The organism is Polaromonas sp. Polasp52 (assembly GCF_059491565.1).
Map to the genome: position 1 here is coordinate 1574916 of NZ_CP168513.1, position 111303 is coordinate 1686218.

Sequence of the window (111303 nt, forward strand, 5' to 3'; positions counted from 1 at the left end):
CCTTCGTTGATGCCGACCATGCCGGTCTCCAGCGCCGAGGCCACGCGCCAGATGCGTTTGACGTCGTTCGAATAGAAGTAGCCGGCCAGGCCGTAAGGCGTGTCGTTGGCCAGTGCGACAACTTCCTCTTCGGTCGCGAAGGGGAAGATGGCGGCCACGGGGCCGAAGGTTTCCTCGCAGGACAGGGCCATCTCTTTGGTGGCACCGGTCAGCACCGTGGGCGCGTAGTAGTTGGGCCCGGTGGCGACGTCATTGCGCACGCGGCAACCGCCCACCACCGCCTTGGCGCCCTTGGCCACGGCGTCGTTCACATGGCGCTCTATCTTGTCCAGCGCACGGGCATTGATCATGGGGCCGATCTCGGCCTGCGGCCAGGTCGCGGGACCGACCTTCAGCGCGCCCACGCGGGCCGCCAGCTTGTCGACAAAACGGTCGTGTACCGTCTGGTGGACGTACACGCGGTTGGGGCTGACGCAGGTCTGGCCGCCGTTGCGGAATTTCGAGGCCATCAAGCCTTCGACGGCCGCGTTGATGTCGGCATCTTCGAACACGATGAAGGGCGCGTTGCCGCCAAGCTCCAGGGACAGCTTTTTGAGCGTGGTGGCGGACTCGCGCGCCAGCAGCTTGCCCACCGGCGTGCTGCCGGTGAAGCTGATCTTGCGAACGCGGCCGTCGGCCAGCCATTCGCCGACCACTTCCGGCGTGCGATCGCGCGAGGCGGGCACGATGTTGAGCACGCCGGGCGGCACGCCCGCTTCCTCGGCCAGCTTCACCAGCGCCAGGGAAGTGAGCGGCGTGTCTTCGGCGGGCTTGGCGACCACGGTGCAGCCGGCGGCGAGCGCGGGCGCAATCTTGCGCGCGATCATCGCGGCCGGGAAATTCCAGGGCGTGACCACGGCCACGACGCCAACGGCTTCCCGCAGCACGATGTAGCGCTTGGAGGTGACGGGCGCGGCGATGACTTCACCGTGGGCGCGCACACCCTCTTCCGCGAACCATTCCACATAGCCCGCGGCATAGGCGATCTCGCCGCGCGATTCGGCCAGCGGCTTGCCCTGCTCGCGAGAGATCAGCGCGGCCAGCGGCTCCACGTCGCGCTCTATCAGCGCCTGCCATTTCTTGAGGATCAGGCAGCGCTCGCGCGGCGGGCGCGCCCTCCAGGCATGCAGCGCCCCGGCCGCGGCATCGGCGGCCAGGCGCGCATCGGCGGCGCCGCCATCGGCGACGGTGGCGATCAGGCTGTCGTCGGCCGGGTTGCGCACCTCGAATTGGCGAGCGTCCTGGGCCGCCTGCCAGCGGCCTCCAATGAAGTTCAGTGTTTCCATGTCGGTTCAATCAGTTCAGTTCGGATGAAAAAATTCCCGGCGCCACCCGGGACGGCGACCTCCATACGCACGCAGCGCTCCCCGGATCAGGCCTTGCGAATCAGGCCGTGCATTCGCGCGGCTGCGCCTTGTTTTTTTGCAGCTGCAGCAATTCATCGGCGCTGCGGTGGCAGAACACTTCCACGCCGCCCTCGAGCTCATGCCGCGGCGGCGTCTTGCTGTCGCACAAACCTGCGACACGCAAAGGACATCGGTCCAGGAAGCTGCAAATGCCCGCGCGGTCTACGGGCGCCTGCACCAGCGGCAGGGCCGCGCGCTGCGCCGCCCCGACTTCTTCCAGCCATCCCTGGCGCAATTCCGGAACGGAGTTCGCCAGCAGATGGAAGTAGGGATGGCGCGGCGCATGCGCGAAAGCCGAGCGGGTCAGCGACTCGACCTTCTGGCCGGCATACAGCACCACGATCTCGTCGCACACGGCGCGCACGGTGTTCATGTCGTGGCTGATGAACATGTAGGACACGCCGATCTCCTTGCGCAGCTGCGCCAGCAGGTCGAGGATGGCGGCGCCCACCACGGTGTCGAGCGCGGAGGTCACTTCATCGCACAGGATCAAATCGGGGTCAGCGGCCAGCGCGCGCGCCAGGTTGACGCGCTGCTTCTGCCCGCCGGACAGCCCCACGGGCAGGCGCCGTGCGCAAGCCTGCGGCAGTTGCACCAGGTCCAGCAGCTGCGCGATGCGCTTGTCCAGCGCCTCGCCCTTCAAGCCGCGGTACAGCTGCAGCGGCCGCGCCAGGATCTCGGCGATGGTGTGCGAGGGATTGAGCGCCGTGTCCGCCATCTGGAACACGATCTGGATGCGGCGCAGTTCCTCAGGCGTGCGCTGGCTCACCAGGCGCGGCAGCGGCTTGCCGTCGAACATGATCTGCCCGCCGGCGGGGCCTATCAGCCCGGCGACAGCACGGGCCAGCGTGGTCTTGCCGGAGCCGGACTCGCCGATCACGCCTATCGCCTGGCCGCGGTACAGGCGCAGGCTCACATCGTCGAGCACCGGGGAGGCGGGCCGGCCGTGCTTGTCCAGCGGGCCGTAGCCGGCGACCAGGTTGCGCACTTCCAGCAGCGGCGTGGCGCCCTCGGCGTGCGCCTCACCCGTGCGCGCCTTGGGGTTGGCGGCGGCGATCAGGCTGCGTGTGTAGTCGTCTTTCGGTGTGGTGATGATCTGCTGCGTGGTGCCGATCTCGCGCTCGGCGCCGTCGCGCAGCACCAGGATGCGGCCGGCCATCTGGGCCACCACCGCCAGGTCGTGCGTGACATAGACCGCCGTGGTCTTGCGCTCGCGCACCACGCGGCGAAAGGCGTGCAGCACCTCGATCTGGGTGGTGACGTCCAGGGCCGTGGTGGGCTCGTCGAAGATCACCAGGTCCGGGTCGCTCATCAGCGCCATCGCGGCCATCAGCCGCTGCAGCTGCCCGCCCGAGACCTGGTGCGGATAGCGCTGGCCTATGGTGTCGGGCTGCGGCAGCGCCAGCTCGCGGAACAGCGTCACGGCTTTTTTCTCGGCATCGGCGCGGGGCATCAGGGAGTGGATGCGCGCCGTCTCCACCACCTGGTCCATGATGGTGCGCGACGGGTTGAAGGAGGCGGCGGCACTCTGCGCGATGTACGACACGCGCCGGCCGCGCAATTGGCGGCGTTCGGGTTCGGTGAGTGCCAGCACGTCGGTGTCGCCGATGCGCACGCTGCCTCCGGCGATGCGGCAGCCGTGCCGTGCGTAGCCCATGAGCGCCAGGCCTATGGTGGTCTTGCCGGAGCCGGACTCGCCGATCAGCGCCAGCACCTCGCCGGGTGCTATGCCAAAAGAGACGCCTTTGACGATTTCTATTTCGCCGCCAGCGGCGGCCTGCGCCACGATGCGCAGTTCATTAACAAGAACAGTTGCACCCATGTCAGTTATCCATGCTGCGGAACACCCGCAACGTATGAAGGCCGAGGGTCCGTTCGAGGGCACTCGTGGAACCGGCTTTGCCGGGCCACAGGGTGCGCCCCCTTGAGGGGGAGGCGCCGAAGGCGCTTCGGGGGTGGTTTTTCACTTCAGTGTTTCTCCCTGTCGGCGTCGGTATGGCCCGGTAAGTTGTCGATCACGAGGTTGACCGCGATGGTCAGCGCGGCGATGGCAAACGCCGGGGCGAGCACCGAGACACCGCCTACCGGCAAGGCACCCAGGTTTTCGCGCACCAGCGAGCCCCAGTCGGCCATGGGCGGTTGCACGCCCAGGCCCAGGAAGCTCAGGCTCGCCAGCAGGCGCAGGGCGTAGACGAAACGCAAGCCCATGTCGGCCAGCAGCGGGCCGGTGATGTTGGGCAGGATCTCGCGGCGCATGACGTAGCCGTGGCCTTCGCCGCGGGCGCGCGCCACCAGCACGTAGTCCATGGCGTTGATGTTGATCGCCAGCGAGCGGATGATGCGGTAGGCACCCGGCGTGTAGACGATGGCGGCCACGGCAATGAGCAGCGTGACCGAGGAACCGAAGCCGGCGATGATCACCAGCGCGAACATCTTGCTCGGGATGGAGACCAGGGTGTCGAGCAGCCGGCTCAGGGCCGAATCCACCCAGCCGCCCGTCACGGCGGCCAGCAGGCCCAGCACAGCGCCCACGCCACAGGCGATCAGCGTCGCGACGAAGGCCACGCCGATGGTGTAGGGCGTGCCCACGATGATGCGCGTGAGCATGTCGCGGCCCAGGTAGTCGGTGCCCAGCCAGTGTTGCGCACCCATGCCCTGGAACACGCCGGCATCGGACATCTCGCCGAGTGCGCTGTCCGGCACGAAGCAGGCGTAGATCGCCACGGCCACCCAGAAGGCCAGCACGGCCAGGCCGAACTTGCCGGCGCGCGACCAGCCCGAGAGCCAGGCGCGGCGCTTGGTAGCGGCGTTCGAAGGAACAAGAGTCGCGACGTTCATTGGTGCCTCAGGCGTGGGTTGGCGACGATGCCGCACACGTCGGCGAGCATCACCAGGATCAGGTAGGCGGCGCAGAAGATCATGGCGCAGGCCTGCACCAGGGGCATGTCCCGCTGGGAGACGGCGTCCACCATAAGCTTGGCGATGCCCGGGTAATTGAAGATCACCTCGATGATGATCACGCCGCCCAACAGATAGGACAGGCTCAGCGCCACCGCGTTGGCGATGGGGCCGATGGCATTGGGCAGCGCGTGGAACAGCACGGTACGCGCGGCGCTCGCGCCTTTGAGCCGCACCATCTCGATATAGGCCGCCGCCATCTGGTCGATGACGGCCGCGCGCGTCATGCGCAGCATCTGCGCCACGATCACGCTGCCCAGGCTGAGCACCGGCAAGGCGAAGGAGCGCAGCATTTCGCCCGGCGAGGAAATGTTGACATCGTAGGAGAGCGCGGGCAGCCATTTGAGCTGCACCGCGAACACCAGCACGGCCAGCGTGGCCACCAGGAATTCCGGCACCGACACCACGGCCACCGTCGCCATGCTGGTGAAACGGTCAAAAGCCGAGCCGCGCCGCAAGGCGCAGAGGATGCCCAGGCCCAGGGCCAGCGGCACGGAAAACGCCGTGGTCACCGCGGCCAGCAACAGCGAGGCGGGCAGGCGGCTGTTAACGGCCTCACCCACCGGCATGCCGGTGACCACCGACTTGCCCGCATCGCCCCTGGCCATGCCGCCCAGCCAGTCGAAGTAGCGCAGCACCGCGCTACGGTCCAGGCCCATCTCCTTGCGCAGCGCCGCCACCGCTTCAGGCGTGGCGTCCTGCCCCAGCTTCTCCTCGGCCGCGTCGCCGGGCAGCACGGCGGTGATGGCAAACACCACCACCGACACCGCCAGCAGCGAGGCCAGGCCGGAGACGATCCGGCCACCGACAAGTTTCAAAATGGTGAAGTTCATACAAGGCTCTCACATACCAGTGCCGGCGCGGAACCGGCTTTGCCGGGCCGCAGCGGGCGCCCCCTTGAGGGGGAGGTGCCGAAGGCACTTCGGGGGTGCTTCATGCTTCCAGCCAGACGTGTTCAGCAAAGCCATAGCCCATCATCCCGCCCAGCGGGTTCGTCTGCAGGCCCTTGAGCTTCTTGTTGTGGCCGTCCAGGCTGGAGAGGAACATCGGGATGCCGATGCCGCTGTCCTGGTTGATCATGGCCTGCATGTCGGCGTACATCTGGGTGCGCTTGGCCGCGTCGGTTTCGGCGCGCGCGCCCACCAGCAGCTGGTCGAACTTCTCGTTCTTCCAGCCCGATTCGTTCCACGGTGCGTCGGACTTGAAGAACAGCGTCAGGGCCAGGTCGGCCGTGGGGCGTGTGTTGACGTTGCCGAAGCCCACCGGGTGCTTCATCCAGTGCTGCGACCAGAACCCGTCGGCCGGCATGTTGCGCACATCCAGGTTCAGGCCGGCCCCGCGCGCGGCATGCTGCAGCACCAGGGCCATTTCCACCGAGCTGGTTGCGGCGGAGGAAGCCACCACCGGGATGGCGGCGCTGCCCAGGTTGGCCTTCTTCAGATGCCATTTGGCTTTTTCGGGGTCGTAGGGGCGCTGCGGCAGGCCCTTGGCGAAGAAGCGGTTGCCTGGGGCAATGGGCTGGTCGTTGGCCACCACGCCGCGGCCCAGCTGGATGGACTTGAGCATCTGCTCGCGGTTGAACAGCAGCTTCATGGCCATCACGAAGTCCGGGTTGGCGCCCGGGCCACTGTCGCGCCGCATGATCAGGTCGGTGTACGACACACCCTTGGTCTCGAAGATGACGGCCTTGCCGCTGCCGTTGATGCGGTCGATGGAGCGTGGGTTGACCGTGCCGATCAGGTCCAGCTCGCCGGCCAGCAGCGCGTTGACGCGCGCCGACTCGTCGGCGATGCCCACGTACTCGATCTCGTCCAGGTAGGGGCGCCCGGGCTTCCAGTAGTTTTCATTGCGCACGCCGATGGAGCGCACGCCGGGCTTGAACTCCTTGACCTTGTAGGGGCCGGTGCCTATGCCGGCGTTGAAGTCGGTCGTGCCGTCCTTGACGATGTGGAAGTGGTAGGTGGCCAGGATGGCCGGCAGGTCGGCATTGGGCGCCACCAGGCGCACGGTGACTTCGTTGGGGCCGGTGGCCGCCACGTCCTCGATCTGGTCGGCCAGCACCTTGGCCTTGGAGCCGGTGGCCGGGTTTTTGTGCCGCATCAGCGAGAACACCACGTCGGCCGGCGCCAGCGGCTTGCCGTCGTGGAAGGTGACGCCCTTGCGCAGCTTGAAGACCCAGGTCTTCGCGTCCTTGGTGGTGAACTCCTCGGCCAGCGAGGGCTGGGGCGCGAGGCTGCTGTCCAGCCAGGTCAGCCCGTTGTAGAAGGTGAAACCGCGGGCGTAGTCGGCCTGGTTGGCCTGCTTGGCCGGGTCCAGCGTGTCGCTCACGGAGGAGACCGCGCCCGCCACCTTGATGCGGCCGCCCTTGCGCGGCGTTTGCGTTTGCGCCTGCGCGCTCGCGGCAATCCCGGCAATGCCGCCGGCCAGCGTGGCCTGCATGCCGCCGGCCGCCAGCATCGCCAGCACGTCGCGCCGGTTGGCACCGCGTTGCAACGCACCAAGAATGCGCGTGCTCTCTTCAGGGCCGATCAGGCCGTCCAGCTGCTTCTTATCTGCCATGGTGTTCTCCTGGTTTCTCGTGGGGGGTAAAGGCATTGGAGCACCGCGCGACCGGGGATATGCCTTGATCGTACGGGGGTGCGTGGTTAAAACTGCGGTTTTGTGGATGGCCGGCGGCATGGTGTGCGGTGCGCCTGCGGCGGCTTGCGGCCCACGCCCCGCGGGTGTCGCAGGCCGGTGCGCCAGGGCGGTCGGAGCCGCTGGACTTGGGACAAAAGCGCATGAAAACGTCCTCCTGCAAGGGTGGTGCAAAGCCTGGGCGACGTCGCCGGCGCCTTCCAATGAATGCTATTGAAGAGCCGCCGCAGATGCTGCGGTTGTGCGCCGCTTGTGCACTGTTCATGCCGAATGCCCGCGCCTAAACGGCAGATCAATTCCGGGGCAGGGGCGTACCATGACTTCGATTCTTATTGAGAGGGCAATCATGGGAAATGGCGACGCGAAACGCCTCGTAGAGCAACTCACAAGCAGCGGCCTGCTGGACCGCCTGTACATAGGCGGCGAGTGGGTGCTACCCATGGGGCACGACCGAACCAGCGTCATCGACCCATCGACGGAGGATGCCGTCGCGGAGATCGCCCTGGGCAATGCGCAGGACGTGGACGAGGCGGTGATCGCGGCGCGATTCGCCTTCAAGACCTGGTCCGTCAGTTCGCCGCAAAGCCGGGCTGCGCTTCTTGGCCGCGTGCACAGCCTGATCCTTGAACGGGCGGAGCTGTTTGCCCAGGCGATCTCGCTGGAGATGGGCGCTGCGATCAGTACGGCGCGCAGCGCGCAGGTTCCCATGGCGGCAGAGCACATCCGCGTGGCCCGCGACAACGCGGGCAGCTACCCTTTTGTCATCCACCGCGAGGGCATGGCCCTGATGCGCGAGGCCATAGGCGTGTGCGGCCTGATCACGCCCTGGAACTGGCCGCTTTACCAGATCACCGCCAAGGTCGGCCCGGCCCTGGCGGCGGGATGCACCATAGTCCTCAAGCCCAGCGAGCTGTCGCCTCTGAGCGCCCTGCTCTTCGCCCAGGTGCTGCACGACGCCGGCATCCCGCCGGGCGTTTTCAACCTGGTGAACGGCAGTGGGCCGGAAGTCGGCGCCGCCCTGGCCACGCACCCCGACGTGGACATGATCTCGATTACCGGCTCGAACCGGGCCGGTGTCCTGGTGGCGCAGGCTGCGGCGCCTACGGTCAAGCGCGTGGCCCAGGAGCTGGGCGGCAAATCGCCCAACCTCATCCTGCCCGATGCGGATCTCGCTCGCGCCGTGCCGGCGGGCGTGGCCGCGGGCTTTCGCAACGTGGGCCAGTCCTGCAGCGCCCCGACGCGCATGATCGTGCCGCGCGAACGCCTCGCGGAAGTCGAGCGGATCGCCTGTGAAGCAGCCGCCGCATTCGTTGTTGGCGACCCGCGCTCACCGCAGACCACACATGGCCCCGTGGCCAACCGCGCGCAGTTCAACCGTGTGCAGGAAATGGTTGATGCGGGCATCGCCGAAGGCGCGCGGCTCATTTGCGGCGGCCCCGGCCGGCCGCAGGGCCTGGAGCGCGGCTTCTACGCGCGCCCGACCATCTTCTCCGACGTGAATCCGCAGATGCGCATCGCACAGGAAGAAATCTTCGGGCCGGTGCTGGCCATCATTCCCTATGACAGCGTGGACGAGGCCGTGGAGATCGCCAACGGCACGCTCTACGGCCTGGGCGCCCATGTCCAGGGCGGGGACCTGTTCGCGGCGCGCGCGGTCGCGGCACGCATACGTTCCGGGCAGGTTCACATCAACTACCCGGCCTGGAACCCCAACGCCCCCTTCGGTGGCTACAAACGCTCGGGCAACGGCCGCGAGTATGGGCTGGAAGGCCTGCAGGAATACCTGGAGACCAAGGCCATCCTGGGCTGGCAGGGTGCGCCGGGCTGAAACAATATTCGAAAAGCAAAAAACAAGATGCGCAACTACCCGACCCTCCAGGACATCCGGGAAGCCCGGGAACGGCTGAAGCCGCACATCCGGCATACGCCGTTGTTGCGGGCAGAGAAGATCGAGCCAGCCCTTGGCTGCCAGCTTTATCTCAAGCCTGAAACCCTGCAGATCACGGGCGCCTTCAAGATTCGGGGAGCCCTGAACAAGGCGCTGTCGCTCCCGAGAGAAGAGATCGCGGGCGGCCTGATTGCGACTTCTTCGGGCAACCATGCCCAGGGCATCGCCTATGCCGCCAGGATGCTGGGCGTCAAGGCGATCATCGTCGTTCCGGTGACCACGCCCAGGATCAAGATCGAGAACACCCGGGCCCTGGGAGCGGAAGTCATTCTTTTCGACGGCGACACGGCCGCCCGATGGAAAAGGGTGTGCGAGCTCGCCGAAGAGAACCGGTACACGGCGGTCCACGGCTTCGAAGACCCGCTGGTCATGGCCGGCCAGGGAACCATAGGATGCGAGATCCTGGAGGACCTGGAGGATGTGGACACGGTCATCGTTCCCCTGGGCGGCGGCGGCCTGATTTCGGGAATCGCCACCGCCATCAAGGAAACCAAGCCGTCGGTGCGTGTCATAGGCGCGGAACCCGCCTTGACGCCCAAGTACTTCCAGAGCCGGATCAACAAAGAACGCACCTCGCTTCCGCTGAAGAACACCATCGCGGATGGCTTGCGAATCAGCGTTCCGGGCCAGAACCCGTTCCCCATCATCGAGAAGTACGTGGACGAGATCATCCTCGTGGAAGACGAGCACATCGTCGCGGGCATGCGCGCGCTGGCGAGAGATGCCAAGCTGATCGCCGAACCCGCAGCTTCCATCGGCGTCGGGGCCTTGCTGGCCGGCCTTGTCAAGCTCAGGCCGAATGAGAAGGTCTGCACGGTATTGACCGGCGGGAACTGGGACCTGTGCGACCTGGCCGAGATCTACAAAGACGCTGGATAAGCGCAGTTCGAGCAAATACCCGGAGCAAGCATTTGGAGCAAAAAAAAGCCGCTGAGCGGCTTTTTTATTGCTCCGGTGAAATCTTATTCGAGGAAATCGAAGAAGGCGCCGACCTTGTTCTCGATGGCGTTGCGGTAAATCTTCGCCGCCGTCGTGTTGTCCTGGATGGCCATGCCGGTGGCGTCGAAGAGGGTGATCTCCTCGTCGTTCTCCCGCCCCGGCTTCCTGCCCAGCAGGATCTCGCCGATTTCCGCATGGATATCGCCCTGGGCGATGATTTTCGCGTTGATGGGATGCTGTGTTTCGCCTTTTTCGACGCATTGCGCGATGGAGTCGACGACGACTTTCGCTCCCCGGAAAATCTGCGGATCCAGTTCCTGCTTGCCTGGCGCATCCGCACCGATCGCGACGATGTGCGTGCCGGGCTTGATCCACTGGGCTTCAACCAAGGAGCCTTTCCCGCGGGTAGTGGTGATCAGGATGTCGGCGTTTTCTACGGCCTCCTTCTTGGAGACGGCCATGACCACGGGAATGCCGAACTCGCTCTCGATGTCCGCCTTGTACCTGGCCAGCGTCTCGGGATGGTGGTCCCAGGCATGGATTTCTTCGATCTTCATCACCTCCCTGATGGCGCGTATCTGCATCCTGGCCTGGTTGCCGGTGCCTATCGAAGTGATCTTCCTCGCGTTCTTTCTTGCGAGCGCCTTGACCGAAACGGCGCCGCACGCGCCGGTCCTGAGGCCTGTGAGCAGGCTTCCGTCCATCACGCAGACCAGGGCGCCGCTCATGCCGTCGAACAGCAGCACGGTCCCCATGCCGTTGGGAACCCCGTACTGTTCCGGGTTGCCGGTAAACCCGCCCGAGGACGCCTTCATGGAGATCATTTCGTTGCCCTGGTTGTAGCCCAGCTTGAAGTCAATCTCCCCGCGATGGGATGGCAGGTCGATGCCGATGTAGGGGGGCTGTATCACCTGGCCGCTGTTGAAGGCTTTGTAGGCCTCCTCCACCGTCACTATGACTTCCTTCATGCGGATCAATCCGCGGACGTCTTCTTTCTTGAGCAGCAGTGTTTTCACGGTGATGTTTCTCCATTCCTGTGTGGACAAGTACAACACGAAGGGCTTGCACAAAGTCTTGTTTTCACACGGCGGCGGCACAGAAACCCCGGTATTCAGGGCGGCGCGCAGCATAGGCAGCCGGCCGGGCCATCGGGCCCCGGGGGGCGGGCTTTGCACGGGGCCGGCGGCATGATGGGCGGCGGCTCCAAAGCAGATTCTCCTTGGCATCCGCCGAGAACAGCATTGTCCATTGCGGGGGGGCCGCAATCCGGCAGTACCGGCTGCCCTCCCTCCCCTACCATGGCAGCATGAACCCGCCGCTGACCATGCACCGCGCCCAGGGCGCCGCAACGACAATGCCACCTACCCTGCCGCAACCCCTGCGCCTCCTGGAGACGTCGCCCACCCCACCGGCCAGCGCCGACGTCGTCGTGATCGGCGGCGGCATCATCGGTGTGTTTACCGCCTACTACCTGGCCAAACGCGGGCTGTCGGTCGCCCTGGTCGAAAAAGGCCGCATAGGCGCCGAGCAATCGAGCCGCAACTGGGGCTGGTGCCGCCAGCAGAACCGCGACGCGCGCGAGCTGCCCATGGCCACCCGCAGCCTGGAGCTCTGGGACCAGTTTGCCGCCGACAGCGGCGAAGACACGGGCTTCAAGCGCTGCGGCCTGCTCTACCTCAGCGACGACGAGGCCCAGATTGCGGGCTGGGCCAAGTGGCGCGAGTTCGCGATCACCGCTGGCGTGACCACCCACATGCTCAGCGGCAGCGAAGCTTCCGAACGCGGGCGGGCCACCGGCCGCGCGTGGAAAGGCGGCGTCTTCTCGCCCAGCGACGGCACGGCCGACCCGGCCAAGGCGGCGCCGGCTGTTGCGGCCGCGCTCATCAAGCTGGGCGGCACGGTCCACCAGAACTGCGCCGCGCGCGGCATCGAGATGGAGGGTGGCCGCCTCAGCGGCGTCGTCACCGAAGCCGGGACCATCAAAACCCGCGCCGCGGTTCTCGCGGGCGGTGCATGGGCATCGTCCTTCTGCAACCAGCTCGACGTGCGGTTTCCGCTGGCCACGATACGCCAGTCCATCGTGCGTGTGGCTCCGCCGGCGCAGCAACTGCCGGCCGCGCTGGCCGGCCCCAACGTTGCCGTCACCCGGCGCCCCGACGGCCATTACGTGCTGGCCATCAGCGGCCGCGGGCGCGCCGACCCCACGCCGCAGCTGCTGCGTTTCGCGCCGCAGTTCATCCCCATGTTCGCCAAGCGCTGGCGCAATGTGTTCCCCGGCGGCCTGGAAGGCATGCGCTGGGGCCACGAAACCCGCGCGCGCTGGAAGCTGGACGACATCACGCCCATGGAACGGGCGCGCATCCTCAACCCCAGGCCCGACGCCGCGGGTGTCCGCGAAACCCATCGCCGTGCCGTCAAGCTGTTGCCCGCACTGCGTGAAGCCCGCATCGCCAACACCTGGGCGGGCTATATCGACAGCACGCCCGACGGCGTGCCCGGTATCGGTGAACTGCCGCAGGTGCCCGGGCTGATCCTGGCCGCGGGTTTTTCAGGCCACGGTTTCGGCATAGGCCCCGGCGCGGGCCACCTGATCGCCGACATCGTGTCCGGAGCCGAGCCGATCTTTGACCCCAAGCCTTTTGATCCTGCGCGGTTCAATGCATCGGCCTGGGGCAAGGTGGCTGATTTCTAAGAGGCGCGCCGCGGACGCGGCGGCGGAAAACCGGGGCCATGCAAAGTTCCGGCAAGAGCCCGGATTGAAACGGATTCCACTTGCGCCGCCTGTGAATGCGGCATTTCAAAAGGCGGCGAATTCATAGACTTGTATCCACCTCAACAGCGTGGATCCTTCTATGACATTCAAACCCAAATTCATCAGCTTCGACTGTTACGGCACGCTCATCAACTTCGAGATGGGCCCCACCGCCAAGCGCCTGTTCACGGACCGCGTGCCGGCCGGCCGCATGCCGGCCTTCCTGGACAGCTTTCGCGCCTATCGCCTCGACGAAGTCCTGGGCGAGTGGAAGCCCTTCTTCAACGTGGTGGAAAATTCCATCCAGCGCGCGTGCAAGGCGCACGGCATCGACTATCAACCGTCGGACGCCGTGGCGCTGTACGACGCCATCCCGACCTGGCAACCGCATCCCAATGTTGTCGAGGTGCTGGAGGCGATCGCACCGCACGTCCCTCTGGTGATCCTCTCGAACTCGATGGTCGACCTGATCCCGGCGAGCGTTGCCCACCTGAAGGCGAAGTTCCACGCGGTCTACACCGCCGAGGAAGCGCGCGCCTACAAGCCGCGCTTCCAGACCTTTGAATACATGTTCGACCGGCTCGGCTGCCCGCCCGACCAGATGATGCATGTCTCGTCGAGCTTTCGCTACGACCTGATGACGGCTTCCGACCTGGGCTTTATGGCCAAGGCCTTTATTGACCGCGGCCACGAGCCGACCTCCGAAAACTTTGGTGTCAGCAAGCTGACCGACGTCCGCCAGCTTCCCGGTCTGCTCGGCCTATGACCCAGCTGAGCACCACCGCGCCCGACCTGGCCCCCGCGGCGGTGGAGGCGCTGGTCCATCGCCTCTACGGCATCGAGGGCAGCACCCAGCCGCTGGCGGGCGAACGCGACCAGAACTGCCTGGTGGAGGCGTCGGACGGCCGCCGCTACGTCTTCAAGATCAGCAACCCCTCCGAACCGCCCGCGGTGGTCGACTTCCAGATCGCGGCGCTCGAGCACATTGCCCGCGCCGCACCGGAGCAGCCGGTGCCCCGCGTCGTGCGGACACTGCAAGGGCACACGCATGACACCATCAAGCTCGCCGAGGGTGTCCAGACACGCGTGCGCATGCTGAGCTACCTGGACGGCATCCAGATCCGCCAGACCGAGCGCACCGCCGCGCAACGGCATGCCATGGGGGCCGGGCTTGCCGGCTTGAACCGCGCATTGCACGGCTTCGCGCATCCGGGCGCGGCGCATGACTTGCTGTGGAACGTCGCCACGGCGCATCGGCTGACCGAACAGCTGGACAGCCTCGTGGACGGCAAGCGCCGCGCGCTGGCCCAGGTATTCATGGAGCGCTTCAAGGTGCACGTGCTGCCGCGCCTGTCATCGCTGCGGTCCCAGGTGATCCACAACGACTACCACCTCTACAACGTGCTGGTCGCTCCCAACGATCAAGCGCGCATCGTGGGCATCATCGACTTCGGCGACATGGTGCATGCGCCGCTGGTCGGCGAGGTGGCGACTGCCGCCGCTTTCCACATGGCCGGCTGCCTCGACCCTTTCGAGGGGCCGGCCCAGTTCGTGGCCGCCTATCACGCGGTGCTGCCGCTGGCCGACGCCGAACAGGAGGTCCTTGCCGACCTCCTGGCCACGCGCCACCTCATCACGGCGCTGATTTCGGAATGGCGCGCCGCGCGCTACCCCGAAAACCGCGCCTACATCATGCGACACAACCCCGCGGCGTGGGAAGGCCTGTCCCAGATGGCCGATCTTTCCCGCGACACCGCACGCGACCGGCTGCTGGCCGGCGTACACCTACCCACAGGAGCCACTCCATGAAAAGCACCACCGACCTCAACATGGTCAACGCCTATATTCCCGGCCGCGCCGACGTGGGCCCGGCCACCGCGCAAATGATCGCGCGACGCGACGCCCTGCTCGGCCCGGCCTACCGCCTGATGTATGAACGGCCGCTGCACATCGTCAAGGGCGAAGGCGCCTGGCTGATAGACCCCGAGGGGCGCCGCTACCTCGACGCCTACAACAACGTGACCTCGCTGGGGCATTGCCACCCGGCGGTGACCGAGGCCATCTGCCGGCAGGTGCAGACGCTGGCGACCAACACACGCTACCTGCACGACACGATCCTCGAACTGGCCGAACGCCTGCTGGCGAGCGTACCGGGGACCGACCTAGCCCACCTGATGCTGACCTGCACCGGCAGCGAGGCCAACGACCTCGCCTATCGCATCGCCAAGGTGCACACCGGCGGCACCGGCATGATCGTGACCGACACCGCCTACCACGGCATCACCGATGCCGTGTCCAAGTTCTCACCCTCGCTGGGCGTGAGCGTCGATCTCGGCGCCCATGTGCGCCTGGTGCCGGCGCCGCGCCTGTACCACGCCGGGGGCGCCGACCTGTCCGAACGCTTCACCCGCGACGTCGAGGCGGCCATCGCCGACCTGAAGCGCCATGGCATCAAGCCGGCCGCGCTGATTGTCGATTCGCTGTTCACCAGCGACGGCATACTCCCTGGGCCGGCGGGTTTCCTGAAGGGTGCGGTCGACGCGATCAAGCGGGCCGGCGGTATTTTCATCGCCGACGAAGTCCAGCCCGGGTTCGGCCGGACCGGCGAACATCTTTGGGGCTTCCAGCGCCACGGCCTGCAGCCCGACATCGTGACCATGGGCAAACCGATGGGCAACGGCCAACCCATCGCGGGTCTGCTGGCGACTGCCGACGTACTGGCGGAATTCGGCAAGAGTTCGCGCTACTTCAACACCTTCGCGGGCAATACCGTTTCCTGCGCGGCGGCGCTGGCGGTGCTGGACACCATAGAGCGGGACGGGCTGGTGCAGCATGCCGCCCAAGTGGGGAGGATTCTTCACGACGGCATCGCCGCCCTGGCATCCCGGCACGAAGCCATCGGTGACGTGCGCGGGGCGGGCCTGTTTGTCGGGGTCGAACTCGTCTCCGACCGGGCATCGCGCGCGCCGGACCGCGGCTTGACGAGCCAGGTGGTCAACCGGATGCGCGACAAGGGCGTGCTGATCAGCGCCTGTGCGATGGGGCACAACGTGCTCAAGATCCGCCCGCCCCTGGTGCTCTCGGCGGACCAGGCCGGCCTCGTCATCCAGGCCCTCGACGAATCCCTGGCTGAAGCGCGAATGGCCTAGCCGCAACCAGCATCCGGCGCTACCATCCGGCCATGACCCCGGCAATGTCCCTGGACCGCTTCGACCTCAAGATCCTCGCGCACCTTGAGCGCGAGGGGCGCTGCTCGAATGTCGAGTTGGCGGAAGCCGTGGGCCTCAGCCAGAGCCCCTGCCTGGTACGAACGAAACGGCTGCAGGAAATCGGCGTGATTCGCGGCTATGGCGCCGACATCGCGCTGGAGAAGCTGGGCAATTGTGTGGTCGTTTTTTCCGAAGTGACGATCAGCAGCCACCGGCCTGCGGACTTTCGCACGTTCGAGCAGGCCCTGAATCGGCACGGCGAAATCGTGGAGTGGTACAACGTCAGCGGCGGTTACGACTACCTGCTCAAAATCGTGGCGCCGAACGTCGGCCATTTTCAGGCGCTGATGGAGCGCCTGCTGCAGGACGATATCGGGATCGGAAAGTTCACCAGCCGGATCGTCCTGCGCCAGTCATCGCGCAAGCGCACGCATCCGCTCAATCTCATCGCGGCGCAGCTGGATAGAGGTTGACGCGGCGATCCTCAAGCCCGCGGCCTGAACCCGGCCGCCAGCTTGTGCTTGAGCATGGCCGGCACCCAGGCGGTGACCCGGACCAGCCTGTTGGCAGTGGTGTTCACGGCCGTCAATGCGGTCAGGCGTCGAGCCAGACGTTCTCGGCAAAGTTGTAGCCCATCAGGCCGCCCAGCGGAATCGGCGACAGGCCCTTGAGCTTTTTGTTGTGCCCGTCAATGCTGGACATGAAGAGGGGAATGCCGATGCCGCTGTCTTCGTGGATCATGACCTGCATGTCGGCATACATGTTGGCGCGCTTGGCCTGGTCGGGTTGCGCGCGCGCGGCCAGCAGCAGCTGGTCAAATTTGGGGTTTTTCCAGGCAGACTCGTTGGTCGGCGCATCAGATTTGAAGAATTGCGTGAACATCAAATCGGCCGACGGCCGCGCGTTGATGTTGCCAAAGCCCACGGGGTGCTTCATCCAGTGCTGCGACCAGTAGCCGTCGGCCGGCATAGGGCGAACTTCCAGGTTAAGCCCGATCTGGCCCGCCGCCTGCTGCATCACCAGCGCCATCTCCGCCGAATTGGAGGCTGCGGGCGACACCACCACCGGGATGGCCGCGCTGCCGAGGTTGGCCTTCTGCACATGCCACTTGGCTTTTTCGGGGTCGTAGGCCCGCTGCTTGAGCCCCTTGAAATAGAAACGGTCGCTAGGGTGTATGGGCTGGTCGTTGGCCACCTCGCCAAAACCCAGCAGGATGGACGTGAGCATCTGCTCGCGGTTGAACAAGTGCTTCATCGCCAGCACGAAGTCCGGGTTGGCGCCGGGCCCGCTGTCACGGCGCATGATGAGGTCGGTGTACAGGCCCGCCTTGGTCTCGAAGATGGCGTGCTTTTTGCTGCTCTTGATGCGGTCCACCGAGTGCGGTTTGATCGCCATGGTCAGGTCGATCTCACCGGCCAGCAATGCGTTGACGCGCGCTGCCTCGTCACCTATACCTACGTACTCGATCTCGTCCAGATAAGGGCGGTCGGGCTTCCAGTAACGGTCGTTGCGCACGGCCACAGAGCGCACGCCTGGCTTGAAGTCCTTGAGCTTGTAAGGACCGGTGCCTACACCCGACATGTGCGCGTTCACATCGCTGACGCCGTCGCGCAGGATGAGGAAACTCCAGGTGCCGAGGATCACGGGCAGGTCGGCATTGGGCGCCGCCAGGCGTATGGTCACTTCATGCGGTCCGGTGGCTTTGACCTCTTCGATCTGCTCGGCCAGCGCCTTGACCTTGGAGCCGGTCGCCGGGTTCTTGTGGCGCATGATGGAGAACACCACGTCGGCCGGCGTGAAGGGTTTTCCGTCATGAAAGGTCACCCCCTGGCGCAGCTTGAACACCCAGGTTTTGGCGTCAGTGGTGATGAATTCCTCAGCCAGCGCCGGCCGGGGTGTGAGGCTGCCATCCAGTGAGGTGAGCCCGTTGTAGAACATGCAGCCGCGGATGTAGTCGCTATGGTTGGAGAACTTGGCCGGGTCCAGCGTGTCGTTGAGTGAGGCAGCCGCGCCGGCCACCTTGATGCGCCCACCCTTGCGCGGCGCTGCCGCTTGCGCCGCAACCACCGCGGAGGCCAGGCCGCCCGCCAATGTGGCCTGCATGCCGCCGGCCATCAGCATAGCCAGCACGTCGCGCCGGCTGGCGCCGCCCTGCAGTTGGCCCATGATGCGGCGGCTTTCTTCCGGCCCGATCAGGCTGCTGCCTGTCAGCTGTTGTTCTGTCATTGTTATGTCTCCTCGGGGGTGGGGCCTTTTCAGGCGAACTTGTTTTTGATCGTGTAGTACAGCCCCACGGCGGGCAGGAACCAGGGCGTGCCAAAATGGCCAGGGATGGCGGGCCAGGGGTTGTCGCGCCAGGGGTTGGCCGCCAGGTCGCCGGCCATCACGCGGGCCATGCACTCGCCCATGTGCACCGACATCTGCGTGCCATGGCCGCTGTAGCCCATGGAGTAATAGAGGCCCTCGGTTTCACCGGCGTGGGGCAGGCGGTCCTGCGTCATGTCGACAATGCCGCCCCAGCAGTAGGCGATGCGCACGTCGCGCAGTTGCGGGAACATCGCCACCATCTGCTCGCGCAGCACCTGGCCGCTCTTGGCGTCGGAGCGCGGGCTGGACAGCGCAAAGCGCGCGCGCCCGCCGAACACCAGGCGGTTGTCCGGCGTGAGGCGAAAGTAGTTGTGCAGCGTGTCGGTACTGGTGTAGGTGCGGCGCTGCGGTAATAGCGCTTTCACCATGGCGGGATCGAGCTGCTCGGTCACGATGATGAAGCTGCCGATGGGCACAATGCGGCGCCGCCAGTAAGAGAAGCTGGAGAACGCGCCATGGCGCGTGGCGCCGGTGGCCACCAGCACCTGGTCGGCGTCCACGGTGCCGCGCGGCGTGTGCACGCGGTAGGCATGGCCGTGCAGGCGCTGCAGCTTTTGCACCGGCGCGTGGTCATAGATCAGCGCGCCGCGCCGGGCTGCTGCTTCCGCCAGGCCCCGGCCGAACTGGCCCATATGCATCTGCGCGCTTTTCTTGAACAGCAGGCCGCCGGCGAACCGGTCGCAAGCGACCTCTTCGTGGATGCGCTGCGGCGGCACCAGTTCGACCTCGGAATCCGCTTCGCGGCGCAGGCGCTCGAAGCCGCGCGCCAGCGCCTCGTAATGGGCAGGCCGCCCGGCGATCTTGAGCTTGCCGCGGCGGTGAAAATCGCAGGCAATCTCCTCTTCGCGCACGATGCGCTCCACGGTGTCCACCGCGTCGTCGTAGGCCCGGTACCAGGCGGCGGCGCGTTCGACGCCGACGCGCGCGGCGACGGTGGCATAGTCCACGGCCAGGCCGTTGTTCACATGGCCGCCGTTGCGGCCCGAGGCCTCCGCGGCTACCACCGATGCCTCCAGCACCACCACGCGGGCGCCGCGCATGGCCAGCCTGCGGGCCGCCGACAGGCCGGTGAAGCCGCCGCCCACAACCACCACGTCGGCCTTGGCGGGCAGCTCGTCACTGCGGCCCTCGAAGGGCGCGGTGGTATCGGTCCAGAAGGATTCGAGCTTCATGCGCTGCCGTAAATGGTCCAGATTTTGCGCGTGGTCTCGATGCAACGCCACACGCCGACCCAGTCCGGTTTCATCACGAAGGCGTCACCGGCCTGCACGCGGTACGTTTTGCCGCCGTCCTCGACCAGCTCCGAGACGCCCGACAGGATGTAGCAGAACTCCCAGACGCCGCCCTTGATGGAGCGCAGCGTTCCGGGCGTGGTCTGCCACACGCCGGTGCGCAGCTTGCCGTCGGCGGTCTGATCCACGTCCCAGTTCGTGAAGCGCGGGTCACCCGCCAAAAGCTTCTCGGGCACCGGCAGGCTCTCGCGGCCCTCGCCCAGGTCATCCAGCTTGAAGAAAGTCAGGTTGCTCACAGTGTCTTTTCCTTTCAGGTCACAGGCCGACCAGCGCGGGCAGGCCGTTGATGTCGCGGATCTCGGCGTGGCTGTAGAGCTCGCTGGGCTTGGGTTCGTGGCCGCGGTTGACGAAGACCTTGTTCTTGATGCCCATGTCCTGGGCCGACATCAGGTCGTAGCGCGGGCTGGAAGACACGTGCAGGATGTCGTCGGGCGAGCAGCCCAGCTGGTCGAGCATGTACTCGAAGGCCTGCAGGCGCGGCTTGTAGGCGCCGGCGTCCTGGGCGGTGTACACCTTGTGGAAGGGCGCCTCGAGCTTGCGCACGTTGGAATGGATCTGCTCGTTCATCGCATTCGACAGGATCACCAGCGGGATCTTCTGGCCCACGCGGGTGAGCGAGAAAGGCACGTCGGTGTGCGGGCCCCAGGTGGGCACGGCGTCGTAGAACTTCTGGCCGTCTTCGTCGCGGTAGGGAACGCCGTGACGCTTGCACACGCGTTGCCAGGCAGACTTGAGCACCTGGTCGTAAGGCTTCCAGTCGCCCATCACCTCGTCGAGCCGGTAGGCGCTGAAGTCCTTGATGAATTGCTGCATGCGCTCGGCGGGCAGCTGGTCGCCGACAATGCCGTGGGCCACTTCGTGCATGCGAAAGTAGGTGAGCGTGCCATAGCAGTCGAAGGTGATGTACTTGGGACGGAAGATCATGGTTTGCCTCGTGGGTGGTGTGGTGACGTGATGAAAGTGGTGGTTCAATCGATTCAATCGCTTCAATACAGGAAGCAATCGTAGGCAGCCTTCGCCGCAGTTGTTGCGGTTCTGCGCGGTACGCGCAAAGTATTCATCCGGACTGCGGCGGGCACGAGGCGCTTTGTGCCGTTCTGCGGGCGGCGGCGGCGGGCGCCAAGATCGTACAAGCCTCAAATCACCCCGCCAAGCATCATCACCCCCAAACCGCGATCGATGTATCGATGTATTGACGAGCGGAAGTTTTGAAGGAAAGCCCTATGTCCGACCACATATTTGATCCACAGGCCGCACTTGCGGCGGTGGGCCGCGCCCTGCCCGACGGGGTGTCGTTACGGCGCCTGACGACGAATGACCTTGAAGCCGCGCAGGCGCTGTCGCGCGAGTTCCAGTGGCCGCACCGGCTGGAAGACTGGCAGTTCGCCGTAGCGCACGGCCAGGGCGTGGCCGCGGTGCGCGACGGTGAACTGGTGGGCACGGCTGTGCACTGGCAGTGGGGCAAACAGCACGCGACGGTGGGCCTGGTGGTGGTGGCGCCGCGCATGCAGGGGCAGCGCGTGGGCCAGCACCTCATGCACGCGGTGATGACCGGGCTGGACGGGCGCACCGTGCTGCTGCACGCCACGCCCGAAGGCCGCGGCCTGTACGAACGCATGGGCTTTGCGATCACGGGCGAGGTCCGGCAGCACCAGGGCATGGCGGCCCCGGCCCAGCTGGTGGCCTTGCCGCAAGGCATGCGGCTGCGCCCGCTGGGCCGCAACGACGCGAAGACACTGGCCGCGCTCGATGCGCGAAGCGCCGGCATGCCGCGTGAGGCGATGCTGCGCAAACTGCTGGCCGACGGCGAGGCGGTGGTGCTGGCAAGCGGGGGCGAAGCCGTCGGCTTTTCCGTCGTGCGGCGCTTCGGGCGCGGCCATGCCATCGGCCCCGTGGTGGCACCCGATCTTGCGGGGGCGCAGGCACTCATAGGCCACTGGTGCAGCCACTATGCCGGCAAGTTCCTGCGCATCGACGTTGACGCCGCCAGCGGGCTGCCTGAATGGCTGGAGGCGCAGGGCCTGCCCCGCGTGGACACGGTGACGACCATGGTGCGCGGCGGGCCGCTGGAACGCGGGCCGACATTTGGTGGCTGGGCGCTGGTCAGTCAGGCTATGGGCTAGGAATGGCCCACCCCCGTTCAGGCTCACTTCGTGTAGCCTGCTCCCCCCTCAAGGGGGCGCCACCTGCGGCCCGGCAAAGCCGGTTCCGCGATGGCGCTGGCCTCGGCTCTTCGCGTTCGTAGGCCGCGGGTACCGTCTAGTTGCATGGAAAACTGATATGGCTTTTTTGTACAAGGGCCCCGCGCAGCGCGGGGCGGTGTGGGCCGAGCAGTTCGCGCGCAAAATGCCGCAGCTGCCGTTCTGGACTTGGCCGGAAATCGAAGACCCGGCGCAGGTGCGCTTTCTCGCGGCCTGGGAGCCCCCGCCGCGCATCACCGAAACCCTTCCCAAGCTGGAGATCCTGTTCTCCGTAGGGGCCGGCGTGGACCAGTTCGACTTCTCTGCATTGCCGCCCGGGCTGACCGTCGTGCGTATGGTGGAGCCGGGCCTGACGGCCTGCATGTGCGAATACATCAGCTGGGCCGTGCTGTCGCTGCACCGGGAGATGCCGCTATACCTGCACCAGCAAAGCCTCAGCCAATGGAAGGAACGGCCCGTGCGGCCGGCCTCCACGCGGCGCGTGGGCGTGATGGGCATGGGCATGCTGGGGCGCGCGGCCCTGGCGCAGCTGCGGCTGCTCGGCTTTGACTGCGCGGGCTGGAACCGCTCCAGCCGCAACGAGCCGGGGGTGCGCTGCTACAGCGGCGAGGCGCAGCTGGACGAGTTCCTGGCCCGCACCGACATCCTGGTGTGCCTGCTGCCGCTCACGCCCGAAACACGCGGCATCCTGGGCCGGCGCGTGTTCGACGCGCTGCCGCAAGGCGCCTGCCTGGTCAACGCCGCGCGCGGCGGCCACCTGGTGGAAGCGGAGCTGCTGGCCGCGCTGGACAGCGGGCGGCTTTCGGCCGCCGTCCTGGATGTCTGCGAGCCGGAGCCCCCGGCGCAGGGCCACCCGTTCTGGCAGCATCCGCGCATCTGGCTCACGCCCCATATCGCCAGCGCGACCCAGGCGGAAACCGCGGGCGAAGCGCTGCTGGACAACCTGCGGCGCTACGCCTTCGGCCTGCCGCTTGAAGGCGTGGTGGACCGCTCGCGCGGGTACTAGGACCAGCCAAACAGCCCCAGGCCCGCAGAATCTTCTACCGTAGGCCCGCAAACAACAGCATGGTCGTGCGCGCGCAAGGGGACAAGCCGCAGCACCCGCTGCGCACTCGCGCCTAAGCTTGTGCCCATGATGTCCACCAAAACCCTTTCCCTCGATTCTTCGCTGGTGGCGCTCGACCGGGCGCACCTGATCCACCCCGTGGCCAACTGGCGCGGCCATGAGCAGCGCGGCGCCACGGTGCTGCGCTCCGGCAAGGGCGCCTGGCTGCGCGACGCCGACGGCCGCGAACTGCTCGATGCCTTCGCGGGCCTGTGGTGCGTCAACATCGGTTACGGCCATGAAAGCGTGGTGGAGGCCGCCGCGCGCCAGATGCGCGAGCTGCCCTACGCCACCGGCTACTTCAGCTACGCCAGCGAGCCGGCCATACGCCTGGCCGCCAAGCTGGTGGAGATCGCGCCGCCGGGCTTGAAGCACGTATACCTCACACTCGGCGGCTCCGAGGCGGTGGACGCGGCCGTGCGGCTTATCGTGCAGTACTACAACAGCACGGGCCGGCCGGCCAAGAAGCATTTCATTGCGCTGGAACGCGGTTACCACGGCTCATCGTCCACCGGCGCGGGCCTCACAGCCCTGCCCGCCTTCCACCGCGGCTTTGACCTGCCGCGCCCCGAGCAGCACTACATCCCCTCGCCCTACCTCTACCGCAGCCCCGCGGGCAATGACCCGCAGGCGCTGATCGCGGCTTCGGTGGCCTCATTGCGCGAGAAGGTGAACGCGCTGGGCGCGGAAAACGTCGCGGCCTTCTTCTGCGAGCCTATCCAGGGCTCGGGCGGCGTGATCGTGCCGCCCGCGGGCTGGCTCAAGGCCATGCACCAGGCCTGCCGCGAGCTGGACATCCTGTTTGTGGCCGACGAGGTGATCACCGGCTTCGGCCGCACCGGCCCCATGTTCGCCTGCGACGCCGAGGGCGTGTCGCCGGACCTGATGACGGTGGCCAAGGGCTTGACATCCGGCTACGCGCCCATGGGCGCGCTGCTGATGTCGGAGCGCGTGTACGCCGGCATCGCCGACGGTACGCCCGAAGGTGCGCTGGTGGGCCACGGCGCCACCTACTCCGCGCACCCGGTGAGCGCCGCCGTAGCGCTGGAAGTCATACGCCTTTACGAAGAGGGCGGCATCCTCGCCAACGGCCAGCGCGTCGCGCCCCACTTCGAAGCGGGGCTGCGCTCCATGTTGCGCCATCCGCTGGTGGGCGATGCACGCTCGCGCGGGCTGCTGGGCGCACTCGAACTGGTGAGCGACAAATACACCAAGGCCCGCTTCGACCCGGCGCTGCAGCTGCCCGACCGCATCGCCAAGGCGGCTTACGAGAACGGCCTCATCTTCCGCGCTTTCGGCGACAGCATCCTGGGTTTTGCGCCGGCCTTGTGTTTCACGCCCTCGGAGTTCGAGCAGATGTTCGAGCGGCTGAACCGCACGCTGGACACCGTGCTCGAACAGCCCGAGGTGCGGCGCGCACTGGCTTGACCTGATTGACTTGGGCGTGGAACTTGCTTAAATGGGGTAACGATGAATACATCCACCGGCAACCCCAAACTCGACCGCCTTGACCTGCGCATCCTGTGCCATCTGCAAAAGAACGGGCGCGCCTCGAACGTCGAAATCGCCGACGCCGTCGGCCTGTCGCCCAGCCCCTGCCTGGTGCGCGTGAAGCGGCTGGAGCAAGCCGGCTACATCGCCGGCTACGGCGCGCAGATCCGGCTCGAGAAACTGGGCGACACGCTGCTGGTATTCACCGAAGTCACGCTGCAGGACCATAAGCGCGAGGACTTCGTCAAGTTCGAGATGAGCATACGCCCCATCGACGAGATCGTGGAATGCCACCTGGTCAGCGGCGGCTACGACTACCTGCTGAAGTTCGTCACGCGCGGCGTGAACCACTACCAGGAGATCGTCGAGGGCTTGCTGGAGGCCAACATCGGCATCGAAAAATACTTCAGCTACATCGTCATCAAGACACCCTTCGTCAAGAACTACTACCCCATCGAGCAGCTGATGCAGCCGCACGCCTGAGCGCGCTGAGCAGGCCGGGGGCCGCAGCTTTTGCTGCAGCCCGACCTGATTCGACATTTGCTGCTGCGCCGGCGCCTGTTTCCGGTGCCATCTCCGGCGGGCCCAGCCTACGCTTGCAGCATGAACCCTTCTTCCAGCCTTCCGGCGCCCGCCCGATCGGCCGCAGCGATCCAGCGTGTGCAGCGGCACATCAACGAGAACCTCAACCAGGCGCTGGCGCTGTCGGAGCTGGCCGGTCTCGCCGGGCTCAGCGTATGGCGCTTTGCCACCGTGTTCCGCCAGCAGGTGGGTGTGTCCCCGCACCGCTATATCTGCCGGCTGCGCCTGGCGCGCGCGCAAGCCCTGATGCGGCAGGGCATGCCGGTCGCCAGCGCGGCCAGCGAGGCGGGCTTTTACGACCAAAGCCATCTCTCGCGGCACTTCAAGACCGTGTTCGGCATGACGCCCGGGCAGTACCTCACGGCTGCCAGCCAGCCTCGGGCGGCACGCCAGGCCTTCCAATGACCGGGGAGATTGCCGACCTGCTGCCCGAGCTGGTCGCGCTGCGGCGCGACCTGCATGCGCATCCGGAGCTCGCCTTCAAGGAGCACCGTACCGCCGGCATCGTCGCCTCGGCCCTGCGCGACCTGGGGCTGGAAGTGCATGAAGGCATAGGTGGCACCGGTGTTGTCGGCGTGCTGCGCGCCGGCAGCGCGGGGCGCAGCGTGGGCCTGCGCGCCGACATGGACGCGCTGCCGATTCTTGAGCAAGGCGAGAAGCCTTATGCCAGCCGTTTCCCCGGCATCCACCACGGCTGCGGGCATGACGGGCACACCGCCATGCTGCTGGGCGCGGCACGCCACCTGGCGCGCACGCGCCGCTTCAACGGAACCGTCAACTTCATCTTCCAGCCGGCCGAGGAAGGCCGGGGCGGCGCACGCGTGATGGTCCAGGAAGGGCTCTTCAAGCGCTTCCCCTGCGACGCGGTCTATGCCCTGCACAACTGGCCGGAGCTGCCCGCCGGCACCGCCCAGACGCGGCCGGGCGCCATCATGGCGGCGGCCGATCGCTTCGACATCGTGGTCCGCGGCCGGGGAGGCCATGCGGCCCAGCCGCACCGCACGCCCGATGCGGTGCTCGCCGCGAGCGAGCTGGTCACCCAGTTGCACACCATTACCTCACGCCGGATTCCACCGACCGAGAACGCGGTGCTCTCGGTCACGCGCATCAGCGGCGGCCAGTCGCACAACGTGCTGCCCTCGGCGGTCGAGCTCACGGGCACGGTGCGCAGTTTTGATGCGGACGTGCAGGACACCCTAGAAGCGTCCATCCGGCAGATCGCGCAAGGCGTGGCCCAGGCCAGCGGCACCACGATCGAGGTGGAGTATGTGCGCTACTACCCCGCCACCGTGAACACGCCGCAGGAAGCGGCGCTGGCCCTGCGCGCCGCTGAAGCCGCGGGGCTGAAGGCCTCGATGGCGCCCTCGGCGGCCTTTACCTCCGAGGACTTTGCCTTCATGCTCCAGGCCCGGCCCGGCGCCTACCTCTGGCTGGGCCAGGGCGCCAGCCCGCGGCGCGAAGACAGCCCCTCATTGCACCATCCCAGCTACGACTTCAACGACGAGGTGCTGCCGCTGGGCATCAGCTGGTTTGTCCAGGTGGCGAGCCTTGCGCTCGCAAGCTGACCCGGAACCAATTCCGGGATGAATCCCTCGGGCTGGAGGCCGGGGGAGGCAAAGTCAGGTTTGAACGACAAACGAGCCACTGGGGTACTGGGCGCACATGAATTCCACGAAGGCCCGGACTTTGGGACTCTGCAAACGACGGGAGGTGTGCAGAACCCAAAGCTCCACTTCGTCGCCGGCAATGCCCCAGGACACGAGTGCGCCCTTTTCAAGCAGGTCTCCAATGATGGATTGCGGCATCATGGCCGCCCCTGCGCCGCCGGCGATGGCGTCGCGCACCATCAGAAGCGAAGACAGGCGTAGAACAGGTTGCGGCTCGATGGTGAACTGACCATTGTTGACGGACCAGACATCGCCGTCGCGATAGCTGGGCGTCACGACTGCCGGAACGCCAAAAGGCGTGTCTTTACGCCCCGTCGGCATCTGAACGGAGGGTGCGGCAGCAAGCACCATCCGGTCTTTGGCAAAACACCTGCCGACCAGGGCGCTATCCCGGGAGGGGTTGATGCGGATGGCCACGTCAAAATGCTCGTCGACGAGATTGACGAGCCTATCCTCCGCCACGGCTTCGATCTGCACTTCCGGATAGCTCGCCAGGAACCGCGCGGCAATCCGCCCGAGCGCCACTTGCGAAAACAGCAGCGGTGCCGCGACACGCAGACGGCCTCGCGGCGCTGCAAGGCTGTCTCGCGCCGCCGTGACCGCATCGGCAACCTCGTGCATCGGTCCTTCCGTTCTGCGCAGCAACAGCTGGCCGGCTTCCGTCAACTCCAGGCGCTGGGTGCCTCGCTCGATCAGCCGGATACCCAATGCGTCCTCAAGATCGGCGACACGCCGTGACAAGGTGGCCTTGGACCGGCCGCTGGCGCGGCTGGCCTTTCCAAAACCGCCATGCGTGGCGACCAGCTGAAAGTCCCCAAGGGCATTTAAATCCATAGTGTCTCAATATTGATACGACAAGTATCAATTTTAGAGTCTTTGAATCCAATGTGAAACACCCTATTGTCGAGTCCTACGCAACAAAACCTCAAAGGTGTTTCTCATGAATGACATTCGTGCATTGGTACTGACGGAATACGGCGGCCCCGGTTCCCTCAAGGTCTCGTCGGTCGCGCCGCCGGTAGCGGGGGCGGGCCAGGTGCTGGTCCGCGTCCACGCCGCCGGCGTCAATGGGCTCGACTGGAAGCTGCGCGAGGGTTATGTCCGCGACGCTTTCCCGCTGCAATTGCCGACCGTCCTGGGCATAGAACTCGCTGGCGTCGTTGAAGCGGTGGGCGCGGGCGTTACCCGGCTGCGTACAGGCGATCGCGTCATGGGCCCGCTCGGCGGCCTGGGCGCCTACGCCGACCTGGTCGCGGTGAACGAGGCCAATTTGAGCCCGGTGCCCGACGCGCTGGACTTCGTGCAAGCCGCCGCCTTGCCCCTGGCTTCGGTGGCTGCATGGAAAAGCCTGCACCTTGCCGGCGAGATCCGCCCCGGGCAGCGCATCCTGATCCAGGGCGCGGCCGGCGGCCTGGGCGGGTTCGCGGTGCAGTACGCGCACCAGGCAGGCGCCGTGGTGTATGCCACCGCCCGGGACAGCCACAGCGGCTATGTCCGCGGTCTTGGCGCGGACCATGTCATCGCCTACGACAGGGAACAGTTTGAAAACCTCGTGAGCGATATCGACCTCGTGCTCGACTACGCCGGCGGCGACGTGCTGAGCCGCTCATGGGCCGTGCTTACCGAAAACGGCACCGTCGTCAGTACCGCATCACCCGACATTGCGGCAAACACGCCGGTGGGCCGCCGCGGCCTCTGGTTCCAGAACACGCCGGATACCGCGCGCTTGCAAGCCATCGCCGATGACGTGGTGCACGGCCGCTTGCAGTCCGAGGTCAGCGCTGTCGTGCGCCTGGAGGAGCTGGCTGCGGCCATCGAACGCAACCGGACGCATCCACAACGCGGCAAGACCGTGGTGACGTTTGCCGACTGAACCGGCGCTTAAAAGGCCTCCAACGCAACGCCGAAACGCACCCGCGAATTGCTTCCCAACGCTCCGTTTCGAAAACGGGCATCCCCTTTTTTTAACCCATGTATCCCAGGAGATATGAAATGAATGATGTCTGGTCCCCCATCAAGGTCGGCAAGCTGCAACTGCCGCATCGGCTTGCCATGGCGCCTATGACCCGCAGCCGGGCCAAGCCCGACGGAACGCCCAGCGATCTGGCGCCGGAGTATTACGCCCAGCGCGCGACCATGGGCCTGCTGATCACCGAAGGCACCCAGCCCTCCGACGACGGGCAGGGCTATCTCGCCACGCCCGGCATCTACACCGACGCGCATGTCGCCGGCTGGCACAAGGTAACGAATGCCGTCCATGCCGCCGGCGGGCGCCTGTTCGTGCAGCTGATGCACGTGGGACGTATCTCGCATCCCGAGAACACACCGCATCATCGGCAAGCCGTCGCGCCATCGGCGATCGCGCCCGGCGTCGACATGTTCACGGTCAAGGGCATGCAGGCCATTCCCGCACCGCGCGAGCTGACGACCGCCGAAGTCAGGCAAACCGTGGCCGACTTCGCACACGCCGCCGCGCGTGCCGTGGAAGCGGGCGCGGACGGCGTGGAAATACACGGCGCGAACGGCTATCTGGTACACCAGTTCCTCGCTCCCAATGCGAATCAGCGCTCCGATGAGTACGGCGGCTCCATGGAAAACCGCGCGCGCTTTGCCATCGAAGTGGCACGCGCGATCGCCGATGCCATCGGCCCCGAGAAAACCGCCATCCGCGTATCGCCGGGATTCCCCGCGGGCGGCATCGCCGAGGGGCGGGACAATGATGATCTTTACCGCTACCTCGCGGCGGAGTTCGAAAAAATGGGCATCGCTTACCTGCACGTCCTCCATGCGGGCAACGACGCCCTCCTGGCGGACATCCGCAAGGGCTTCGGCGGGGCGCTGATCGTGAACCGCCCAGGCCGCAAGCGTGAGCAGGTCGGCTTGGACGTCGCCGCAAGCCTTGCCGACATGGAATCCCTGGGTGCGATGGCACTGGCCAATCCGGACCTGGTCGCGCGCCTGAAAACCGGTGCGCCGTTGAACGAAGTGCGGCCGCAATTGTTCTATGCCGGTGGCGCGGAAGGGTACATCGACTATCCCGCTATCGGTCCCGAATAAAGCCTGTCAGGCGCCCGGCGCGATCAAGGCTCCGCTGTGGCTCCATGCGCCGGGCTCCAGCATCCATGAGAGGCCGGCAGTCCGGTTTCCTATGCGCGTATCCGGGGTTTCCATCAGCGCGATAGCGGAGGTGGAGCGGGCACTCCCCACCACTCCGCCATTTCGCGCTGGCTGGCGCCGGGGCCGCGTCTGGACAGTTCAAACCGATCGGTGTCTACTAACGGGGCCCTTGTGGATTTCCGCAGCCCTTGGGGTCTGCGCATCTGGAGCGCTGCGGCTCCTGCCAAAATGCCGGACGAGAAAACTTCGGCAACGCCCTTACCCACGCGCGTTTAACCATGAATATCCGTACCGCTACGACAGATGACGCCCCCGCCATTGCCGCGATCTACGCCCCGATCGTGCGCGAGACAGCCATTTCGTTCGAGCTGGAGCCGCCAACGGCCGACGAAATGGGGACGCGCATAGCGACCACGCTGCAGCGCTTTCCCTGGCTGGTGAGTCTTGATGCTTCAGGCCAGGTCAGCGGCTATGTCTATGCCAGCAAGCATCGCGAACGGGCCGCCTACCAGTGGTCCGTGGACGTGACGGCCTATGTGCGCAATGACGCCCGCGGCCAAGGCATCGGCAAACAGCTATACAAATCGCTGCTGGAGGAACTGAAGACACTGGGTTACGCGCAAGCCTTTGCCGGTATTGCCCTTCCGAACGCCGCGAGTGTGGCGCTCCACGAATCGATGGGGTTTGAGCCGCTCGGGATCTACCGAAAGGTCGGCTACAAGTTGAACGCCTGGCACGACGTGGGTTGGTGGCAGCGCTCTATCCAGACACTTGCGCAACCTGGTCCACCGAAGGCGTATCAGGGCGGATAAATCCCGGCCTGTGGCTGGCTGGTTTTCCTTCGGAGCTTGCCGGAAGCCGCATCCTTGGCGGCCATGCGCTTTAACTTAACTGCTGGCGAGGCAAGCCAGGGCCGGCGGTTCAACTTCGCGGTCGTCCCCGTGGTCCAGTCCAAGGGGTTCACTCCAGTTTTCCATCGAGTCGGCGATCGCAATTTTCGAAGCTATTTTTGAAGGTTGCCGTTGGAATTCACGATGGAGAGATCTACCCCACCCCAGCCGGTCCGCTGGTTGGCTGTGTAGTTGACAAAGACACCTCCCAGGTTGTATTCGCCCAGGCTGGACAAGGCTTGCAGCACGCCGGCGCGGGTCGGCGTCTTGCCCGCACGCCGGACGGCTTCCACGGCAATCTTGGCACCCATGTAGCCTTCGAGGCTTGAGAAAGACAGGGCCTCGCCCGGTGCGTACTTCTTCATGTCAGCTTGATATTCGGTGATGACCGGCTTGGAAGGAACGAAGGGGAAAGGCACCGCCTGGCTCAACACGATGCCGCGTGCCTTGTCCTTGCCGACGGCATTGACCAAACCGTCGTGCAGCAGCACCGACAGGCCGTAAATCTGCACCGCCCCCCCGGGGACGTCGCGGACAGCCTTGACGAATTCAAACGCAGGCTTTCCCGCAGCCAGCAAAATAATGCCCTTGGGGCGGATCTCCGTGATGGCGGCGGCGGCGGCGCGAACGCTCGCATCCAGCTTGTCGGGCGCGGCGTCAAGCACCTGCTGAGTCACGATTTTGACGCCCTGCGGCCCGCTGAGCTGGGTCGTCAACTGCGCCAGGGGCGGGCCGAAGGCGACGCTCATATTGACGATGGCCAGCGAGTCCTTGCCCCAGGTCTTGGCTTCCTTGAGCAGGCTGCCCACTTCATCCGCATAGCCGCTGCGCAGGGGAAACACATTGCTGGCGGAAACCACATTTTTATCGCCCTGCAGCGGCGCGATCAACGCGATGCCGTTCTTTCCCGGCAAGTCCTGCTTGGCGATTTCGGCGAGTCCGCCGCTGTTGAGAAAGCCCAACAGCCCTACCACCGCCGGATCGCCGATGAGTTGCTGGGTCAACTCAAGCATCTTCGGGGCCTGCAGGCCGTCGTCAAGCGTGACCAGCTTGAGCTTGTTGCCCTGCAGGGTGCTGCCCGCATTGACTTTGTCGAAATAGGCCTGGATACCCGCCGCCATGCCCTTGGCGTTCGCCGCCGATGTCGGATTGGTCTGCGAAGCGACCTGCCCGAAAACCAGGTCGATGGCGTGGCTGGACATCGGCAAGATCAAGATCCCAAGTGCAGCCATCGTGGTCTTGAGGCGCATGAAATTGAGAGCCATGTTGTCTCCTTTATTACTTTAGCCAGTACATCATCAACACAAAGTAATTCAAATGGGTTAAACCCCGAGATGTCGTACTACGCTGGCTGAACGCAGCCCTCAAGCAATAAGTTCGGTCGCCGAACTTGCGGCAAGGGCCTTCACAGGTCGATTCAGACGCCCAGGTATTGGTGAACGATTTCTGGTTGCCCGCGCAATTCATCCGAGCTGCCTTGCCAGACCACGCGGCCTTTTTCAATCACAAAGTGCCGGTCGGCCAGGCCCATCAGCGCTTTCACGTTTTTATCGATGACGATCTGCGACAAACCCTCCTTCTTCAGGTCAGCAAGGGCACGCCAGATTTCGTTTCGAATCACGGGGGCCAGGCCCTCTGTGGCTTCGTCGAGCACCAGCAGCCGCGGGTTGGTCATCAGCGCGCGGCCGATGGCCAGCATCTGCTGCTCACCCCCCGACAGCTGTGATCCCAAATTAGCGCGGCGCTCTTTCAGCCGTGGGAAAAAGGCGTAGACACGGTGAAGATCCCAGGGTTCTCCATGGCTTTTTTTGTCGTCCCGGGCGGTCGCCACCAGGTTTTCCTCGACCGTCAGATTGGGAAACACCTGCCGGCCTTCGGGCACCAGCGCCAGGCCCTGGCGCGCGATGCGGTGCGAAGGTAGATGGTCTACCCGGCCACCGGCCACCGACACGCTACCGGAGGCCACGGGCAGCATGCCGAACAAACATTTGACGGTGGTGGAACGGCCCATGCCGTTGCGCCCCAACAGGGTAACCACCTCACCCGGGCCGACGTCGAACGAGATGTCAAACAGCGCCTGCGCATGGCCGTAGGAAGCCTGCAGGCCTTGGACGGATAAAAACGGTGTCATGATTTTTTCCTTGCCCGCGTCATGCTGGAGCTTCTTCACCGAGGTAAACCGCCCGCACTTCCGGATGGTTGCGGATTTCCTCAGGCGTTCCGGTGAACAAAATCTTGCCGTAGACCAGCACGCTGATGCGGTCTGCCAGCGCAAACACCGCATCCATGTCGTGCTCGACCAGCAGGATGGTGTAGAGGCGTTTCAGACTTTTCAGCAGCGATATGACGGCGGCGGATTCCTGAACACTCATGCCGGCCATGGGTTCGTCCAGTAGCAGGAACTTCGGCCCGGCGGCCAGGCTCATGGCCAGCTCCAGCTGCCTGCGCTCACCGTAACCCAGGTCGCCGGCCGCCGCGTTGCATCGATGCGCGAGGCCGGTGGCTGCCAGCGCCTCTTCGGCGAATTTGCGCGCCTCCTTGCCCGCCAGCATCGGCCTCCAGAACTTGAAGGCATGCTGGCGTGAACCAAGCGCCGCGAACGTGGCGTTCTCCAGCACGCTGAAGTCCTCAAAGATCGAGGTGATCTGGTACGAACGCAACAAACCACGCCTGGCGCGTTCATGAATCGGCAAGGCGGACACATCCGCGCCCTTGAACCAGACGCGGCCGCTGTTCGGTGCCAGCTCGCCTGACAGCTGGTTGATCAGCGTGGTCTTGCCGGCACCGTTGGGGCCGATGATGGCGTGCAGTTCTCCCTCGCCGATGTCGAGCGACACCGCGTCGGTGACCAGCAGCGCGCCGTAGCGTTTGGTGAGTGATTCAGTGCGAAGTACGCTGGCCATTACAGGGCTCCTTGCGCGGCATCCGTCGCCGTAACGACCGATGGAGTGGCTTTTGGGACCGGCCTTTCCCGGGAATCCAGGCGCTGCAGCAGCCCGATGATCCCGCGGTTTCCCAGGAGCGTGACAATGACGATGAAGGGGCCGAAGACGACCATCCAGTGTTCGGTCAATCCTTTCAGGATTTCTTCCAGGCCGAGGAAAACCAGCGCACCCATCAGGGGGCCGAACACGGTGCCCAGGCCGCCGATCACCACGATGACGATCAGCTCGCCCGAGACCGACCAGGCCAGCGTGCTGGGCGAGGCGAAGGCATTGAGGTTGGCCAGCAGCAGGCCGGCCACACCGCACAACATGCCCGACATCACATAGGCCAGCAACTGGTAGCGCAGCACCGGGATGCCGGCGGCATTGACGCGGCGTGTGTTCTGTTTGGCCCCACGGATCACCATGCCGAAGGGCGCGGCGCGCAGCCTGGCCAGCCACCAGATCGACAGGACCAGGACCACGAAGGCCAGGGCGTAGACGCTGGTCGCGGACGACAGGTCGAGCGGGCCGAACCGGCTGGGCTGGGCGATGGACATTCCGTCATCGCCGCCATAGTTCTTCAAGCTCACGAACAGGAAGTAGCCCATCTGGGCGAAGGCCAGCGTGATCATGATGAAAGCGATGCCGCTGGTGCGCAGGCTGATGGCGCCCGTGACCAGCGCGACCAGGCCGCACACGCCCAGGCACAGCGCGAGGTGCATCCAGCCGTTGCCGATGCCGTGAAAAGAGGCCAGGCCGACGGCATACCCTCCGAGCCCGAGAAACAGCGAATGGCCGAAGCTCACCAGTCCGCCGTAACCCAGCGCCATGTTCAGCGCGCAGGCGGCAATGGCGTAGATGATGATGCGCGCAAAGAAGGCGACATAAAACGGCTGGCCGGTGGCCTGCGCGACGAAAGGCACGGTCGCCAGCAACAGCAGGACCAGCAAGGGAACCCAGGTGCTGGGGCGTGAAAGAAGTGGGCTCATGGTTGTCACCTGTTGGCTGGAAAGAGGCCTTGCGGACGCCAGGCCAGAACCACCGCCATCAGCAGGTAGACCAGCATGGAGGCCAGCGCCGGGCCGGCCGCGTCGGCGAGCGAGCGTTCGGTGACCTGCCGCAGCATGAAGGGCAAAAATGCGCGGCCCAGGGTGTCGACGATGCCGACAATCAGCGCAGCATAAAAAGCGCCCGTGACCGAGCCGATGCCGCCGATCACGATGACCACCAGTGTCGTGATGAGCACCGACTCGCCCATGCCGGACTGCACCGACAGGATGGGCCCGGCCATCGCGCCGGCAAGGCCTGCGAGCATGGCGCCGACCGCAAACAGCATGGCATTGAGCAGGCGGATATTGACGCCGAGCGCGGCGACCATCGCGGGGTTCACCGCGCCGGCCCGGATCAGCATACCGACGCGGGTCTTGTTGATCAGCAGCCAGGAACCCACGGCAACCACCAGCCCGACGACGATGATGGCGAAGCGGTAGGCCGGGTAGCTGAAGCCGGCGACAGGGATGGCGCCGCTCAAGAACTCCGGCACCTGCAAAAATACCGGCTGCGGGCCCCAGATGATGCGCACCAGTTCATTGAAGAACAAGACCAGGCCGAAGGTGGCCAGCACGTGGTCGAGATGGTCGCGCCGGTAGAGGCGCGCGACCGCGACGAACTCCAGCGCCAGGCCCAGCAGCAGCGAGCCCAGCATCGCCGCCAGCAGGGCCAGCCCGAAGGAGCCGGTGTACTGGAAGGCCGTGGCCGCGAAGTACGCGCCCATCATGTAGAGCGAGCCGTGCGCCAGGTTGACGAAGCTCATGATGCCGAAGACCAGCGTCAGGCCTGCCGCCAGCAAAAAAAGCAGGACGCCGTACTGCAGGCCGTTGAGCAACTGCGCGAAAACAATCGTGCCGTTCATGTCACTTCAGCGCGCATTGCGCGTGGTAGGCATCGGACTGCTTGGGCAAGGGAGTTGCGATGAGCTTTCCGACGACACTGCCGCCGCTCTTGACGGCTTCGAACGCGTAGTAGTTCTGCACCGGCAGGTTGTTGTTGTTGAACGCGAATGTGCCGCGCACCGACTTGAACTCGCTGCCGGCCGCCTTGACCGCCGCGGCGAGTGCCTTGGCATCGCCGGCCTTGGCCTTGCCCAGGGCGATATTCAGGATATTGGCCGCGTCGTAGGCCGTCGCCGCGTACGCGCTGGGCGTGCGTTTGTACTTGCGTTCGAAGTCGGCAACGAACTTCTTGTTCTCCGGCGTGTCAAGCGCCGCGTCCCACATCGCGCCGCTGATGCTGCCAAGGGCCGCGTCGCGCAGGCCCGGCAGGGTTGTGCCGTCGACGGTGAAGACGGAATACAGCGGCACTTTGGCCATCAGGCCGGCCTGGCTCATCTGCTTGATGAAGTTGACGCCCATGCCACCCGGGTAGAACACAAACACCGCATCGGGTGCGGCAGCCTGCAGCTGCGCCAGTTCGGCGGAATAGTCAGGCTGGTTCACCTGCGTGTAAACCTCGTCCACGACCTGGCCCTTGAAGTAGCGCTTGAAGCCGGCCAGCATGTCTTTGCCGGCCTGGTAGTTGGGCGCCATCAGGTAGACCTTTTTCAGGCCCTTGTCCTGGGCCAGCTTGCCCATGGCTTCGGCCGCGCCGTCGTTCTGCCACGCGGCGGAAAACACATTGGCCTTGCAACCCGCGCCGGCCAGCGGCGACGGGCCGGCATTCGTGGCGATGGCCACGGTGCCCGACTCGACGATGCGCGGCAGGCTGGCCATCAGCACATTGGAAAAGCTCAGGCCCACGATGGCATCAACCTTGTCCTTGTCGATGAACTTGCGCACGATCTGGCTGCCGATCTCAGGCTTGAGCTGGTCGTCTTCCTTCAGCACCGTGGCGGCCTGGCCGCCTAGCTTGCCGCCCAATTGCTCGACCGCCAGCATGAAGCCGTCGACCTGGTCCTGGCCGACGATGGCCTGCGGGCCGGACAAGGGTGCCATCAAGCCGATGGTGGCGGCGGCGGTGAACTGGCTGGCGCCGGCCAATATGAGCCCGGCCGCAGCGGTCAGTGCATTGCGGCGAAAAGGCGTTTTGGGTGCTGGGTTCATGGTGTTTTGTCTCCTGTTTATCGTGTGGTCGGGTGGAATGACGAAAGGGCTGAAAGGCTGCGGGTTCAGTCGGAAATTTGCACGAAGACGCGCCCGCCCTCGATGCGCACGGGGTAGCTGCGAACGTCCTGCGTGATCGGCGCGCAGGTGCCGCGGCCGTTGCGCACGTCGAACTTGCCCTGGTGCAGCGGACATTCAATTTCATAACCGTCAAGAAAGCCGTCGCACAGGCGGGCATGGCCGTGGGTACAAATGTTGTCGGTGGCAAAAATACTGCCCTCGACCTTGTAGAGAGCGATGTCGCGGCCGCCGACCTGCAGGCCGACCACGTCGTCTTCGGGAACGCCGGCTTCTTCGGTGGCGTCAAGCCAGTTGGTGTTGCTCATGATTTAGATGGGGTAGATGATGGAATTGGGGATCATTTCGCTGTCGTATACGCACAGCCGCGAAGCGAACTTCAGGCCTTCAGACGTGCGCACGATCACGTCGATGTAGCGGCCGACGTTGAAGACCGTCGACTCTTGTGACAGCTTGGTGCGAAAGACCGCGTAGTTGGCTTCCGACTCAAAGCGATTGCCGCCGGCCGCGCGAATCAGCGGCGCACCGACAACGTGGCGCTGGTAGTAAGGGTCATGGAACAAGGTCTCGCGGATGCCATAGACACGGTCTTTCAGCATGCCCTTGCTTTCAAAAAGCAGGGTTGCCAGCGGAAAACCACGTTCGTGGTTTTCCCGCGGGATCAACTTGTAGAGGCAGTCCTCGGTGAAGAACCCGGGCCACAAATCCCAGTTGCCCGAGTCGACCGCCTGGGCGTAATCGGCATACAGCTGCGAGATTTGCAGGTAATCTTCGAAATTGAGGTTGATGACGGCGCTCATACATCGGCCTCCATCACTTCGCGCCAGTATTGGTACATGCCGCGTATCAATGTTTCCGTGACCATGTGGTCGGTGTCCTCGACGGTGCGCCCGCCGAGTTCGGCCAGGGTGCGGTGGCCGGGCTTCTGCTCGAAACCCTGCTGCGAGAACTCAATCACCTCACCATCGTCGGCCGACACAAAGCCGGCCGGGCCGAACAGGTTGGCCTGGCGCAGCCGGCGCTGCGTCATCTCTTGCGTGTCGTCCTCAAAGCCAAAGTGCGTCCAGACGAAATCGAAGGAACCGTGGCCGTCGGGCTGGATGTGGCGCGTCGATACGCTGTTGACCTGCTGCTGCAGGATGACGCTGGGAAACAGCGTCATCATCACCGCGGTCGGGCCACCCCACCAGGGCTCGGGCACGATGTCCAGAAAGCGCGGATCGTTGAGTTCCATGCTCTCTTTGAAGCTGGACACCTGGGTGACCTGGTCAGCCTTGCCCGACTGGCCGCGCGTGGAGATCATCGCGGCATGGCGGTGGCGCGCATCCATTTTGAGTTCGGACTTGTTGTCTGCGCGCCAGAGGCCGAAGGTGACAAACCAGGTGTGCAACAGGCCGGGGTGGTAGGGGTCCTTGATGTTTTCCTGCATCAGCTTCCAGTTGCCCGGGATGCGCTGGCGGTTGTAGCCCAGGATCTTCAGCTTCCGGCCGTCAAAGAGACGGTCGAAATAGCCGAGGATCACCGGTCCAAGAAAGTCTTCTAGGGATTCGACGCCGTGGTCGAAGCTGGCAAACACCACGCCGCCGCGCGTGGCGACCTTCAGCTTGTTAAGGCCGTGGTCGGTGGTCTTGAAGTCCGCCGGCATACCCCCGTTGACCTTGCCGTCCTGCTTCACGCCGCGCCGGAACGGCACGCCCTGCAGGTCGCCCTTCAAGGTGTAGCTCCACTGGTGATAAGGGCACACAAACTCTTTTTTGTTGCCATGGCGTTCGCGGCAGAACTGCATGCCGCGGTGGGCGCAAACATTTTCGACAACACTGACGCCGCCGTCGGTGTCGCGCACCATGATCACCGAGCGTTCCCCGATCACCGTGCGCTTGAAGTCGCCGGCGTTGGGGATCTCGGCGTCAAGGCCGACGTAGTTCCAGTGTTTGGTGTAGAAAAAACGTTCAAGCTCTTTCCTGTGCTGGTCCGGGTCGGTGTACGCCATGAAGGGAATCCGGCTTGTGCCTTCGGATTCCCAATGGATCTTGATGGGAAAGGTGCCGGTGGATCCGGTCGTTGTTGGGGTGGTCGATGCGGTCATCGCTGTCTCCTTTTGCTTCGGTTATTCAGCGCCCGTGCTTCAGGCGGCCACCGTGACCGTGATGCCCGCCAGGCCCGCGATATCGCCTTGCATGACATCGCCCGCAAGCACGGCGTTCACGCCTTCGGGGGTCCCGGTCATGATGATGTCGCCGGGCTCCAGCGTTTCATATTCGGAAAGATAGGCGATGCATTCCGGGACCGACCAGATCAGCTTGGCGATGTCCGAGGATTGACGCGCGCTGCCGTTGACGGTGACGCTGATGGCGCCTTGCGCGACATGACCGCCGTCGACCACGCGTGAAAGCGCGCCGACGGGGGCCGACAGCGAGAAGGACTTGCCGAATTCCCACGGGCGGCCCTTGTCGCGCGCGTCGAGCTGCAGGTCGCGGCGTGTCATGTCCAGCCCAACGCCGTAGCCGTAGACATGGTCCAGCGCGTCGGCCACGGCGATGTCACGGCCGCCCTTGCCGATCGCGACAACGAGTTCGATTTCGTGGTGGAAGTTGTTCGTCTTCGGCGGATAAGGAATGCTGACCGGCGACGACGCATCGACGGCCGCGTTGGCCGGTTTCATGAAAAAGAACGGCGGATCGCGATCCGGGTCCTTGCCCATCTCGCGCGCATGCGCGGCGTAGTTGCGGCCCACGCAAAAAATGCGGTTGACGGGGAATCGTTCGCGGATACCGGCGACGGCGAGCGTGGGAGTGGCAGCGGGTTCGATGGCGTAGTTCATGTGACGGTGTTCCGTTGAAAAGTTGAAAGTCTTTCAGGCGCGGTGTTCGCGCCACAGGCCGAGTGCCTGCTGCACCGGGCGGTCTGAATAGCTGAAGAGCACGGTGTCCGGGCCGGCGCGGAACTGGTGGCTGTGCCAGGACGGCACCACCATCACGTCGTTTTCATCGAGGCGAACGGTCTTGCCTTCAATGCTCGCTTCGGCGTGGCCGCTGAGGCACACGTACACCGTGCCATCGGTGCAGCGGTAGGGCCGTGTCTCGAAGCCGGCTGGAAGCAGCTGGGAGAACGCCGCTATCGTCGGCATGGGCGAGCGGCCGGTGGCCGGGTTGACGTAACGCTGCTTGTGGCCGAAGTGCGCGTCAGGCTCGCTGCTTGCGGCTATGGCCTTCAACGATGCCAGGGTGCGCTCCCAGGGATAGACAAACACCTTGGTCGGCTCGGCAGGCTGCTGGTAAAAATCGACCGGCACCATGTTGGCGCCGTAGCGCGCCAGCGCATCGCCCTCCGGCCGGACGACGGCCTGGTAGTTGCTGTCGCTTTTCTCGGCGAATCCCGCATCGAGGAAACGCACAATGGGGATGTCCAGTCCGTCGAGCCACACCACCGGCTGGTCACCCGGGTTGCCGTGGTCGTGCCAGGTCCAGGCCGGTGTGATGATGAAGTCGCCGCGGCGCATGGTCGTGCGTTCGCCATCGACCGCCGTGTAGGCGCCTTCACCGTCCAGCACCAGCCGCAGCGCGGACTGGGTGTGGCGGTGCGCCGGCGCCACTTCCCCCGGCATGATGAGCTGCAGGCCGGCATACAGCGACTGTGTGATGCAGGATTGGCCGCGCAGCCCGGGGTTTTCCAGAATCAGCACGCGGCGTTCAGCCTCAGCCGCGCTGATCAGCGTGCCCGCTTCCATGACCCGTTGGCGCACGTCGGCGTATTTCCACAGATGCGGGACCGCCGGCGACTTCGGCGAGTGCGGCACCAGCGCGCCCAGCACTTCCCACAAGGGCGTCATGTTGTCGACGCCGATGCGCTCGTAATAGGCTTTGCGGCTCAGCTGGGAATCGAGGCCGGTATTTCTGCTGTTCATGGGGGTTCCTGTTGTTCGGTCTGATCGGTCTGGTCGCTCAAGTGCCGCTGGCATAAAACGCATCGGCATAGATTTGTTCGGGCAGCACGCCCATCTGGCGCACCAGCAGGCTGGTGGCCTCAACCATGGGGGGCGCACCGCAGAGATAGGCACGGAAGCCGTCAAGGCCCGGCCAGTCCTGGGCGATGGCTTCGGTGACCAGGCCGGTGCGGCAGCCGGGCGCCTGGCCGGACGCAAGCACGAGGTGCACCTTCAGTTGCGGATGCTGGCGCTGAAGCTCCGCCAGCCACTCGCGGCCATAGACGTCGCGTTCGGAACGAACGCCGAAATACAGGTGGATGCTGTTGCGCATGCCTTCGGCAATGACGCCGCGGATGATGGACAGAATCGGCGCCAGGCCTGTACCGCCGGCCACGCAGAGCATCGGCCCTTCATGCTTGCGGCGCAGGTAGGCCGAACCCAGCGGGCCGCTGACGCGCACCGCATCGCCGACCTTCAGCGTATTGGCGATGTAGCCCGTAACACGGCCCTCGGCGACCAGGCGCACGTGGAATTCCAGCTCGCCGTCGGCGCACAGGCCCGCCATGGAATAAGGCCGGCTGTGCTCGGGCGTGAACTGAAGCTGGGCGTACTGCCCTGGTGAGAACTCGATGGGCTTGGCCGGTTTCAGCCGCAGGCGTTTGATGTCGTGGGTCTGGTCCTCCACCGCAACGACGGTGGCCTTGACGATCTTTGCCGTATGGACAACGATCTCGTCGGGCTCGGGGATCTCGACAATGCAGGATTCCGTCAGAAAGGTCTGGCAGGCCAATACGTACGGGTCGCCAGCCGTCGCCGGCCGCTGCGCTTCCCCGCCCGAGGCGAGCACTTGCCCTTCGACGAGCTTGCAGCGGCAGGTGCCGCAACGCCCGGCCAGGCAGCTGTAGGACACCGGCACATCGTTGGCGCGCAGGGCGTCCAGCAAGTTCACCCCTGCGCTAACGCTCAGCGTACGCTGGAGAGGGCGGACAAAAATTTCCATCGTGCTTGATCTGGTGTGTCTCGTGGGCAGCGGCAATCAGGACCAGCAGCTGCAATGAGGGCATGATCAGAGACCCACCAAAATCAGTCAATACAATGGCGTTAATGTTCTATATCATTTGAATCAATAATCAGTACCACTACCACCAGGGGCCGCAAATGGAACTCAAGGACATAGACCTGAACCTGCTGGTGATCTTTAACCAGCTGCTGACCGAAAGAAAAGTCTCCAAGGTGGCGGAGAACCTCGGCCTGGGACAGCCCGCCGTCAGCAACGCCCTGGCGCGCCTGCGCAAGCTGTTTGGCGACGAACTTTTTCTGCGCACGTCGAGCGGCATGCAGCCCACGCCCTTTGCGGACCAGTTGGCCGAATCGATAGGTTATGCGCTGGGCATGATCCACGGCGCGATCAACGTCAAGAATTCATTCGATCCCGCCAGCAGCAAACGGAGCTTTACCGTCGGGATGACCGACATCGGCGAAATCTACTTCCTGCCGCTCTTGATGGAAAAGATCCAGAAAGTGGCGCCCGGGATTTCCATCAGCACGGTGCGCAATACCACCGTCAACCTCAAAGATGCCATGGAGGCAGGACACGTCGATCTGGCGATCGGGCTGTTACCCCAATTGAAGGCCGGATTTTTCCAGCAGCGCCTGTTCTCTCAACAATACGTTTGTGTGTTTCGCAAAAACCATGCACTGGACAAGCGAAAGATTTCTCCAGCGGATTTTTTTGCAAGCGATCACGTCGTGATTGCGTCCGCGGGAACCGGACACGGGAAAGTCGACGAAATTCTGGACAGCGGTTCACAAAAAAGACGCATACGCCTCACGGTTCCCCATTTCGTCGCGATTGGCCATATTCTTCAATCGACCGACATGGCGGCCACAGTGCCCGAACGCCTGGCGGAAAAAATGGCGACGCCATTCAATCTCAGATACGTCAACCATCCCGTCAAGTTGCCACAAATCGCCATCAATCTTTTTTGGCACGCCAAGTACCACAAGGACCCGGCAAACCAGTGGCTCAGGTCGCTTGTCTTCGAGACGCATTCGGACCGTTAATGCTTGCCGGCAACCCGGTGCTCGCCAGGCCTGCGCATGAGCAGATACACGGCTGGAATGACAAACATGGACAGCAAGGGGGCGGTGATCATCCCGCCGACCATGGGCGCGGCAATGCGCTGCATGACCTCGGAGCCGGTTCCCGTTCCCCACATAATGGGAAACAGGCCGGCCAGAATGACCGCCACCGTCATCGCCTTGGGCCGCACGCGCAGCACCGCACCTTCCTGAATCGCATCGAGCAGGTCGGCCGCCGTGGTCTTGCCCTGGGAGAGTCGGTCATCCCAGGCGGTCTTCAGGTACAGCAGCATGATCACGCCGAACTCGGCGGAAACCCCGGCTAGAGCGATAAACCCGACAGCGCCCGCCACCGACAGGTTGTAGCCCAGCAGGTACAGCAGCCAGATGCCACCCACCAGAGCACACGGCAGCGTGGCCATGATCAGCAAGGCCTCGTCAAAGCGCTTGAAGGTCAGATACAGCAGCACAAAGATGATCAGCAGGGTGAACGGCAGCACCACCTTGAGCTTGGCGGTGGCACGCTCCAGGAACTCAAACTGGCCGGACCAGGAGACGGAATAGCCGGGTGGCAGTTTGACCTTTTCCGCGACCGCTTTCTGCATGTCCTGCACGGCCGAGCGCAGGTCGCGCCCGCGGATGTCCACATAGACCCAGCCTGACAGGCGGGCGTTTTCGCTGCGCAGCATGGGCGGGCCATCAGTGATGCGGATATCGGCCACGTCCGAGAGCAGCAGGCGCTGGCCGCGTTCCGTCACAAAGGGCAGGCTGCGCAGCTTTTCCAGCGAGTCCCGGATTTCCCGGGGGTAGCGCATGTTGATCGGAAAGCGCTGCAGGCCTTCAACCGTCTCACCAATGTTTTCGCCGCCCACGGCTGAACTGATGACTGATTGCACGTCGGCAATGTTGAGGCCAAAGCGCGATGCCGCGTCGCGTTTGATATTGACATCTATGTAGCGCCCACCGGTCAGGCGCTCCGCCAGGGCGCTTGCTACGCCGGGAACGTCTTTGAGCGCCCTTTCGATCTCGCTGGTCAACCTGTCTATCGTGACCAGGTCGGTCCCCGCCACCTTGACGCCTACCGGGCTCTTGATGCCGGTGGCCAGCATGTCAATGCGGTTGCGAATCGGCGGCACCCAGATATTGGAAAGGCCTGGCACCTTGACGATGCGGTCCAGCTCCTCGACCAGCTTGTCCTGGGTCATGCCAGCGCGCCACTGCTCACGCGGCTTGAACTGGATGGTGGTTTCAAACATCTCCATGGGCGCCGGGTCGGTCGCTGTCTCGGCGCGGCCGGCCTTGCCGTACACGCTGGCGACCTCGGGCACGGTCTTGATCAACCGGTCGGTCTGCTGCAGCAGCTCGCCGGCCTTGCCGGCCGACAGGCCCGGCAGCGCGGACGGCATGTAGAGCAAGTCACCTTCGTCCAGCCGCGGCATGAACTCACCGCCGATATGCCGCAGCGGCCAGAGACTGATGAGCAAAACCATGCCGGCGGCCAGCAAGGTGAGCTTGGGCGCACGCAACACCACTTCCAGCATCGGCCGGTAGAGGGCGATCAGCAGGCGGTTCAGCGGGTTGGACTTCTCATCGGGAATCCGGCCGCGAATCAGGTAGCCCATCAGTACCGGAATCAAGGTCACCGACAGCCCGGCCGCTGCCGCCATGGCGTAGGTCTTGGTAAACGCCAGCGGCGAGAACAGCCGTCCTTCCTGGGCTTCCAGCGTGAACACCGGGATAAACGACAAGGTGATGATCAGCAGCGAGAAGAACAGCGCCGGCCCGACTTCGGCCGCCGCATCGCCAATCACTCGCCAGCGCGCTTCGCCCTCCAGCGTCTCGCCTGTGTGATCGTGGCCCCAATGTTCCAGGTGCTTGTGGGCGTTTTCGATCATCACCACGGCGGCGTCCACCATGGCGCCAATGGCAATCGCGATACCGCCCAGCGACATGATGTTGGCGTTGACGCCCTGGTAGTGCATCACGATGAAGGCGGCCAGGATGCCCAGCGGCAGCGAGATGATCGCCACGAACGCCGAGCGCAGGTGGAACAGGAAAATAAAGCACACCACGGCCACCACCAGGAATTCCTCCAGCAGTTTGTGCGTGAGGTTGTCCACGGCACGCTCGATGAGGCCCGAGCGGTCGTAGGTCGGCACGATTTCAACACCCTTGGGCAGGCTGGCCTGCAGGGTCTGGAGCTTGGCCTTGACGGCGGCAATCGTCTCCAGCGCATTCTTGCCGGAGCGCATGATGATCACGCCACCGGTGGCTTCGCCTTCGCCGTCCAGTTCGCCAATGCCGCGGCGCATTTCCGGGCCGATCTGGATGCGTGCCACGTCGCCCAGGCGGACCGGGACGCCGGCCGCCGAGGTCACGAGTGGAACGGCGCGGAAATCTTCCAGGCTTTGCAAATAACCCGAGGCCCGCACCATGTATTCGGCCTCGCCAAGTTCCAGCACCGAGCCGCCGGTTTCCTGGTTGGCTTTCTGGATGGCTTCGACCACCTTGGTATGCGCAATCGCATAGGCGGCCAGTTTGTCCGGGTCCAGCACGATCTGGTACTGGCGCACCATGCCGCCGACCGAAGCAACCTCGGCCACATTGGGCACGGTCTTGAGCTCGTACTTGAGGAACCAGTCCTGCAGGGCGCGCAGTTGCCCGGCGTCCTGGGTGCCGCTGCGGTCTATCAAGGCGTACTGGTAAATCCACCCCACACCGGTGGCGTCCGGCCCCAGCGAAGCCCTGGCGGCCGCCGGCAGGCGCGACTGGACCTGGTTCAGGTACTCCAGCACACGGGAGCGCGCCCAGTAAAGGTCGGTCCCGTCCTCGAACAGCACATAGACGTAAGAGTCGCCAAAGAAGGAATACCCGCGTACCGTCTTGGCCCCCGGCACCGACAGCATGGTCGTGGTCAGCGGGTAGGTGACCTGGTTTTCGACAATGCGCGGCGCCTGGCCAGGGTAAGTGGTGCGGATGATGACCTGCACATCCGACAGGTCGGGCAAGGCGTCCAGCGGCGTTCTCATCACCGAGTACACGCCCCAGGCGGCGATCATCAGCGTGGCCAGCAGCACCAGCAAGCGGTTGCCTATGGACCAGCGGATCAGGCGGGCCATCATCGCCGGGCTCCTAAAGCCGAGGTTTTGGGTTGCTGCGCCGAAGCAGGTGCGACCGGCGTGATGGAGGTCAAGGTCGGTTCACCGTCCTTGGGCATCACAAACTCGAACCGAACCCTGTCTCCCTTGGCCACATTGCGCGGCATGCCGCCGGCCGGCGCCTTGAACTCCATGGTCATGGCGCCCATGCCGGCGGTGGGCAAGGGGCCATGGGCCAGCACGGCGCCGTCCTTGTCGATGGCGATCACCTGTGCCTCACCGGGGTGCCGCGCCAGTGACGGGGCAGCCTCGCTGTTGAGCCGGGCCTCCACGCCCTTGAGGCTGGCTTCCGAGTCGATCAGGAACTGGGAGGACACCACCACACGCTGGCCCGCCTGCAGGCCGCGCTTGATTTCCGTCTGGCCGCCGCTTTCAATGCCGGCTTCGACCGCTACGGGCTGGAAGCGGCCGTTCTCCTCGGCCAGCATCACGACCGTGCGTTTGCCGGTCTGGATCACGGCCTCGGTGGGGACCAGCAAAGCCTTCTCGGCCCGCATGTCCATGAACTGCATGGTCACGAACATGCCGGGCACCAGCCGTGAACCCGGGTTGGCCAGTTCCAGCCGAGCCTTGAGCGTGCGCGTTGCCGCGTTGACGTCCGGCAGGATGGCTTGCACCTCGCCCTCGAAAGTCGTGCCGGGCACGGCCGGGCTGCGGGCTTGCACCCTGGCGCCCGGGCGCAGCAGCGCCGCCTGGCTCTCGGGTACTTCTGCGTTGGCCCAGACGGTCGACAGACCGTTGATGCGAAACAGAGTCATCCCCGCCGACACCGTCATGCCCTCGCGTGCCAGCAGCTCCGCCACCACGCCGCCCAATGGCGCCGTGATCGTGGTGCGGGCCTGCGCCCTGCCGCTGACCTCTACCAGGCGGATTTGTTCGTCATTCATGCCCACCTGGCGCATGCGCTGGCGCGCGCCGTCGACCAGCGAACCGAGGTCATTGCCCTGCATGCGTTTGAGGGACAAAAACTCTTCCTGAGCCGCCACCCAGTCCGGGACATACAGGTCCACCAAAGGCTGGCCCCTGGCTACCGTATCCAAGGTGGCACGCACATGCAGGCGCTCGACATAGCCTGTCGCCCGGGCTTGCACGGTGGCCTGGTCGCGCTCGTTGAACGCAATGTTGCCGGCCACGGAGACTTGAGGCGACAGCGTGCCTTCGGTGACGGCGGCGGTGCGCAGCCCGAGGTTCTGCTGGATTCGCGGGCTGATGGTGACCTTGCCCTGATCGGATTCGCTGTCCGCATAGACCGGCACCAGCATCATGTCCATAAATGGCGACTTGGCCGGTTTGTCGAACTTGTTGCCCGGCACCATGGGGTCCTGGTAGTAAAGAATCTTGCGGCCGGTGACCGGATCGGTATCGCCCGCCTTAAGTCCCGCGCCGATGTGGCGGCGCGTGGCTTCTTCGCCTTCGGCGATGCCTTGGGGGCCGGCGGTGGGCGAAGCTGCCGGAGCCGGTGGCGCTTCACTGGGTGGGGCGACTGCCGCCATGCTGCTGCCGTTTTTTATGCCCAGGACGTACAGGCCATAGCCCGCAGCGCTGAGAACGCCGGCGGCGATCAGCGCGGTAATAAGGTATTTTTTGTTCATGGCTGTTCCTTGGCTTGCGCCGGCATGCTGTGTTCGGGGGCGAGGAAATTGAGTTGGGCCCAGGAGCGCGCGGTTTCCATTTCCAGCGTCAGGGCCTGCATACGGGTGTCGATCTCATCGCGGCGTACGGACAGTGCGCCGCCGAGGTCGCTCTTGCCTGTGCGATAGGCTGTCAGTGCAGCCTCGGTGCGCTGGCGGGCTGTAGGGATCAGCTCATTGCGGTACCGGGCTAGCCGGTCCTTGCCGGTTTGCCAGTCGTTGAGCCAACCACGCACCTCGGCTTCATGGTTGCGCAGCATGTCTTCATAGCGGGCCTTGGCCTCGTCAACCATGGCCAGCTTGGCAGCCAGCTCGCGGTTCTGGCGGTTCTTCTGGTCCCATTGGAGAGGGATGGAAACGCCGATGGAAATCATGTTGGAATAAGCTGGGCCGCGTTGGGCGTAGCTGGCCTCCACGCTCCAGTCGGCTTGTTTGTTCGCTTGGGCCAACCGGGCATCGGTTTCCACGGCATCGACCTCTGCGCTTATGGCGAGTAAATCAGGATGCCGCTTGAGGTGTTCGCTTGAAACCTCACTCTGCAGCGGAGTGGTTTGCCAGGGCGGCGAACCCGCGAGGGGCCGCTGCGCATCCGGCATCCCCACCCAGCGGGCCAGCATCAGGCCGGCGTTGCGTGACTGGCGGTCAATCTGGCTAAGCCTGTCCTCCAGCTGGATCACGGCGCCGCGGGCGGCGAACACGTCGGCCTGGCTACCCCGGCCCGCGCGAAACGCGATGTGGGCCGCTTGCACCTGCAGCCGCGTTTCCTCAATCTGTTGCTGCACCAGTTCGCGCATGGCCTGGGTGTAATAGCGGTCCAGCCAGGCCAGTGCCGTGTCGCGCTGCAGGTTGGCCAGGGTCAGCAGGCGCTGCGCCTGCACCCGCTGCGCGTCGCGTTCAAAGCGCTCCGACCGGAGCTGGCGTTTCTCTGAGCGGGTGATTTCCTGCATGACGCCAATGCGGCGCATGGTCATGAAGTCGCGTGTCAGGCTGCCGCGGTCTGCGCCGTCGGCCGGCAGGTTGTCGATGCCGAATTTGAGCACCGGGTCGGGGAGCTGGCCCGCCGCGACGGCCTGCTCGCGGACGGCGGCGGTCAGTGCGCCTTGGGCCACCAATTGCTGGGACCGGCCGATGGCAATGCGCTGCGCCTCGATCAGGGTCAAAGGGTCGGCGGCCCACGACGCGGACGCCATGGCGACCATCATGGCGGCAGCGGCGGTCCGATAAGTCGGAAAGGGAATCAACATAAAACCTCCAGAGCACGGATAAGGACCTGTCGATGCAGGGGGAATGCATCAGACAGGAGCTAGGCGGTCTGGGAGGTCAGAGGCGGAAGCAGCAGTTCCGGATGGAGACAGGGGGCGCGGTGGTGCGCTGCAGATGAGGCGCCTGCAGCGGCGCTTCAGAAAACACCGGAATGGCGACCTGCAGACTGAAATTGGCAGGCAAGGCGCCAAGAGAGACGGGGGAGCTGAGTTCGTGCTTGTCGGCGGACTGCTGGCCGGCCTGGCAGTGCGCATGGCACAGGCTGGACTGTTGGTCGTCCATGCTGAGCGGCATGGATTCGGCACAAGGCATGCCGGCTTCGGCCATCGCGGCCGCTTCAGCGATTTTGGATCCGGAACCGGGGCAAACATAGCCAGCCACCGCCAGCTGCATGAACAGCAGGCTGACCAGTGCGAAGAGCACTGTGATCAGGCGGTGGCGACGGTTTCGGTTCATGGGCTGAGTTTAATGGACATATGTGACCAGAGGTACGCGGGAAAGTTCCAGCTTGGGCCGTATCACCCGGCTGCATTGCGGTGGGCAGCTTGGCCGCCCGTGTGATGTTGTACTGCGCTTCAAATTCTTACAAGAGCTTCGACGAAGACGCTTGACCTTGCCATAGGGGTAAGGTTTAAAGTGCTTGAACGGTGTCGCTGTGCCATAGTTTGCCGTCGCGTGTATTCCTCCACTTTCGCGAAGCATCCCCACGGCATGCTCGCTATCGCGCGCTCACGCGGAACCAAAATGAATCTATAGAATCAAGACCCTATGTCGCGTTTTTGCACCTTCCTGCTCTGGCTCATGATGCTGGCTTTGCCCATGCAGGGCTTTGCCTCGGCATCCATGCAATATTGCGGCAAGCGCGCCGACCATATGATTCTGCAGGTGCCAAGCGATCCGGAGGCTCACCATCATCATGCGGATGCCTCCAATGATGGTCACGAGCACACAATGCATGCAGCGGCAACGCAGGCCGTCGATTCCGAGCAGGCCCTGGACGTGCAAAACCAGTTGCCCGACGCTGCCCACAAATGCGGCGTGTGCGCCTCTTGCTGCAACCTTGTCGGCATGACCGCCGCCCCTCAGACAGTGGCAGTTCATTCCGCCCCCAGCGCTGCATATGTCGAGCCTTCGGCCCTGATCCACAGCGTTCCCTCGGCCCTGCCCGAGAAACCACCTCGCGCCTGACGCACCCGGCTGGCTGCGGACCTTCCTGGTCCGTAGGGCGGGTGCTTTTCATCGTTCGCCATCAAAGCCGATCTCCCTTGAGGGGGATGCCTTTGTTGTCGCCGCTCCATGAAACCGCGAGGAATCCCATGTTTAAACCCCTGCCGGCCTACGGGCTGGTTCTGATATCTGCTTTGCCTGGCCTGTCGACCGCGCAAAGCCCCGCACCGGCCACCACCCCGGCGCCCACCACCCAGGCAAGCCCGCCTTCGGCCTTTCGCTCGGCCATGGACGGCTACAAGCCTTATACCGAGGAAGCCACGGTCAACTGGAAGGAAGCCAACGACGCCGCCGCCCGAATTGGCGGCTGGCGTGTGTATGCCAAAGAAGCCAGGCAAGCGCAGGCGCCTGAAGCAACGCCGTCGGGCGATGCGCGCAACGCGCCGGCCAAACCCTGACAGAGGCACCATGAACACCTTTTTTAAACTTGGCGCGCTGGCCATGGCGACCCTCGTGCTGGCAGGTTGCGCCTCCGTCAATTTTGACGACGCGCTCGGTGACGCCAATGGCAGCACCCATACCTTTACCCAGGGCAAGCTCGAACTTGGCCGTACCGACCAGCAACGCCAGGCGCGCGGCAAACTCACCGACGAATTGCTGGCCAAGCCGCTGAGCATGGATGACGCCGTCCAGCTGGCGCTGGCCAACAGCCCTGCGGTGCAGGCCCTGTTGGCCCAAAGCTGGTCCGACATGGCCACGGCAAGCCAAAACGGCCGTATCGCCAATCCGCTGTTTACCTTTGAGCGCACCCGCATGGGCCCAGAGCTGGAGCTTGGCCGTCTGCTGTCGTTTGGCTTGCTGGACTTGTTGACCTTGCCCCAGCGCGTGTCGATTGCGCGCGGGCAGGTCGCCCAGGCCAAGGTGCAGCTCGGTGCCAGCGTGGTCGAGCAGGTGACGCAGGTGCGCCAGGCCTGGGTGCGGGCCGTTGCCGCGCAGCAAAGCCTGCAGTACGCGGAACAGGTCAACACGGCCGCTCAAGCAGGCGCCGAACTCGCCAGGCGCATGCAGCAGGTGGGGAATTTCAACAAACTGCAGCGGGCTCGCCAGCAGAGCTTTTACGCCGACTCGGTAGCGCAGCTGGCATCCGCCCGGCACGCCACGACGGCCGCGCGGGAGGAATTGATCCGGCAATTGGGCCTGACGGATGCCCAGGCCGACCGGTTGAAGCTGCCTGAACGCCTGCCCGATCTGCCCAAAGAGCCTCGCCAGCCTGCTTCGGTGAGCGCCAACGCGACCGAGCAGCGCATTGACGTCCAGATGGCGCGCCATCAGCTCGACGTGGCCGGTCGTTCGCAAGGCCTGAACCTGCTCACCAGCCTGGTGGATGTGGAACTCGGAATCCGCCGCGACACCGTCTTCGACGATGCGGAGGGAACCAGGAAGTCCCGCAGGGGTTACGAGCTGGGCATCCGCCTGCCGATCTTCGACTGGGGATCGGCCCGGCGCGACGCGATGAACGCGCAGTCCCTGGCGGCCGCCAACCGGTACGAAAGCACGGTGCGCGGCGCCTCGTCCCAGCTGCGCGAAAGCTATTCGGCCTATCGCACGGCCTATGACGTCGCCAGGCATTACCGCGACGAGGTCGTTCCGCTGCGCAAGACGATGGCCGAAGAGAACGTGCTTCGCTACAACGGGATGCTGATCGGTGTCTTCGAGCTTCTGGCCGATACCCGTGAGCAGATCTCCAGCGTCACGGCCGCCATCAACGCCTACCAGCAGTTTTGGCTGGCCGACGCCGCGCTTGCTGCTTCGATGATCGGCAAACCGACTGCCATGGGCGCGATGTCCGTGTCGGGCGCTGCCGGTGCTGGCGCCGAAGGTGGCCACTAAGCCCGGCCCCAACAATTTACGGAAACCCAAATGACAAACAGAAGAAATTTCCTGACCGGCGCCGGCGCGCTGACCACCGCGGTGGCCGCCGCTGCGGTCAGCAGGGTCGCCATGGCGGCACTGCCCGAACCCGTGCTGCAGACCAAGCCCGACACCATGGCGCCCCTGGTGCCCAACACCGGTCGGCCTTACAACCCGGTGGTGACCCTCAATGGATGGACGCTTCCCTGGCGCATGAACAACGGCGTCAAGGAGTTCCACCTGGTGGCGGAGCCAGTCGTGCGAGAGATGGCGCCCGGCTTCAAGGCGCACCTGTGGGGTTACAACGGCCAGTCGCCTGGGCCCACCATTGAGGTGGTCGAGGGCGACCGGGTGCGCATCTTTGTCACCAACAAACTGCCGGAGCACACCAGCGTGCACTGGCACGGCCAGCGGCTGCCCAACGGCATGGATGGCGTATCGGGCTTGACCCAGCCGGCCATTCCCGTGGGCAAGACCTTTGTCTACGAGTTTGTGGCCAAACGCCCCGGCACCTTCATGTACCACCCGCATGCCGACGAGATGACGCAGATGGCCATGGGAATGATGGGTTTCTGGATCACCCATCCCAAGGCCAAACACCCGCTGATCGATGAGGTGAACCGCGATTTTGTGTTCCTGCTCAATGCCTATGACATTGATCCGGGCGCCTACACCCCCAAGATCATGACCATGCTGGACTTCAATCTGTGGAGCTGGAACAGCCGCGTGTTCCCAGGAATCGACCCTCTCGTCGTTCGCAAGAATGACAAGGTGCGCATACGCATCGGCAACCTGACGATGACCAACCACCCGATTCACCTGCACGGGCACGAGTTCCTGGTGACCGGCACCGACGGCGGGCCAACGCCAAAATCCACGCGCTGGTACGAGGTCACGACCGATGTCGCCGTGGGCCAGATGCGGCAAATCGAGTTCCTGGCTGACGAGGAAGGCGACTGGGCTTTCCATTGCCACAAGAGCCACCACACCATGAATGCCATGGGTCACGACGTGCCGACCATGATTGGTGTGGATCACCGCAAGGTCGCCCGGGAGATCACCAACGTGATTCCCGACTACATGGTGATGGGCGAACGCGGCATGGCCGACATGGCCGAGATGGAAATGCCCCTTCCCGACAACACCGCGCCCATGATGACCGGCACCGGACCTTTCGGCTCGGTCGAGATGGGCGGCATGTTCTCGGTGGTGAAGGTGCGCAAGGACCAGAAGGCCGGCGATTACAAGGATCCGGGCTGGTACAAGCACCCCGCCGGTGAGGTGGCCTATGAATGGACAGGTTCCTTGCCCAATACCGCGCGCTTCGCCGCGGAGGGCGGCAAGTCGATGCCGGTCCAGAACATGCCCGCCAAGGAAGTGGAAGTCCAGGTGCGCAAGCCCATGGGCAACATGAAGCACTGACTCCCTACCCAAGGAAACTCATGAAACACATAACTGCTCTCAAGTTCTCCCTTCCCTGCATTCTGTGGCTTGCCGGCTCGGCCGCGATGGCCCAGCAGCATCTGCACGGCTCAGGAACGATGTCCTCGTCGTTACCGGCGGCCAGTCCTTATGCCGGGCAGCAGGCCCGCGAAATCAAGGCACTCTCCGCCGCGCAGACGCAGGACCTGCTGGCCGGAAAGGGCATGGAGCTGGCCAAAGCTGCGGAACTCAACGGCTATCCGGGGCCTATGCACACCCTGGAGCTGGCACAGCCACTCGAACTGAGCGCTCAACAAAAGCAGCACACCGAAGCGCTGCTCGCGCGCCACAAAGTCGAAGCCCGGGCACTGGGCGAGCAGCTGGTGCAAGCTGAACGCGAACTGGATGCGGCGTTTGCGGCGCGCCGGATCGATGCGGCGACGTTGGCAGGCCATACCCAGCGGATTGGGCAACTGCAGGCGGCGCTGCGCGCCTCCCACTTGGGAACCCATTTGCAACAAACCGAATTCCTGACTTCGGAGCAAGTCAGTCGTTATGCCCAGCTGCGCGGGTACGCCGCGTCCGCTGACTCTTCCCCTTCACCTTCACCTTCACCTTCACCTTCACCTTCACCTTCTCATCAACGCTAACCCAAGGAACACTCATGAAGAAAATCAATATCGCAATCTTTGCCGCTCTGATCACTGGCGCAAGCACGTTCGCCATGGCGCACGGCGACGAAGACCACGCCAAAAAGGCAGGCCCCGTTAAAAAGGAACAGAAGGCATGGGGCATTGCCGGCGATGCTAAAACTGTGACCCGCACAGTGACTTTCACCATGACCGACAACATGCGCTTCGATCCCGACAAACTGGAAGTCAAGCAAGGCGAGACGATCAAGTTTGTCATCAAGAATGGCGGGAAAACCATGCACGAAATGGTGTTAGGCACCAAAAAAGACCTGGACGACCATGCCGCGCTGATGATGAAGTTTCCCGGCATGGAGCACGAGGAACCTTACATGGCCCACGTCGGCCCCGGCAAGACCGGCAAAATCATCTGGACCTTTAACAAGCCAGGCACATTTGATTACGCCTGCCTGATCGCCGGCCACTACCAGGCCGGGATGATGGGCAAAGTCACGGTGGTGGCATCCAAATAACACCTGAATCCCGACGGAGGACCCTATGCAAAAACGCTCGTTTCTCAAAGCTCTTTCGATAATGGCCGGCGCACAGTTCGGTCTGGGTGGCGCGGTGTCCGCCAAAACCCGTCCCTTGGTCGAAGTCTGGAAAGACCCCGAGTGCGGCTGCTGCAAAGACTGGGTGAAACACCTGGAGGGCAGCGGCTTTGATGTGCGGGTCCACGACAGCGGCAATACGGCGGCAAGGGCCCGGCTCGGCATTCCTGCCAAGCTGGGCTCATGCCACACCGGGCAGGTGGACGGCTATGCCCTTGAAGGCCATGTGCCTGCCCGTGACATTCAGCGCCTGTTGGCAGAACGCCCGAAAGCGGTCGGCCTGGCGGTGCCCGGCATGCCCGTGGGCTCACCGGGCATGGACGGCCCCGTCTACGGAAAACGCAAAGACGCTTATGACGTGCTGCTGGTCAAAGCCGATGGCAGCACCAGCATTTTTAAGTCTTATTTCTCAAAATCTTCCACTGCTTCCTGAAAGGAACTGACCATGAAATCCCTCAAAACCCTTCTGATCCTCGCTGCCCTGTTTGCCGGCGCCGCACACGCGCAATCGACCGCGAAGCCCGCTAGCGGCGCCATGCCGATGGGTGAAGCGAAAAAAGAGGCTGTGAAACCTTCGACCGAGATGGCCGATGGGGAAATCCGCAAGGTGGACAAAGAAGCCAAGAAGATCACCATCAAGCACGGCGAAATCAAAAATCTCGACATGCCGGGCATGACCATGGTGTTTCAGGTCAAGGACGCAGCCATGCTGGACACCGTCAAAGCGGGCGACAAGATCCGGTTCAAAGCCGAATCCAGTGGCGGCGCTATTGTGGTCACGGAAATTCAGCCAGCCCAATAAGGCGACCCGCATCGCCGTGAGTCGGTGACGGCCCGCGGCGGGCCCGGGGCATCGCCCCATTCGATCTGGTGCGCTCCGGTCAAGGGCGTGGCGTCAAACAGCCGCGCCTTGTTCGAACGTTGATCAAGCCGCCTTCAAATACTCCTGCAGTTTTTGTTCGTCGGCCTGCAGTTGCGCCCGCATGAGCGACAGGAATCTTTTCGCGGTGCCCGACAAGACCTGGCCCGCCGGGATCGCCAAGAGGCATGAGAACATCACATCCACGCTCAGCTTGCGCACCACCAGGCCGCGGTCGGCGTAATCCAGCGCCGTGATCGGATTGACGACGCCCACGCCGAGGCCGTGCAGCGCCATCTCGCACACGCTGACCGCATAGGGCGTGTGAACAGACACCGACAGGGTGACGCCATGCTCGGCGAGCTTCGCGTCCAACCTCCGCCTCGATGAATCTTCGGGATTCAACGCCAGGAAAGGCAACTCGGCAAGCTGTTCCGGCCGGATCTGCCTGTGCCTCGCGAGCGGGTGCCCTTTTTTCATCACGACCACGCCGGGAAATGTCGCGAATGTCGTCGGCTCCAGGCCGTCCACGGACACCTCATCGGCCATCAATCCGAAGTCGGCCAACCCGGATACGACCCGATCTTTCACTTCTTTTGAGCTGAGGATCTGCAGGGATACATGGGGCCGCGGACCCTTCGCGGCAGAGGCCATCAGTTGCTTCAGGCATCGCGGCATGAAACCAAGTCCGAACGCGGGATAGCAGGCCACCTGCAATTGGTCGACCCCGAATTCCCTGAGGCTCTTGACACGATGTTCAATCGCTCCCAGGCCAACGAATACGCGCTCGACCTCCACCAGCAAGGCCTTCGCTTCGGGGGTGGGTTGCAGCCGCCCGCGCAAGCGCTGAAAGAGGGCGAAGCCGGCCTCGACTTCCAGGCGCTTGAGCGACTGGCTGATCGCAGGTTGCGTCACGCCCAGCAGGCCGGCAGCCTTGCGCGCCGAGCCGCTCGACATGATGGCCCGGAAGGTCTCGATCTCACTCACACGCATATAACTTTCCATTATTGAGTGAAAACAAATCTATCCAATATCTTATCGAGTCGATCTTAGACTGCAAATGCGTTCAACCCACCAAGAGGAAACTGACATGAGCATTCGAATCGCTGTTATTGCAGCCGCGCTGGTGCAGGGAATGGCCGGCGCCCAGGCGCACGATTTCGGCCCGGACATCGCCAGATACCAGCAAGTCGCGGCGAGCAAGAAGCTCGACAGCAACGAGGCCATCCAGGCGCGCCTGGCACTGGAGCGTGCCCAGGGCCAGATGGACCAGGCTGACGTCAAGATGCTGCTGCGCATTCGAAGCCTCACCAACGCCGGCCTGCGCGAACTCGGTGAGCAGCCCGCGTTCCTTTCCAGTGAGTACAAGCGGCTCGAAGCGGCACTGGCCAACCCCAGATTCAACGACCCGGCGAAAGTCGCCAAGGCCCGCGAGATCTTCGCGCAGCTCAATCACGAGAAGCCGGTCTATGAAGCGTTGGAGACCGAGGCTGTGGAGAGCATGAAGCAGGCGCTCAAGCTGATCGAGGCTGCCCCGTCCAGGTAAGACGCCAAAAGACTGCTGCAAATGTACGCAATCGTGGACATCCAGATGAAAGTACGGATCGCACTGCTGGCCGCGGCACTGATGGGCGTGTCGCAGGGAGCCCTGGCTCATGAAGGCGAAGACCATAGCAAGAAGAAGGCCGGGCCGGTCAAGAAGGAACAGAAGGCCTGGGGCATCGCGGGCGACGCCAAGGCGGCCGACCGCGCGGTTGAACTGGTCATGACGGACAGCATGCGCTTCACCCCGGACAAAATCGAAGTCAGACAGGGCGAGACCGTCAAGTTCGTCGTGAAGAACGGCGGCAAGATGATGCACGAGATGGTGATCGGCAACAAGAAGGAGCTTGACGAGCACGCCGCCCTGATGGCGAAGTTTCCGGCCATGGAGCACGACGAGCCCTACATGGCCCATGTGGCGCCCGGCGAGGCCGGTGAATTGGTCTGGACCTTTAACCGCTCAGGCGATTTCGACTTCGCATGTCTGATTGCCGGCCACTACCAAGCCGGGATGGTCGGCAAGATCAAGGTCCTTGCCGCGGAAAAGAGCGACGGCCACGGCAAAGCTCACAAGCACTAACTGCGAGCGTGGTGCACCGTCAAGGTGACGCCCAAAGCCCTGTCAGGCGCTACTCAGCCGGCCCCGTCGAGCTTCGGATCAGGTGCGCCGGGGAGGCCGCTACTCGCGTCCTCCGCTGGGATGCGGCAGCCGTGAAATAAGCACGATCCGCGTCGGCTTCAGGGAGACTGCCGTTCATAAATGAACGTGCAGCGCGCCGCCCCGCGCGCAATCGTGTTCACCGGCGCGGGCCCCCGGTGGAAGCGCATCATCGGCGAATATTCGTTGAACACCGTCTCGTCAGAGCGGCAGAACGCCAGTGTGATGGCCGGGTTGCCCATGTCCCTGAAGCACTCGTGGAATCGGCAGCGAACGATGTCGAGCGTGACCCGTTCGTCCGAACGGTGGATACCGTCATTCTCGTTCGTGCTGATGAAGCCCTCTCGCATCTGCGTCTCATGCGCATCATGAAAATACTCCCAAGTCCTGGCCTCACCGTCAGGCGGGAAGTAGGCTTTTCGCTGCACGGCGCAACCCAGGTCATGCAGGAAGGATTGTGTTGTCGACAATGCGCGTTCGGCGCCCTTTATTTTCGCCAGCTCGTTGTAGAGGATACCGACCAGCAGGAAAGTAGCTTTAACGCGCCGCAGCTGCGCGTCGTCTTCCGGCCTGGAAAATTGCTTCTTGTAAGTCCCGGCAAGGGCGAACACTTTTGGAATGAAGGCGAAACGGTGCCACCCGAGCACTGGCCGCAAATGCCGGTTCAGCAAGCTTGGCACCGTGACAAGAAGGGTTCCCAGACGGCGAGGGGCCTCGAGAGCCGGGTCCAGGTGAGAAGTGGCGCTCATTTTGCGGACCTGCGCGAGTCCTCTTCCACGCCTGCCGTCCTGCCCCGAGGCGGGCTCGGCTGTCTTAGCCGTTTCGCGGGCCATTGCTGTCCTGGCTCCCGGCGTGCGAATGGCCGCCATGGCCGTGTCCGCGGTGCATGAAGACATGCATCAGCGGGCAGGCGGTCAGCAGTGCAAAGGGCAGCAGGGCGAGCACGTGATCCCGGTGTGTGACCCATAGGTAGGCGCTCGCGACCAGGGCGACGATGGTGGCGACGATGCCGAAGGGCGTCTTCCAGAATAAAGGGCGTGCGTGATGCGGGTCCATGGCGGGCTCCTGAGTTACCCACAGCATGAGCCGGCTGCCGGTGCGGGCATTTGACCTGCGTCAACCGAGACGGACTTTCGGGGACCACAGCCGCACCCGCAAGCACTTGCCGCTTGGGTGCCGCCGAAGCCGTAAAGAAGTACCTGCGGCCGGATGAGACCGAGCCCACGGCGCGCGCTTGTGTTCCGTGGGAATAGCCTCTGTCGGGCTTTCACCCGAGAAAGCATGAGTTGCGGAAAGTTCTAAGAGGCTGTCGTAAGCCCGCCGAAGGTAGCGCAAATATTACTGCCGCGGAATAGCGTCTGTCGGGATTTGTAACACGCAGCGTATCCATATCCTGAACAGGTACAACTCGAGACATTTGGGTTTAAGCACCTGAGCACGGCGGCAGTTGTGAACCCGCCTTGCGCCTACTTCCCACACAGGCCCTTTTCCACCATCTCCACCAGGCGCCCGCCGATCTGCTGCATCTGCGGGCCGAGGATCGGACCCAACGGCCCGTCTACGACCAACATGGCCAGCCCATGCACCGCCGACCAGGCCAGGAACTCGGCGCCGGGACGGCGCTCCGGCGGCAACACACCAGCAATCACAAGCCTGTCGAGTGCGGCGCCCAACAGTTCGAAGGGGTCGAGGCCGCTTTGCCCTTTGCGCTCAGTATTCGCCGGCGCGCCCTGGGCTCCTTCTTTCAGGTCGTCCGAGGCGCCAAACGCCGTGCGGAACAGCCCGCTCTCCTCCTGTGCAAAACGCAGGTAGCTGGTACCAACCGCGCGGAGGTTGGCGCGGGCAAATTCGACGGGCGGCAAATCCTGCGGTATCGCAGCGAGCTCGACCTCCATGGCACGGGCCACGGCCGCGAGCGCGACAGAGCGAACCGCATAGAGCAAAGCCTGGCGACTGCCGAAATGCCGATACGCCGCATTAGGCGCCACGCCCGCGCGCCGGGTGGCTTCGCGCAGCACAACGGCTTCAGGCCCGCCGGCGCGGGCCAGCTCCACGCCCGCTTCCAGCAGGGCACGCCGCAGGTCGCCGTGGCGGTAGGTGCTGCGGGGCGGCGGTGCCGTGGGCGCGCTCGGCATTGCTTGTTACCTAACTGCTACCGTGGATTCCTGGGGCTGCCAACCGCCTCCGAGTGCTTTAAACGCCGCAACCGCGGCGCGTGCGGATTCGGTTTGCGCCTGCGCTCGCGCATCGGAGGCGCGCAGCAGGTTTTCGTCGGCCTGCAGGACTTCGATCAGGCTCAGGACCCCTTTTTGATACGCCGCAAACGAAGCTGCTCGTGCGCGGCCGAGAGAGTCCACCCCTTGCGCAAGTACAGCGGCCTGCTCCTCGCGCTTGATCAGACCCGAAAAGGCGTTTTCCACGTCCTCGGTTGCTCGCAGCACGGCAAGCCGATACGCAGCCAGCATCTCTGCTTCTTGTCCCTTGGCCAGGTCGATCTGAGCGTTGATGCGGCCAAAATCAAACAGACGCCAGCGCAGGCCCAGCACACCTGCGGCTTGACCGGCGCCGCTGGTGAACAGGTTGCCAGCGGACACGGACGTAGCACTACCGATCAGACCGCTCAGGGAAAACTTGGGGTAATACTCTGCGATGGAAGCGCCTATGCGCGCATTTGAAGCCGCGAGGCGGCGCTCCGCTGCAATCAAATCTGGCCGGCGCCTGAGCAACTCACCCGGCGCCCCTGTGGCAGCAAGTGCGGGAGCATCCGGGATGGCAGCAGGCTCGGACAGTTCAGCCCGGAATGTGCCGGGTGTTGCTCCGACCATCACATCCAGTGCATTCATGGCAGCGGCGAGCCCCGCTTCCAGGACAGGCACCGAAGACCGGACCTCGGCGAGTGCGCCTTCTGCCTGGTGAACCTGAAGTTCGGCAGCCAGGCCCTTGCCATGGAGGAGGTTAAGAATTGAGAGCAGTTCCTGCTGGGTTTGAACTTGCCGCCGCGCAATGGCCAGACGAGCTTGTAGCCCTCGGATACCGATATAGATGTCGGCAGTCTGCGCCGCTATGGCGAGTCGTGTGGCGGATGCGCCAGCCTCGGTGGCCTGGAAGTCGGCAAGCGCCGCTTCGCGTCCACGACGCAGACCACCAAAGATGTCGAGTTCCCAGCTCGCGCCAAGATTGGTTTCGTAAGCATTACCAAGGCGATTGAAATTGGGCGTGGAGTTCAGGACCCGGCCGAGTGGTGTTTCAACCGACTGATAGGCCCTGGCGGCCTGGCCGTTGATGTTTCCTGATGGCAGCAATGCGGCATTTGCCGCGCCCACTCCCGCACGCGCCTGAGCAACGCGAGCGACCGCCTGCGCGAGGTCGAGGTTCTGCTCCAGCGCTAGCGTGATGAATCGGGTCAGTTTCGGGTCGCCAAAACCGCTCCACCAGGTGACCAGATCGGCATTCGCAGCGGTCTGCCGCCGGTCTACTGCGGCCTTGCCCATAAACTGATTTGGCATGGGCGTGTCCGGGCGGACGTAGTCGGGACCGACCGCGCAGCCTGCCGTCAGGCTGGCAACCAGCGCCATGGAAATCGCGGATTTGAGCAACATAGGGTCTTCTCCCGGGTCTAAAAACTAACAAAGTATAGTGACTATATTACATTATGGTCACTTGTTGTAGTTTTTTTTGCTTGGCGTTAAGCTAGGGCAATGAGCAAAGCATCCACCTACCCCGTTTCGGAACGCGGTCCAGTCGATCACGACGTGCGAGATCAAATCGTCGCCGCCGCGGCCGAACACTTCAGCCGGTATGGCTACGAAAAGACCACCGTTTCGGACCTGGCCAAAGCCATCGGCTTTTCCAAGGCATACATCTACAAGTTCTTCGCATCCAAGCAGGCCATTGGCGAGATGATTTGCGCGTCCTGCCTGCAGCAGATCGAAAACGAGGTGAGGCAAGCGATTAGTGAAACCGACGCCCCGCCCGAGAAGTTACGGCGAATGTTCAAGACGATTACCGAGGCCAGCCTTCGCCTGTTCTCCATGGATCGCAAGCTCTATGAGATTGCCACGTCTGCGGCCACAGAGCGCTGGCAAACCGTGCTGACCTACGAGGAGCACATCCAGAAAATACTTCAGGAGATCTTGCAGGAAGGCCGGCAAACGGGGGATTTCGAACGGAAGACGCCGATCGATGAGGCCGCCCTGGCCATTTATCTGGTGATGCGGCCCTACATAAACCCGTTGCTCCTACCCCACAGTATTGCGTTTACGGATGAGGCACCCGTTCTGTTGTCTGGATTGGCGCTCCGCAGCTTGTCCCCTTGAATTTATGTGACTCTTGACTATTTTGGTCACTAGTACCAAAATTGGAATTCCAATTAATTCGTTATGGAATTCCCATGGTCCGTCACCTTCTTTTCTCCGCCGGCATCGCCGGGCTGTCCTTTGCGCTAGTCGCCTGCGGCGAAAAGGCGCCGTCTGACCCGCGCACCGAAGCCTTGCTGGTTCGCGAGGCCCCAGTTCAAGCCGCAGGCTCCGGGTTACGCAACTTCACCGGCACCGTCTCTGCCCGGGTGCAAAGCGATCTGGGCTTTCGCGTCTCCGGCAAGGTGATTGAACGGCTTGTCGATGCGGGACAAACGGTCCGGCGCGGGCAAACGCTCATGCGCATCGACCCGGTCGACCTGAAACTCGCGGCGCACGCCCAGCTGGAAGCAGTTGGCGCGGCCCGGGCGCGGGCACTGCAGACGGCCGAAGATGAAGCCCGCTACCGCGATCTGCGCGGAACCGGCGCGATAGCGGCTTCGGCCTACGACCAGGTCAAGGCTGCGGCGGACGCCGCCAAAGCCCAGCTCAACGCAAGCGAGGCCCAGGCCGAAGTTGCCCGCAACGCGAGCCGTTATGCGGAATTGGTGGCGGATGCCGACGGCGTCGTCACGGAGACGCTGGCCGAGCCCGGCCAGGTTGTCAACCCCGGGCAGGCTGTGATTCGCGTCGCCCATGCCGGACGCCGCGAGGCCGTCATCCAGTTGCCGGAAACACTCCGGCCCACGCTGGGATCGGCCAGCCAAGCCACGCTGTTCGGCAAAGAAGGCGTGAGCGTTCCGGCAAAGCTCCGCTTGCTCTCGGATTCTGCAGACCGCCTGACCCGCACCTTCGAAGCACGGTATGTGCTGGAGGGCGAACTGGCCAACGCGCCCATAGGCGCCACAGTCACTATTCAGATCCCAGACGGCCGTTCCGCGCAAGGCGGTTTGCAGGTGCCGATTGGCGCCCTCTTCGACGCAGGCAAGGGGCCGGGGGTGTGGGTCATCAGCGGTGAACCGGCCAAGGTTTCCTGGAAGCCGGTCGAGGTGCAGCGCCTGGATGACGAAGGCGCGCGCATCACCGGCCAACTCAAGCAGGGCGATCGCATCGTGGCGCTCGGTGCGCATCTGCTGCGCGAAGGCCAGCCAATCCGTGTGGCAGCGCAAGGCGCGGTTCCCGCGAAAAAGCCATGAGTGAAGGCCGCTTCAACCTCTCGGCGCTCGCTGTGCGCGAGCGCTCCATCACCCTGTTCCTGATCTGCCTGATCTCTCTGGCCGGTCTCGTTTCCTTCTTCAAACTGGGGCGGGCAGAAGACCCCTCGTTCACCATCAAGGTGATGACCATCATCACCGCCTGGCCTGGGGCCACGCCGCAGGAAATGCAGAACCAGGTCACCGAAAAGCTCGAAAAGCGCTTGCAGGAACTGCGCTGGTATGACCGCACCGAGACCTTCACCAGGCCGGGCCTGGCCTTCACAACCCTGACCCTGCTCGACAGCACACCCCCCGCGGAGGTGGAAAAGGAGTTCTACCAGGCCCGCAAGAAGGTCAGCGACGAGGCCGGCAACCTCCCGCCTGGCGTGATAGGGCCGATGGTCAATGACGAATACTCGGACGTCACCTTTGCCCTGTACGCGCTCAAGGCCAAGGGCGAATCACAGCGCTTGCTGGTACGTGACGCGGAAACGCTGCGCCAGCGGCTGCTGCATGTGCCCGGCGTGAAGAAGGTCAACATCGTCGGCGAGCAGCCCGAGCGTGTCTATGTCGAGTTCTCCCATGAACGCCTGGCAACGCTGGGCGTCAGCCCGCAAGACGTGTTCGCGGCGCTGAATGGCCAGAATGCCCTGACGCCGGCCGGCTCTGTCGAAACCAGGGGACCGCAGGTGTTCATCCGCCTGGACGGCTCCTTTGATGCGCTGCAAAAGATTCGCGATACGCCGGTCATGGCGCAAGGCCGCACCTTGAAGCTGTCGGACGTCGCCACCGTCAAGCGTGGCTACGAAGATCCTGCGACTTTCCTGGTCCGCAACGGTGGTGAGCCGGCCCTGCTGCTGGGCGTCGTCATGCGAGACGGCTGGAACGGACTCGATCTGGGCAAGGCACTGGACGGCGAAGTGGGCGCGATCAACGCCGAGCAGCCGCTGGGCCTGGGTCTGACCAAGGTCACGGACCAGGCCGTCAACATCGGTTCATCGGTCGACGAGTTCATGGTCAAGTTTTTTGCCGCGCTGCTGGTGGTCATGGTGGTGTGTTTCGTGAGCATGGGCTGGCGCGTCGGTGTGGTTGTCGCCGCGGCCGTGCCGCTGACGCTGGCGGCTGTCTTCATGGTGATGCTTGCCACCGGCAAGAATTTCGACCGCATCACGCTGGGCTCGCTGATTCTGGCGCTGGGCCTGCTGGTGGATGATGCCATCATCGCCATCGAAATGATGGTGGTGAAGATGGAAGAAGGCTACAGCCGCACCGCAGCCTCCGCCTATGCGTGGAGCCATACCGCGGCGCCCATGCTCTCGGGCACGCTGGTCACGGCCGTCGGCTTTATGCCCAACGGCTTTGCACCATCCACCGCGGGCGAATACACGAGCAATATGTTCTGGATCGTCGGCATCGCGTTGATCGCGTCCTGGGTGGTCGCCGTGGTCTTTACCCCCTATCTGGGCGTCAAGCTGCTGCCCGACCTTAAAAAGGTGGAAGGCGGGCATGACGCGATGTACAACACGCCACGCTATAACCGCTTCCGCCAGGTGCTTACGCGCGTCATCGCACGCAAGTGGCTGGTTGCTGGTTCAGTGGTCGGGCTTTTTGTCATCTCCGTGCTCGGCATGGCAGTGGTCAAAAAGCAGTTCTTCCCGATCTCCGACCGGCCTGAAGTGCTGGTCGAGGTGCAGATGCCCTATGGCACGTCGATCTCGCAGACCAGTACCGCCACGGCGAAGGTAGAGGCCTGGTTGGCCAAACAGGAAGAAGCCAGGATCGTCACCGCCTACATCGGCCAGGGCGCGCCGCGCTTCTTCTTTTCGGTGGGGCCTGAGCTTCCCGATCCATCGTTTGCCAAGATCGTGGTCCGCACAGACAGCCAGGACGAGCGCGACGCATTGAAACGCCGGCTGCGCCAGGCCATCGCCGACGGCCTGGCCCCGGAGGCCCGCGTACGCGTCACCCAGCTGGTATTCGGCCCGTATTCGCCGTTCCCGGTGGCCTACCGTGTCACTGGCCCGGACCCGGAAAAGCTGCGCGATATTGCAGCCGAAGTACAGCAGGTCATGACAGCCAGCCCGATGATGCGAACGGTGAACTCCGACTGGGGCACCCGTACACCCACTCTGCACTTCAACTTGCAGCAAGACCGGCTGCAGGCGGTCGGGTTGACCTCCAGCGCCGTGGCGCAGCAACTGCAATTCCTGTTGACCGGTGTGCCGGTGACTGCCGTGCGCGAAGACATTCGGACGGTGCAAGTGGTCGTTCGGTCAGCTGGCACTATCCGGCTCGACCCGGCAAGAATCGGCGACTTCACGCTGGCCGGAGCCAACGGCCAACGCATTCCGCTGTCACAGATCGGCCAGGTGGAGGTGCGCATGGAAGAACCCGTCATACGCCGACGCGACCGCATGCCGACAATTACGGTGCGAGGCGATATTGCCGATGGCTTGCAGCCGCCGGACGTGTCGGCAAGCATTACCCGCCAGCTCCGCCCCATCATGGACAAGCTGCCAGGCGGCTATCGCATCGACGAGGCCGGCTCCATTGAAGAATCAGGCAAGGCGACGAAAGCCATGCTGCCGCTCTTTCCGATCATGCTGGCGATCACCTTGCTGATCATCATCTTGCAAGTGCGTTCAATCTCCGCGATGGTGATGGTCTTCCTGACCAGCCCATTAGGGTTGATTGGCGTGGTACCAACGCTGCTGCTGTTCCAGCAGCCGTTCGGCATCAATGCGCTGGTGGGGTTGATTGCGCTGTCCGGTATTTTGATGCGCAACACGCTGATTCTGATCGGGCAAATTCATCACAACGAACAGGCGGGGCTGGATCCGTTCCGGGCCGTCGTGGAGGCGACCGTGCAGCGCGCCCGGCCTGTGATCCTGACTGCGCTGGCGGCCATCTTTGCGTTCATGCCGCTGACCCATTCGGTGTTCTGGGGAACCCTTGCCTACACCCTGATCGGCGGCACCCTGGCCGGAACGATCATGACGCTTGTGTTCCTGCCGGCCATGTATTCCATCTGGTTCAAGATCCGCCCGGCAACGCTGGCTGATCCGCGCTGATGCTCTTCCTCAACATCAACCGGCGCGGTGGGCTACAAACCCATCGACCGAACGGATACGAAGTTTGCAAGTGTGCGCCGTGATTACGGTCACCTGACTATTTTCTCAACACAGGAGCATGGAATGGACAAACTGCAAAAGCAGCAACCAAGTCCCGTAGCAGTCATTACTGGAGCATCGGGTGGTATCGGAGAGGCAACCGCACGGGTGCTGGCACAGGCCGGATACCGTGTGTTCGGCACCTCTCGCAAGGCACCGACTCGACCAACCTCAGGCGTGGAACATGTGGCTTGTGACGTGACCAGCGATGACTCGGTCGGGGCCGCGATCGCGGAGGTCCTCGCGAAAGCCGGGCGCATCGACTTGCTGGTCAACAATGCCGGGGTCGGCCTTATTGGCGCGGCTGAGGAATCATCGATCGAACAGGCGAAAGCACTCTTCGATGTCAACCTGTTCGGCGTCATTCGAACCATCAAGGCCGTCCTCCCGGTCATGCGCCGGCAGCGGTCGGGCCGCATCGTCAATATCAGCTCCGTGCAGGGATTTATCCCGGCCCCCTACTTCGCACTGTATGGGGCGAGCAAGCACGCTTTGGAAGGCTACTCGGAATCGCTGGACCACGAGGTTCGGGACTTTGGCGTCAGGGTGGTGCTCGTGGAGCCCGCCTACACGCGCACATCGTTCGAAAGCAATTTGATCCGGGCCGATCAGCCGTTGGGCGACTACGCGTCCGCGCGTTCGAATGCGGAAACCGTGACGCGCGAGGTGATGCTGACCGCCGACTCGCCGGAGGTGGTCGCAAAGGCTGTTTTGAAAGCGGCTACCACGGCGAAGCCGGGCAGCCGGTACACCGCGGGCGGCTTCGCCAGACAAGTGAGCCTGCTGCGTCGTTTCGTGCCGCGGTCCGCGTTCGACAAGAGCTTGCGCAAGCAACTGCGCTTGCCCGTCTAGACCGAGGTGTCCGGTGATGAGCAAACGTACGTGTTAGAGGCGACGGTCACAGACTTTGCCAAGTTGCGGGGCGTGTGGTGATCACATCACATCGCTTCGCGATATGAGTGCTCCCCTCACGCTGAAAACGGTTTGTGTGGCCGCATAACTTTGCTGCGCAAAGTGAGCGTCCACCAAGCCTCGCAGTGCGCTTGCGCGCACCGTGACTGTCATTCGACAGTCACGCTCTTTGCAAGATTACGAGGGGAGAGGCTTGTGTGGCCGCGTAACTTCGCTGCGCGAAGTGAGCGTCCACCAAACCCCGCAGTGCGCTGATCGTCATGAATAAAGTCCGTCGGGGAATCCTTCTGAGATGAATACCTTTCGGCTACTTTTTCTGCGGTTTTTAACCTAGCAAAGTCCGTCGAAGATTTCAGGGCTGAGCAAAGATTCTCGACAACTAAATGAAGTACGTCGAACACATCGCATTGACGCACCTTTACTTGCACTCGATCGGCGATTTGTGGCGGTCAGCCATTGCCACCTCCGGATCCTGCCGGTAACATGCTGGCGATCTCCGTAGCGCGAACAATGTCGAAGAGATCCGCGCTAGAGCACCTAGCTAGTCTGAAGTAATCGCTCTGAGTAGACCATGAAAGAAATTCGCCTCTGCTGGGCCGCACATGTTGTTCATCACGAAGCCCAAGACAAGGACGGCGGACTGTGGACCCCTGCAACCGAGGAGATCCGCCGTGACTATCAGATCGTTACCGACGCCGGCAATGAAGTTTACGGCGCGGGTTCACACTGGATCCAAGAGCGCGAAGCATAGGGTATGCCTATATCTAATGCTTGAACATGCAACCGGTAATCACCTTGAAATCTGATTCTGGTGGTCCGGCCCGAGGATTCACTCCAGACTTCAGCGGAATACAACACTTACGGCGTCTGAAGCGTTCCATCTACAAGTCGGGTTTGCGTCCACGTTGTTATGACATTTTCACAGGGGTACTTTTTGGCTTCCACTTCGTCCAGATCCACACCCAGGCCTGGCTTGTCATTGGCGTAGACATAGCCATTCTTGAACTCCGGGAGTCCGGGAAATACATCCAGCAAAGCAGCTTGGGGGCCTTTCAACTCCTGGATCACGAAATTGGGAGGCTCCGTACCGGACCACTCCTGAACACCGAAATTTCGGGCCGCCAGATCAATATGAATATTTGCCGCATGAGCCAACGGTGACATATCGCCCGGACCATGCCATGCCGTTCTGACACCGAATTGCTCAGCAAAAATCTGCAATTTTCTGCCAGGCGTGATTCCGCCGATTTGACTCAAATGAACCCGGATGTAGTCGATCAACTGCTCGGTGATCAGAAACTTCCACTCGTAAGGGTTGTTAAACAGCTCGCCCTGTGCCAGGGGGATGCTGGTCTTGGCGCGCAGCTGGCGCATCCAGTTGCCTTCTTCCAGCGGGATGGCGTCTTCCAGGAAAAACAGGTCAAACCGCTCCAGCTCGCAGGCGAACTTGATTGCCTCTATGGGCTTCAGACGCTCATGCACGTCATGACAAAGCGCTACATCAAAACCCACTTTGTTGCGAATGCCGTCAAACAAATTGAGCGTGTCACGCATGTATTTTTTGCTGTCCAGGTAGATACCGTCCAGCGCCCCCTTTGGGGCTGTGGATGGTGCCGGTCCATAACCACCACCGCCGTAGCCGCCGCTTTGGCAGCGAATGTGGGTGATACCCTGCTCCTGATATTTCTGGATGTTGTCGCACAGCTCGCTCAGGTCTTTTCCGTCCGCGTGTCGATAGATAGGTACGCCTTCGCGACACTTTCCACCAAACATCTGGTACAGCGGCATGTTGGCCATCTTGCCCTTAATATCCCACAACGCCATGTCCACACCGGAAAGCGCATTGTTTTCAATCGGTCCATTGCGCCAGTAGGCATTCTGATGCACCAGCTGCCATAACTCTTCGATGGCAGTAGCGTCCCGGCCCACCAGAAGCGGCCTCAAGTACTCCTCAATCAAGCACTTCACTGCCAGGTGCCGATAGGAAAAAGTCGCGCACCCCAGTCCATACAGTCCCGCCTGGTTGGTTTCAATTTTCACCACCACAAGGTTGATGCCTTCGGGTGCCGTGAGAATGACTTTGACATCGTTGATTAAGGTCGCCATTTATTTCCGCTCGAGAAAGGACTGATTAGTTGTCGTAAATGTGAAAAATCTGCGTGGTGCTCAATCGAAGTTCAGCAGCACCTTCATCGCCTGCGAGCGATCGGCCGCAAGCGCGAAGGCTCTGGCTGAGTCACGGTAGGAGAGCGTGGCCGAGATCAACGGCTTGACGTCCACCAGTCCCTTGTTGAGCAGCTCCACCGCCGTGGCGAATTCCTCGTGAAAGCGGAAGGCGCCGCGCAGGTCGAATTCCTTGGCCACGATGGTGTTGATCGGCAGCGTCATCTCGCCGCCCAGTCCCACCTGCACGATAATCCCGCGTGGCCGCAGCGCATCGAAGGCGCCGCGCAGTGCCCGTTCGTTGCCGCTGGCTTCGAACAGGACGTCGAACTGGCCCTTGTCGGCTGTGAAGTGCGACAGGCCGTCGGTTTCCTCGGCCACATTGATCACCTGGTCGGCGCCCACCTTGAGCGCCTTGCTCAAGGTGTAGGCACTAATGTCGGTAGCGACGATGTGGGTGGCGCCGGCACGTCGCGCCGCGACAATCGTCAGAGCGCCGATTGGCCCACAACCGATGACCAGCACGCTTTTTCCCAGCAGCGGTCCTGCGCGGCGCACCGCATGCAATGCCACGGAAAGAGGCTCGGCCATCGCGCCTTCGCTGTCGCTTACGCTTGCGGCCAGCCGGTGCGCCTGATGTGTCTCGACCACGATCTCCTGGCGAAAAGCGCCCTGCACATGCGGCGTGCGCATAGCGCTGCCGTAGTAGCGCATGTCCAGGCAGTGGTTCTGCAGGCCCTGCTGGCAGTAGCGGCACAGCCCGCAGGGCTGACTCGGGCTGACGGCGATGCGCTCACCGCAAGCAAAGCCTTTCACGTCCGCACCCACGGCGTCAATAATGCCGGCCACTTCGTGGCCCAGCACCATCGGCTCCTTGACCCGTATGGTGCCGAAGCCGCCGTGCTGGTAGTAGTGCAGGTCGGAGCCGCAAATACCGCCGCAGCGCACGCGCACGCGCAACTGGCCGGAGCCGAGTTCGGGTGTGGGCAGGTTTTCAACGCGCAAATCCCCGGCGGCGTGGATGACAAGGGCTTCCATATGTTTTGCCTTTACGCTGATTTCACTTCTGCAGATTGAGACCGCTCAACAGCTTCTTGAAGTAACTGGACTGGCCGTTCATGAACGTCTGGAACGACTCGCCCTCCATATAGGCCGGCTGGAGGTTGGCACGCGTTAACGCATCACGGAATGCCGGATCTTCCGCCGTCTTGCGGGCCGCATCGCGAAGTAGTTGCACCACTCCTGGCGGGGTGCCCAGCGGCACGCCCAAGCCACGCCATGTACCCACGACGAGATCGACCCCTTTTTCCTTGAAGGTCACCACCTTGTCGTAGGGCGCGGGCAACCTGCGCTCAGCCATCGAAACCAGCACACGGATCTTGCCCGCCTCGACAAACTGGCCAATTTCCGCCGGACTCACCGTGATGGCATCCACATGTCCGCCGACCAGCGCCATGACGCTGGGTGCCGCACCCTGGAACGGCACATGGTTGAAGTGCGCGCCGGTCTTATCTTCGACCGCGGCCGCAGCAAGATGCCAAATCGTTCCGGTTCCCGCGTTGCCCATCGTGAGGCTGCCCTGCTGTTTTCGGGCCTGTGCCAGCAACTCGTCAATGGATTGCCATGGCGCGTCGGCACGCACGGCGATCAAGCCCGGATCACCGTTCAGGCGCGCAATGGGGATGAAGTCGCTCACCGTGGCCTTGGTCATTCCCAGATGCGGAATGATGGCCAGCTCGGAAATCAGTACGGCGATCTTGTAGCCGTCGGGAACTGCCCGCTGCACTTCCGTCATCCCGATACCGCCGCTGGCGCCGGGCTTGTTGCTGACGATGAAAGGCTGAGGAACATACTTCTTGGCGATGTCGGAAAATGCGCGCGCCATCACGTCGGTGCCACCGCCGGCGGATGATGGCACAACGATCTCTATCGGCCGGTTGGGGTAGTCGGCCGCTAACAGGGAAACCGGTGCCAGCGATGTGGCGAAAGCGGCTATAGCGACGGGGAGGAGCCTGCGAGTCAATTTCATATGTGCCTCTGGAGTTGGTAAAAAGACTACAGAACGGCCAGCATCCCGCCGTCGACGTAGATGATCTGTCCGCTGACGTAGTCAGACGCGGCGGATGCCAAGTAGACCGCGGTGCCGGCGAGCTCGTCCGGCCGGCCCCAGCGGCGTGCCGGTGTCCGGGCTTTGACCCACGCGTCGAAGGCCGGGTTCTGCAGCAAGGCGGTGTTCATCTCCGTGGCCATGTAGCCGGGGCCGATGGCGTTGGCCTGGATACCGTGCTCGGTCCATTCGGCGGCCATGGCGCGGGTCAGCATCTTGATGCCGCCCTTGGCCGCCGTGTACGGGCCTACCGTGGCGCGCGCGGCCTCGCTGGTCAGCGAGCCGATGTTGATGATCTTGCCGCCACGGCCGCGCGCAATCATGCGTTTGGCAGCCTGTTTGCCGACGATGAAAGCACTGGTCAGGTTGGTATCGATCACGCGCTGCCAGTCCTTGAGTTCGAGATCGGCCAGGGGCATGCGGTGCTGGATGCCGGCGTTGTTGATCAGGATGTCGACTGCTATACCTTGTTGGTCTAGCGACGCGAACGCGGCGTCGACGGCCGCTTCGTCGGTCACGTCGAACGGCAGGCCCTGCGCGTCGTGGCCTTGGGCTCGCAGCTGGGCCACGGCCTGCGCGACCTGCTCGGTGTTGCGCGCGTTGATCACGACTTTGGCGCCCGCCTCGGCCAAGCCCTGCGCGAATCCGTAGCCCAGGCCGCGGGCGGACCCGGTGATGAGCGCCGTGCGCCCGGTCAAGTCAAACAGTGGGGACATGTGGTTTCCTCAATCAGGTGAAATCGATACGCTGTGCGGCGTGCACAGTTCCGTCGCGCAGGCCGACCTCCCCCAGGCCGGGAAAGCGGACTACGACATCGGCACCCCTGGGCATGGGAATCGCGCCCACCCAGGAGCCGGTGGTGACCACGGTGTGTGCTGCCACCGTATGGCCATGGCGCGTGGCGTGGCGCAGCCAGATCGGCAGCAGCCAAAGCGGATCGCCCAGGGAATAGGCGCCCGTGTTGGCGATCACCGGCGTGCCGCCAAAACGGACTTCGCAGCGTTGGCTCGCCCAGTCGTGCGCGTGCCAGGGCATCCATTCGCCCAGGATCAGCGCGCCATGCGAGCCCTGGTCGGCCAGCCGCAAGGCGGCCGGTGCCTGCAGCCCTTCATCCCAGTGCGAATCGGCGATCTCGATGGCGACGGCCATTGCGTTCACCAGGGCAGGACCATCGGCGTGGCCCAGGCGCTGTGCGCGCTCGGGCGTCACATCTTCGGCGAGGCGCAGCACGATCTCGGCCTCTACAGCGGGCGAGTGAAAGGAAAAATCCGCCAGCGTGTCGCCGGCCACCCGCACGCCCGCAGGCGGCAAGGCCGCATGGCTGAGCACGGAGTCGCGGGACGCCCCGCCCGACTTCCAGTAGCGCGGCCCACCATCGGCAAACCAGCCCAGCGCCTGGGCCACAGCGTCTTGGACGGCATAGGCCTCGTCGTCGATGCTCAGTGCGGCCCGCAGGGGCACGGTCGAGGCCGCTTGGCCGGAACGGCGCGCCGCGACCAGGGCGGCTACGACCGCTTGCGCAGTCGCGGGCAAGGTTGGAGAGGAATGTGCGTTCATGACTTAGGCCAGAGCACGTTGTTCAGTGGCTGGCCGTCCAGCCAACGCTGAATGTTGCCGGCCATGGTCTGCTGGCGCCGGCGCACGGTGCCGGAGGTCCAGCCCGACATGTGCGGGGTCATGAGCAGATTTGGCAGCGACGCGAAATCCAGGCGCGATGGCGTGCACTCGGTCTGGTCGGGCGTCGGGTAGCGGTACCAGGTATCGATGATGGCGCCGCCAATGCGGCGCTGGGCCAGAGCGTCATACAAGGCCTGCTCATCGATCACCGGGCCGCGCCCGACGTTCAGGATCAGAGCATCGGGGCGCATGGCAGCAAACGCCTCCGCCCCGACGATGCCCGTGGTCTGCGCGGTCAAGGGCAGCGAGACCACGATGGCGTCGGCCGATGCCATGAAGGCCGGCAACTGGTCCAGGGTAAAGGCCTGGTCTACGCGTTCATCATGGATGGGGCTGCGGTTGGCCACCGTGACCCGCATGCCGAAGGCCTTGGCCCGTGCCAGGATGGCCTGGGAGATATGGCCGAAGCCGAGCAGGCCCAGAGTCTGCGCGCCCAATTCGCTGCGCAGTGCGGTCGGCCGGCCGGCCCAGTAGGTCCAGCGCTGCTGGCGCAGATCGGCGTCGGCCTGCGTCAGCGGCACATGGCGCTGCAGCAAGGCGGCCATCACGTATTCCGCGATTGCGTGCTCGTGGCCGAAGCAGTTGCACAGCATGGTGCCGTGCGGCAGCAGCGCCGTGTCGATCGCATCCGTACCTGCAGAAGGCGCGTGGAACAGGCCCGCTTGCCGCGGTACCGGCATCTCACGGTTCAGCTTGATGCCGACGATGACGTCAGCGCTCTCGTAGTGTTCGCGCTCGCCGGGGCCGGCCAGCGTGTCGCTCAGATCGATGATCTGGTGCCGTGGGTCGACCAGGGCCTCGAAACCCTGGCGGAAATTGGCGGCGTTCTCGCCGTGAAACACGATCTTGATAGTTTTCATAGGCTGCCGTGGTATCTCGGGTAAAGGAATCGTCATCGTCAATGCAGCGCCGGTACGCGGATGCGCTGCCCACTGCGCTCGAAAAGCACGGCCTCGCCAAGGTCCAGCGAAAGCTGCACAGCTTGGCCGGTGCGCAGATCGCTGTAGCCCTGGACCACGACCATCACGTCGTCACCGCTTTCGCCGTCCTCGCTGTGGGCGGTATTGGCATGGTCGAGCTTGATGCTGACGATGGACTCGGCCCCCACGTGCTCGACCAGTACCACCTGGCCCACCAACACGCCGTTGCCCAGGCCCAGCGCCTGCGGACGGATGCCGAGCAACACATCGCGTGCCGCCTGTTGCCCCAGCGCGGCCAGATGCCCGGGCAGGGGCAGCACCGTCTTGCCGATGACCAGGCCGCGCGGCTCAATGCGCGCTTCGATCAGATTCATCGGAGGCGTGCCGATGAAGCGGGCCACAAAGGTGTTCGCTGGATCGGTGTAGATTTCGCGCGGCGTGCCGAACTGCTGCACCTCGCCGTCGCGCATCAGCGCGATGCGGGTGCCCATGGTCATCGCTTCGATCTGGTCGTGTGTCACGTAGACGAAGGTACCCCCCACTTCACGGTGCAGCTTGATGATTTCGGCGCGCATCGAGGTGCGCAGCTTGGCGTCGAGATTGGACAGCGGCTCGTCCATCAGGAACACATCGGGCTGGCGCACCATGGCCCGACCCAGCGCCACGCGCTGGCGCTGCCCGCCCGACAGCGTGCGCGGGTAGCGGTCGAGCATCTCGGTGAGCGCCAGCGTCTTGGCCGTGCGGTCGACCAGGTCGCGCACCGCCGGCGTCTGCTCGATGCGCCGCTTGGCGAGGCCGCCAATGAGGGGCAGATGGAACCACCAGCGGTGCTCGCGCATGATCAGCGGGAAGGTGATATTGCGCCGCACCGTCATGTGCGGGTACAGCGCATACGACTGGAACACAAAGGCCATGTCGCGGGCGCTGGGCGGCAAGGTATCAACGCGGCGCGCACCGACGTGGACTTCGCCACTGGTGACCTGCTCCAGGCCGGCCAGCATGCGCAGCAGCGTGGACTTGCCGCAGCCCGAAGGCCCGAGCAGCACGAGGAATTCGCGGTCGGCGACGTCGAACGTGATCTGATTCGCGGCCTTCTTGCCGCCAAAGATCTTGGTGACGCCCTTGAGGGAGATGGATGCCATGGTGAATGTCCTTAGCCCTTGACGCTGCCGGCGGTCATGCCGGAGACGACGTAGCGCTGCACGAAAAGATAGAAGATGACGGCGGGCAAGGTGTACATCAGTCCGATAGCCGTCACGGTATGCATGGGGGTGCTCAGCTCGCCCACGAAGCCGGCCAGGCCGACCGAAGCAGTCTGCAGCCCTTGGTCGCTGATCAGCGTCTGGGCGAACACGTATTCGTTCCAGCCATGGAAGAAGGCAATCACAGCCGCCGCGGCCAGGCTGGGCGCCACCAGCGGCAACACCATGGTCAGCACGATGCCCAGGCGCGAGCAGCCATCGATGCCGGCAGCCTCTTCGATATCAATGGGCACGCCGTCGACCGCCCCCTTGAGGATCAGGGTGATCACCGGCACTGTGAACGCCGTGTTGGCCAGGATTAGGCCGGTCAGACTGTTCAGCAAGCCCAACTGGCCGAAGATCGCGTACAAAGGCACGACCAGCATGGCTTCGGGCAGCATCTGCGTAACGAACAACGCCACCCCCAGGATGGCGACCCCCCGCATGCGGTAGCGCGACAGCACATAGGCCGGAAAAATGGCCAGCACGATGCTGAGTCCGGCCGTGCCGAGGGCGACGATGGCGCTGTTCTTCAGCCAGGTACCGACGGCGGTGGCGCTGAAGGCGTGGCCGTAGATCGCCGCTTGCGACCAATCGGGCAGCAGGTGCGGCTTGGGTGCAAACAGGTCCGACGACGAGGTCAGCGAGGTAACCAGCATCCAGTAAATCGGGAACGCGGCCACGCCCAGCAGCGCCAGCACCAGGATCATGCGGAACGCGTGGCTCCAGGACATGGTGCGGCTCATCGCTGCCCCTTGGCGCGCTCGACGCGCTGGGTATAGCGGAAATAGACGATGGTGAGGAGCAGCGCAATCGACAGGCCCACCATACCGACGGCAGCGCCCTGCCCCAGATCGCGGTACACAAAGGCCCGGCGGTATAGCTCGATCACCATGGTGTTGGTCGAACCGATCGGGCCGCCCTGGGTCATGAGCCAGATCAGATCGAAGCGGCGCAAAGACCAGATCGTCAGAAACAGCGCGAGCAGCGCCACCGAAGGCTGGATGGTCGGCCACACTACGGCGCGAAACACGCTCAGCCGGTCCGCGCCGTCGATCACCGCGGCCTCGCGCAGTTCCGAGGACACCCCCTGCAAGGCGGCCAGGATGACGACCGAGGCGAACGGGAAGATCTGCCAGATGGTCGTCAGCAATACCGCGGGCAAGGCCAGCGCCGGGCTGTCAAGCCAGCTCTCCAGGCTAGCCGGCCTGCCGAGCGCGCTCAGCAGATGGTTGAGGATGCCGTACTGGCCGTTGTAGATCCAGACGAAGATCAGCGCCACGGCCACTGGTGGTGCGGCCCACGGAATCGTTACCAGTGCCCGCGCCAGCCCCCGCCCGCGGAACGGTGCGTTGAGCAGCAGAGCGGCCCCTAGGCCCAGGCCGATCGCCGCCACCACGCACACCACGGTGTAGATGGCGGTGATCAGAACAACCTGGCGGAACTCCTCCTGCGTCACCAGATCGATGTAGTTCCGCAGCCCGACATAGGTATGCCGGCCTGGCGACAGCAGCGCGGTAGACGTGAAGCTCAGATAGAACTCCTGCACCAGCGGATAGCCCTGGAACAGCAGCAGATACAAGGCTACCGGTGCGGCGAACCAGTACGGCGTCCAGTCGCGCTCGGTCCTCGGTGGCGACGCGGCGCCAGCCGGAGATGTTGCAGCATGCATGGGAAAGGCCTGCGGTGGGCTGGCTTACTTGCGCAGTACGCGCGACAAGGCCGTACGCTGGGCGTCGTCCATCGCCTTCTTGGGGTCCATGCCACCTTGCAGCACCTTGAGCACCTGCTCCAGCACGATCTGCTGGATCTCCGGCGTCTTGGCCTCCAAGCCCTGCACCAATTGCGGCACGCTGTTCACGGTCTGGTCGTCATAGACCTTCAGCCAGGGCCGCTTGGCCATCATCTCCGGGCTGCGCTCGATAACCGTGGCCACATTGCTGGCACCCAGCAATTCCTGCAGGTCCTTCTGGTTCTCGGGCTGCAATGTCCACTTGATGAAGGCTTCGGCCGCGGCCTTGTGCTTGGTATTGGCATTGATGGTCAGCGCCGTCAACACCATGCCCTGGGCCCGCGTCGGGAATGGAGACGGTGCTGCCGCGAACGCCAATTCGGGCGCCTGCTGGCTGAAGATGCCGGCCACACCGCCGTTGTCGACCTCCATCGCCACCTTGCGTTCCCAGAACATGCGGCGATACGTGGAGGCGTCCGCCCCCTTCGGAATCACACTGGCGTCGTAGATCTTCTTGTAGGCGGCGACGCCCTCAACCACCTTGGGATCGTTCAGGGTCAGATTGCCCTGCGCGTCGCTCCAGCGGCCACCGAAGCCGTATACGAAGTTGCACAGGTCCTGCCAGAAGCCGTTGCCCTCGGCCATGGTGGCGCGGTATGCGTAGCCATAGACACCGTTGCCGGTGGCCGCCTTGGCACTGGCCAAAAATTCGTCAAAGTTCGCCGGCGGCTTGCCGCCCTTGAGCAAGGCCGGGTTGTACAGCAACACGTAGTTGCTGAGCTCGAACGGCACGCCATAGCGCTTGCCGCCCACGATCATGTATTTGTCGGGCTCCGTGAACCTGTAGTTGCCGCCCTTGAGCAGATCGTCCAGCGGCAGGATGCTCTTGCTGTTCACGGCTGCGTAGTAATCGATCGCGTCCATGCGTACGAGATCGGGCCCCGCGCCGCCGCCCATTTGCGTGAAGACTGTCTTGGCAAAGCTCCCGAAAGGAATGGCGATTGGCTGGATTTCAGCGGCAGCCTGGCTCTTGTTGAACTTCTCGACCCAGGCCTTGAGACGCTCGCCGCGGCCGGCCTCGCTGAACGTGACAGCCGCAAAGGTCAACGTCTCCTTCGTTTGAGCGCTGGCTGCCGCTGGCATGCCACCGACGACGAGAGCGCCCGCAAGCGCCACCATACCAGCTGAAAGGCTTGACAGTTTTTTCATGCATGTCTCCATGAATGCGGACACATCGGACCGCGAGTGTTGTTGGAAGTAGCGCACGGTTTCCGTGGCCGATTTGCAAGGCACGAATCGAAGAATACTGTGATATTTCACGAAAATAACTATGGTTTACCCGAATAGTTATTGGAGCTCTTCCTTTTCACGACATGCCCTCCGCCAACCCGTACAGCAAAGGAAAAATCGGCGTGCTATCGATGGAATATCAGGGTATGCTTCCCTTTCCATGAGGTGCGCTGTGCGATGGATGTACCGATGGACCCCATGTATTTGAAAGAGCACTATGGCTTCGCCCTCCCGCCCTCGTCCCCAACTGGTTGCAGCCAATGCTCCCGCGGAGGAAGCGTCTCGCCGCCGCAGCCAGGTCAACCTTTCCGACCAGGCTTACGAGCGGATCGAAGAATTGCTGATCTGCTGCGAACTCCGGCCCGGCCGGTTCCTGGCAACCCATGATCTCCAGGCACTCGTGGGATTTGGCCGCACACCGGTTCACCAGGCCGTCAGCCGCCTGGCGGCCGATACGCTGCTCATCGTTACGCCGCGCCACGGCATCCAGATCGCCCCGATCGACCTGACCCGGGAACGGGTGCTGCTGCGCCTGCGGCGCGACATCGAGCGCTTTGTCATCCGGCTGGCCACGGAACGCTCGGGGGCCTCCCAGCGCAACCAGATGCTGCATATTCGCCGCCAGCTGGTTGAGCACGGCGGCGAGATGACGATCGAGCAATTCAACGTGATCGATAGGCGCATCGACCAGCTTTTCCTGGCGGCGGCCAATGAGCCCTTCGTCGAAAGCACTTTGCGGCCCCTGCACACCATCTTCCGGCGCATCGGCTGGATCTATCACATGCAAACGGCCCACAGCGTCAAGCTGCAACGCACCGTGGACGGCCATATTGCCGTGATCGATGCCGTTGCCAAAGGGCAGGTGGACGCCGCGATCGCAGCGTCAGACGACCTCATGGACTTCGTCGAGAGCATGTTTGACGTCCTGGAGCGCGAGGTTGCCCCAACGTTGCTCGACTGCAGCCTGGATTCTTTCGATGACACTTTCTTGCGTTCGCCACTTTAGCGAATTGCGGGTCCATCGGCTTGATAGAGACTGTCACTTACACCTGTTGAATTGCGCTGAAGTTTGACCCATTGGGGGTGCGGACAATAACTTGGACTTACGGCATAAACCATTCCAAGTTATTGTCCGCATCCCCCAGGTTCTTTATTGAATCCTGACAATTGCATGCCGCCCCAGATCCGTCACTCTACGGTGACGGGTTTGGCTAGGTTGCAGGAGAGGGTTTATGTGGCCGCATAACTTCGCCGCGCGAAGTAAGCGTCCACCAAACCCCGCAGTGCGCTAGCGCGCACCTGTGACCGTCATTCGACGGTCACAGACTTTGCCAAGTTGCGGGGTTTGTCCACATCCGTCCCCCGCGCCACAGCGGTGTGATACGCCAGCAACTGCAGCGGCACCACGTGCAACAACGGGCTCAGCGCGCCATAGTGTTCGGGCATGCGAATGACGTGCAAGCCTTCGCCGCTTTCGATGTGGCTGTCGGCGTCGGCCAGCACATAGAGGACGCCGCCGCGGGCGCGGACTTCCTGCATATTGCTTTTGAGCTTTTCGAGCAGGGTGTCGTTGGGGGCTACCGTCACCACGGGCATGGCGCTGGTGACCAGGGCCAGGGGGCCGTGCTTGAGTTCGCCGGCCGGGTAGGCCTCGGCGTGGATGTAGCTGATTTCCTTGAGCTTGAGCGCGCCTTCGAGGGCGATGGGGTAGTGCAAGCCCCGACCCAGGAAGAGCGCGTTTTCCATTTTGGCGAAGTCTTCGGCCCAGCTGATGACTTGCGGCTCCAGGGCCAGCACGGCTTGCAGGGCGGCAGGCAGGTGGCGCATGGCTTTGAGGTGGCCCGCTTCTTCTTCCTCGCTGAGCTTGCCTTTGCTTTGGGCCAGGGCCAGCGTGAGCAGGAACAGGCCGGCGAGCTGGGTGGTGAAGGCTTTGGTCGATGCCACGCCGATCTCGACGCCGGCGCGTGTGATGTAGGCGAGCTTGCATTCACGCACCATGGCCGAGGTGGAGACGTTGCAGATGGTCAGGGTCTGCGTCATGCCCAGGCTTTGCGCGTGGCGCAGCGCGGCCAGGGTGTCGGCGGTCTCGCCGCTCTGGGTGATGGTGACGACCAGGGTCTTGGGGTTGGGCACCGAGGTGCGGTAGCGGTATTCGCTGGCGACTTCGACCTGGGTGGGGATGCCGGCGATGGATTCAAGCCAGTACTTGGCTGCGCAGCCGCTGTAATAACTGGTGCCGCAGGCGAGGATGAGGACGGAGTCGATGTCCTTGAACACGCGGAAAGCCTGGTCGCCGAAGAGCTCGGGCACTATGCCTTCCACGCCTTCGAGCGTGTCGGCAATGGCGCGCGGCTGCTCAAAAATTTCTTTTTGCATGTAGTGGCGGTAGGGGCCGAGCTCGGCGGCACCGCTGTGGGCCTGCACGGTCTTGACTTCGCGCTGCGCGGGCTTGCCGTCCTTGCCGACGATCCAGTATTTGCCGAGCTGGATGTCGACCATGTCGCCCTCTTCGAGGTAGACGATCTGGTCGGTCACGCCGGCCAGGGCCATGGCGTCGCTGGCCAGGAAGTTCTCGCTCTTGTCCTTGCCGACACCCAGGATCAGCGGCGAGCCGGCGCGCGCGCCGACGACGCGGTGTGGTTCGTCCTTGCAGAAGGCGGCAATCGCGTAAGCGCCGTGCAGCTGCGCGACGGTGGCCTTGAGGGCTTCGAACAGGTCGCCGTCATACAGGCTGTCCATCAGGTGCACGATGACCTCGGTGTCGGTCTGGCTTTCAAAGGCATAACCCTTGGCCTTCAGGCCGGTGCGCAGCTCTTCGTAGTTTTCGATGATGCCGTTGTGCACCAGCGCGACCTTGCCGGGTTTGCTTTGCGATGCGGCGCCGCTGCCGTGGCTGAAGTGCGGATGGGCGTTGTGCACGGCGGGCGCGCCGTGGGTGGCCCAGCGGGTGTGGGCAATGCCGGTGCCGCCTTCGAGTTTGTCGGCGCTCACTTGCTCCTGCAGTTCGGCGACGCGTGAGGTGCTGCGCGCGCGCTTGAGGCCGTCGGCATAAACGGCGACGCCGCAGGAGTCATAACCGCGGTATTCGAGGCGCTGCAAACCCTGCACCAGGATGGGAACGATATTTCGGGTCGAAACGGAAGCAACAATGCCGCACATGGGGAGGTCTCCTGAAGAACGATGTGTGGATGCTACGTGCTTGAGATTTTGTTATGTGATTGATTTTCATCTATTTATGGAATTTAATTTCACATATCCTTGTTGATTGAATTTAATTTCATTTAAAGTTCAATCATGGAACAAATAGCACTCGATGAGACAGACCTCAAGCTGCTGGACAGCCTGCAAACCGACGCCTCGCTGAGCAACCAGGCCCTGGCCGAGCGGGTCCATATCTCACCGCCCACCTGCTTGCGCCGCGTCAAGCGCCTGCGCGATGCCGGGCTGGTGGAGCGCGATGTGGCGCTGCTCAATGTCGACAAGCTGGCTGCGATCACGGGCCACGGACTCACAGCACTCGTGGAAATCACACTGGAGCGGCAAGGCGCCGAGCAGCAAGAGGCCTTTGAGGCGCGCGTGGTGCTGGACGAGGCCGTGCAGCAGTGCTACCGCGTCTCGCCGGGTCCGGACTTCATGCTGGTGGTGCACGTGGCCGACATGCCGCGCTACCTCGCGCTGGCGCAGCGGCTGTTTACCAGCGATGCGAATGTGCGCAATGTGAAGGCCTTCTTCAGCACCCGGCGCGCGAAGTTTGCGCCGCGGGTGTTGCTGGCGCCTTAAGCCGTAGTGCCCTGCTGCTTCGCCAGCGCCTTGGGATTGAGCGCGGGCTCGCCGATCTTGACCAGGGTGTTGCGGTCGGTGTGGTCAAAGGGCTGGTCGCGGCCCTCTATCTGCAGCACCGTGGTCTGGAAGTAGGACCAGCTGCCGTCGGCATTGAGCGTGACGGCAATGCGCCAGGCCAGCGTGGTGAAGGCGTGTTCGATAAAGGGGTTGGAGACGATGCCATTGGTCAGGCTGCCGCGCTCGGAGACCAGCTCGAACTGCGTGGCATCGGCGGCGACCTTGCCGCTGGCCATGGCCACCTGGCCGCGCGGAATCGCGAGCGTGTGATACACGGTGCTGGTGGCCGGCTCCCACAGCCAGTAGCCGACCTGGTCGTGGTAGGTCTTGGTAAAGCCGGGCTTGTGGATAAAGGTGTGGTAACGCAGGCCGTAGAGCGCCTGCGGGCCGTTGGTTTGCGCGTCTATCGGGTGCAGCTCATAGCGCTCTATATAAGCTTGCGTCTTGGTGCCTGTGGCCACGGGTTTGACGTCGGCGCCGCGCGCGCCCTCCCAGATGCCGGCCATGGCGCGCAGCGGACCCAGGTTGGCCAAGGTGTCGGGGTCGACCTCGGGTTCGGTGTAGATGTCTTTGGGGAAGGTGTCGTTACTCATAGTGAATGTCCGGGCAAGGTCAGGCGGTCTTTTTGGTTTGTTTGAGCAGGCCCCAGGCCATGCCGGCCAGGGCCAGCACGCCCAGCAGCAGGATGCCCCAGAGCACCAGGCTGCGCGTGGGCAGGCCCTCGGCTGGCGGCGCGGCGGCCACCAGCGGGCCGGCGAGTACTGCGCCGCCGCTGGCCTCGGCCTTGGACACATCGGCCCGCGCCAGGGGCAGCGTGTTTTCCTGCGAGGGCTGGTAGTTCGGGATCAGGCTGGCCATGGGCAGGAAAGCACCCGCGGCACCGGCCGGGCCCGCCAGCCCGGCGGCCAGCGTGAACGGGCCCTGGCCGCTGGCCAGGAACACGACTTGCGCGGGCTCGAACTGCAGGCTGATCTCGGGCGCGGCGGCAAAGCCCGGCGTCTTGGCGTCGGCTTCTATCTTCACTTCGCGCACCGAGGCGCCTCCTATCTCCACCGGGCCGCTGGCCTGCTCCTTGCCGGCCGTGCCCAGGCGATACACCACCGTGGTGGCCAGCAGGGCCCAGGGCTGCTCGCGATGGTTGCGGCCCAGCACGCGGATCGGCACCAGCACATTGCTGCCCTGCGGCGTGATTTTGAGCGCGGCCACCGGCGTGGCAAAGGGCAGCGTAAACGCCAGCTCGTGCGCGTTGGTGAGTGCGGGTGCGGCCATGCTCGCGCTGACGCGCTGGCGCACGGCGGTGCTTTGCGAGGTGAGCAGCGTGGCGCCGCGCACGGTGACGGCGGCGGTGCCCCAGCTGATGCGCAGGTAGTGGTCCTTGAGCTCGGCCATGGCCAGGTCCAGGCGAGAGTCGCCCAGGCTGGCCGCGGAGGCCGAGGCATCGGCGCGGTAGAGCACGGTGCCGGCCAGCGAACGCCAGCTTTTGAGGTCCTTGCTGGCCTGCACATTGAAGCTGACGGGCTGGCCGACAGGCAGGTCGGCGTCCAGCGTCATGCCGGCCGCGGGCTCGCTGAGCTTGCGTACATCGATCAGCGCGCCCAGCACTTTTTGCGGCCCGGCCGCGGCGGTGGTGGTACCGCCCGTGTTCAGTTGCACCACACGTTTGCCCTGGCGCTCTTCGATGCGCAGCGACAGGCCTTCCAGCCCGGCAGCGGCAGCGGACTCCGCGCCCAGGATGGGATAGGCGGGCAGCTTCACGCTGTGCTCCTGCGTGGAGGTCTGCGTCGGGACGCTGGCCAGCGCCATGGGCACGGGCTGGCCGGCGGCGTTGAAAAGGCGCAGGTCGGCATAAGCCGCGTTTTGCAGCCGCACCAGCGCCTCGGCCGGCAACAACAGGCGCTGCAGCGGGGCGTCGGCCGGCGTGACGGGAATGCGGATGGCATAGGACTTCGCATTGCCGGCGTCGGACGGATCGGCCGCCAGCAGCGGCATGGCCAGCCCCGCCGAGAAGGCGAGTGCCAGCAGGCGGGCGTATGGATATGTCTTCATGGCAGGGCCTCTTCTTTCATATCTTGGGCATCCGGCGCCGCGACCGGCTGCGCCTTGGGCGGCAGCGGCGCGAAGTAGCCGACCACCAGCATCAGCACACCGACCACGATGAAAGCGATGATGCGTTCAGCGCCGCCGGCGTTGGACAAATCAATGAGCAGCAGCTTGAGCACCACCAGGCCCAGCAGGCCCGCGCCCACCAGCCACAGCGGCCGCTGCACGCGGCGGTGCGCCAGCACCATCAGGGTCAGCGCCAGCAGGGTCCACAAAATCGCATAGCCCGTCTGCACCACAAAACTTTCGAACAGCGCGTCGGCATCCCAGCGCACACCGAAGAAGTGGTGGGCGACGCGCAGCCAGACGGTGTTGACCGCGATAAACACCAGCAGGGCCAGGGCCACCAGCGCATTGCGGCCCGTGGCCCAGCCCGCGCCGGCCGGCGGCGGCGCGGCCGTGACCAGCACGCGGCGCCAGAACACCAGCGCACCCAGCGCGAGCGCCAGCGTGAGGTCGGTGGGGTTGAGCAGCGGGATGTAAGGCAGGGGCGCGGTGTGGCCCGAGGAGTGCACGGCAGCAAGCAGCGTGCCCCAGAAGACCAGCACCACCAGCGGCAGGGCCGCCAGCCAGTAGTAGGCCTGCGCATGCGGATTGAGCGGCCAGGCGAAGCCCTGGCGCTGCGCCTGCCGGTTGGCCTTGCCGGCCCAGGTGGCCAGCAGCATGAGCACCGCGATGGCGCTGACCAGCAGCACCACGCCGGCCCAGGAGGTGCGCCAGAGTTCGGCCTTGCCTATGCCCGACCACAGGCAATCGGCCAGCAGCACCGTGACCAGCCAGGCGCCCGCCGCATGCAGAAAGCCGAAAGGCGATGCGCGGCCTTCGCCCCCGGGCGAGATGGGGGCCTGCGCCAGGCGGTCGGTCTGCCGCAGCATCCAGTAGTGCAGCACCAGCACCACCGGCCAGACGGCCCAGGCCGGCGTGGCCAGCACGCGGTAGCCTTCGCCGGTCTGCGCCAGGTAGCCCAGCGCCAGCACGGCGACGCTGACGCGCGCGGGCCAGGTCGCGACCGGCCATTGTTTTTTGAGGCCCAGCAGCATGGACAGGGCCGCGCTGGCGACCACGGCCAGCATCATGAGCAGGCCGGTGGTGCGCTCGCTGAAAACGTGCAGGGGCATGGCGTCGGCTTCCAGGGCCGGCACGCGGCGGGCAATCTCAAGCAGCCAGCCCAGGCACCAGAAGAAAAAGCCGTAGAGGTAGACGGGCACGCTGAGCTGTGCCTCCACACCCGCATAGCCCTTGGCCCAGGATGACTCGCTGTGCGGTAAGGGCTTGCGCAGCCACCAGGCCAGCTGCAGCGCGGGCAAGGCAATCAGCATCGCGCCTATAAAAGCCGGGTTGCCGAAAGGAATGGCGTACACATGGTGGCCCAGGCCGCCGGCCGCGCCATCGAGCCCGCCGAGGAAGGCCATGGCCGCGACGCCCTGCAGCAGCAGGCCGAAGGCGCGCGCCATCCAGCGCGCCTGGCGCATGCCGACCCAGAAGGCGCCCGCGCCCTCGAGTGCCCAGACGGCCGAGGTCCATTGGGCATCGAGCGCCAGCGGCACGGCCAGCGTGGCAAAGCCCACGCCCACGGCGATGAAACATTCAATCAGCAGGCGGTAGCCGGCCAGCGCGCGCCGCGCCAGCAGCATGGCCGCCAGCAGGTACAGCGCGGCAAAGCCCAGCGCCGAGAAGGCCGTGCCCAGCTCCATGCCGCGCACCAGCCCGGCCTGCAGGCCGAAGCCCGCCAGCGGCGTGCCGAACACCAGCATGGTGTCGACCGCGTTGCCCAGGCGGGTCGGCGTGTTGCGCGCATACAGGATGGCGGTGAACAGGTAGATCAATACAAAGCCGATGAGAAAGGGCTGCGCGCTGGCGTAGTGCGCGGGCGCGTACTTGAGCACACCCCAGGCCGTGGCCACGCCGAAGGTGGCGACAAAGCCGACCACGTTGAGGACGCGCCAGGAGCGCTTGTAGGCGATGAACAGGATGGCCAGGTTGAGCACCGTGTAGTAGCTGAAGAGGCCCACATGGCTGCCCTGCCCGGTCGACAGCAGCAGCGGCGCGGCAAAGCCGCCGGCAAAGGCCGCCACCGCGAGCGCGCGCGAATCCTGCAGCAGCGCCAGCGCGCAGCTCAGGCCGCAGACGATGATCATCAGCGCGAACGCCGGCAGCGGCTCCAGCAGGCCGTAGAGGCGGAAAGCCGCGAAGACGGTGAGGTACATCACCGCCACGCCGGCGCCCTGCAGCGCGAGCGCGAAGCCGGGCTTGTCGTGGCGCTTGCGAAAGCCCACGGCCAGCAGCGCGATGGCCGCCGCGCCTATGGCCGCCAGGCGCAGCTCCACCGGGAACAGCCCGGCCGAGGCGGCATAACGCGCGAGGAATGACAGGCCTATGAACAGGATGACCAGGCCCACGCGAACAATGGTGTTGCCGCCCAGGAACCAGTTTTTGGCGGCGAGCAGGGCCAGTTCCACAGCGTTGGGTTCGGCCGGTTTGTAGGCGGGCCGTGCAGCGATGGTGGGGACGGCGGGCGCTGCGGCGGCTTGCGCGCGCGGCAAGCCATTGGGGGCGAGGTCCGGCGCCTGTGCCGTTTCGTTGTCGGCGGCGCTGGCCGGTGGCGGGGGAACGGGAACAGGCTGCGGCACCGAGGCCGCCGGTGCGTGGGCTTCTTCAATACTCGGGGGCACGGCCGAAGCCTGGCGCGCAGCGGGTGCGGCCGGCTGCGGCGCTTTTTTCCAGGCGGCGTGCACTTCGGCCCGCACGGCCCAGCGCAGCGACAGGCCGGCAAAAAAGCCGAGGAAAGCGCCCAGGAAAACGCCGGCATCGCCATAACCCGGCCAGAACCAGCCCAGGATGGCGCCCCACACAATGCTCCAGATGATCATGGCCCAACCCCTCCCCTTTTATGGATGGGGCTGATAGTACTTGATGGGGTCGGCGCGCCTCAGACGCCGACCGGGGCGTCGCGAAGGGCCCGGGCTTTGCCGGCAGGGGCCGGCTTGGGCCCGGCCTGTGCACGTGCCCGCTCGCGCGCGGTCTCCCAGAAGGCCCGCGCCAGCGGCGAGAGTTTGGCCACGTCCAGGCAGGCCAGGCCCACGGTGCGCGGCTGCGCGGGCAGCAGCGGCCGGTAGACCACACCCTCGGGCGCATCGGGCAGCGCCAGGCGCGCGGCGACCGAGACCGCCAGGCCCCGCTGCACAAACTGCAGGATGGAGATGATCTGGGTGAAGTGGTAAAGCACCTTGGGCAGGGTGATGTTTTTCTGCAGGATGGGCACGATGACCGGGCCGCAGCCGGCTTCGGTCAGTACAAAGTCCAGGCCGTTGAGCGCGCTGACGGGCACGGCCGGGTGCGCGGCCAGCGCATGGCCGGCGGGCAGGATGGCGACAAACTCGTCCTGCACCAGCGGCAGCACTTCAAAACGCTCGTCGGGCACCACAACAAAACCCAGCTCCACGCGCTTTTGCAGCAGCCACTCGTCAATGACCTCATCGCTTTCCTCCTCGATGCGCACCTGCGCGCCGGGGTGGGCCTGCTTGAAGGCGGCCAGCAGCGGCGGCAGCAGGTTGACGGTGGAAGTCGGGCCGAAAGAGCCTATGCGCAGCGTGCCGGTCTTGAGTTCTTTTGCGTCGCCCAGCTCCTGCGCCATGGTGGCGGCCAGCGCCGTCATCTCGCGGGCGCGCAGCAGCAGGCGCTCGCCGGCGTCGGTCATGGACACGCCGGAGGCATCGCGCAGCGCCAGCTTGACGCCGAATTCGGTCTCCAGCGCACGCAGCGCATGGCTGACGGCCGACTGGGTGGTGCCCAGGCGCATGGCCGCGCGCGAGAAGCTGCGGCATTCGTCCAGGGTGATGAGTACTTCGAGTTGGGCCAGGGTCATGGTGTTTCAAAAATACAAGACGGTGTGCGGGATAAAAAAGAAGATCAGAACAAGCTACGGACACTCAACAAGGACTCAACAAAGACTCAACGAGAGTCAACAAGACAAAGGTGGATGCCGTAGATGCACAGGCTCGAAGATGAGTAAATGCTCATTTGATAGTGAGCAATTTAACAATTAATCTCATACATCAATTTACCCGATTCGCCGCTTTCCACCAAATACCCACCCCCAGTACCCGCTTCCCCACCCATGACCACCGCCTCCCCCTCCGCCACCCTGCCCACCGCTTCCACCGCACCGGCTTCGCCCACACTCGCAAACGGCAAGCTCTGGAGCCTGTATTTGCGCCTGACCTGCGTGCCGATTCTCTGGGGCGGCACCTTTATCGCAGGGCGTGTGATCTCGGCCCACCTGCCGCCGGCCACCGCGGGTTTTATCCGCTTTGTGTTCGCCACCCTGGCCTTGCTGGCGACGCTGCATTTCACCGAAGGCCTGCGCGCCATCACGCGCATCACGCGGCGCCAGCTGCTGGGCACCATGGCGCTGGGTGCAACCGGCATCTTTGCCTACAACCTGCTGTTCTTCACCGCGCTGTCGGTGCTGCCGGCCGGGCGCACCTCGCTGATCATTGCGCTCAATCCGGTGGTCACCTTGCTGATTGCCGCCGCGTTGTTGGGCGACCGGCTCTCGGCCACGCGCTGGCTGGGCGTGGCCCTGGCGCTGCTGGGCGTGTGGGTGGTGGTGACGCGCGGCGACCTCTCGCAACTCGTGCAGTCGCTGGGCAAGGGCGAACTCGCGATGTTCGGTGCCGTCTGCGCCTGGGCCGTCTACACTCTGGTGGGCCGCAAGCTGCTGCAAGGCCTGTCGCCCGTGCTGGCCACGCTGTGGGCGGCGATATGGGGCACCTTGTTTTTAGGCCTGCTGGCCCTGCGTGACATCCACCAGGTGCACGCCGCATCGTTCACACCGGAAGTCTGGGCCGGCCTGGCTTTTCTTGGCGTGCTCGGCACGGCCGTGGCTTTTGTCTGGTACTACGAAGGCCTGCGGCAGTTGGGTGCTGCACGCACAGTGGTGTTCAACAACCTGGTGCCGGTGTTTGGGGTGTTGTTGGGGTGGCTCATCCTCGGTGAGCCCCTGAGCGCCAGCCTGCTGGCCGGCGGGGCGCTTGCGATTTTTGGGGTGTTTTTGGTTAATCGCGTGAAGTAGGGTTTGCCGAGTCTTGCTTCGGCGAGCGCGCTCTTCCCCCTCTTCCTCTCTTCCCTCTTCTTAGTTCTGCTGGCCGGGTCTCGCCCCGGCGGGCGACCTACTTTCTTTTGCTTCGCCAAAAGAAAAGTAGGCAAAGAAAAGGCGACCCGCAGTCTGGGTCCCTCCGCTTCGCTGCGGGCAACCTGCGGTGCTCGAGTCAAGCGGGGTCTCGCTCGAACTCGCTACGCTGCGCTTCGCTCAGACAATCGCGAGCCCTGATCCGCTTGCCTCTGCGCTCCTCGGCCCAGCCAGGACGGGGAAGTCCAAATACAAGAAAACCAAGACCAAATACAAACAAGGACACGCCATGGCGTGTCCTTGTTTCTTCAGGTATTCGGGATTTTGTCTTCGGCTGTTTGGTATTTCTGTCTCCACCCCCTTGTGGATGCGCCGAGGAGCGCAGGGCCAGACGGATCAGGGCAAAAACTTGTTTGAGCGAAGCGAGTTGTTTTTGACCCCGTCTGGACCGAGCACCGCAGGTTGCCCCGTAGCGCAGCGAAGGGGACGCAGCAACCAGGGTCGCCTTTCTTTTGCTTACTTTTCTTTGGCGAAGCAAAGAAAAGTGAGTTGCCGCCGGGCAACCCCGGCCAGCAAGCCCCAGCAGGGGAAGCACCAGCCGGGACAGGCCCGGCCAATGCAGCGAGCCAGAGGGGAAAGGGGAATCTACCCCTTAACAACCTTGGCGGGCCGCGACCAATTCGGCAAACTGACCTGCTTGCCCCGCGCCACGCTGAGCGCACCAGCAGGCGTGCTCTTCGTAATGGTAGACCCGCCCCCCACCGTGCCGCCCGCGCCTATGGTCACAGGCGCCACCAGCACACAATTGCTGCCGATGTGCACATCGGCCTCGATCACCGTGCGATGCTTGTTGGCGCCGTCGTAATTCGCGGTGATGCTGCCGGCGCCGTAGTTGACGCGTTCGCCCACGGTGGCGTCGCCGAGGTAGGCCAGGTGGTTGGCCTTGGCGCCCTTGGCCAGGGTGGAGTTCTTCACTTCCACAAAATTGCCGATGTGGACTTCCGCGCCCAGCTGCGCGCCGGGGCGCAGGCGTGCGAAGGGGCCTATGAGTGCGCCCTCGCCGACCTGCACGCCCAGCTTTTCGCCGTCGATGTGGGTGAAGGGGTGGATCACGGCGCCGGCGGCGATGCTGCAGTTGGCGATCACGCAGTTCGCGCCTATGCGCACGCCCTCGCCCAGGCTGACCTTGCCTTCAAAGACGCAGTTCACGTCGATCTCGACGTCCTGGCCGCAGCTGAGCGTGCCGCGCACGTCCAGGCGCGCCGGGTCGGCCAGGCGCACGCCCTGCTCCATCAGGGCCACGGCCAGCCGGCCTTGGTAAACACGTTCGAGTTCGGCCAGTTGCACCGGGCTGTTGACACCGGCCACCTGGGCCGCATCGGTGATCTGGTGGGCCACCACGGCCACACCGTCGGCCACGGCGAATTTCACGATGTCGGTGAGGTAGTACTCGCCCTGGGCATTCTTGTTGTCCAGCCGGGCCAGCCAGGCGCGCAGGAGGCGCGTGGGCACGGCCATGATGCCGCTGTAGATTTCGCGGATCTCGCGCTGGGCGGTGCTGGCGTCCTTGTGCTCGACGATGGCGCGCACCTGCGCCGAGGCCTCGGGGCCGGCGCGCACGATGCGCCCGTAACCCGTGGGGTCGGCCATGCTGAGCGTGAGCAGCGCCAGGCGCTGGCCGTCGCACTGGGCGATCAGGGCCTGCAAGGTGGCGGCCTCGGTCAGCGGCACGTCGCCCGACAGCACCAGCGTGACGCCGTCGTCGGCCAGCAGGGGCAAAGCCTGCTGCACCGCGTGGCCGGTGCCCAGCTGCGGCTCCTGGCGCGCGAACTGCAGCGCCACGGGGGTGCCGGCGGAGGGGCCAAAACGGCCGCAGGCGGCCTCAACCTCGGCCGCGCCGTGGCCGGTGATGACCACCGCCTGGCGCGCCGACACGGAGGCGGCGCATTCGATGACATGCGCCAGCAGGGCTTTCCCGCCCAAACGATGCAGGACTTTGGGTAAGCTGCTCTTCATCCGCGTGCCTTTGCCCGCGGCCATGATGACGACATCGATTGGGGTTGCTGCCATGAAATTTCCTCTGGATCTTGGGGTGGAGACGCGCTCCCGGGCCGCCGGAGCGGGCACGGGGCGCTGCACAAGGATTATCGGCGGGCTGGCGGTGCTGGCGCTGGCCGGGCTGCTGCAAAGCTGCAGCCTCATGAAAATCGCCTACAACCAGGCGCCCGAACTGGTCTACTGGCAGCTGGACCGCCATTTCGACTTCACCGACGCGCAAAGCCTGCAGGTCAAGGCCGACCTGGACAAACTGCAGTCCTGGCACCGGCAGACACAGCTGCCCGGCTATATCGAGGCGCTGCAAAAACTGCAGAAACAAATGCCTTCGGACATGGACGCCGCGGCGGCCTGCGCGATTTACACCGACGTGCGCGGCAAGCTGGTGCTGCTGTCGCGCCAGGCGGAGCCGCCCATGGCGACCCTGGTGGGCTCGCTGCAGGCCGGCCAATTGAAAAACCTGGAACGCCGCTTCGCCAAGGGCAATGAGGAATACCGCGAGGACTTCCTGGAGGCCTCGCCCAAGGCCCAGCGCGACAAGCGCTACAAGGAGGCGGTCAAGCGCGCCGAAATGCTTTACGGCCGGCTCGAGAAAAAACAGCTGGCCGTGATCGAGCGGCGCATAGACGCCTCGCACTTCGACGCCCCGCGCAGCTATGCGGAGAAAATCCGGCGCCAGCAGGACGCCCTGCACACACTGCACCCGCTGGTGGCAGGCCAGGCCACACCCGAAAAAGCCCAGGCCGCGGTGCGCGGGCTGTTCGAGCGCACCCTGAACTCGCCCGACGCGGCTTACCGCGACTATATGGAGAAGCTCACGCAGGACGCCTGCGCCACGCTCGCCGAGCTGCACAACAGCACCACGCCGGCGCAGCGTCACAAGGCGGTGGAGACGCTGCACCGCTACGAGCAGGACTTCAGGACGCTGAACGCGCAAAAGTCCTGAGCCGGCGCCCGCTAGGACTTGGAGCCGGCCTGGCTGGGCTTGCCCTGGTATTGGCGCTCGCCCCCGCCCATCTGGCTGGACGGCACATCGAAGGGCTGCGAGCGGTGCGGCTGGAACTCGCGTGAGCCGCTGCTTTGCTGTTGCTGGCGGTCCATGAAGCGCTGCGGCTGCTGCTGCAGCCGTGCGCCCGGTGCTTGTGCGTGGTTCATGGGAGGCTCCTGGATGACGCGTCGCCGCGGTTTCCTTCGCATGAAAGAACGGTCCATCGAAAGGCCTATCGCGGGCAAGAGAAACACCTTAAAACCCGGCGTCGGAGGTGTTTGTAGGCCAACACGCCACCCGGCTGTCAGCGGCAGCCTACAGGGCTGAATCAGAGCAAAGGGACTTGCGGCGGCGGCGTGTCGTAGTAATCCGCAATACGCTCCAGCGCCCGGGTATTGAGCAGCCGCAGCTTGCCGTCCTGGATTTCGTGCAGGCCCAGCTGGCGCAGGCGCCGCAAGGTTTTGTTGGTGTGCACCAGCGACAGCCCCAGCGCATCGGCGATATGCTGCTGGTTGATGGGGAACTCCACCATGCCGCCATCGGCCATGCCCACGCGTTCCAGCCGTCGGAACAAATGCATGAGCAGCATGGCCACGCGCTCGGTGGCGTTACGCCGCCCGGCGGTCAGCAGGTGGTCGTCCACCATGCCCTCCTCGCGCGCGGCCAGCCAGGTGATGTCATAACCCAGGTTGGGGAAATTGCGGAACAGCTCCCACAGGCGTTCGCGCGGGAACACGCAGAGGCTGGTGTCGGTCACGGCTTCTATCCCGTGCATGGGGCCGTCGGCAAACTTCTGCTGCAGGCCGATGAAGTCGCCCGGCAGCAAAAAATTGAGGATCTGCCGCCGGCCGTCGCTCAGGGTTTTGTAGCGAAAGGCCCAGCCCGAGTACAGCGTGAACAATTTGCCGTTGGGCTTTTGCTCATAAAGAATGGTGCCGCCGGCCTTGACCGACGTGGTGCCGGTGCGGAAGGTTTCAATGAACTTCAGTTCCTCGGCGTTCACCGGCATGAAGGCCCCGGTACGCCGCAAGCCGCAGGCACTGCAGTGCGGCGGACAGATCGCTGAAGTTGGCGTTGGGATACTCATGGAAGACTTATCTTAGGCGCATATCCCTGTGTCTTTTGACATTGTGCGGTGCAAGGCGTGCCGCTACATTGTGCCGCGATGACACTCACAAGCACCTCCCTGTATGAAATCCTTTATGTCAGCACGCTGGCCCCTGAAGCGCCGCTCAGCGTTGTGGGAGATATCGCGGCCAAGGCCCGGCAGGCCAACGCCGAGCGCGCCATCACCGGCCTGCTGATCTTTGACGGCATGCGCTTTTGCCAGCAGCTGGAGGGCGGGCAGAAACAGGTGCTGGCGCTGCTGGAGCGCATACGCCAGGACAGCCGCCATACCAACCTGCAGGTCCTGCACCACGGCGAGCTGGCCGCCCGGCGCTTCAAGCGCTTCAGCCTGGGTTATTGCCTGGTCGAGGATGACGACGTGCTGGAACGCATGGAAAGCATGGACGGCCAGGCCGCGCTCGATGCTTTTGCCGGGCTGCTGTCCGCGCTGGACCTGGATACCTGAGTTCGACGGCACTAACCCTGGAGCGCACTCCACATTTCCTGATCCCTCTGCGCTGTCCAGATGCGCGGGTTCTTGATGCCGCTGGCCTCGTCAAACGCGCGGCTCACGTCAAAGGGCAGGCAGTGCTCGTAGATGAACACATGGCCGAAGGCCGGATCCATGCTTTTGCGCGTGTGGGCCATGGCGGCCTTGAGGTCCATGCCGGCGGCGGCTGCTTCCTTGCCGGCCTGGTACAGCGTTTCAACCCAGCGTTTGGTGTAATCCAGCGCCTTGTTGACGTTGGCCGCACCTTTCATGGCTTCGCCGCGGCCGGGGACAATGGCCTCGGCCTTGAGCGCGCGCAGGGCTTCCAGGGTGGCGGGCCATTCCTCGAGCTGGGCGTCGCCGGTGTAAACACCGGCCTCGTATTCGACCAGGTCACCTGAGAACAGCACTTTTTCTTCTTCGATCCAGGCAATCGTGTCGCCGCGCGTGTGGCCGGGGCCCGGGTGCCAGATCTGTACCTTCACGCCGCCCAGGTCCAGCACCAGCTTGCCGGGCTCTTCGCCTTTGACAGGATTGCCGCCGTCTATCACCAGCGTCGGCCAGGTCAGGCCGGGCACGCTTTCGGCATTGCGAAAGAGGCGGGGGAAGCGCTCCATCTCGCTTTGCATGTCCTGCGCGCCGCGCTCGACGATCAGCTCGTAGGTACCCTGGCTGGCGATGATCTCAGTCGCGCCTTCGGCCTCGTAGGCGCTGGCGCCCAGCACGCGCACCGCGTGGTAGTGCGTGAGCAGCACGTACTTGATGGGCTTGTCGCTGACGCTGCGTATGCGCTTGATCAGGTCCTGCGCCATCGCCGGCGTGGCCGTGGCGTCGCTGACCATGATGAACTTGTCGCCGATGATGACGCCGGAATTGGGGTCGCCCTCGGCGGTATAGGCCCAGCAGTGCGCGCTGAGCTGCTCGAAGGTGATGGTCTTGTCGGTCAGGTCGGACTGGGAGGCGAAGGCTTTGGACATGGGGTTTCCTGGGTGGGGCGCGGCGCAGGGCGGAGCAGCCGCCGCCGGCTTTGCCAGGGAATTTTACTTAAACGTAATGCATTACGAATAGTTGAATCCCGAAACCCCACGGCCCCCTGCCCTTATTCGGGCTCTATGCCCGCCGCCTTGATGATTTTTCCCCATTTGAGGGTCTCGTCCGCCTGAAACTTGCGCAGCTCTTCGGGATTGCTGGTGAAGATCTCGGTGCCGCTGGACTGGTAGAAAGGCGCGGCCGAGGGGCTGCGCGCGGCGCGCGCGAGCATGTCGGCGAGTTTGGCCACCACGTCGGCCGGCGTGCCGGCGGGCGCGTAGGCGGCAAACCAGTAGGTCATCTCATAACCCTTCACGCCGGCCTCGGCGATGGTGGGCACATCCGGCGCCAGCGGCGAGCGCTGCCGCGTGGACACGCCCAGGGCCTTGAGCTTGCCGGCCTTGACCTGCGGCAAGCCGGTGGCCATGTCGGTGATCATCATGTCGATCTGCCCGCCCAGCAGGTCGGTCACGGCCGGCGGGTTGCTCTTGTAGGGAATGTTCAGGATGTAGGTGCCCGTCATCTGCTTGAACTGCTCGCCCGCGACGCGGCTGGAGGAGCTGCCGCTGCCGAAGGACAGCTTGCCCGGCTTGGATTTGGCCAGCTTGATGAAGTCGGCCACGCTGCTGACCGGCAGCGCCGGGTTGACGACCATGATCTGGCCGCCGCGCCCAAGAGCCGTGAGCGGCGCGAAATCCTTGACCGGGTCATAGGGCAGCTTCTTGAACAGGTGCTCGTTGGCCGACTGCGTGGTGTTGGTGGTGATGAAGACGGTGTAACCGTCGGGCTTGGCCTTGGCCGCCGCCTGCGCGCCTATAAAACTGTTGGCGCCGGGCTTGTTGTCCACCACCACGCTGGCCTTGCTGTCGTTGGTCACGGCCTGGCCTATGGCGCGCGCCAGCTGGTCGGTGGCGCTGCCGGCGGCAAAGGGCACGATGAAGGTGATGGGCTTGTCGGGAAAGCCCTGGGCCGGTGCCAGCGCGGGCGCCAGCGCGCAAAGCGCGGCGGCGGCGAGCACCAGGGGGCGCAGGCGCGGGCTGGTGAAGTGGGATGTTGAGGGGGTCATGTTTGTCTCCTTTTTTGAATTAAAAGTCGGTCGCCGTCTGTCGCAAGCCTCAGGGCGGACCCGCCAGCAGGGGCGCCAGCGCGGCGGGAATCTCTATCGGCAAATCCAGCAGCCAGAAGGACAGGGCCTTGCCGTGGGTGTCCAGATTGAGCGCGTCGTTCACGCCGCCGTCCAGCACCTCGTCGAGCACAAAATTGAGCGCCGCCAGCCCCGGCAGCTCAAAACGCTGCACGCGGGCCGGCCGCCTGTGGGCAAAGTGCCGTGCCACCACGGCCTCGGTCACTTGCGCCAGCAATACGGGGTAAAGATCGGCATGCCAGGCAATCACGCTGATGTTGGAGCGGTTGCCCTTGTCGCCGGTGCGGCCGTGGGCGGCGCGGTACAAAGGTACTGTGATACTGGCGCTCATTGCATATCCTCCAGCATCTCAAAGCGCAGCGGCACCGCCTCACGCGGCACCAGGCAAGACAAGGTATTGAGGCGCGGCGTCAGCGAAGTGCGCACGCCGCCGCCGCCGGCCGGTCCGCAGCAGTACAGCGCCGTCACTTCACGCGGCAGCCGCTCGGCCTGCGCGCGTTCGACATGGGTCGCGGCCACGCGCAGGCGCACGTCGCGCGCATCACCCGCGGGCGCCTCGGCCAGTAAACGGCCCGCGTCGTCGCCCATGATGCTGAGTGCGCCTATCAGGTCCACGCGCAGCGCGAGCGCCGGCAGGCGCCGGCGCAGCACCTCGGCGGCCAGGCGGGCGCGCGCCTCGGCACGCGGGCCGGCATAAGAAATTTCACCTTCGGCCAGCCAGCCGCCTTCATGGCAGACATTGACCTTGAGGCTGGCCGGCCGCGCATGCCCGCGCACGCCGCTCAGGACCACGCGGTCGGGGCCGGCCTGGCTGAGCCGCGCGGCACTGATGTCGGCCACGACGTCGGGCGTCAAATAGGCGGCCGGGTCGTGCACTTCATACAGCAGCTGCTCCTTGACGCCGGCCAGGCTCACCACACCGCCGGTATGCGCCGCCTTGCCGATGACGCAATTTCCCTCGCTGTCGATTTCGGCGATGGGATAGCCCACGGCGTGCAGGTCCGGCACCTCCTTGTAGCCGGGGTCGGCGAAATAGCCGCCGCAGACCTGGGCGCCGCATTCGAGCAAATGGCCCGCCATGGTGGCGCGCGCCAGCCGGTCCCAGTCGTCGGCGCGCCAGCCGAAATGCGACATCGCCGGCCCCACCGTCAGTGACGGGTCGGCCACGCGCCCGGCCACCACGATCTGCGCGCCCGCGTCCAGCGCGGCGGCGATGGCTTCGGCGCCTATGTAGGCGTTGGCGCTGACCTTGCGTATGCCGTCCATGGCCGCGCCCAGTTGCGCGCGCAGCAGCGGCTCATGCTGCGTGCCCGACAGGTCGTCGCCCGCCACCACGGCGATGCGCGGCGCGGGCAGGCCCATGCCGGCGGCCATGGCCTGGATGTGGCGCGCGGCCGCCAGCGGGTTGGCGGCGCCGAAATTGCTCACGATGCGGATCTTGTGCGCCAGGCAGCGCGCCAGCACGGGGCGCAGCATGTCGTCCAGCAGCGGCTCGAAGCCGGCATCGGGGTCGGCGCGGCGGCGCAGCTGCGCGAGTGCCAGCGTGCGTTCGGCCAGGGTTTCAAAAATCAGGAAGGCCGGCCCGCCGCGCGCGATCAGCGTGTCCACCACCGGCCCGGCGGCATCGACGCGGTCGCCCGAAAAACCGGCGGCGCAGCCTATCAACAAAGGGGAAGGAGGGGATGAAGTCATGGGCGTGGCGTGCAAGCCCTGAATCTAGGCCTTGGGTACTTATTTGTAAAATTTAAAATACTGATCTATTAATTTGAACTACAGATAAATGGCCCAACCCAACCTCTCGCTGCGGCAACTGCGCGCCTTCCTGGCCCTGGCCGAGCAGCGCAGCTTCACGCAGGCCGCGGCCACCTGCCATCTTTCGCAGCCGGCCTTCAGCGCGCTGATACGCACGCTGGAGGGCGAGCTCAACACGCGGCTGTTTGACCGCGACACGCGCAGCGTGGAACTGACGGCCGAGGGCAGGCTCTTCGAGGCCTCGGCGCGCCGGCTGGTCGAGGATTTCGGCGCCGCCCTGGTCGACCTGAACGACCATGTGGAGCGCCGCAAGGGCCGGGTGCACATCGCGGCCCTGCCCTCGCTGGCGGCGGGCTGGCTGCCCGCGGTGTTTGCCGAATTCAGGCAGGCCTGGCCCGGCATAGAACTCAACCTCAGCGACCTGCTGTCGGATGCCTGCGTGGACCTGGTGAGGAGCGGCAAGGCCGACTTCGCGCTGGCCTCCACCGGCGTCAGCCATGCGGGCCTGAGCACGCGGCTGGTCTGCACCGACCGCTTTTACCTGGTGTGCCGCAAGGACCACCCGCTGGCAGCCGAGGCCTCGCCCACGCTGAAAAAACTGGCGCCCTACCCTTTTATCCACATGTCGCGCAACAGCAGCGTGCGCCAGGCGCTGGAGGCGGCCCTTCATCCGCAGCAGGCCAACACCGTGCTGGAAGTCGACCAGTTGGCCACCGCCGCGGGCATGGTCGAGGCCGGGCTGGGCATCAGCGTGGTGCCGGCGCTGACGCTGTTTCACTTTGAGCGCAAAAGCCTGGTGACCCGGCCCCTGGCTGCCAGCGGGCTGACGCGCAAGATCTACCTGGTGCGACGGCAGGAGGGCAGCCTGTCGGCGGCCGCGCAGGCCCTGCACGACCTGGTGCTTGAGGCCATGAAGGCGCGCACGCCCTGATTCAGGAACTGGCGCCGGACAACCAGTCCGCCGCGCTGCGCGCCAGTGATTCCAGCGGCGCATCACCGGCCAGCGTCAGCACACCGGGCTCGGCCGAAGGGTCCTGCAAGGCCTCGAACTGGCTGGCCACCAGGCTGGGCGGGTAGAAGTGGCCGGGGCGCACGGACACGCGGCGCAGCGACTCGGCCTGGCTGATGGCCAGGTGCACAAAGCGCAGGCCCGCAGCCGCGGCGCGCAGGCTGTCGCGGTAGCCGGCCTTCAGGGCCGAGCAGGTCAGCACCACGCCCTCGGGGTGGCGCGCCAGTTCGGCGCCCAGCTGGTGCAGCCAATCGGCACGGTCTTCGTCGGTCAGGGCAATGCCCTGTTGCATCTTGGCGATGTTGCCGGGCGGGTGGAAGTCGTCACCCTCGATCAGCGGCAGCGACAGCTGCTGGGCCACCAGGCGCCCGACCGCCGACTTGCCGCAGCCCGCCACACCCATCACCACCACACGCACGGGCAAGCCGTCATGGGGCGTGACGGAAGCGGGAAGGGGGCGGGTCTGGGATGCGGCGGTCATGCATAAATTATCGCGGCCCGCGGGCGCTTGGCGCGCCCTTGGGTGACAGCCGAGGCAAAACCGCGGTTGATAGGAGCGCCCGTGCTTTGTTATCGTTGCGCCATGGCCTCACCCAAAAATGATTTTGCGATGTACTGCTGCGAGCTCCTGTCGGGCGTGGGGCCCTGCACGGCCAAACGCATGTTCGGCGGTTTCGGCATCAGCACCGGCGGCCTGACTTTCGCGCTGGTGGCCGACCTGGGCGGCGGCGAGACCTTGTGGCTCAAGGCCGATGAGACCACGCGCGGCCTGTTCGAGGCCCAGGGCTGCGGCCGCTTCACCTACGAGATGACCCGCAACGGCGTGCGCTCCCCGCACAGCCTGGGCTACTACAGCGCGCCCGAAGAGGCCATGGAGTCGCCGTCCCTGATGCTGCCCTGGGCGCGCCTGGCGCTGGACTGCGCGCTCAGGGCACGCGCGGCCAAACCGGTCAAACCGGCCAGGAAGCCGAAAGCCAAAACAAAAGCCCCCGCCAAGGCCAAAACCCAAGCCAAGGCGGCGCCGGCCAAAAAAAGCCGCGCATAAAAAAACCCGCAGCCTTGCGGCCGCGGGTTCAAAGCTCCCTTCCGGAAGGAGCCACTGACTAGAACTGTTTACACCAGGTTGGACATGGCCAGCACGTTGTAGCGGTGCGGGTGCCGGCGCTGGTCGTCCTTGAAAGTGTCAAAGTCGTGGCCGGCCGCCATGGGGCGGGCGCGGGCGGTCAAAAAAACCATGGCCAGCGGGGTCAGCAGGGCTTCAAACGCCGCTGCCGCACCCAGCACCAGGCCGCGGGCCAGGCGGCCCAGGGCGCCGGCGGCCAGGCCGAAGGCGGCGCGTAAGTCGCTCAGCGGCTGCAGCACGCCGGCGCGCCAGCCGGCCGGCTCGGCGGCGGGCTGCCTGACGGCGGCGCAGGCCGCAACAGGCTCCCAGCTGAAGTAAGCCGATGCGGCATGGCCCGCGCTGAAGGACTCGATCACCAGCGACTCACCGGCCTGGAGCGTCAGGCTTTCGCCCCGGCTCAGGAAATGGTCGCCGGCGCGCACCTCGGCGTCCAGGCTGGCGGAATCAAAGGTGGCCCAGACCCGGCCATGCGCAATTCGCAACACACCGGCCTGGGCGGCGTGCAAGGTCAGGGCCCGTCCCGCACCCAGCTTCCAGAAGCCCGCCAACCCGTCAACCTGGCCGGTGGTGGCATCGGTAGCCTGTTGCAAAAAGCGGTCGCCTGCGTGAGAAGCTGAGTGTTCCATGGTGTTCTCCAAAAAAGGCACAAAGTGAGTGATGAGGGTTGAATCATCTCGCCGCCGGCTTGCGCGGTCCAATGAAATCGCGGTAAGCTATTCATTCCATAATCGCATCAATCAATCAGGCCGAAATTGCCCTAATACCCCCGAACTGTCATGCTGCATTCACAAACACACTTGCGTTCCCGGCCGATTTCCGCCGGCCAGCTCCGGGCTTTCGAGGCCGTGGCGCGGCATCTCAATTTCCGCGCCGCCTCGGAGGAACTGGCCCTGACCCAGTCGGCCGTGAGCCGGCAGATCCAGGGCCTGGAAGAAGACGTGGGTGTGAGCCTTTTCCACCGCCACACCCGGGCGGTGGAACTGACCGCCGCCGGCGGCATCCTGCTGCGGGCCGTCACGCCCTCGTTGGAGCGCATAGACAACGCGGTGCGGCAGATACGCCAGACAGCGGGGCGCAAGAGCGTGTCGCTGACCACGTTTGCCTCCTTCGCGTCGATGTGGCTGATCCCGCGGCTGGAGGGCTTCCAGCGCGACAACCCCGACATCGACATCCGGATTGATGCATCGGACGTCGCGGTGGACCTGGACATTTCGGACCTGGACCTGGCCTTGCGCTACGCCCCGGCCAGCCACATGCCGCCGGGCGCGATACGGCTTTTCGGCGAGCAGATCACGCCGGTGATCAGCCCCTGGCTGCTCAAAAGCGGGCCGCGCCTGAAGAAACCCGACGACCTCGCGCAGTTCACCCTGATCGAGGCGGGCGACGCCCACCAGACCCACCTGGAATGGCTGACCTGGCGGCGCTGGCTGGACGAGCACGCCAGCCCCAAGCTGGAGGCCAAGCGCTGGCTGTACTTCAACTACGCCTACCAGATGGTGCAGGCCACGCTGACCGGCCAGGGCGTGGTGCTGGCGCGCCTGCCGCTGATTGCCGAAAGCCTGGCCTCGGGCGACCTGGTCGAGCCGCTGCCGCAGACACGCATGGAGTCGCCCATGAGCTACTGGCTGATCGTCGGCCCGCGCAATGTGGCCAGGCCAGAGGTTGTGGCTTTTTGCGACTGGCTCAAAAGCCAGGCTGCGCTCACGCGCGAGGCCATAGGTGACGTGCCCGATCCGGACACGGTGGATAGTCTTGATTAGCCCCCACGGTCGCTCACTGCGTGTAGCTCCCTGCCCCCCGAGGGGGCCGCTGCGCCTGCGGCCCGGCAAAGCCGGTTCCGCGGCCCCTGCTGGGTTGGGAGCCCCTCAGCAGCTTTGGGCTCAGGCCGTGCCGCGCTTTAACAAACGCCCTGCCCTCGCCTGCACCCCGGCATGCGCAGCATCGGCGTTGCCGGCCACATAGGCCAGCTCACCGTTCACAAACACCTTCGCTATGCCTTCCGACACCGCGATCGGATCCTGGTAGGTCGCCACGTCGCGCACGCGGGCCGGGTCCAGCACCACGACGTCGGCGTGCCAGCCGGGCTGCAGCTGGCCGCGCTGGTGCAGGCGGAAGTTGCGGGCCGACAGGCCGGTCATTTTGTAGATCGCGGTTTCCAGTGGAAAAAGGTTTTGCTCGCGCCAGTAGCGGGCCAGCACGCGGGGAAAAGCGCCCCAGAGGCGTGGGTGCGGATGCTTGTCATGCGGCAACCCATCCGACCCGATCATGGAGAGCGGATGCGCGATCACGCGCTTGACGTCGTCCTCGTGCATCTGGAAATAACAGGCGCCGCCCGGTTGCAGGCGGCGGCAGGCGGTTTTCTGGTCCACGCCCCATTCCTCGGCAATCGAGGCCAGCGTGCGGCCCATCATTTCGGGGTGCGGGGTAGACCAGCTCAAGAGGACGTCGATGACGCCGTCAACCAGGTCTTCGCGCAGCACCGTCGAGCCGGCCACATAGGGATAGACATCCATCGCGATATCCTGGCGCTTGGCCAGCGTATCGATCAAGGGCAGCGTCTCGCGCGTGCGGCCCCAGTTGTCCGGGCCGGCGCATTTGTGGTGCGAGATCACCAGCGGCACGCCGGCCTCGAAAGCGCAGTCACTGGCCTCGTGCATGGCCTCCAGGATCTCGGCCATCTCAGAACGCATGTGGGTGGCATAGATGCCGCCATGGCGGGCCACCACACGCGCCAGCGCGGTCACCTCGGCCGCCGGCGCCGGCATGGCTTCGGCATAGAACAGGCCGGAGGACATGCCGATCGCGCCCTGGGCCATGCACTGCTCCAGCAGAGCGCACATGGCAGCCACTTCATCGGCCGTGGCCGGCCGGCTGAGGTCCTTCATGCAGGCATAGCGCAACGTGGTGTGTCCGATCAGCGGCGCCACGTTGACGGCCGGCTGCGCCTCGGCCACCGCGCCTGCATAGGCATCCACCGAAGGGTACTTGAACGAATTGCCCAGCAGGGTGAGGGCGCCCTGCGGTTCTTCCACCACGAAGGGCGCAACCGACAGGCCGCAGTTGCCGGTGACCACCGTGGTGATGCCCTGCGACAGCTTGGGAAACATTCCGGGTGCGTTCAGCACGATGGCGTCGTCGTGGGTGTGGACGTCGATGAAGCCGGGCGTGATGGCAAGGCCGGTGCAATCGTGCACCTGGACGTCGGCGATGGCCAGGCCTTGCGGCAGGCGATGGCGCAGGCCCGGGCCGACGGCCGTGATGCGGTCATCCACCAGCAGCAGATCGCCGGGTCGGCCCGGCGCGCCGGAGCCGTCCACCAGCAGGCCGTTTTCAAGCAGGGTGGCGCGGGTCATCGCACTTTTCCTGTCGTGAGCTTGGCGCCCTCGTCCCAGTCGAGCCGGGGATGGTGGTGCATGTCCACGCCGCGCGTCTCCAGCGTGCGCTGGATGTTTGCCAACCGGTTCACCGCCTTGTCGCCCAGCCGCTGCGCCACGAGCACGGTGAGGATTTCGATCACCGTCAGGTGCGCCAGGTAGGCTTCGGGGCCCACCGGCATCACCGGGTCGGGCGCCACTTCCACACCCAGCACGATGTCGGCCAAGGCCGCCAGCTGTGAGCCGGGCTGCGTCAGCGCGATGACGGTGGCGCCCTGCGAGCGCGCCACGTCCACGGCCTCCAGCAGCGAGGGCATGCCGCCGACGTGGGTGATGGCCATCACCACGCCGCGCGGGCCGATGGTGGCGGCCGAGATCAGTTGCAGGTGCGGGTCCAGGTAGCTGCTGGCGGCCAGGCCCATGCGGAACAAGCGCGCCTGCAAGTCCGAGGCCATGAAGTTGGAGGTCACGCCGACACCGTAGCAATCGACCCGGGCGCCGGCGACGATGGCGTCGGCCGCCGCCTGCGTCGCCTCCACGCTGAGCTGGGCCTGCACGCTGTTGATCACGATGGCGGCGCCGCGCGTCACCTTGGTGATCACCTGGCGGGTATCGTCGTCGATGCGCACGCGCCGGTTCAGCGGCGAGCCGCCCACGGCCATTTCCTGCGCCAGCGCCAGCTTGAACTCGCGCAAGCCCGGATACCCCAGGTCGCGGCAGGTGCGCATGATGGTGGGCACCGAGCTGCCCGCGCGCTGCGCCAGCTGCTCAAAACTTTCATCCAGCACGCGCTGGGGGTCCTGCAGGATCAACTCCAGCACGCTGCGCCTGGACGTGGGAGCGCTGGCGATGGCGTCGGCGATTTTGGCAAGAACTTGTGAGGTCATGAGGACTTTGGTTGCGGTGCACGGAAAGCTGTACGGACCATTACACCAGGGAGAGCAAGCGGCTTAAAAACACGTGACGAGGGCATCGCAGACCGTGTAATTCTCATCGACAACCGGCATCCAGCGCCATTTGTCGAAGGTGGTGCAAGGATGGGAGATGCCCAGCGCCACCAGGTCGCCGACCTTGAGCGCGGCCAGTTCGGGGCCGCTGCCGCGCAGGTAGGCATGCTGGTCGTTGAGCGCCGTGACTTTCCAGTCCGCGGGCGCGGCCACGGGCGCGGCGCCGGGGGCGCTTATCGAAGACAGCGGTATCGGCATTTCCAGGTCGTAGGACAGGTCGCGCCGGCCCACGGCCAGGATGGCCAGGCCCGGCTCGGGGCAGGATTGCACCGTGGCCCACACCTCGATGGCCGGTTTCAGGCCGTCGCTGTCATGCAGTCGCGCATTGACGGCGCCGACCAGGCGCTTGTAGTTGCCGTGGTCGTGCGTGATGTAGCAGCCCGAACGCAGCAGGCCGCGCACCGGCCGCGAGAGCTTGGGCGTGAGCCAGCCGCTGACCAGGTCGAAGATGGCCGAGCCGCCGGCCGTCATCAAGATTTCCTCGCTGTCGAACAGCCCCTGCTGGTCGCAGATCAGGGCAATGTCGCAGGTGCGCCGCATGAGCGCATCGGCATAGGCCTTGTCCGCCGCCGAATCGCCGGTGGCGCCCTGCCCTTCATAGGTCTCTATGCCCACCAGGCGGCAGGCCAGGCTGGTGCGTATGGCAGCGGCCAGGGCGATGGCGTCGTCCTCATTGCGCACGCCGGTGCGCGCGCCCATGACGCCGATTTCCATCAACACCTCAAAGGGGGCGGCCATGAGGGCGGTATTGGCGCGCGCCCAGGCATCGATCAGTGCGAGCTGGGCCAGCGAGTCGACCAGGAAGACGATGCGCAGACCCGGGTATTCGCGCAGCATGCCCTGGATGCCGGCCAGGTCCATGGCGTTCACGACCTGGTTGGCGATGATGAGGCGTTTGGCGCCGGCCGTGATGCCGGCACGCATCTGCGTGACGGTGGCGAAGGTAAGGCCCCAGGCGCCTTCGTCAAGCTGGCGCTTGAGCAGCTGCGGCGACATGGTGGTCTTGCCGTGCGGCGCCATGTCCACGCCCTGGCCTTTGGCAAAGCGCTGCATCCAGCCGAGGTTGTGTTTCATCGCCGACTGTTTGACGACGGCCAGCGGCAGCGGCAGGTCGCCCTTGAGCACGTTCCAGCCCTGTTTGCCCATCTCGGAGCGGCGCACCGGCCCGCTGTTGTGGGGAAAGCCCTTGAAGGAACGGTCAAGCTGCGGATCCAGGAGGTCTTGCAATGTGGTCATGAGTTTTTTTGGGATTGTCAAGCAGCGGCCAATGTAGCAGTGGGCACGACCGCGACCGGCACGGCACTGGCGATATCGTCGCGTATGCAGGCCTTGAAGCGGCCATTGCCCATGTCGCGCAGTTCGGGGCGCGCCACCGAGCAGGCATCCACCACATGCGGGCAGCGCGTGCGGAACACACAGCCCGAGGGCGGGTTGACCGGGCTGGGGATGTCGCCCTTGAGCGCGATGCGCTCGCTTTTGAACTCAGGGTCGGGCTTGGGCGAGGCGGCCAGCAGCGCTTGCGTGTAAGGATGCAGCGGCTGGGCGAACAGCTCGGCCGTGGGCGCGACTTCCATCACGCGGCCGAGATACAGCACCACGACGCGGTCGCACAAATACTCGACCACGTCGAGGTCGTGCGAGATGAACAGCATGGTCAGCGACAGGCGGTCGCGCAGGTCGCACAGCAGGTTGACCACCTGCGCCTGGATGGACACGTCGAGCGCCGACAGCGGCTCGTCGGCCACGATGAATTCGGGCTCCACCGCGAGCGCGCGCGCCACGCCTATGCGCTGGCGCTGGCCGCCGGAGAACTCATGCGGGTAGCGGCTGGCATGCTCGGCGCGCAGGCCGACCAGTTCCAGCAGCTCGGCGATACGCGCCTCGCGCGCCTCTTTGCCCTTGGCCAGGCCGTGCACCTGCAGGGCCTCGCCCAGGATGTCCCTGACCCGCATCTTGGGGTTCAGGCTGGCATAAGGGTCCTGGAAAATCATCTGCAGCTTGCTGCGCAGCGCGCGCATGCGGCCGCTCGAGGCACTGCCAAGGTCTTCACCGCGGTACAACACCTGGCCCGAGGTGGCCTCGATCAGGCGCAGCAGCGTGCGGCCTATGGTGCTTTTGCCCGAGCCGGATTCGCCGACCAGGCCCAGGGTTTCGCCGGGCTGGATGCTGAAGGAAACATCGTCGACCGCGCGCACCGGCTTCGCGGCCGCGCCGAAATAACGCTGGAGGTTTTTCACCTCGATCAAGGGTGCGCTCATACTGATTCCACCGTGGCAACAGCTGTTTCTTCCACGCGAATGCAACGCGCGGCGCGGGTAGGGCCGGCAGCAAGCAGCGCGGGCATGGCATCGCGGCAAGGCGGAATCGCCAGGTCGCAGCGCGGCTCAAAAGCGCAGCCCGGCGGCGGCGCCAGCGGGCTGGAGACCTGGCCGCGTATGGCGTAGAGCCGGCGTTTCGCGCCAGCCTGGGCGCTGGCCAGTTCGCGCTTGCGCTGCTGTGCGGGCAGGCAGGCCAGCAGGCCTTGCGTGTAAGGGTGGCGCGGCTGGGCAAACAGATCACGCACCGGTGCGGCCTCCACAATGCGGCCCGCGTACATCACGGCCACGTCGTCGGCATGGTGGGCCACCACACCAAGGTTGTGGGTGATGAACAAAATGCTCATGCCGGTCTCGGCCTGCAGCCGGCGCATGAGCTCCAGGATCTGCGCCTGTATGGTCACGTCCAGCGCGGTGGTGGGCTCGTCGGCGATCAGCAGCGTCGGGTTGCAGGCCATGGCCAGCGCGATCATCACGCGCTGGCGCATGCCGCCGGAGAGCTGGTGCGGGTATTCGTTCAGGCGCTGCGCGGCGGCCGGGATCTCGACCAGCTCCAGCATGCGCAGCGCGTGGGCCAGCGCGGCCTTGCGGTCCAGCCCCATATGCAGGCGCACCGATTCGGCGATCTGCTCGCCCACGGTGAAGACCGGGTTCAGGCTGGTCATGGGCTCCTGGAAGATCATCGCGATCTCATTGCCGCGTATGCGCCGCATGCCGGCTTCGGGCAGCGAGAGCAGGTCCAGCGTCTGGCCGGCGCGGTTGGTGAACAAGGCCTCGCCGCTGACCTGGGTGGAGGCGGTGCGCGACAAGAGGCGCATCAGCGTGAGGCTGGTCACCGACTTGCCGGAGCCCGACTCGCCGACCAGCGCGGTGGTCTTGCCGGGGCGTATGCTGAAACTCACGTCGGCGACGGAGCGTATCAGGCCTTCGTCGGTGTCGAAAAAGGTGCTGAGATGGCGGACTTCCAACCGGTTCACGTCGATTTCCTTCACATCGATTTCCTCAAGCGTGGGTCCAGCAGATCGCGAATGCCGTCGCCCAGCAGTTGCAGCGAGAGCGCAGTGAGGATGATGGCCAGCCCCGGGAACAGCACAATCCACAACGCCTGGTGGGCGTACTGCTGGCTGCCGGCCACCATGGTGCCCCAGGTCGGAATTTCAGGCGGAACGCCCACGCCCAGGAAGGACAGCGCGGCCTCGGCCAGGATGGCGTAGGCAAAGATAAAAGAAGCCTGCACCAGGATGGGCGACATCAGGTTGGGCAGGATGTGGCGCCACAGGATGCGCGCGGTGGAGACACCGACAGCGCGTGCCGCCTCAACAAACAGCAGCTCGCGCACCACCAGCGTGGAGGCGCGCACCACGCGCGCCACCCGCGGCGTGTAAACCAGCACCAGGGCCAGCACCACGTTCAGCATGGACGGCCCGAGGATGCCGACCAGCGCGATCGCCAGCAGGATGTCGGGAAAGGACATCATCGCGTCGACCACACGCATCACCGGCGCATCGAGCCTGCGAAAGAATCCCGCGACCAGGCCGAACAGCGTGCCGCTCACCACCGAGCCCAGCGCGGTCAACAATGCGATGGTCAGCGAATAGCGGCCGCCGAAGGCAATGCGGGCGAAAAGGTCGCGGCCCAGTTCGTCGGTGCCGAACAAATGGGAGGATGACGGCTGGGACAGCCGCTGGCTCACGGCGGTCTCGTTCGGGTCCAGGCCGCTCAGGGGGCCGGCGAAGAGCGACACCAGGACGACGATCGCCAGCGCGATCGCCGCGGCCAGCACGATGCGCCGGCGGAACAGCTTGCGAAGAATCAGGGGCATCTGCATGTCAGTATTTCACTCGGGGGTCAACGACGGTGTAGAGCAGGTCGATGGCGAAATTGATGACCACGTAGATCGCGGCCACCACCAGCAGCGCGCCCTGGATCACCGGGTAGTCGCGCCGTATCACTGCGCTCACCACCAGGTTGCCCACGCCGGGCAAACCGAACACGGTCTCCGTCACCACCGCGCCGCCAATCATGAGCGCCACCGTCAAGCCAAGGACGGTGACGATGGGCACCAGCGCGTTGCGCAGCGCATGCTTGAGCACCACCACGCTTTCAGACAAACCCTTGGCCCGTGCGGTGCGCACATAGTCCTCGCCCAGCACGTCCAGCATGGAGGCGCGGGTAAAGCGGATGATGAGCGCCGAATTGAGAACGCCCAACACCGCCGCAGGCAGGGCCAGGCAATGGATGCGCTCGGCCAACGAGGCGCCCGGCTCGCCATAGCCCGAGACCGGAAACCACCCCAGGGAGACGGCGAATATCTGCATCAGCACCAGGCCGAACCAGAAGCTGGGCACACTGGCGCCCAGCATCGCGAAGCCGGTAAAGGCCTGGTCCACGGGCTTGCCGCGAAATACCGCCGAGACGATGCCGCAGGGCACGCCGATCAAGGCGGCAATCGCGACCGCCATCAGCGACAGCAAGGCGGTGGGCTCGGCCCGCTCCCAGAGCGCCTGGGTCACGGGCCGCTGCAGAAAGATCGATTCGCCCAGGTTGCCGTGTGCCAGTTCACGAATCCACAAGGCGAACTGCACCGGCAGGGACTTGTCCAGGCCGTAGACCTTCTGCACCCGGGCGATGTCCTCCGCCGTGGCCTGGTCGCCCAGCAACACCGCAATCGGGTCACCCGGGGCGGCGCGCGTGAGGATGAAAACCAGCACGGCCACGATGGCCATGACCACCAGCATGCCGCCCAGCCGGGACAAGAGATACCGTGTCATGACTTTCTTCTATTCAGTGGGTTGAATCTTTTAACCATAAAAGGAAAATGTGCTTCACATCGGCATCACTACGCAACTACGTCACTGCACCCGGTCAAAAACGAAGCGAACCCCAAACCAGTTGAGCCGCGGAACCGGCTTTGCCGGGCCGCAGGCGGACGGCCCCCTCGGGGGGCAGCGTATTACACGAAGTGAAAAGCGTGGGGGCTTATTTCAGGCTGGTGTTCCAGAAGAACGGATAGGTATAAGGCGTGTAACCCTGCAGCGCCGGGGCGCGCGCCGACAGGCTGGCGAATTTGCCGACCTGGATGTAGGGCACCTCGTCGTAGACCACCTGCTGCACCTTGCCCCATAGCGCCCCGCGCTTGGCCGGGTTCGGCTCCTGGTTCAGCGCGGCCAGCGCCTCCGTCTTGGCGGGCGAGCTCCACCAGCCCGGCGCGCCGTCGCCCAGTTGCGGGGGCGAGAGCATGGGCTCGGGGAACAGGCCGGAATGCGTGATGTAGATATCCCACAGCTTGGGGTCGGCGCGGCGCTGCAGCAGCGTGGCCCACTCCACCACGTTCAGCTCGGCCTTGAAGCCGGCGCGCTTGAGCTGCTCGGCCATGATGAGCGCCATGTTGTAGTGAAAGTCGTATTGGCGGCTCGTCAGGATACGCACCGGCTCGCCTTTGTAGCCGGCCTGTTCGGCCTGGCTCTTGGCCTTCTTTGCGTCGCGCTCGTTGTAAGCGGTGGTGCCGGCGGTCGAATAAAAGGGCGTGCCCTTGGGGAAATGGTTGCCCTCGGCAACGAAAAAGCGTGTGTCGCCAAAGCCAGCTGCCAGCATTTCGCCTTCGCCCAGCGCGGTCTGCACTGCCTTGCGCACAGGCTGGTGCGCCAGCGAGCCTTCCTTGGTGTTGAACACCAGGTAAGGAAAGCCGAAGGAAGGCGTCATGATGGGCACCACCTTGCCGCCGGCCTTTTCCAGCCGCGGCAGGGCCTCGATCGGCAGCAGGTCGGCGTAGTGGAACTGGCCGGCCAGCGCGCCTTCCACCCGCGTGTTGGCGTTGGGCACCGGCACGAAGCGCAGCTCTTCCACCGTGGCCACACGCTTGCCGCCATAGCCGCTGGCAGCTTCCTTGCGCGCGGCGTAGCCGTCGAAGCGGGTGAGCAGCACGTACTGGTCGGGCTTGCGTTCCTTGAACTTGTAGGGCCCGGTGCCCACATACTCGCGCAGCGGCTGGGCCAGCGACTCCTTGGCCATGATGGCCGCCATGCCCGAAGCCATGGCCAGTTGCGAAAGCAGCGGCGCATAGGCGTTCTTCAATGTGATGTCCACCGTGAGCGGCCCCTTGGCCGCCAGGTCGGCCACTTGCACCGCCACCGACTTGCCGCGCGGCGAGACGTCCATCCAGCGCTTGAGGCTGGCCACCACGTCGTCGGCATTGAGTTCACGGCCACTGTGCAGCATCACGCCTTTTCGCAAGGTGATGGTGTAGAGCTTGCCGTCGGCCGAGATTTTCGGCATGGCCTCGGCCAGCATGGGCACCAGCGCCGCCTTGGCATCGAAGGTGAACAGCGGTTCGTAAACGTGCTGCATGATGATGCAGACCAGGTCTGCCGGCGTGGACTGGATGTCCAGCGTCGGCGGCTCGGCCACCATGGCCAGATTCAGGGCCGATTTGCCGCCCTGCGCGGCGGCCGGGCCGAAACCGGCGCCGGCCGCACCCAGGGCCAGCAGGGAGGACAGGGCGGTGCGGCGGTGCATGCGGATTCCACGGGTCATAAAGAACTCCTGATTGAAGTTAAATTTCACGCTTGAAGATTA

Annotated in this window: 104 protein-coding genes (1 of these 104 cut by a window edge); 40 read left to right on the forward strand and 64 right to left on the reverse strand. The window is 64.6% G+C overall.

Annotated elements, in window-relative coordinates; translation table 11 throughout:
* The 5 genes from ACEN9P_RS07350 to ACEN9P_RS07370 all read right to left on the reverse strand — a co-directional run.
* Window positions 1-1325 carry the 5' portion of an NAD-dependent succinate-semialdehyde dehydrogenase gene (locus tag ACEN9P_RS07350; protein WP_495621552.1) on the reverse strand. The gene continues 127 nt to the left of window position 1, outside the view, so only the first 1325 of its 1452 coding nucleotides appear in the window; it begins with the start codon at window positions 1323-1325; the stop codon falls past the left edge of the window.
* A gap of 100 nt (window positions 1326-1425) precedes the next feature.
* On the reverse strand, window positions 1426-3267 hold the full coding sequence (locus ACEN9P_RS07355) for an ABC transporter ATP-binding protein (protein WP_495621553.1): 1842 nt from the start codon (window positions 3265-3267) through the stop codon (window positions 1426-1428).
* 146 nt (window positions 3268-3413) lie between these two features.
* On the reverse strand, window positions 3414-4283 hold the full coding sequence (locus tag ACEN9P_RS07360) for an ABC transporter permease (protein WP_477662784.1): 870 nt from the start codon (window positions 4281-4283) through the stop codon (window positions 3414-3416).
* The gene (locus ACEN9P_RS07365) at window positions 4280-5236 is read right to left on the reverse strand and encodes an ABC transporter permease (protein ID WP_495621554.1); all 957 of its coding nucleotides are present in this window, start codon (window positions 5234-5236) and stop codon (window positions 4280-4282) included. The genes ACEN9P_RS07360 and ACEN9P_RS07365 overlap by 4 nt, the downstream gene beginning before the upstream one ends.
* Window positions 5237-5336: 100 nt before the next feature.
* Window positions 5337-6962: an ABC transporter substrate-binding protein gene (locus tag ACEN9P_RS07370; protein WP_477662786.1), complete on the reverse strand. Its 1626-nt coding sequence runs from the start codon at window positions 6960-6962 to the stop codon at window positions 5337-5339.
* 424 nt (window positions 6963-7386) lie between these two features.
* On the opposite strand from ACEN9P_RS07370, the gene ACEN9P_RS07375 reads away from it, so the two are divergent.
* Window positions 7387-8868, forward strand: a complete 1482-nt coding sequence (locus ACEN9P_RS07375) for an aldehyde dehydrogenase family protein (protein ID WP_495621555.1) — start codon at window positions 7387-7389, stop codon at window positions 8866-8868.
* Window positions 8869-8895: 27 nt separating this feature from the next.
* Window positions 8896-9867 (forward strand): threonine/serine dehydratase family protein, encoded by a 972-nt coding sequence (locus ACEN9P_RS07380; RefSeq protein ID WP_495621556.1) that lies wholly within the window; start codon window positions 8896-8898, stop codon window positions 9865-9867.
* Between the two features lie 83 nt (window positions 9868-9950).
* On the opposite strand, the gene ACEN9P_RS07385 is transcribed toward ACEN9P_RS07380, so the two are convergent.
* The gene (locus ACEN9P_RS07385) at window positions 9951-10943 is read right to left on the reverse strand and encodes an ornithine cyclodeaminase family protein (protein ID WP_495621557.1); all 993 of its coding nucleotides are present in this window, start codon (window positions 10941-10943) and stop codon (window positions 9951-9953) included.
* 350 nt (window positions 10944-11293) lie between these two features.
* Between ACEN9P_RS07385 and ACEN9P_RS07390 the strand changes: the two genes are divergently transcribed.
* From ACEN9P_RS07390 to ACEN9P_RS07410, 5 genes are all read left to right on the forward strand, one after another.
* Window positions 11294-12619, forward strand: a complete 1326-nt coding sequence (locus ACEN9P_RS07390; protein WP_495622149.1) for an NAD(P)/FAD-dependent oxidoreductase — start codon at window positions 11294-11296, stop codon at window positions 12617-12619.
* 160 nt (window positions 12620-12779) lie between these two features.
* Window positions 12780-13445: a haloacid dehalogenase type II gene (locus tag ACEN9P_RS07395; protein ID WP_495621558.1), complete on the forward strand. Its 666-nt coding sequence runs from the start codon at window positions 12780-12782 to the stop codon at window positions 13443-13445.
* Entirely contained in the window at window positions 13442-14488 is a 1047-nt protein-coding gene (locus ACEN9P_RS07400) for a phosphotransferase (protein ID WP_495621559.1), read from the forward strand. Before ACEN9P_RS07395 ends, ACEN9P_RS07400 begins: the two co-directional genes overlap by 4 nt.
* On the forward strand, window positions 14485-15828 hold the full coding sequence (locus ACEN9P_RS07405; RefSeq protein WP_495621560.1) for an aspartate aminotransferase family protein: 1344 nt from the start codon (window positions 14485-14487) through the stop codon (window positions 15826-15828). Before ACEN9P_RS07400 ends, ACEN9P_RS07405 begins: the two co-directional genes overlap by 4 nt.
* A 32-nt stretch (window positions 15829-15860) precedes the next feature.
* Window positions 15861-16361 (forward strand): Lrp/AsnC family transcriptional regulator, encoded by a 501-nt coding sequence (locus tag ACEN9P_RS07410; protein ID WP_495621561.1) that lies wholly within the window; start codon window positions 15861-15863, stop codon window positions 16359-16361.
* A gap of 121 nt (window positions 16362-16482) precedes the next feature.
* On the opposite strand, the gene ACEN9P_RS07415 is transcribed toward ACEN9P_RS07410, so the two are convergent.
* Genes ACEN9P_RS07415 through ACEN9P_RS07430 form a run of 4 tightly spaced genes read right to left on the reverse strand, consistent with a single transcriptional unit; the run spans window position 16483 to window position 20471 of the window.
* Window positions 16483-18114 carry an ABC transporter substrate-binding protein gene (locus tag ACEN9P_RS07415; protein ID WP_477662794.1) on the reverse strand — a complete coding sequence of 544 codons (1632 nt, stop codon included), beginning with the start codon at window positions 18112-18114 and terminating at the stop codon, window positions 16483-16485.
* A 29-nt stretch (window positions 18115-18143) separates the two neighbouring features.
* A complete protein-coding gene (locus ACEN9P_RS07420; RefSeq protein ID WP_495621562.1) occupies window positions 18144-19427 on the reverse strand; it encodes an NAD(P)/FAD-dependent oxidoreductase in 1284 nt (427 codons plus the stop codon).
* The gene (locus ACEN9P_RS07425) at window positions 19424-19783 is read right to left on the reverse strand and encodes a cupin domain-containing protein (RefSeq protein ID WP_477662795.1); all 360 of its coding nucleotides are present in this window, start codon (window positions 19781-19783) and stop codon (window positions 19424-19426) included. Before ACEN9P_RS07425 ends, ACEN9P_RS07420 begins: the two co-directional genes overlap by 4 nt.
* 19 nt (window positions 19784-19802) lie before the next feature.
* Window positions 19803-20471, reverse strand: coding sequence for a haloacid dehalogenase type II (locus ACEN9P_RS07430; protein WP_477662796.1), 669 nt, complete (start codon window positions 20469-20471; stop codon window positions 19803-19805).
* Window positions 20472-20770: 299 nt separating this feature from the next.
* On the opposite strand from ACEN9P_RS07430, the gene ACEN9P_RS07435 reads away from it, so the two are divergent.
* The 6 genes from ACEN9P_RS07435 (at window position 20771) to ACEN9P_RS07460 (ending at window position 26491) form a co-directional block, all read left to right on the forward strand.
* Window positions 20771-21670 carry a GNAT family N-acetyltransferase gene (locus ACEN9P_RS07435; RefSeq protein ID WP_477662797.1) on the forward strand — a complete coding sequence of 300 codons (900 nt, stop codon included), beginning with the start codon at window positions 20771-20773 and terminating at the stop codon, window positions 21668-21670.
* Window positions 21671-21827: 157 nt separating this feature from the next.
* Window positions 21828-22754: a 2-hydroxyacid dehydrogenase gene (locus tag ACEN9P_RS07440; protein ID WP_477662798.1), complete on the forward strand. Its 927-nt coding sequence runs from the start codon at window positions 21828-21830 to the stop codon at window positions 22752-22754.
* A 126-nt stretch (window positions 22755-22880) separates the two neighbouring features.
* Complete coding sequence (locus tag ACEN9P_RS07445) at window positions 22881-24281, forward strand: aspartate aminotransferase family protein (RefSeq protein WP_477662799.1); 1401 nt, start codon at window positions 22881-22883, stop codon at window positions 24279-24281.
* Window positions 24282-24323: 42 nt separating this feature from the next.
* On the forward strand, window positions 24324-24827 hold the full coding sequence (locus tag ACEN9P_RS07450) for an Lrp/AsnC family transcriptional regulator (RefSeq protein WP_074579680.1): 504 nt from the start codon (window positions 24324-24326) through the stop codon (window positions 24825-24827).
* A gap of 120 nt (window positions 24828-24947) precedes the next feature.
* Window positions 24948-25331: a helix-turn-helix domain-containing protein gene (locus ACEN9P_RS07455; protein ID WP_477662800.1), complete on the forward strand. Its 384-nt coding sequence runs from the start codon at window positions 24948-24950 to the stop codon at window positions 25329-25331.
* On the forward strand, window positions 25328-26491 hold the full coding sequence (locus ACEN9P_RS07460) for a M20 aminoacylase family protein (RefSeq protein ID WP_495621563.1): 1164 nt from the start codon (window positions 25328-25330) through the stop codon (window positions 26489-26491). The genes ACEN9P_RS07455 and ACEN9P_RS07460 overlap by 4 nt, the downstream gene beginning before the upstream one ends.
* Window positions 26492-26545: 54 nt before the next feature.
* Here the strand turns inward: ACEN9P_RS07460 and ACEN9P_RS07465 are convergent, their stop codons facing one another.
* Window positions 26546-27427, reverse strand: coding sequence for a LysR family transcriptional regulator (locus tag ACEN9P_RS07465; protein WP_477662802.1), 882 nt, complete (start codon window positions 27425-27427; stop codon window positions 26546-26548).
* A 106-nt stretch (window positions 27428-27533) separates the two neighbouring features.
* Between ACEN9P_RS07465 and ACEN9P_RS07470 the strand changes: the two genes are divergently transcribed.
* The 3 genes from ACEN9P_RS07470 to ACEN9P_RS07480 all read left to right on the forward strand — a co-directional run bounded on the left by ACEN9P_RS07470 (window position 27534) and on the right by ACEN9P_RS07480 (window position 30522).
* On the forward strand, window positions 27534-28466 hold the full coding sequence (locus ACEN9P_RS07470; protein WP_495621564.1) for an NADP-dependent oxidoreductase: 933 nt from the start codon (window positions 27534-27536) through the stop codon (window positions 28464-28466).
* A 119-nt stretch (window positions 28467-28585) separates the two neighbouring features.
* Window positions 28586-29650, forward strand: coding sequence for an alkene reductase (locus ACEN9P_RS07475; RefSeq protein ID WP_495621565.1), 1065 nt, complete (start codon window positions 28586-28588; stop codon window positions 29648-29650).
* A 338-nt stretch (window positions 29651-29988) separates the two neighbouring features.
* Complete coding sequence (locus ACEN9P_RS07480; RefSeq protein WP_495621566.1) at window positions 29989-30522, forward strand: arsinothricin resistance N-acetyltransferase ArsN1 family B; 534 nt, start codon at window positions 29989-29991, stop codon at window positions 30520-30522.
* Window positions 30523-30713: 191 nt separating this feature from the next.
* On the opposite strand, the gene ACEN9P_RS07485 is transcribed toward ACEN9P_RS07480, so the two are convergent.
* The 12 genes from ACEN9P_RS07485 to ACEN9P_RS07540 all read right to left on the reverse strand — a co-directional run bounded on the left by ACEN9P_RS07485 (window position 30714) and on the right by ACEN9P_RS07540 (window position 41628).
* Window positions 30714-31865, reverse strand: a complete 1152-nt coding sequence (locus tag ACEN9P_RS07485; RefSeq protein WP_495621567.1) for an ABC transporter substrate-binding protein — start codon at window positions 31863-31865, stop codon at window positions 30714-30716.
* A 152-nt stretch (window positions 31866-32017) separates the two neighbouring features.
* Window positions 32018-32731 carry an ABC transporter ATP-binding protein gene (locus ACEN9P_RS07490; protein ID WP_495621568.1) on the reverse strand — a complete coding sequence of 238 codons (714 nt, stop codon included), beginning with the start codon at window positions 32729-32731 and terminating at the stop codon, window positions 32018-32020.
* Between the two features lie 19 nt (window positions 32732-32750).
* Window positions 32751-33503: an ABC transporter ATP-binding protein gene (locus tag ACEN9P_RS07495; protein WP_495621569.1), complete on the reverse strand. Its 753-nt coding sequence runs from the start codon at window positions 33501-33503 to the stop codon at window positions 32751-32753.
* A complete protein-coding gene (locus ACEN9P_RS07500) occupies window positions 33503-34516 on the reverse strand; it encodes a branched-chain amino acid ABC transporter permease (RefSeq protein ID WP_495621570.1) in 1014 nt (337 codons plus the stop codon). Before ACEN9P_RS07500 ends, ACEN9P_RS07495 begins: the two co-directional genes overlap by 1 nt.
* 5 nt (window positions 34517-34521) lie before the next feature.
* The gene (locus tag ACEN9P_RS07505; RefSeq protein ID WP_477715042.1) at window positions 34522-35439 is read right to left on the reverse strand and encodes a branched-chain amino acid ABC transporter permease; all 918 of its coding nucleotides are present in this window, start codon (window positions 35437-35439) and stop codon (window positions 34522-34524) included.
* A 1-nt stretch (window position 35440) separates the two neighbouring features.
* Entirely contained in the window at window positions 35441-36625 is a 1185-nt protein-coding gene (locus tag ACEN9P_RS07510; protein WP_495621571.1) for an ABC transporter substrate-binding protein, read from the reverse strand.
* Window positions 36626-36690: 65 nt separating this feature from the next.
* Window positions 36691-37011: a non-heme iron oxygenase ferredoxin subunit gene (locus ACEN9P_RS07515; protein ID WP_477662812.1), complete on the reverse strand. Its 321-nt coding sequence runs from the start codon at window positions 37009-37011 to the stop codon at window positions 36691-36693.
* Between the two features lie 3 nt (window positions 37012-37014).
* Complete coding sequence (locus tag ACEN9P_RS07520) at window positions 37015-37503, reverse strand: aromatic-ring-hydroxylating dioxygenase subunit beta (protein ID WP_495621572.1); 489 nt, start codon at window positions 37501-37503, stop codon at window positions 37015-37017.
* Window positions 37500-38789, reverse strand: coding sequence for an aromatic ring-hydroxylating dioxygenase subunit alpha (locus ACEN9P_RS07525; RefSeq protein WP_495621573.1), 1290 nt, complete (start codon window positions 38787-38789; stop codon window positions 37500-37502). The genes ACEN9P_RS07520 and ACEN9P_RS07525 overlap by 4 nt, the downstream gene beginning before the upstream one ends.
* A gap of 39 nt (window positions 38790-38828) precedes the next feature.
* On the reverse strand, window positions 38829-39524 hold the full coding sequence (locus tag ACEN9P_RS07530) for a fumarylacetoacetate hydrolase family protein (RefSeq protein WP_495621574.1): 696 nt from the start codon (window positions 39522-39524) through the stop codon (window positions 38829-38831).
* A 33-nt stretch (window positions 39525-39557) separates the two neighbouring features.
* Window positions 39558-40607 carry a gentisate 1,2-dioxygenase gene (gtdA, locus tag ACEN9P_RS07535; RefSeq protein ID WP_495621575.1) on the reverse strand — a complete coding sequence of 350 codons (1050 nt, stop codon included), beginning with the start codon at window positions 40605-40607 and terminating at the stop codon, window positions 39558-39560.
* 37 nt (window positions 40608-40644) lie between these two features.
* A complete protein-coding gene (locus ACEN9P_RS07540) occupies window positions 40645-41628 on the reverse strand; it encodes a 2Fe-2S iron-sulfur cluster-binding protein (protein ID WP_495621576.1) in 984 nt (327 codons plus the stop codon).
* A 158-nt stretch (window positions 41629-41786) separates the two neighbouring features.
* On the opposite strand from ACEN9P_RS07540, the gene ACEN9P_RS07545 reads away from it, so the two are divergent.
* On the forward strand, window positions 41787-42692 hold the full coding sequence (locus ACEN9P_RS07545; RefSeq protein WP_477662818.1) for a LysR family transcriptional regulator: 906 nt from the start codon (window positions 41787-41789) through the stop codon (window positions 42690-42692).
* Here the strand turns inward: ACEN9P_RS07545 and ACEN9P_RS07550 are convergent.
* The 4 genes from ACEN9P_RS07550 to ACEN9P_RS07565 form a co-directional block, all read right to left on the reverse strand.
* Window positions 42689-45832 (reverse strand): efflux RND transporter permease subunit, encoded by a 3144-nt coding sequence (locus ACEN9P_RS07550; RefSeq protein WP_495621577.1) that lies wholly within the window; start codon window positions 45830-45832, stop codon window positions 42689-42691. The two genes, ACEN9P_RS07545 and ACEN9P_RS07550, sit on opposite strands and share 4 nt — an antisense overlap.
* Entirely contained in the window at window positions 45829-47460 is a 1632-nt protein-coding gene (locus ACEN9P_RS07555) for an efflux RND transporter periplasmic adaptor subunit (protein WP_495621578.1), read from the reverse strand. The genes ACEN9P_RS07550 and ACEN9P_RS07555 overlap by 4 nt, the downstream gene beginning before the upstream one ends.
* Entirely contained in the window at window positions 47457-48743 is a 1287-nt protein-coding gene (locus ACEN9P_RS07560) for a TolC family protein (protein ID WP_495621579.1), read from the reverse strand. Before ACEN9P_RS07560 ends, ACEN9P_RS07555 begins: the two co-directional genes overlap by 4 nt.
* Before the next feature lie 76 nt (window positions 48744-48819).
* On the reverse strand, window positions 48820-49218 hold the full coding sequence (locus ACEN9P_RS07565) for a hypothetical protein (protein WP_495621580.1): 399 nt from the start codon (window positions 49216-49218) through the stop codon (window positions 48820-48822).
* A gap of 312 nt (window positions 49219-49530) precedes the next feature.
* Here ACEN9P_RS07565 and ACEN9P_RS07570 point away from each other — a divergent pair, with 312 nt between their 5' ends.
* The 8 genes from ACEN9P_RS07570 to ACEN9P_RS07605 all read left to right on the forward strand — a co-directional run bounded on the left by ACEN9P_RS07570 (window position 49531) and on the right by ACEN9P_RS07605 (window position 55304).
* The gene (locus ACEN9P_RS07570) at window positions 49531-49950 is read left to right on the forward strand and encodes a hypothetical protein (RefSeq protein ID WP_495621581.1); all 420 of its coding nucleotides are present in this window, start codon (window positions 49531-49533) and stop codon (window positions 49948-49950) included.
* 128 nt (window positions 49951-50078) lie between these two features.
* On the forward strand, window positions 50079-50387 hold the full coding sequence (locus tag ACEN9P_RS07575; RefSeq protein WP_495621582.1) for a hypothetical protein: 309 nt from the start codon (window positions 50079-50081) through the stop codon (window positions 50385-50387).
* A 10-nt stretch (window positions 50388-50397) separates the two neighbouring features.
* Window positions 50398-51819 carry a TolC family protein gene (locus ACEN9P_RS07580; protein ID WP_495621583.1) on the forward strand — a complete coding sequence of 474 codons (1422 nt, stop codon included), beginning with the start codon at window positions 50398-50400 and terminating at the stop codon, window positions 51817-51819.
* A gap of 30 nt (window positions 51820-51849) precedes the next feature.
* Complete coding sequence (locus tag ACEN9P_RS07585; RefSeq protein WP_495621584.1) at window positions 51850-53262, forward strand: multicopper oxidase family protein; 1413 nt, start codon at window positions 51850-51852, stop codon at window positions 53260-53262.
* Between the two features lie 20 nt (window positions 53263-53282).
* The gene (locus ACEN9P_RS07590) at window positions 53283-53912 is read left to right on the forward strand and encodes a hypothetical protein (RefSeq protein WP_495621585.1); all 630 of its coding nucleotides are present in this window, start codon (window positions 53283-53285) and stop codon (window positions 53910-53912) included.
* A gap of 14 nt (window positions 53913-53926) precedes the next feature.
* Window positions 53927-54424, forward strand: a complete 498-nt coding sequence (locus ACEN9P_RS07595; protein WP_495621586.1) for a cupredoxin domain-containing protein — start codon at window positions 53927-53929, stop codon at window positions 54422-54424.
* A 25-nt stretch (window positions 54425-54449) separates the two neighbouring features.
* Window positions 54450-54935 carry a DUF411 domain-containing protein gene (locus ACEN9P_RS07600; protein ID WP_495621587.1) on the forward strand — a complete coding sequence of 162 codons (486 nt, stop codon included), beginning with the start codon at window positions 54450-54452 and terminating at the stop codon, window positions 54933-54935.
* Between the two features lie 12 nt (window positions 54936-54947).
* Complete coding sequence (locus tag ACEN9P_RS07605) at window positions 54948-55304, forward strand: copper-binding protein (protein WP_495621588.1); 357 nt, start codon at window positions 54948-54950, stop codon at window positions 55302-55304.
* A 123-nt stretch (window positions 55305-55427) separates the two neighbouring features.
* Here the strand turns inward: ACEN9P_RS07605 and ACEN9P_RS07610 are convergent, their stop codons facing one another.
* Window positions 55428-56354, reverse strand: coding sequence for a LysR substrate-binding domain-containing protein (locus tag ACEN9P_RS07610; RefSeq protein WP_495621589.1), 927 nt, complete (start codon window positions 56352-56354; stop codon window positions 55428-55430).
* 97 nt (window positions 56355-56451) lie between these two features.
* Here ACEN9P_RS07610 and ACEN9P_RS07615 point away from each other — a divergent pair, with 97 nt between their 5' ends.
* Together ACEN9P_RS07615 and ACEN9P_RS07620 are read left to right on the forward strand one after the other, a co-directional pair.
* Entirely contained in the window at window positions 56452-56907 is a 456-nt protein-coding gene (locus ACEN9P_RS07615) for a hypothetical protein (RefSeq protein WP_495621590.1), read from the forward strand.
* A 21-nt stretch (window positions 56908-56928) separates the two neighbouring features.
* A complete protein-coding gene (locus tag ACEN9P_RS07620) occupies window positions 56929-57483 on the forward strand; it encodes a cupredoxin domain-containing protein (RefSeq protein WP_495621591.1) in 555 nt (184 codons plus the stop codon).
* A gap of 158 nt (window positions 57484-57641) precedes the next feature.
* On the opposite strand, the gene ACEN9P_RS07625 is transcribed toward ACEN9P_RS07620, so the two are convergent.
* The 4 genes from ACEN9P_RS07625 to ACEN9P_RS07640 all read right to left on the reverse strand — a co-directional run bounded on the left by ACEN9P_RS07625 (window position 57642) and on the right by ACEN9P_RS07640 (window position 61160).
* Window positions 57642-58310, reverse strand: a complete 669-nt coding sequence (locus ACEN9P_RS07625) for an L-2-amino-thiazoline-4-carboxylic acid hydrolase (RefSeq protein ID WP_495621592.1) — start codon at window positions 58308-58310, stop codon at window positions 57642-57644.
* Window positions 58311-58374: 64 nt separating this feature from the next.
* Window positions 58375-58617, reverse strand: coding sequence for a DUF2933 domain-containing protein (locus ACEN9P_RS07630; protein ID WP_495621593.1), 243 nt, complete (start codon window positions 58615-58617; stop codon window positions 58375-58377).
* 410 nt (window positions 58618-59027) lie between these two features.
* Window positions 59028-59696: a TetR/AcrR family transcriptional regulator gene (locus tag ACEN9P_RS07635; RefSeq protein ID WP_495621594.1), complete on the reverse strand. Its 669-nt coding sequence runs from the start codon at window positions 59694-59696 to the stop codon at window positions 59028-59030.
* Window positions 59697-59702: 6 nt separating this feature from the next.
* Window positions 59703-61160 carry an efflux transporter outer membrane subunit gene (locus ACEN9P_RS07640; RefSeq protein WP_495621595.1) on the reverse strand — a complete coding sequence of 486 codons (1458 nt, stop codon included), beginning with the start codon at window positions 61158-61160 and terminating at the stop codon, window positions 59703-59705.
* 99 nt (window positions 61161-61259) lie between these two features.
* On the opposite strand from ACEN9P_RS07640, the gene ACEN9P_RS07645 reads away from it, so the two are divergent.
* The 5 genes from ACEN9P_RS07645 (at window position 61260) to ACEN9P_RS07665 (ending at window position 67885) form a co-directional block, all read left to right on the forward strand.
* The gene (locus tag ACEN9P_RS07645) at window positions 61260-61877 is read left to right on the forward strand and encodes a TetR/AcrR family transcriptional regulator (RefSeq protein WP_477662821.1); all 618 of its coding nucleotides are present in this window, start codon (window positions 61260-61262) and stop codon (window positions 61875-61877) included.
* A gap of 74 nt (window positions 61878-61951) precedes the next feature.
* Complete coding sequence (locus ACEN9P_RS07650; protein WP_495621596.1) at window positions 61952-63052, forward strand: efflux RND transporter periplasmic adaptor subunit; 1101 nt, start codon at window positions 61952-61954, stop codon at window positions 63050-63052.
* Complete coding sequence (locus ACEN9P_RS07655; RefSeq protein WP_495621597.1) at window positions 63049-66123, forward strand: efflux RND transporter permease subunit; 3075 nt, start codon at window positions 63049-63051, stop codon at window positions 66121-66123. Before ACEN9P_RS07650 ends, ACEN9P_RS07655 begins: the two co-directional genes overlap by 4 nt.
* A 123-nt stretch (window positions 66124-66246) precedes the next feature.
* Window positions 66247-67074, forward strand: a complete 828-nt coding sequence (locus tag ACEN9P_RS07660; protein ID WP_495621598.1) for an oxidoreductase — start codon at window positions 66247-66249, stop codon at window positions 67072-67074.
* Between the two features lie 631 nt (window positions 67075-67705).
* Window positions 67706-67885 carry a hypothetical protein gene (locus tag ACEN9P_RS07665; protein ID WP_495621599.1) on the forward strand — a complete coding sequence of 60 codons (180 nt, stop codon included), beginning with the start codon at window positions 67706-67708 and terminating at the stop codon, window positions 67883-67885.
* A 107-nt stretch (window positions 67886-67992) separates the two neighbouring features.
* On the opposite strand, the gene ACEN9P_RS07670 is transcribed toward ACEN9P_RS07665, so the two are convergent.
* Genes ACEN9P_RS07670 through ACEN9P_RS07715 form a run of 10 tightly spaced genes read right to left on the reverse strand, consistent with a single transcriptional unit; the run spans window position 67993 to window position 78183 of the window.
* Window positions 67993-69240, reverse strand: coding sequence for an enolase C-terminal domain-like protein (locus ACEN9P_RS07670; protein WP_495621600.1), 1248 nt, complete (start codon window positions 69238-69240; stop codon window positions 67993-67995).
* 60 nt (window positions 69241-69300) lie between these two features.
* Window positions 69301-70335 (reverse strand): L-idonate 5-dehydrogenase, encoded by a 1035-nt coding sequence (locus tag ACEN9P_RS07675; protein WP_495621601.1) that lies wholly within the window; start codon window positions 70333-70335, stop codon window positions 69301-69303.
* A gap of 22 nt (window positions 70336-70357) precedes the next feature.
* On the reverse strand, window positions 70358-71326 hold the full coding sequence (locus ACEN9P_RS07680; RefSeq protein ID WP_495621602.1) for a Bug family tripartite tricarboxylate transporter substrate binding protein: 969 nt from the start codon (window positions 71324-71326) through the stop codon (window positions 70358-70360).
* 26 nt (window positions 71327-71352) lie between these two features.
* On the reverse strand, window positions 71353-72120 hold the full coding sequence (locus tag ACEN9P_RS07685) for an SDR family oxidoreductase (protein ID WP_495621603.1): 768 nt from the start codon (window positions 72118-72120) through the stop codon (window positions 71353-71355).
* Between the two features lie 13 nt (window positions 72121-72133).
* Window positions 72134-72961: a 2-keto-4-pentenoate hydratase gene (locus ACEN9P_RS07690; RefSeq protein ID WP_495621604.1), complete on the reverse strand. Its 828-nt coding sequence runs from the start codon at window positions 72959-72961 to the stop codon at window positions 72134-72136.
* Window positions 72958-73941: a 2-hydroxyacid dehydrogenase gene (locus ACEN9P_RS07695; protein ID WP_495621605.1), complete on the reverse strand. Its 984-nt coding sequence runs from the start codon at window positions 73939-73941 to the stop codon at window positions 72958-72960. The genes ACEN9P_RS07690 and ACEN9P_RS07695 overlap by 4 nt, the downstream gene beginning before the upstream one ends.
* A gap of 38 nt (window positions 73942-73979) precedes the next feature.
* Window positions 73980-75143, reverse strand: a complete 1164-nt coding sequence (locus ACEN9P_RS07700) for an ABC transporter ATP-binding protein (protein WP_495621606.1) — start codon at window positions 75141-75143, stop codon at window positions 73980-73982.
* Window positions 75144-75154: 11 nt separating this feature from the next.
* Window positions 75155-75976 (reverse strand): carbohydrate ABC transporter permease, encoded by an 822-nt coding sequence (locus ACEN9P_RS07705; protein WP_495621607.1) that lies wholly within the window; start codon window positions 75974-75976, stop codon window positions 75155-75157.
* A gap of 8 nt (window positions 75977-75984) precedes the next feature.
* Entirely contained in the window at window positions 75985-76914 is a 930-nt protein-coding gene (locus tag ACEN9P_RS07710) for a carbohydrate ABC transporter permease (protein ID WP_495621608.1), read from the reverse strand.
* Window positions 76915-76938: 24 nt separating this feature from the next.
* Window positions 76939-78183, reverse strand: coding sequence for an ABC transporter substrate-binding protein (locus ACEN9P_RS07715; RefSeq protein ID WP_495621609.1), 1245 nt, complete (start codon window positions 78181-78183; stop codon window positions 76939-76941).
* Window positions 78184-78481: 298 nt separating this feature from the next.
* Between ACEN9P_RS07715 and ACEN9P_RS07720 the strand changes: the two genes are divergently transcribed.
* The gene (locus tag ACEN9P_RS07720; protein WP_495621610.1) at window positions 78482-79270 is read left to right on the forward strand and encodes a GntR family transcriptional regulator; all 789 of its coding nucleotides are present in this window, start codon (window positions 78482-78484) and stop codon (window positions 79268-79270) included.
* A gap of 302 nt (window positions 79271-79572) precedes the next feature.
* Here the strand turns inward: ACEN9P_RS07720 and glmS are convergent, their stop codons facing one another.
* Window positions 79573-81423: a glutamine--fructose-6-phosphate transaminase (isomerizing) gene (gene glmS / locus ACEN9P_RS07725; protein WP_495621611.1), complete on the reverse strand. Its 1851-nt coding sequence runs from the start codon at window positions 81421-81423 to the stop codon at window positions 79573-79575.
* A 135-nt stretch (window positions 81424-81558) separates the two neighbouring features.
* Between glmS and ACEN9P_RS07730 the strand changes: the two genes are divergently transcribed.
* Window positions 81559-82044, forward strand: coding sequence for an Lrp/AsnC family transcriptional regulator (locus ACEN9P_RS07730; protein ID WP_413327826.1), 486 nt, complete (start codon window positions 81559-81561; stop codon window positions 82042-82044).
* On the opposite strand, the gene ACEN9P_RS07735 is transcribed toward ACEN9P_RS07730, so the two are convergent.
* Genes ACEN9P_RS07735 through ACEN9P_RS07750 form a run of 4 tightly spaced genes read right to left on the reverse strand, consistent with a single transcriptional unit; the run spans window position 82041 to window position 88069 of the window.
* Window positions 82041-82697, reverse strand: coding sequence for an FABP family protein (locus ACEN9P_RS07735; protein WP_495621612.1), 657 nt, complete (start codon window positions 82695-82697; stop codon window positions 82041-82043). The two genes, ACEN9P_RS07730 and ACEN9P_RS07735, sit on opposite strands and share 4 nt — an antisense overlap.
* Before the next feature lie 19 nt (window positions 82698-82716).
* Window positions 82717-84150, reverse strand: a complete 1434-nt coding sequence (locus tag ACEN9P_RS07740; RefSeq protein WP_495621613.1) for a DUF3999 family protein — start codon at window positions 84148-84150, stop codon at window positions 82717-82719.
* On the reverse strand, window positions 84147-87074 hold the full coding sequence (locus ACEN9P_RS07745; RefSeq protein ID WP_495621614.1) for a DUF2339 domain-containing protein: 2928 nt from the start codon (window positions 87072-87074) through the stop codon (window positions 84147-84149). The genes ACEN9P_RS07740 and ACEN9P_RS07745 overlap by 4 nt, the downstream gene beginning before the upstream one ends.
* A gap of 59 nt (window positions 87075-87133) precedes the next feature.
* On the reverse strand, window positions 87134-88069 hold the full coding sequence (locus tag ACEN9P_RS07750) for a LysR family transcriptional regulator (protein ID WP_477662830.1): 936 nt from the start codon (window positions 88067-88069) through the stop codon (window positions 87134-87136).
* 252 nt (window positions 88070-88321) lie between these two features.
* On the opposite strand from ACEN9P_RS07750, the gene ACEN9P_RS07755 reads away from it, so the two are divergent.
* Window positions 88322-89278 (forward strand): DMT family transporter, encoded by a 957-nt coding sequence (locus ACEN9P_RS07755; RefSeq protein ID WP_495621615.1) that lies wholly within the window; start codon window positions 88322-88324, stop codon window positions 89276-89278.
* 702 nt (window positions 89279-89980) lie between these two features.
* Here ACEN9P_RS07755 and glmU read toward each other — a convergent pair.
* The gene (gene glmU / locus ACEN9P_RS07760) at window positions 89981-91405 is read right to left on the reverse strand and encodes a bifunctional UDP-N-acetylglucosamine diphosphorylase/glucosamine-1-phosphate N-acetyltransferase GlmU (RefSeq protein ID WP_495621616.1); all 1425 of its coding nucleotides are present in this window, start codon (window positions 91403-91405) and stop codon (window positions 89981-89983) included.
* On the opposite strand from glmU, the gene ACEN9P_RS07765 reads away from it, so the two are divergent.
* Window positions 91404-92336, forward strand: coding sequence for a DUF6279 family lipoprotein (locus ACEN9P_RS07765; RefSeq protein ID WP_477662833.1), 933 nt, complete (start codon window positions 91404-91406; stop codon window positions 92334-92336). The genes glmU and ACEN9P_RS07765 overlap by 2 nt on opposite strands.
* Before the next feature lie 11 nt (window positions 92337-92347).
* Here ACEN9P_RS07765 and ACEN9P_RS07770 read toward each other — a convergent pair whose 3' ends face one another.
* Window positions 92348-92545, reverse strand: a complete 198-nt coding sequence (locus ACEN9P_RS07770; protein WP_477662834.1) for a hypothetical protein — start codon at window positions 92543-92545, stop codon at window positions 92348-92350.
* A gap of 161 nt (window positions 92546-92706) precedes the next feature.
* Window positions 92707-93465: a Crp/Fnr family transcriptional regulator gene (locus ACEN9P_RS07775; protein WP_477662835.1), complete on the reverse strand. Its 759-nt coding sequence runs from the start codon at window positions 93463-93465 to the stop codon at window positions 92707-92709.
* A 78-nt stretch (window positions 93466-93543) separates the two neighbouring features.
* Here ACEN9P_RS07775 and ACEN9P_RS07780 point away from each other — a divergent pair, with 78 nt between their 5' ends.
* Entirely contained in the window at window positions 93544-93951 is a 408-nt protein-coding gene (locus ACEN9P_RS07780; RefSeq protein WP_477662836.1) for a BLUF domain-containing protein, read from the forward strand.
* Window positions 93952-93962: 11 nt separating this feature from the next.
* On the opposite strand, the gene ACEN9P_RS07785 is transcribed toward ACEN9P_RS07780, so the two are convergent.
* From ACEN9P_RS07785 to ACEN9P_RS07800, 4 genes are all read right to left on the reverse strand, one after another.
* Complete coding sequence (locus ACEN9P_RS07785; RefSeq protein ID WP_495621617.1) at window positions 93963-94952, reverse strand: MBL fold metallo-hydrolase; 990 nt, start codon at window positions 94950-94952, stop codon at window positions 93963-93965.
* Window positions 94953-95074: 122 nt separating this feature from the next.
* Complete coding sequence (locus ACEN9P_RS07790) at window positions 95075-96070, reverse strand: Bug family tripartite tricarboxylate transporter substrate binding protein (protein ID WP_495621618.1); 996 nt, start codon at window positions 96068-96070, stop codon at window positions 95075-95077.
* A gap of 49 nt (window positions 96071-96119) precedes the next feature.
* Window positions 96120-96479, reverse strand: coding sequence for an AtuA-related protein (locus tag ACEN9P_RS07795; protein ID WP_477662839.1), 360 nt, complete (start codon window positions 96477-96479; stop codon window positions 96120-96122).
* Window positions 96476-97840: an acyclic terpene utilization AtuA family protein gene (locus ACEN9P_RS07800; protein WP_495621619.1), complete on the reverse strand. Its 1365-nt coding sequence runs from the start codon at window positions 97838-97840 to the stop codon at window positions 96476-96478. Before ACEN9P_RS07800 ends, ACEN9P_RS07795 begins: the two co-directional genes overlap by 4 nt.
* Window positions 97841-97928: 88 nt before the next feature.
* On the opposite strand from ACEN9P_RS07800, the gene ACEN9P_RS07805 reads away from it, so the two are divergent.
* Entirely contained in the window at window positions 97929-98831 is a 903-nt protein-coding gene (locus ACEN9P_RS07805; RefSeq protein WP_477662841.1) for a LysR family transcriptional regulator, read from the forward strand.
* Between the two features lies 1 nt (window position 98832).
* Here ACEN9P_RS07805 and ACEN9P_RS07810 read toward each other — a convergent pair whose 3' ends face one another.
* The gene (locus ACEN9P_RS07810) at window positions 98833-99390 is read right to left on the reverse strand and encodes a gluconokinase (protein ID WP_495621620.1); all 558 of its coding nucleotides are present in this window, start codon (window positions 99388-99390) and stop codon (window positions 98833-98835) included.
* Window positions 99391-99492: 102 nt separating this feature from the next.
* Here ACEN9P_RS07810 and ACEN9P_RS07815 point away from each other — a divergent pair, with 102 nt between their 5' ends.
* Window positions 99493-99954 (forward strand): TfoX/Sxy family protein, encoded by a 462-nt coding sequence (locus ACEN9P_RS07815; protein ID WP_495621621.1) that lies wholly within the window; start codon window positions 99493-99495, stop codon window positions 99952-99954.
* Between the two features lie 68 nt (window positions 99955-100022).
* Here the strand turns inward: ACEN9P_RS07815 and ACEN9P_RS07820 are convergent, their stop codons facing one another.
* Window positions 100023-100658, reverse strand: a complete 636-nt coding sequence (locus ACEN9P_RS07820) for a DUF2917 domain-containing protein (RefSeq protein WP_477712617.1) — start codon at window positions 100656-100658, stop codon at window positions 100023-100025.
* A gap of 150 nt (window positions 100659-100808) precedes the next feature.
* Between ACEN9P_RS07820 and ACEN9P_RS07825 the strand changes: the two genes are divergently transcribed.
* On the forward strand, window positions 100809-101792 hold the full coding sequence (locus ACEN9P_RS07825) for a LysR substrate-binding domain-containing protein (RefSeq protein ID WP_413327802.1): 984 nt from the start codon (window positions 100809-100811) through the stop codon (window positions 101790-101792).
* Between the two features lie 120 nt (window positions 101793-101912).
* On the opposite strand, the gene ACEN9P_RS07830 is transcribed toward ACEN9P_RS07825, so the two are convergent.
* From ACEN9P_RS07830 to ACEN9P_RS07865, 8 genes are all read right to left on the reverse strand, one after another.
* On the reverse strand, window positions 101913-103385 hold the full coding sequence (locus ACEN9P_RS07830; protein WP_495621622.1) for an N-acyl-D-amino-acid deacylase family protein: 1473 nt from the start codon (window positions 103383-103385) through the stop codon (window positions 101913-101915).
* Window positions 103382-104293, reverse strand: coding sequence for a MurR/RpiR family transcriptional regulator (locus tag ACEN9P_RS07835; RefSeq protein ID WP_477662846.1), 912 nt, complete (start codon window positions 104291-104293; stop codon window positions 103382-103384). The genes ACEN9P_RS07830 and ACEN9P_RS07835 overlap by 4 nt, the downstream gene beginning before the upstream one ends.
* A gap of 63 nt (window positions 104294-104356) precedes the next feature.
* The gene (locus tag ACEN9P_RS07840) at window positions 104357-105649 is read right to left on the reverse strand and encodes an alanine racemase (protein ID WP_477662847.1); all 1293 of its coding nucleotides are present in this window, start codon (window positions 105647-105649) and stop codon (window positions 104357-104359) included.
* 17 nt (window positions 105650-105666) lie between these two features.
* Window positions 105667-106671, reverse strand: coding sequence for an ABC transporter ATP-binding protein (locus ACEN9P_RS07845; protein ID WP_477662848.1), 1005 nt, complete (start codon window positions 106669-106671; stop codon window positions 105667-105669).
* Window positions 106668-107720, reverse strand: a complete 1053-nt coding sequence (locus ACEN9P_RS07850; RefSeq protein WP_495621623.1) for an ABC transporter ATP-binding protein — start codon at window positions 107718-107720, stop codon at window positions 106668-106670. The genes ACEN9P_RS07845 and ACEN9P_RS07850 overlap by 4 nt, the downstream gene beginning before the upstream one ends.
* Window positions 107717-108556 (reverse strand): ABC transporter permease, encoded by an 840-nt coding sequence (locus tag ACEN9P_RS07855; RefSeq protein WP_477662850.1) that lies wholly within the window; start codon window positions 108554-108556, stop codon window positions 107717-107719. The genes ACEN9P_RS07850 and ACEN9P_RS07855 overlap by 4 nt, the downstream gene beginning before the upstream one ends.
* Before the next feature lies 1 nt (window position 108557).
* Window positions 108558-109499 (reverse strand): ABC transporter permease, encoded by a 942-nt coding sequence (locus ACEN9P_RS07860; RefSeq protein ID WP_495621624.1) that lies wholly within the window; start codon window positions 109497-109499, stop codon window positions 108558-108560.
* 208 nt (window positions 109500-109707) lie between these two features.
* Window positions 109708-111261: an ABC transporter substrate-binding protein gene (locus tag ACEN9P_RS07865; RefSeq protein ID WP_477662852.1), complete on the reverse strand. Its 1554-nt coding sequence runs from the start codon at window positions 111259-111261 to the stop codon at window positions 109708-109710.
* Between the last annotated feature and the right edge of the window lie 42 nt (window positions 111262-111303).

Excerpts from the sequence above, each read along its gene's own strand:
- ACEN9P_RS07865 (WP_477662852.1), bottom strand. The coding sequence starts at position 111,261 with ATGACCCGTGGAATCCGCATGCACCGCCGCACCGCCCTGTCCTCCCTG.
- ACEN9P_RS07620 (WP_495621591.1), top strand. The coding sequence starts at position 56,929 with ATGTACGCAATCGTGGACATCCAGATGAAAGTACGGATCGCACTGCTG.
- ACEN9P_RS07605 (WP_495621588.1), top strand. The coding sequence starts at position 54,948 with ATGAAATCCCTCAAAACCCTTCTGATCCTCGCTGCCCTGTTTGCCGGC.
- ACEN9P_RS07575 (WP_495621582.1), top strand. The coding sequence starts at position 50,079 with ATGTTTAAACCCCTGCCGGCCTACGGGCTGGTTCTGATATCTGCTTTG.
- ACEN9P_RS07765 (WP_477662833.1), top strand. The coding sequence starts at position 91,404 with ATGAAATTTCCTCTGGATCTTGGGGTGGAGACGCGCTCCCGGGCCGCC.
- ACEN9P_RS07375 (WP_495621555.1), top strand. The coding sequence starts at position 7,387 with ATGGGAAATGGCGACGCGAAACGCCTCGTAGAGCAACTCACAAGCAGC.
- ACEN9P_RS07370 (WP_477662786.1), bottom strand. The coding sequence starts at position 6,962 with ATGGCAGATAAGAAGCAGCTGGACGGCCTGATCGGCCCTGAAGAGAGC.
- ACEN9P_RS07625 (WP_495621592.1), bottom strand. The coding sequence starts at position 58,310 with ATGAGCGCCACTTCTCACCTGGACCCGGCTCTCGAGGCCCCTCGCCGT.
- ACEN9P_RS07365 (WP_495621554.1), bottom strand. The coding sequence starts at position 5,236 with ATGAACTTCACCATTTTGAAACTTGTCGGTGGCCGGATCGTCTCCGGC.
- ACEN9P_RS07410 (WP_495621561.1), top strand. The coding sequence starts at position 15,861 with ATGACCCCGGCAATGTCCCTGGACCGCTTCGACCTCAAGATCCTCGCG.
- ACEN9P_RS07530 (WP_495621574.1), bottom strand. The coding sequence starts at position 39,524 with ATGAACTACGCCATCGAACCCGCTGCCACTCCCACGCTCGCCGTCGCC.
- ACEN9P_RS07770 (WP_477662834.1), bottom strand. The coding sequence starts at position 92,545 with ATGAACCACGCACAAGCACCGGGCGCACGGCTGCAGCAGCAGCCGCAG.
- ACEN9P_RS07565 (WP_495621580.1), bottom strand. The coding sequence starts at position 49,218 with ATGAACCGAAACCGTCGCCACCGCCTGATCACAGTGCTCTTCGCACTG.
- ACEN9P_RS07540 (WP_495621576.1), bottom strand. The coding sequence starts at position 41,628 with ATGGAAATTTTTGTCCGCCCTCTCCAGCGTACGCTGAGCGTTAGCGCA.
- ACEN9P_RS07860 (WP_495621624.1), bottom strand. The coding sequence starts at position 109,499 with ATGACACGGTATCTCTTGTCCCGGCTGGGCGGCATGCTGGTGGTCATG.
- ACEN9P_RS07695 (WP_495621605.1), bottom strand. The coding sequence starts at position 73,941 with ATGAAAACTATCAAGATCGTGTTTCACGGCGAGAACGCCGCCAATTTC.
- ACEN9P_RS07720 (WP_495621610.1), top strand. The coding sequence starts at position 78,482 with ATGGCTTCGCCCTCCCGCCCTCGTCCCCAACTGGTTGCAGCCAATGCT.
- ACEN9P_RS07740 (WP_495621613.1), bottom strand. The coding sequence starts at position 84,150 with ATGAAGACATATCCATACGCCCGCCTGCTGGCACTCGCCTTCTCGGCG.
- ACEN9P_RS07735 (WP_495621612.1), bottom strand. The coding sequence starts at position 82,697 with ATGAGTAACGACACCTTCCCCAAAGACATCTACACCGAACCCGAGGTC.
- ACEN9P_RS07630 (WP_495621593.1), bottom strand. The coding sequence starts at position 58,617 with ATGGACCCGCATCACGCACGCCCTTTATTCTGGAAGACGCCCTTCGGC.
- ACEN9P_RS07395 (WP_495621558.1), top strand. The coding sequence starts at position 12,780 with ATGACATTCAAACCCAAATTCATCAGCTTCGACTGTTACGGCACGCTC.
- ACEN9P_RS07640 (WP_495621595.1), bottom strand. The coding sequence starts at position 61,160 with ATGTTGCTCAAATCCGCGATTTCCATGGCGCTGGTTGCCAGCCTGACG.
- ACEN9P_RS07710 (WP_495621608.1), bottom strand. The coding sequence starts at position 76,914 with ATGCATGCTGCAACATCTCCGGCTGGCGCCGCGTCGCCACCGAGGACC.
- ACEN9P_RS07615 (WP_495621590.1), top strand. The coding sequence starts at position 56,452 with ATGAGCATTCGAATCGCTGTTATTGCAGCCGCGCTGGTGCAGGGAATG.
- ACEN9P_RS07420 (WP_495621562.1), bottom strand. The coding sequence starts at position 19,427 with ATGAAGCTCGAATCCTTCTGGACCGATACCACCGCGCCCTTCGAGGGC.
- ACEN9P_RS07360 (WP_477662784.1), bottom strand. The coding sequence starts at position 4,283 with ATGAACGTCGCGACTCTTGTTCCTTCGAACGCCGCTACCAAGCGCCGC.
- ACEN9P_RS07470 (WP_495621564.1), top strand. The coding sequence starts at position 27,534 with ATGAATGACATTCGTGCATTGGTACTGACGGAATACGGCGGCCCCGGT.
- ACEN9P_RS07610 (WP_495621589.1), bottom strand. The coding sequence starts at position 56,354 with ATGCGTGTGAGTGAGATCGAGACCTTCCGGGCCATCATGTCGAGCGGC.
- ACEN9P_RS07595 (WP_495621586.1), top strand. The coding sequence starts at position 53,927 with ATGAAGAAAATCAATATCGCAATCTTTGCCGCTCTGATCACTGGCGCA.
- ACEN9P_RS07580 (WP_495621583.1), top strand. The coding sequence starts at position 50,398 with ATGAACACCTTTTTTAAACTTGGCGCGCTGGCCATGGCGACCCTCGTG.
- glmU (WP_495621616.1), bottom strand. The coding sequence starts at position 91,405 with ATGGCAGCAACCCCAATCGATGTCGTCATCATGGCCGCGGGCAAAGGC.
- ACEN9P_RS07785 (WP_495621617.1), bottom strand. The coding sequence starts at position 94,952 with ATGTCCAAAGCCTTCGCCTCCCAGTCCGACCTGACCGACAAGACCATC.
- ACEN9P_RS07645 (WP_477662821.1), top strand. The coding sequence starts at position 61,260 with ATGAGCAAAGCATCCACCTACCCCGTTTCGGAACGCGGTCCAGTCGAT.
- ACEN9P_RS07680 (WP_495621602.1), bottom strand. The coding sequence starts at position 71,326 with ATGAAATTGACTCGCAGGCTCCTCCCCGTCGCTATAGCCGCTTTCGCC.
- ACEN9P_RS07545 (WP_477662818.1), top strand. The coding sequence starts at position 41,787 with ATGGAACTCAAGGACATAGACCTGAACCTGCTGGTGATCTTTAACCAG.
- ACEN9P_RS07745 (WP_495621614.1), bottom strand. The coding sequence starts at position 87,074 with ATGATCATCTGGAGCATTGTGTGGGGCGCCATCCTGGGCTGGTTCTGG.
- ACEN9P_RS07445 (WP_477662799.1), top strand. The coding sequence starts at position 22,881 with ATGATGTCCACCAAAACCCTTTCCCTCGATTCTTCGCTGGTGGCGCTC.
- ACEN9P_RS07355 (WP_495621553.1), bottom strand. The coding sequence starts at position 3,267 with ATGGGTGCAACTGTTCTTGTTAATGAACTGCGCATCGTGGCGCAGGCC.
- ACEN9P_RS07675 (WP_495621601.1), bottom strand. The coding sequence starts at position 70,335 with ATGGAAGCCCTTGTCATCCACGCCGCCGGGGATTTGCGCGTTGAAAAC.
- ACEN9P_RS07790 (WP_495621618.1), bottom strand. The coding sequence starts at position 96,070 with ATGACCCCCTCAACATCCCACTTCACCAGCCCGCGCCTGCGCCCCCTG.
- ACEN9P_RS07490 (WP_495621568.1), bottom strand. The coding sequence starts at position 32,731 with ATGACACCGTTTTTATCCGTCCAAGGCCTGCAGGCTTCCTACGGCCAT.
- ACEN9P_RS07380 (WP_495621556.1), top strand. The coding sequence starts at position 8,896 with ATGCGCAACTACCCGACCCTCCAGGACATCCGGGAAGCCCGGGAACGG.
- ACEN9P_RS07685 (WP_495621603.1), bottom strand. The coding sequence starts at position 72,120 with ATGTCCCCACTGTTTGACTTGACCGGGCGCACGGCGCTCATCACCGGG.
- ACEN9P_RS07660 (WP_495621598.1), top strand. The coding sequence starts at position 66,247 with ATGGACAAACTGCAAAAGCAGCAACCAAGTCCCGTAGCAGTCATTACT.
- ACEN9P_RS07750 (WP_477662830.1), bottom strand. The coding sequence starts at position 88,069 with ATGACCCTGGCCCAACTCGAAGTACTCATCACCCTGGACGAATGCCGC.
- ACEN9P_RS07570 (WP_495621581.1), top strand. The coding sequence starts at position 49,531 with ATGTCGCGTTTTTGCACCTTCCTGCTCTGGCTCATGATGCTGGCTTTG.
- ACEN9P_RS07700 (WP_495621606.1), bottom strand. The coding sequence starts at position 75,143 with ATGGCATCCATCTCCCTCAAGGGCGTCACCAAGATCTTTGGCGGCAAG.
- ACEN9P_RS07635 (WP_495621594.1), bottom strand. The coding sequence starts at position 59,696 with ATGCCGAGCGCGCCCACGGCACCGCCGCCCCGCAGCACCTACCGCCAC.
- ACEN9P_RS07450 (WP_074579680.1), top strand. The coding sequence starts at position 24,324 with ATGAATACATCCACCGGCAACCCCAAACTCGACCGCCTTGACCTGCGC.
- ACEN9P_RS07755 (WP_495621615.1), top strand. The coding sequence starts at position 88,322 with ATGACCACCGCCTCCCCCTCCGCCACCCTGCCCACCGCTTCCACCGCA.
- ACEN9P_RS07655 (WP_495621597.1), top strand. The coding sequence starts at position 63,049 with ATGAGTGAAGGCCGCTTCAACCTCTCGGCGCTCGCTGTGCGCGAGCGC.
- ACEN9P_RS07690 (WP_495621604.1), bottom strand. The coding sequence starts at position 72,961 with ATGAACGCACATTCCTCTCCAACCTTGCCCGCGACTGCGCAAGCGGTC.
- gtdA (WP_495621575.1), bottom strand. The coding sequence starts at position 40,607 with ATGAACAGCAGAAATACCGGCCTCGATTCCCAGCTGAGCCGCAAAGCC.
- ACEN9P_RS07705 (WP_495621607.1), bottom strand. The coding sequence starts at position 75,976 with ATGTCCTGGAGCCACGCGTTCCGCATGATCCTGGTGCTGGCGCTGCTG.
- ACEN9P_RS07480 (WP_495621566.1), top strand. The coding sequence starts at position 29,989 with ATGAATATCCGTACCGCTACGACAGATGACGCCCCCGCCATTGCCGCG.
- ACEN9P_RS07515 (WP_477662812.1), bottom strand. The coding sequence starts at position 37,011 with ATGAGCAACACCAACTGGCTTGACGCCACCGAAGAAGCCGGCGTTCCC.
- ACEN9P_RS07795 (WP_477662839.1), bottom strand. The coding sequence starts at position 96,479 with ATGAGCGCCAGTATCACAGTACCTTTGTACCGCGCCGCCCACGGCCGC.
- ACEN9P_RS07550 (WP_495621577.1), bottom strand. The coding sequence starts at position 45,832 with ATGATGGCCCGCCTGATCCGCTGGTCCATAGGCAACCGCTTGCTGGTG.
- ACEN9P_RS07855 (WP_477662850.1), bottom strand. The coding sequence starts at position 108,556 with ATGCAGATGCCCCTGATTCTTCGCAAGCTGTTCCGCCGGCGCATCGTG.
- ACEN9P_RS07500 (WP_495621570.1), bottom strand. The coding sequence starts at position 34,516 with ATGAGCCCACTTCTTTCACGCCCCAGCACCTGGGTTCCCTTGCTGGTC.
- ACEN9P_RS07585 (WP_495621584.1), top strand. The coding sequence starts at position 51,850 with ATGACAAACAGAAGAAATTTCCTGACCGGCGCCGGCGCGCTGACCACC.
- ACEN9P_RS07825 (WP_413327802.1), top strand. The coding sequence starts at position 100,809 with ATGCTGCATTCACAAACACACTTGCGTTCCCGGCCGATTTCCGCCGGC.
- ACEN9P_RS07435 (WP_477662797.1), top strand. The coding sequence starts at position 20,771 with ATGTCCGACCACATATTTGATCCACAGGCCGCACTTGCGGCGGTGGGC.
- ACEN9P_RS07440 (WP_477662798.1), top strand. The coding sequence starts at position 21,828 with ATGGCTTTTTTGTACAAGGGCCCCGCGCAGCGCGGGGCGGTGTGGGCC.
- ACEN9P_RS07590 (WP_495621585.1), top strand. The coding sequence starts at position 53,283 with ATGAAACACATAACTGCTCTCAAGTTCTCCCTTCCCTGCATTCTGTGG.
- ACEN9P_RS07835 (WP_477662846.1), bottom strand. The coding sequence starts at position 104,293 with ATGACCTCACAAGTTCTTGCCAAAATCGCCGACGCCATCGCCAGCGCT.
- ACEN9P_RS07830 (WP_495621622.1), bottom strand. The coding sequence starts at position 103,385 with ATGACCCGCGCCACCCTGCTTGAAAACGGCCTGCTGGTGGACGGCTCC.
- ACEN9P_RS07845 (WP_477662848.1), bottom strand. The coding sequence starts at position 106,671 with ATGAGCGCACCCTTGATCGAGGTGAAAAACCTCCAGCGTTATTTCGGC.
- ACEN9P_RS07810 (WP_495621620.1), bottom strand. The coding sequence starts at position 99,390 with ATGACCGCCGCATCCCAGACCCGCCCCCTTCCCGCTTCCGTCACGCCC.
- ACEN9P_RS07560 (WP_495621579.1), bottom strand. The coding sequence starts at position 48,743 with ATGTTGATTCCCTTTCCGACTTATCGGACCGCCGCTGCCGCCATGATG.
- ACEN9P_RS07405 (WP_495621560.1), top strand. The coding sequence starts at position 14,485 with ATGAAAAGCACCACCGACCTCAACATGGTCAACGCCTATATTCCCGGC.
- ACEN9P_RS07465 (WP_477662802.1), bottom strand. The coding sequence starts at position 27,427 with ATGGATTTAAATGCCCTTGGGGACTTTCAGCTGGTCGCCACGCATGGC.
- glmS (WP_495621611.1), bottom strand. The coding sequence starts at position 81,423 with ATGTGCGGCATTGTTGCTTCCGTTTCGACCCGAAATATCGTTCCCATC.
- ACEN9P_RS07600 (WP_495621587.1), top strand. The coding sequence starts at position 54,450 with ATGCAAAAACGCTCGTTTCTCAAAGCTCTTTCGATAATGGCCGGCGCA.
- ACEN9P_RS07495 (WP_495621569.1), bottom strand. The coding sequence starts at position 33,503 with ATGGCCAGCGTACTTCGCACTGAATCACTCACCAAACGCTACGGCGCG.
- ACEN9P_RS07460 (WP_495621563.1), top strand. The coding sequence starts at position 25,328 with ATGACCGGGGAGATTGCCGACCTGCTGCCCGAGCTGGTCGCGCTGCGG.
- ACEN9P_RS07665 (WP_495621599.1), top strand. The coding sequence starts at position 67,706 with ATGAAAGAAATTCGCCTCTGCTGGGCCGCACATGTTGTTCATCACGAA.
- ACEN9P_RS07815 (WP_495621621.1), top strand. The coding sequence starts at position 99,493 with ATGGCCTCACCCAAAAATGATTTTGCGATGTACTGCTGCGAGCTCCTG.
- ACEN9P_RS07505 (WP_477715042.1), bottom strand. The coding sequence starts at position 35,439 with ATGAACGGCACGATTGTTTTCGCGCAGTTGCTCAACGGCCTGCAGTAC.
- ACEN9P_RS07475 (WP_495621565.1), top strand. The coding sequence starts at position 28,586 with ATGAATGATGTCTGGTCCCCCATCAAGGTCGGCAAGCTGCAACTGCCG.
- ACEN9P_RS07510 (WP_495621571.1), bottom strand. The coding sequence starts at position 36,625 with ATGAACCCAGCACCCAAAACGCCTTTTCGCCGCAATGCACTGACCGCT.
- ACEN9P_RS07455 (WP_477662800.1), top strand. The coding sequence starts at position 24,948 with ATGAACCCTTCTTCCAGCCTTCCGGCGCCCGCCCGATCGGCCGCAGCG.
- ACEN9P_RS07485 (WP_495621567.1), bottom strand. The coding sequence starts at position 31,865 with ATGGCTCTCAATTTCATGCGCCTCAAGACCACGATGGCTGCACTTGGG.
- ACEN9P_RS07780 (WP_477662836.1), top strand. The coding sequence starts at position 93,544 with ATGACACTCACAAGCACCTCCCTGTATGAAATCCTTTATGTCAGCACG.
- ACEN9P_RS07820 (WP_477712617.1), bottom strand. The coding sequence starts at position 100,658 with ATGGAACACTCAGCTTCTCACGCAGGCGACCGCTTTTTGCAACAGGCT.
- ACEN9P_RS07775 (WP_477662835.1), bottom strand. The coding sequence starts at position 93,465 with ATGAGTATCCCAACGCCAACTTCAGCGATCTGTCCGCCGCACTGCAGT.
- ACEN9P_RS07525 (WP_495621573.1), bottom strand. The coding sequence starts at position 38,789 with ATGACCGCATCGACCACCCCAACAACGACCGGATCCACCGGCACCTTT.
- ACEN9P_RS07840 (WP_477662847.1), bottom strand. The coding sequence starts at position 105,649 with ATGACCACATTGCAAGACCTCCTGGATCCGCAGCTTGACCGTTCCTTC.
- ACEN9P_RS07430 (WP_477662796.1), bottom strand. The coding sequence starts at position 20,471 with ATGATCTTCCGTCCCAAGTACATCACCTTCGACTGCTATGGCACGCTC.
- ACEN9P_RS07805 (WP_477662841.1), top strand. The coding sequence starts at position 97,929 with ATGGCCCAACCCAACCTCTCGCTGCGGCAACTGCGCGCCTTCCTGGCC.
- ACEN9P_RS07650 (WP_495621596.1), top strand. The coding sequence starts at position 61,952 with ATGGTCCGTCACCTTCTTTTCTCCGCCGGCATCGCCGGGCTGTCCTTT.
- ACEN9P_RS07730 (WP_413327826.1), top strand. The coding sequence starts at position 81,559 with ATGGAACAAATAGCACTCGATGAGACAGACCTCAAGCTGCTGGACAGC.
- ACEN9P_RS07520 (WP_495621572.1), bottom strand. The coding sequence starts at position 37,503 with ATGAGCGCCGTCATCAACCTCAATTTCGAAGATTACCTGCAAATCTCG.
- ACEN9P_RS07670 (WP_495621600.1), bottom strand. The coding sequence starts at position 69,240 with ATGGCGACCTTAATCAACGATGTCAAAGTCATTCTCACGGCACCCGAA.
- ACEN9P_RS07415 (WP_477662794.1), bottom strand. The coding sequence starts at position 18,114 with ATGACAGAACAACAGCTGACAGGCAGCAGCCTGATCGGGCCGGAAGAA.
- ACEN9P_RS07555 (WP_495621578.1), bottom strand. The coding sequence starts at position 47,460 with ATGAACAAAAAATACCTTATTACCGCGCTGATCGCCGCCGGCGTTCTC.
- ACEN9P_RS07400 (WP_495621559.1), top strand. The coding sequence starts at position 13,442 with ATGACCCAGCTGAGCACCACCGCGCCCGACCTGGCCCCCGCGGCGGTG.
- ACEN9P_RS07800 (WP_495621619.1), bottom strand. The coding sequence starts at position 97,840 with ATGACTTCATCCCCTCCTTCCCCTTTGTTGATAGGCTGCGCCGCCGGT.
- ACEN9P_RS07715 (WP_495621609.1), bottom strand. The coding sequence starts at position 78,183 with ATGAAAAAACTGTCAAGCCTTTCAGCTGGTATGGTGGCGCTTGCGGGC.